This window comes from Pseudomonas argentinensis, from assembly GCF_001839655.2.
GTDB classification, from domain to species: Bacteria; Pseudomonadota; Gammaproteobacteria; order Pseudomonadales; family Pseudomonadaceae; genus Aquipseudomonas; species Aquipseudomonas argentinensis_B.
On record NZ_CP056087.1, the window covers coordinates 225,389 to 338,012 of the forward strand.

101 protein-coding genes, 2 pseudogenes and 1 riboswitch (2 of these 104 cut by a window edge) are annotated in these 112,624 nt (G+C 65.6%); of the genes and pseudogenes, 54 read left to right on the forward strand and 49 right to left on the reverse strand.

Annotation, left to right across the window (positions count from 1 at the left end; translation table 11 throughout):
* From SA190iCDA_RS01060 to tkt, 9 genes are all read right to left on the reverse strand, one after another.
* Positions 1-422 carry the 5' portion of a M48 family metallopeptidase gene (locus SA190iCDA_RS01060; protein ID WP_070886188.1) on the reverse strand. The gene continues 94 nt to the left of window position 1, outside the view, so 422 of the gene's 516 nt are visible here — the first part of the coding sequence; it begins with the start codon at positions 420-422; its stop codon lies beyond the left edge, outside the window.
* Positions 423-466: 44 nt separating this feature from the next.
* Positions 467-1,552, reverse strand: coding sequence for a PQQ-dependent sugar dehydrogenase (locus SA190iCDA_RS01065; protein ID WP_070886187.1), 1,086 nt, complete (start codon positions 1,550-1,552; stop codon positions 467-469).
* A gap of 23 nt (positions 1,553-1,575) precedes the next feature.
* A complete protein-coding gene (locus SA190iCDA_RS01070) occupies positions 1,576-2,019 on the reverse strand; it encodes a hypothetical protein (RefSeq protein WP_070885898.1) in 444 nt (147 codons plus the stop codon).
* A 216-nt stretch (positions 2,020-2,235) separates the two neighbouring features.
* Positions 2,236-3,300, reverse strand: coding sequence for a class II fructose-bisphosphate aldolase (gene fba, locus SA190iCDA_RS01075; RefSeq protein WP_070885897.1), 1,065 nt, complete (start codon positions 3,298-3,300; stop codon positions 2,236-2,238).
* A 101-nt stretch (positions 3,301-3,401) separates the two neighbouring features.
* Positions 3,402-3,731 carry an MliC family protein gene (locus tag SA190iCDA_RS01080; RefSeq protein WP_070885896.1) on the reverse strand — a complete coding sequence of 110 codons (330 nt, stop codon included), beginning with the start codon at positions 3,729-3,731 and terminating at the stop codon, positions 3,402-3,404.
* Between the two features lie 15 nt (positions 3,732-3,746).
* Entirely contained in the window at positions 3,747-3,941 is a 195-nt protein-coding gene (locus tag SA190iCDA_RS01085) for a hypothetical protein (RefSeq protein ID WP_070885895.1), read from the reverse strand.
* Between the two features lie 111 nt (positions 3,942-4,052).
* Positions 4,053-5,222, reverse strand: coding sequence for a phosphoglycerate kinase (locus SA190iCDA_RS01090; protein WP_419203827.1), 1,170 nt, complete (start codon positions 5,220-5,222; stop codon positions 4,053-4,055).
* Between the two features lie 4 nt (positions 5,223-5,226).
* Positions 5,227-6,288 (reverse strand): erythrose-4-phosphate dehydrogenase, encoded by a 1,062-nt coding sequence (epd, locus tag SA190iCDA_RS01095; protein ID WP_070885894.1) that lies wholly within the window; start codon positions 6,286-6,288, stop codon positions 5,227-5,229.
* An 89-nt stretch (positions 6,289-6,377) separates the two neighbouring features.
* Positions 6,378-8,378, reverse strand: coding sequence for a transketolase (gene tkt, locus SA190iCDA_RS01100; RefSeq protein ID WP_070885893.1), 2,001 nt, complete (start codon positions 8,376-8,378; stop codon positions 6,378-6,380).
* Positions 8,379-8,615: 237 nt separating this feature from the next.
* Here tkt and SA190iCDA_RS01105 point away from each other — a divergent pair, with 237 nt between their 5' ends.
* Positions 8,616-9,644: an ArsR/SmtB family transcription factor gene (locus SA190iCDA_RS01105; protein ID WP_070885892.1), complete on the forward strand. Its 1,029-nt coding sequence runs from the start codon at positions 8,616-8,618 to the stop codon at positions 9,642-9,644.
* Positions 9,641-10,831: a methionine adenosyltransferase gene (metK, locus tag SA190iCDA_RS01110; RefSeq protein WP_070885891.1), complete on the forward strand. Its 1,191-nt coding sequence runs from the start codon at positions 9,641-9,643 to the stop codon at positions 10,829-10,831. Before SA190iCDA_RS01105 ends, metK begins: the two co-directional genes overlap by 4 nt.
* 111 nt (positions 10,832-10,942) lie before the next feature.
* On the opposite strand, the gene SA190iCDA_RS01115 is transcribed toward metK, so the two are convergent.
* Positions 10,943-11,269, reverse strand: coding sequence for a hypothetical protein (locus SA190iCDA_RS01115; RefSeq protein WP_070885890.1), 327 nt, complete (start codon positions 11,267-11,269; stop codon positions 10,943-10,945).
* 199 nt (positions 11,270-11,468) lie between these two features.
* On the opposite strand from SA190iCDA_RS01115, the gene ligB reads away from it, so the two are divergent.
* Positions 11,469-13,142: an NAD-dependent DNA ligase LigB gene (gene ligB, locus SA190iCDA_RS01120; protein ID WP_070885889.1), complete on the forward strand. Its 1,674-nt coding sequence runs from the start codon at positions 11,469-11,471 to the stop codon at positions 13,140-13,142.
* A gap of 118 nt (positions 13,143-13,260) precedes the next feature.
* Here ligB and SA190iCDA_RS01125 read toward each other — a convergent pair whose 3' ends face one another.
* Complete coding sequence (locus tag SA190iCDA_RS01125; RefSeq protein ID WP_070885888.1) at positions 13,261-13,650, reverse strand: acyl-CoA thioesterase; 390 nt, start codon at positions 13,648-13,650, stop codon at positions 13,261-13,263.
* A 257-nt stretch (positions 13,651-13,907) separates the two neighbouring features.
* Positions 13,908-14,060, forward strand: a riboswitch (S-adenosyl-L-homocysteine riboswitch).
* An 88-nt stretch (positions 14,061-14,148) separates the two neighbouring features.
* Here SA190iCDA_RS01125 and ahcY point away from each other — a divergent pair.
* The 5 genes from ahcY to SA190iCDA_RS01150 all read left to right on the forward strand — a co-directional run bounded on the left by ahcY (position 14,149) and on the right by SA190iCDA_RS01150 (position 20,966).
* Entirely contained in the window at positions 14,149-15,543 is a 1,395-nt protein-coding gene (ahcY, locus tag SA190iCDA_RS01130; protein WP_070885887.1) for an adenosylhomocysteinase, read from the forward strand.
* Between the two features lie 55 nt (positions 15,544-15,598).
* Positions 15,599-16,441 (forward strand): methylenetetrahydrofolate reductase [NAD(P)H], encoded by an 843-nt coding sequence (gene metF, locus SA190iCDA_RS01135; RefSeq protein WP_070885886.1) that lies wholly within the window; start codon positions 15,599-15,601, stop codon positions 16,439-16,441.
* 247 nt (positions 16,442-16,688) lie between these two features.
* Positions 16,689-18,062: a nucleotide 5'-monophosphate nucleosidase PpnN gene (gene ppnN / locus SA190iCDA_RS01140; RefSeq protein WP_070885885.1), complete on the forward strand. Its 1,374-nt coding sequence runs from the start codon at positions 16,689-16,691 to the stop codon at positions 18,060-18,062.
* 65 nt (positions 18,063-18,127) lie between these two features.
* Positions 18,128-18,874 (forward strand): siderophore-interacting protein, encoded by a 747-nt coding sequence (locus tag SA190iCDA_RS01145; protein WP_070885884.1) that lies wholly within the window; start codon positions 18,128-18,130, stop codon positions 18,872-18,874.
* Positions 18,875-19,112: 238 nt separating this feature from the next.
* Entirely contained in the window at positions 19,113-20,966 is a 1,854-nt protein-coding gene (locus tag SA190iCDA_RS01150) for a DEAD/DEAH box helicase (protein WP_070885883.1), read from the forward strand.
* Between the two features lie 97 nt (positions 20,967-21,063).
* Here SA190iCDA_RS01150 and SA190iCDA_RS01155 read toward each other — a convergent pair whose 3' ends face one another.
* Both SA190iCDA_RS01155 and SA190iCDA_RS01160 read right to left on the reverse strand, forming a co-directional pair.
* On the reverse strand, positions 21,064-21,642 hold the full coding sequence (locus SA190iCDA_RS01155; protein WP_070885882.1) for a YceI family protein: 579 nt from the start codon (positions 21,640-21,642) through the stop codon (positions 21,064-21,066).
* A 61-nt stretch (positions 21,643-21,703) separates the two neighbouring features.
* Positions 21,704-22,249 (reverse strand): cytochrome b, encoded by a 546-nt coding sequence (locus tag SA190iCDA_RS01160; protein WP_070885881.1) that lies wholly within the window; start codon positions 22,247-22,249, stop codon positions 21,704-21,706.
* Positions 22,250-22,514: 265 nt separating this feature from the next.
* Between SA190iCDA_RS01160 and SA190iCDA_RS01165 the strand changes: the two genes are divergently transcribed.
* The 3 genes and pseudogenes from SA190iCDA_RS01165 to SA190iCDA_RS01175 form a co-directional block, all read left to right on the forward strand.
* Positions 22,515-23,918, forward strand: coding sequence for an adenosylmethionine--8-amino-7-oxononanoate transaminase (locus SA190iCDA_RS01165; RefSeq protein ID WP_070885880.1), 1,404 nt, complete (start codon positions 22,515-22,517; stop codon positions 23,916-23,918).
* Between the two features lie 80 nt (positions 23,919-23,998).
* Positions 23,999-24,718, forward strand: a complete 720-nt coding sequence (locus SA190iCDA_RS01170) for a 16S rRNA (uracil(1498)-N(3))-methyltransferase (protein WP_070885879.1) — start codon at positions 23,999-24,001, stop codon at positions 24,716-24,718.
* 177 nt (positions 24,719-24,895) lie between these two features.
* Positions 24,896-25,288: pseudogene (locus SA190iCDA_RS01175) on the forward strand (cytochrome b/b6 domain-containing protein); the annotation flags it as partial.
* 143 nt (positions 25,289-25,431) lie between these two features.
* Here the strand turns inward: SA190iCDA_RS01175 and SA190iCDA_RS01180 are convergent.
* The 8 genes from SA190iCDA_RS01180 to pilG form a co-directional block, all read right to left on the reverse strand.
* Positions 25,432-25,902: a chemotaxis protein CheW gene (locus SA190iCDA_RS01180; RefSeq protein WP_070885877.1), complete on the reverse strand. Its 471-nt coding sequence runs from the start codon at positions 25,900-25,902 to the stop codon at positions 25,432-25,434.
* A gap of 12 nt (positions 25,903-25,914) precedes the next feature.
* Complete coding sequence (locus SA190iCDA_RS01185; protein ID WP_070886185.1) at positions 25,915-26,973, reverse strand: chemotaxis protein CheB; 1,059 nt, start codon at positions 26,971-26,973, stop codon at positions 25,915-25,917.
* On the reverse strand, positions 26,970-34,490 hold the full coding sequence (locus SA190iCDA_RS01190) for an Hpt domain-containing protein (protein WP_070885876.1): 7,521 nt from the start codon (positions 34,488-34,490) through the stop codon (positions 26,970-26,972). The genes SA190iCDA_RS01185 and SA190iCDA_RS01190 overlap by 4 nt, the downstream gene beginning before the upstream one ends.
* Before the next feature lie 14 nt (positions 34,491-34,504).
* Entirely contained in the window at positions 34,505-35,353 is an 849-nt protein-coding gene (locus tag SA190iCDA_RS01195) for a CheR family methyltransferase (protein WP_070886184.1), read from the reverse strand.
* Positions 35,354-35,421: 68 nt separating this feature from the next.
* The gene (locus SA190iCDA_RS01200) at positions 35,422-37,470 is read right to left on the reverse strand and encodes a methyl-accepting chemotaxis protein (protein ID WP_070885875.1); all 2,049 of its coding nucleotides are present in this window, start codon (positions 37,468-37,470) and stop codon (positions 35,422-35,424) included.
* An 82-nt stretch (positions 37,471-37,552) separates the two neighbouring features.
* On the reverse strand, positions 37,553-38,092 hold the full coding sequence (locus tag SA190iCDA_RS01205) for a chemotaxis protein CheW (protein ID WP_070885874.1): 540 nt from the start codon (positions 38,090-38,092) through the stop codon (positions 37,553-37,555).
* 43 nt (positions 38,093-38,135) lie between these two features.
* Complete coding sequence (gene pilH, locus SA190iCDA_RS01210) at positions 38,136-38,501, reverse strand: twitching motility response regulator PilH (protein WP_013789448.1); 366 nt, start codon at positions 38,499-38,501, stop codon at positions 38,136-38,138.
* Positions 38,502-38,549: 48 nt separating this feature from the next.
* Complete coding sequence (pilG, locus tag SA190iCDA_RS01215) at positions 38,550-38,957, reverse strand: twitching motility response regulator PilG (protein ID WP_070885873.1); 408 nt, start codon at positions 38,955-38,957, stop codon at positions 38,550-38,552.
* 228 nt (positions 38,958-39,185) lie between these two features.
* Here pilG and gshB point away from each other — a divergent pair, with 228 nt between their 5' ends.
* The 7 genes from gshB (at position 39,186) to SA190iCDA_RS01250 (ending at position 45,029) form a co-directional block, all read left to right on the forward strand.
* Entirely contained in the window at positions 39,186-40,148 is a 963-nt protein-coding gene (gshB, locus tag SA190iCDA_RS01220) for a glutathione synthase (RefSeq protein ID WP_070885872.1), read from the forward strand.
* A gap of 84 nt (positions 40,149-40,232) precedes the next feature.
* A complete protein-coding gene (locus SA190iCDA_RS01225; protein WP_070885871.1) occupies positions 40,233-41,129 on the forward strand; it encodes an energy transducer TonB in 897 nt (298 codons plus the stop codon).
* Positions 41,130-41,198: 69 nt separating this feature from the next.
* On the forward strand, positions 41,199-41,768 hold the full coding sequence (locus tag SA190iCDA_RS01230) for a YqgE/AlgH family protein (protein ID WP_070885870.1): 570 nt from the start codon (positions 41,199-41,201) through the stop codon (positions 41,766-41,768).
* The gene (ruvX, locus tag SA190iCDA_RS01235; protein ID WP_013789443.1) at positions 41,768-42,211 is read left to right on the forward strand and encodes a Holliday junction resolvase RuvX; all 444 of its coding nucleotides are present in this window, start codon (positions 41,768-41,770) and stop codon (positions 42,209-42,211) included. The genes SA190iCDA_RS01230 and ruvX overlap by 1 nt, the downstream gene beginning before the upstream one ends.
* 21 nt (positions 42,212-42,232) lie before the next feature.
* On the forward strand, positions 42,233-42,754 hold the full coding sequence (gene pyrR / locus SA190iCDA_RS01240) for a bifunctional pyr operon transcriptional regulator/uracil phosphoribosyltransferase PyrR (protein ID WP_070885869.1): 522 nt from the start codon (positions 42,233-42,235) through the stop codon (positions 42,752-42,754).
* The gene (locus SA190iCDA_RS01245) at positions 42,751-43,758 is read left to right on the forward strand and encodes an aspartate carbamoyltransferase catalytic subunit (RefSeq protein WP_070885868.1); all 1,008 of its coding nucleotides are present in this window, start codon (positions 42,751-42,753) and stop codon (positions 43,756-43,758) included. The genes pyrR and SA190iCDA_RS01245 overlap by 4 nt, the downstream gene beginning before the upstream one ends.
* On the forward strand, positions 43,758-45,029 hold the full coding sequence (locus SA190iCDA_RS01250; protein ID WP_070885867.1) for a dihydroorotase: 1,272 nt from the start codon (positions 43,758-43,760) through the stop codon (positions 45,027-45,029). The genes SA190iCDA_RS01245 and SA190iCDA_RS01250 overlap by 1 nt, the downstream gene beginning before the upstream one ends.
* A gap of 119 nt (positions 45,030-45,148) precedes the next feature.
* Here SA190iCDA_RS01250 and SA190iCDA_RS01255 read toward each other — a convergent pair whose 3' ends face one another.
* Complete coding sequence (locus SA190iCDA_RS01255) at positions 45,149-45,547, reverse strand: NINE protein (protein WP_070885866.1); 399 nt, start codon at positions 45,545-45,547, stop codon at positions 45,149-45,151.
* A 140-nt stretch (positions 45,548-45,687) separates the two neighbouring features.
* Between SA190iCDA_RS01255 and SA190iCDA_RS01260 the strand changes: the two genes are divergently transcribed.
* Complete coding sequence (locus SA190iCDA_RS01260; protein ID WP_070885865.1) at positions 45,688-46,899, forward strand: putative DNA modification/repair radical SAM protein; 1,212 nt, start codon at positions 45,688-45,690, stop codon at positions 46,897-46,899.
* On the forward strand, positions 46,899-47,756 hold the full coding sequence (locus tag SA190iCDA_RS01265) for a TIGR03915 family putative DNA repair protein (RefSeq protein WP_070885864.1): 858 nt from the start codon (positions 46,899-46,901) through the stop codon (positions 47,754-47,756). The genes SA190iCDA_RS01260 and SA190iCDA_RS01265 overlap by 1 nt, the downstream gene beginning before the upstream one ends.
* 245 nt (positions 47,757-48,001) lie before the next feature.
* On the opposite strand, the gene SA190iCDA_RS01270 is transcribed toward SA190iCDA_RS01265, so the two are convergent.
* Positions 48,002-49,147 (reverse strand): PilT/PilU family type 4a pilus ATPase, encoded by a 1,146-nt coding sequence (locus SA190iCDA_RS01270; protein ID WP_070885863.1) that lies wholly within the window; start codon positions 49,145-49,147, stop codon positions 48,002-48,004.
* Between the two features lie 209 nt (positions 49,148-49,356).
* Positions 49,357-50,391: a type IV pilus twitching motility protein PilT gene (locus SA190iCDA_RS01275; protein ID WP_070885862.1), complete on the reverse strand. Its 1,035-nt coding sequence runs from the start codon at positions 50,389-50,391 to the stop codon at positions 49,357-49,359.
* A 136-nt stretch (positions 50,392-50,527) separates the two neighbouring features.
* Here SA190iCDA_RS01275 and SA190iCDA_RS01280 point away from each other — a divergent pair, with 136 nt between their 5' ends.
* The 11 genes and pseudogenes from SA190iCDA_RS01280 (at position 50,528) to SA190iCDA_RS01330 (ending at position 59,721) form a co-directional block, all read left to right on the forward strand.
* Positions 50,528-51,214: a YggS family pyridoxal phosphate-dependent enzyme gene (locus tag SA190iCDA_RS01280; RefSeq protein WP_070885861.1), complete on the forward strand. Its 687-nt coding sequence runs from the start codon at positions 50,528-50,530 to the stop codon at positions 51,212-51,214.
* Positions 51,215-51,250: 36 nt separating this feature from the next.
* Complete coding sequence (proC, locus tag SA190iCDA_RS01285; RefSeq protein WP_070885860.1) at positions 51,251-52,069, forward strand: pyrroline-5-carboxylate reductase; 819 nt, start codon at positions 51,251-51,253, stop codon at positions 52,067-52,069.
* An 11-nt stretch (positions 52,070-52,080) separates the two neighbouring features.
* Positions 52,081-52,671: a YggT family protein gene (locus SA190iCDA_RS01290; protein ID WP_070885859.1), complete on the forward strand. Its 591-nt coding sequence runs from the start codon at positions 52,081-52,083 to the stop codon at positions 52,669-52,671.
* Between the two features lie 5 nt (positions 52,672-52,676).
* Entirely contained in the window at positions 52,677-52,973 is a 297-nt protein-coding gene (locus SA190iCDA_RS01295; RefSeq protein WP_070885858.1) for a DUF167 family protein, read from the forward strand.
* Between the two features lie 108 nt (positions 52,974-53,081).
* Entirely contained in the window at positions 53,082-55,064 is a 1,983-nt protein-coding gene (locus tag SA190iCDA_RS01300; protein WP_070885857.1) for a dynamin-like GTPase family protein, read from the forward strand.
* Positions 55,065-55,345: 281 nt separating this feature from the next.
* Complete coding sequence (gene metX, locus SA190iCDA_RS01305; protein WP_070885856.1) at positions 55,346-56,485, forward strand: homoserine O-succinyltransferase MetX; 1,140 nt, start codon at positions 55,346-55,348, stop codon at positions 56,483-56,485.
* Positions 56,486-56,487: 2 nt separating this feature from the next.
* The gene (gene metW / locus SA190iCDA_RS01310; RefSeq protein WP_013789428.1) at positions 56,488-57,108 is read left to right on the forward strand and encodes a methionine biosynthesis protein MetW; all 621 of its coding nucleotides are present in this window, start codon (positions 56,488-56,490) and stop codon (positions 57,106-57,108) included.
* Positions 57,109-57,116: 8 nt separating this feature from the next.
* A complete protein-coding gene (locus SA190iCDA_RS01315) occupies positions 57,117-57,521 on the forward strand; it encodes a DUF4426 domain-containing protein (RefSeq protein WP_070885855.1) in 405 nt (134 codons plus the stop codon).
* On the forward strand, positions 57,518-58,111 hold the full coding sequence (gene rdgB / locus SA190iCDA_RS01320) for an RdgB/HAM1 family non-canonical purine NTP pyrophosphatase (protein WP_070885854.1): 594 nt from the start codon (positions 57,518-57,520) through the stop codon (positions 58,109-58,111). Before SA190iCDA_RS01315 ends, rdgB begins: the two co-directional genes overlap by 4 nt.
* Positions 58,108-59,318 (forward strand): annotated as a pseudogene (hemW, locus tag SA190iCDA_RS01325) (radical SAM family heme chaperone HemW). The gene rdgB and the pseudogene hemW overlap by 4 nt, the downstream one beginning before the upstream one ends.
* Before the next feature lie 79 nt (positions 59,319-59,397).
* Entirely contained in the window at positions 59,398-59,721 is a 324-nt protein-coding gene (locus tag SA190iCDA_RS01330) for a DUF3392 domain-containing protein (RefSeq protein WP_070885853.1), read from the forward strand.
* Positions 59,722-59,727: 6 nt separating this feature from the next.
* Here SA190iCDA_RS01330 and SA190iCDA_RS01335 read toward each other — a convergent pair whose 3' ends face one another.
* The 3 genes from SA190iCDA_RS01335 to rph form a co-directional block, all read right to left on the reverse strand.
* A complete protein-coding gene (locus tag SA190iCDA_RS01335) occupies positions 59,728-60,726 on the reverse strand; it encodes a hypothetical protein (protein ID WP_070885852.1) in 999 nt (332 codons plus the stop codon).
* Positions 60,727-60,858: 132 nt separating this feature from the next.
* Positions 60,859-61,230: a DUF4870 domain-containing protein gene (locus SA190iCDA_RS01340; RefSeq protein ID WP_419203872.1), complete on the reverse strand. Its 372-nt coding sequence runs from the start codon at positions 61,228-61,230 to the stop codon at positions 60,859-60,861.
* Between the two features lie 29 nt (positions 61,231-61,259).
* A complete protein-coding gene (rph, locus tag SA190iCDA_RS01345; RefSeq protein ID WP_070885850.1) occupies positions 61,260-61,982 on the reverse strand; it encodes a ribonuclease PH in 723 nt (240 codons plus the stop codon).
* A gap of 160 nt (positions 61,983-62,142) precedes the next feature.
* Here rph and SA190iCDA_RS01350 point away from each other — a divergent pair, with 160 nt between their 5' ends.
* The 5 genes from SA190iCDA_RS01350 to SA190iCDA_RS01370 all read left to right on the forward strand — a co-directional run bounded on the left by SA190iCDA_RS01350 (position 62,143) and on the right by SA190iCDA_RS01370 (position 66,986).
* Positions 62,143-63,006 carry a YicC/YloC family endoribonuclease gene (locus SA190iCDA_RS01350; protein ID WP_070885849.1) on the forward strand — a complete coding sequence of 288 codons (864 nt, stop codon included), beginning with the start codon at positions 62,143-62,145 and terminating at the stop codon, positions 63,004-63,006.
* Between the two features lie 185 nt (positions 63,007-63,191).
* A complete protein-coding gene (gene gmk / locus SA190iCDA_RS01355) occupies positions 63,192-63,812 on the forward strand; it encodes a guanylate kinase (RefSeq protein WP_070885848.1) in 621 nt (206 codons plus the stop codon).
* 178 nt (positions 63,813-63,990) lie between these two features.
* Positions 63,991-64,254, forward strand: coding sequence for a DNA-directed RNA polymerase subunit omega (rpoZ, locus tag SA190iCDA_RS01360; protein WP_013789418.1), 264 nt, complete (start codon positions 63,991-63,993; stop codon positions 64,252-64,254).
* Positions 64,255-64,314: 60 nt separating this feature from the next.
* The gene (spoT, locus tag SA190iCDA_RS01365) at positions 64,315-66,423 is read left to right on the forward strand and encodes a bifunctional GTP diphosphokinase/guanosine-3',5'-bis pyrophosphate 3'-pyrophosphohydrolase (RefSeq protein WP_070885847.1); all 2,109 of its coding nucleotides are present in this window, start codon (positions 64,315-64,317) and stop codon (positions 66,421-66,423) included.
* A 182-nt stretch (positions 66,424-66,605) separates the two neighbouring features.
* Positions 66,606-66,986, forward strand: a complete 381-nt coding sequence (locus SA190iCDA_RS01370; RefSeq protein ID WP_070885846.1) for a RidA family protein — start codon at positions 66,606-66,608, stop codon at positions 66,984-66,986.
* A gap of 38 nt (positions 66,987-67,024) precedes the next feature.
* Here the strand turns inward: SA190iCDA_RS01370 and SA190iCDA_RS01375 are convergent, their stop codons facing one another.
* Positions 67,025-67,882: an SDR family oxidoreductase gene (locus SA190iCDA_RS01375; protein ID WP_070885845.1), complete on the reverse strand. Its 858-nt coding sequence runs from the start codon at positions 67,880-67,882 to the stop codon at positions 67,025-67,027.
* A 616-nt stretch (positions 67,883-68,498) separates the two neighbouring features.
* Between SA190iCDA_RS01375 and exbB the strand changes: the two genes are divergently transcribed.
* The 6 genes from exbB (at position 68,499) to SA190iCDA_RS01405 (ending at position 75,011) form a co-directional block, all read left to right on the forward strand.
* Positions 68,499-69,179, forward strand: a complete 681-nt coding sequence (exbB, locus tag SA190iCDA_RS23285; protein ID WP_419203873.1) for a tonB-system energizer ExbB — start codon at positions 68,499-68,501, stop codon at positions 69,177-69,179.
* Positions 69,180-69,183: 4 nt separating this feature from the next.
* Entirely contained in the window at positions 69,184-69,612 is a 429-nt protein-coding gene (gene exbD, locus SA190iCDA_RS01385; protein WP_070885843.1) for a TonB system transport protein ExbD, read from the forward strand.
* Positions 69,609-70,352, forward strand: coding sequence for an energy transducer TonB (locus tag SA190iCDA_RS01390; protein ID WP_070885842.1), 744 nt, complete (start codon positions 69,609-69,611; stop codon positions 70,350-70,352). The genes exbD and SA190iCDA_RS01390 overlap by 4 nt, the downstream gene beginning before the upstream one ends.
* A gap of 152 nt (positions 70,353-70,504) precedes the next feature.
* Positions 70,505-71,428, forward strand: coding sequence for a hydrogen peroxide-inducible genes activator (locus tag SA190iCDA_RS01395; RefSeq protein ID WP_070885841.1), 924 nt, complete (start codon positions 70,505-70,507; stop codon positions 71,426-71,428).
* Between the two features lie 8 nt (positions 71,429-71,436).
* Positions 71,437-73,512: an ATP-dependent DNA helicase RecG gene (recG, locus tag SA190iCDA_RS01400; RefSeq protein WP_070885840.1), complete on the forward strand. Its 2,076-nt coding sequence runs from the start codon at positions 71,437-71,439 to the stop codon at positions 73,510-73,512.
* A 95-nt stretch (positions 73,513-73,607) separates the two neighbouring features.
* Complete coding sequence (locus SA190iCDA_RS01405) at positions 73,608-75,011, forward strand: aminoacyl-tRNA deacylase and HDOD domain-containing protein (RefSeq protein ID WP_070885839.1); 1,404 nt, start codon at positions 73,608-73,610, stop codon at positions 75,009-75,011.
* A 45-nt stretch (positions 75,012-75,056) separates the two neighbouring features.
* Here SA190iCDA_RS01405 and SA190iCDA_RS01410 read toward each other — a convergent pair whose 3' ends face one another.
* The 4 genes from SA190iCDA_RS01410 to SA190iCDA_RS01425 form a co-directional block, all read right to left on the reverse strand.
* Positions 75,057-75,449 carry a helicase gene (locus SA190iCDA_RS01410; protein WP_070885838.1) on the reverse strand — a complete coding sequence of 131 codons (393 nt, stop codon included), beginning with the start codon at positions 75,447-75,449 and terminating at the stop codon, positions 75,057-75,059.
* A gap of 413 nt (positions 75,450-75,862) precedes the next feature.
* A complete protein-coding gene (locus SA190iCDA_RS01415; protein ID WP_013789407.1) occupies positions 75,863-76,135 on the reverse strand; it encodes an HU family DNA-binding protein in 273 nt (90 codons plus the stop codon).
* A 169-nt stretch (positions 76,136-76,304) separates the two neighbouring features.
* Entirely contained in the window at positions 76,305-77,453 is a 1,149-nt protein-coding gene (locus SA190iCDA_RS01420; protein ID WP_070885837.1) for an FAD-dependent oxidoreductase, read from the reverse strand.
* A gap of 37 nt (positions 77,454-77,490) precedes the next feature.
* A complete protein-coding gene (locus SA190iCDA_RS01425; RefSeq protein ID WP_070885836.1) occupies positions 77,491-77,658 on the reverse strand; it encodes a rubredoxin in 168 nt (55 codons plus the stop codon).
* A gap of 144 nt (positions 77,659-77,802) precedes the next feature.
* Here SA190iCDA_RS01425 and SA190iCDA_RS01430 point away from each other — a divergent pair, with 144 nt between their 5' ends.
* The 7 genes from SA190iCDA_RS01430 (at position 77,803) to SA190iCDA_RS01460 (ending at position 84,807) form a co-directional block, all read left to right on the forward strand.
* Positions 77,803-78,345: a chorismate--pyruvate lyase family protein gene (locus SA190iCDA_RS01430; RefSeq protein WP_070885835.1), complete on the forward strand. Its 543-nt coding sequence runs from the start codon at positions 77,803-77,805 to the stop codon at positions 78,343-78,345.
* A 56-nt stretch (positions 78,346-78,401) separates the two neighbouring features.
* Positions 78,402-79,292 (forward strand): 4-hydroxybenzoate octaprenyltransferase, encoded by an 891-nt coding sequence (gene ubiA, locus SA190iCDA_RS01435; protein ID WP_070885834.1) that lies wholly within the window; start codon positions 78,402-78,404, stop codon positions 79,290-79,292.
* Positions 79,293-79,394: 102 nt separating this feature from the next.
* On the forward strand, positions 79,395-80,084 hold the full coding sequence (gene phoB / locus SA190iCDA_RS01440) for a phosphate regulon transcriptional regulator PhoB (protein ID WP_070885833.1): 690 nt from the start codon (positions 79,395-79,397) through the stop codon (positions 80,082-80,084).
* Positions 80,085-80,175: 91 nt separating this feature from the next.
* Entirely contained in the window at positions 80,176-81,444 is a 1,269-nt protein-coding gene (gene phoR, locus SA190iCDA_RS01445; RefSeq protein WP_070885832.1) for a phosphate regulon sensor histidine kinase PhoR, read from the forward strand.
* A 119-nt stretch (positions 81,445-81,563) separates the two neighbouring features.
* Positions 81,564-82,904, forward strand: a complete 1,341-nt coding sequence (locus SA190iCDA_RS01450) for a hemolysin family protein (RefSeq protein ID WP_070885831.1) — start codon at positions 81,564-81,566, stop codon at positions 82,902-82,904.
* Positions 82,905-83,139: 235 nt separating this feature from the next.
* The gene (locus tag SA190iCDA_RS01455; RefSeq protein WP_070885830.1) at positions 83,140-83,898 is read left to right on the forward strand and encodes a hypothetical protein; all 759 of its coding nucleotides are present in this window, start codon (positions 83,140-83,142) and stop codon (positions 83,896-83,898) included.
* Positions 83,899-84,060: 162 nt separating this feature from the next.
* Positions 84,061-84,807, forward strand: a complete 747-nt coding sequence (locus SA190iCDA_RS01460; RefSeq protein ID WP_070885829.1) for an endonuclease/exonuclease/phosphatase family protein — start codon at positions 84,061-84,063, stop codon at positions 84,805-84,807.
* A 15-nt stretch (positions 84,808-84,822) separates the two neighbouring features.
* On the opposite strand, the gene SA190iCDA_RS01465 is transcribed toward SA190iCDA_RS01460, so the two are convergent.
* The 17 genes from SA190iCDA_RS01465 to tagH form a co-directional block, all read right to left on the reverse strand.
* Positions 84,823-85,728: a peptidoglycan DD-metalloendopeptidase family protein gene (locus tag SA190iCDA_RS01465; RefSeq protein ID WP_070885828.1), complete on the reverse strand. Its 906-nt coding sequence runs from the start codon at positions 85,726-85,728 to the stop codon at positions 84,823-84,825.
* 160 nt (positions 85,729-85,888) lie between these two features.
* A complete protein-coding gene (locus tag SA190iCDA_RS01470; protein WP_070885827.1) occupies positions 85,889-87,919 on the reverse strand; it encodes a GGDEF domain-containing protein in 2,031 nt (676 codons plus the stop codon).
* A 2-nt stretch (positions 87,920-87,921) separates the two neighbouring features.
* Positions 87,922-88,785, reverse strand: coding sequence for an endonuclease/exonuclease/phosphatase family protein (locus SA190iCDA_RS01475; protein ID WP_070885826.1), 864 nt, complete (start codon positions 88,783-88,785; stop codon positions 87,922-87,924).
* A gap of 22 nt (positions 88,786-88,807) precedes the next feature.
* Complete coding sequence (locus SA190iCDA_RS01480; protein ID WP_070885825.1) at positions 88,808-89,437, reverse strand: thiol:disulfide interchange protein DsbA/DsbL; 630 nt, start codon at positions 89,435-89,437, stop codon at positions 88,808-88,810.
* 152 nt (positions 89,438-89,589) lie between these two features.
* Positions 89,590-90,195, reverse strand: a complete 606-nt coding sequence (locus SA190iCDA_RS01485) for a c-type cytochrome (RefSeq protein WP_070885824.1) — start codon at positions 90,193-90,195, stop codon at positions 89,590-89,592.
* Positions 90,196-90,541: 346 nt separating this feature from the next.
* Positions 90,542-91,420 carry a type VI secretion system-associated lipoprotein TagQ gene (tagQ, locus tag SA190iCDA_RS01490; protein ID WP_070885823.1) on the reverse strand — a complete coding sequence of 293 codons (879 nt, stop codon included), beginning with the start codon at positions 91,418-91,420 and terminating at the stop codon, positions 90,542-90,544.
* A 150-nt stretch (positions 91,421-91,570) separates the two neighbouring features.
* Positions 91,571-93,271 carry a formylglycine-generating enzyme family protein gene (locus tag SA190iCDA_RS01495; RefSeq protein ID WP_070885822.1) on the reverse strand — a complete coding sequence of 567 codons (1,701 nt, stop codon included), beginning with the start codon at positions 93,269-93,271 and terminating at the stop codon, positions 91,571-91,573.
* Positions 93,264-94,460 (reverse strand): FtsX-like permease family protein, encoded by a 1,197-nt coding sequence (locus SA190iCDA_RS01500; protein ID WP_070885821.1) that lies wholly within the window; start codon positions 94,458-94,460, stop codon positions 93,264-93,266. The genes SA190iCDA_RS01495 and SA190iCDA_RS01500 overlap by 8 nt, the downstream gene beginning before the upstream one ends.
* On the reverse strand, positions 94,460-95,176 hold the full coding sequence (locus SA190iCDA_RS01505; protein WP_070885820.1) for an ABC transporter ATP-binding protein: 717 nt from the start codon (positions 95,174-95,176) through the stop codon (positions 94,460-94,462). The genes SA190iCDA_RS01500 and SA190iCDA_RS01505 overlap by 1 nt, the downstream gene beginning before the upstream one ends.
* Positions 95,176-98,211, reverse strand: a complete 3,036-nt coding sequence (locus tag SA190iCDA_RS01510; RefSeq protein ID WP_070885819.1) for a serine/threonine-protein kinase — start codon at positions 98,209-98,211, stop codon at positions 95,176-95,178. The genes SA190iCDA_RS01505 and SA190iCDA_RS01510 overlap by 1 nt, the downstream gene beginning before the upstream one ends.
* An 84-nt stretch (positions 98,212-98,295) precedes the next feature.
* Entirely contained in the window at positions 98,296-99,024 is a 729-nt protein-coding gene (locus SA190iCDA_RS01515) for a PP2C family protein-serine/threonine phosphatase (RefSeq protein WP_070885818.1), read from the reverse strand.
* The gene (gene tagF / locus SA190iCDA_RS01520; protein ID WP_070885817.1) at positions 99,021-99,680 is read right to left on the reverse strand and encodes a type VI secretion system-associated protein TagF; all 660 of its coding nucleotides are present in this window, start codon (positions 99,678-99,680) and stop codon (positions 99,021-99,023) included. Before tagF ends, SA190iCDA_RS01515 begins: the two co-directional genes overlap by 4 nt.
* Positions 99,677-103,195 carry a type VI secretion system membrane subunit TssM gene (gene tssM / locus SA190iCDA_RS01525; protein ID WP_070885816.1) on the reverse strand — a complete coding sequence of 1,173 codons (3,519 nt, stop codon included), beginning with the start codon at positions 103,193-103,195 and terminating at the stop codon, positions 99,677-99,679. Before tssM ends, tagF begins: the two co-directional genes overlap by 4 nt.
* Entirely contained in the window at positions 103,192-104,541 is a 1,350-nt protein-coding gene (locus SA190iCDA_RS01530; protein WP_070885815.1) for a DotU family type VI secretion system protein, read from the reverse strand. The genes tssM and SA190iCDA_RS01530 overlap by 4 nt, the downstream gene beginning before the upstream one ends.
* 6 nt (positions 104,542-104,547) lie before the next feature.
* Complete coding sequence (gene tssK / locus SA190iCDA_RS01535) at positions 104,548-105,882, reverse strand: type VI secretion system baseplate subunit TssK (RefSeq protein ID WP_070885814.1); 1,335 nt, start codon at positions 105,880-105,882, stop codon at positions 104,548-104,550.
* A 14-nt stretch (positions 105,883-105,896) separates the two neighbouring features.
* A complete protein-coding gene (gene tssJ, locus SA190iCDA_RS01540; protein WP_070885813.1) occupies positions 105,897-106,364 on the reverse strand; it encodes a type VI secretion system lipoprotein TssJ in 468 nt (155 codons plus the stop codon).
* A gap of 55 nt (positions 106,365-106,419) precedes the next feature.
* Positions 106,420-107,937 carry a type VI secretion system-associated FHA domain protein TagH gene (gene tagH, locus SA190iCDA_RS01545; RefSeq protein WP_070885812.1) on the reverse strand — a complete coding sequence of 506 codons (1,518 nt, stop codon included), beginning with the start codon at positions 107,935-107,937 and terminating at the stop codon, positions 106,420-106,422.
* A 357-nt stretch (positions 107,938-108,294) separates the two neighbouring features.
* Here tagH and tssA point away from each other — a divergent pair, with 357 nt between their 5' ends.
* From tssA to SA190iCDA_RS01570, 5 genes are all read left to right on the forward strand, one after another.
* Positions 108,295-109,332 carry a type VI secretion system protein TssA gene (gene tssA, locus SA190iCDA_RS01550; RefSeq protein WP_070885811.1) on the forward strand — a complete coding sequence of 346 codons (1,038 nt, stop codon included), beginning with the start codon at positions 108,295-108,297 and terminating at the stop codon, positions 109,330-109,332.
* An 87-nt stretch (positions 109,333-109,419) separates the two neighbouring features.
* The gene (tssB, locus tag SA190iCDA_RS01555; protein WP_070885810.1) at positions 109,420-109,938 is read left to right on the forward strand and encodes a type VI secretion system contractile sheath small subunit; all 519 of its coding nucleotides are present in this window, start codon (positions 109,420-109,422) and stop codon (positions 109,936-109,938) included.
* Between the two features lie 13 nt (positions 109,939-109,951).
* Positions 109,952-111,445 (forward strand): type VI secretion system contractile sheath large subunit, encoded by a 1,494-nt coding sequence (tssC, locus tag SA190iCDA_RS01560; protein WP_027904019.1) that lies wholly within the window; start codon positions 109,952-109,954, stop codon positions 111,443-111,445.
* Positions 111,446-111,518: 73 nt separating this feature from the next.
* Positions 111,519-112,007, forward strand: coding sequence for an Hcp family type VI secretion system effector (locus SA190iCDA_RS01565; RefSeq protein WP_070885809.1), 489 nt, complete (start codon positions 111,519-111,521; stop codon positions 112,005-112,007).
* A gap of 167 nt (positions 112,008-112,174) precedes the next feature.
* Positions 112,175-112,624 carry the 5' portion of a type VI secretion system accessory protein TagJ gene (locus tag SA190iCDA_RS01570; protein ID WP_070885808.1) on the forward strand. 351 nt of this gene lie beyond the right edge of the window, so the window shows 450 of its 801 coding nt (coding positions 1-450); the start codon lies at positions 112,175-112,177; its stop codon lies off the right edge, out of view.

The window sequence follows — 112,624 nt, forward strand, 5'->3', positions numbered from 1 at the left end:
TACTCGCAGAGCTTGTAGAACGCCTTGTTGTGATCACTTTCCTTCAGATGCGCCAGCTCGTGCACCACGATCATCTGCAGGAACTGCGGCGCCGCCTCGCGAAACAGCGAGGCGACACGAATTTCCTTCTTGGCCTTGAGCTTGCCGCCCTGCACCCGGGAGATGCTGGTGTGCAGGCCGAGGGCGCGGTGGGTCAGGTCGAGGCGATTGTCGAACAGTACCTTGTCGACGGCTGGCGCATTCTTCAGGTGTTCCTGCTTGAGCGCCATGACATAGGCATACAGCGCCTTGTCGCTCTGGATCCCATGACGGCCGTCATAGCGCTGCGCCAGGTAATCACCCAGGCGCTCGCCGGCGATCATCTGGCGCACCTGATCCTGGAGCGAGGCGGGGTAACCCTGAAGGTATTTGAGCGGCGTCATGGCGTTACGGCGGATATGGCTGGCGGCCAATTATGCCCCTCGCGCTACAGCGGCACTACCCGCAGCAGGCGACCTTCGGCGTTATCGGTGAGCAGGTAGAGGGCGCCGTCCGGGCCGTCGTACACACCGCGAATGCGTTCCTCCAGCTCCTGGAACAGGATGTCTTCACCGGCCAGCCGGCCCTTGTCGAGCCGCACCCGGCGCACGCTCTTCTCCGCCAGGGTGGAGACGAACAGGTCGCCCTTCCAGTGCGGAAAGCGATCGCCGGTATAGAGCGCCAACCCGGAGGGCGCCACCGACGGCGTCCAGTGCAGCTCCGGCGCCAGGTAGCCGGGCAGCTCGGTGAAGGGCGTGACCATCGCCCCGGTGTAGTCGACGCCAAAGGACGTCAGCGGCCAGCCGTAGTTGCCACCGGCCTGCAGCAGGTTCAGCTCGTCGCCGCCCTTGGGGCCGTGCTCGTGGCTGTACAGGCGCTTGCGCTGCCGGTCATAGACGATGCCCTGCACGTTGCGGTGCCCCAGGCTGTAGATTTCCTCGGCGACGCCCGGCTGGCCGCGCAGCGGGTTGTCCGGCGGGACGCTGCCGTCGCGGTTCAGGCGCACCGTCTTGCCCAGGTGATTGGCCGGGTTCTGCGCCTGCTCGCGCCCGTCGAAGCCATCACCCAGGGTCAGCACCAGGGTGTCGTCAGGCAAGAAGGCGATCCGCCCACCGTAGTGGGAGGCGCCTGCCTTGGCCGGCTGGGCAGTGAACAGCACCTGGAAATCACGCAGCTCGCCGTCGACCAGGCGGGCGCGGGCCAGTCGGGTGTTGTTGGCGTCAGGCTCGCCATGGGCGTAGCTCAGGTAGATCCAGGGATCGCTGGCGAAGTGCGGATCCAGCGCCACTTCCATCAGCCCGGCCTGGGTGGCCACGAAGGGCGTCGGCAGTCCGCGGACCGGCTCGGCCTGCAGCTTGCCGCCGGCATCGATCAGGCGCAGTTGCCCGGTGCGCTCGGTCACCAGCATGCGGCCATCGGGTAAAAACGCCATGGACCAGGGGTGGGCCAGCCCGCCGGTGACGGTTTCGATACGGTAATCGGCGTGGGCCAGCGCGGCCGCGCAAAGCCCCGCTGCCAGCCAGGCAATTCTCACTACGCCATCCTTGATCGAGACCATCAGCGTGCGGCGCCGCTGAAACGTGCGAACACCAGGCTACCCAGGCTGCCGCAGAGCATCAGCGCCAGGGTGCCGGCCAGCGTGCGATTGGCGCCGATCAGGGTAGGCATCGGCGCGAAGGCATTGGCGGTGGCCAAGGCCAGCCACACCGCCAGGGCACCGGCGAGCAGAAATGCCAGCCAGCGCAGCCCGCCCTGGGCGGGCGCCAGCCGGGCGGTCAGCGGCAAGGCGACGATGAAGGCGGCGATCACCAGTGCGGCGAACGTGGGGCTGAAACCCAGCAGATCATGAGCGGTGGCCTGCAGGCGGATGCCTGGGGAGATGTTGGCACCGAGCTGCTGCAGGGCGGCGAGATTGAACTGGGTCTGAACGACGCTGCCGAGCACGCTAGCAACGAGCACGGCCAAGCCGAATGGCAGCCAGAGGCGAGAGTTTTGAGGCATGGGAGCCGACATCCTGAAACGCGTGGCGGCAGTATGGCGCAGCGCCTGCGTGGAGTCGGAAGAGGAGTTTTACATGGTTTTTCGTGAATCGGGAGATGCCCGCAGTAGCCGCGGTAGCGGCATGCACATCCGGCCGGAAATGCCGAGACCAGATGCAGGAAAGCCGCCTGCCCATCAGGGGCAGGCGGCTTTCAGGCTAGGCCATTGACGCTGCGATCAGTTGACCTTGGCGGTCAACTCACCCTTGGCGTAACGCTGGAACATGCCTTCCAGGGAGATCGGCTTGATCTTCGAGGCGTTGCCGGCAGTGCCGAAGGCTTCGTAGCGGGCGATGCACACGTCACGCATGGCTTCCACGGTCTTGGCGAAGTATTTGCGCGGGTCGAACTCGGCCGGGTTCTGCGCCATGAAACGGCGGATCGCACCAGTGGAGGCCAGACGCAGGTCGGTATCGATGTTGACCTTGCGCACGCCGTACTTGATGCCTTCGACGATCTCCTCGACCGGCACGCCGTAGGTTTCCTTGATGTCGCCACCGTACTCGTTGATGATCGCCAGCCAGTCCTGGGGTACCGAGCTGGAGCCGTGCATCACCAGGTGGGTGTTGGGGATGCGCTTGTGGATCTCCTTGATGCGCTCGATGGACAGCACATCGCCGGTAGGCGGCTTGGTGAACTTGTAGGCGCCGTGGCTGGTGCCGATGGCGATGGCCAGGGCATCGACCTGGGTGGCCTTGACGAAGGCCGCGGCTTCTTCCGGGTCGGTCAGCAGCTGGCTGTGATCGAGCACGCCTTCGGCGCCGACGCCGTCTTCTTCACCGGCCATGCCGGTTTCCAGGCTGCCCAGGCAGCCCAGCTCGCCTTCTACCGACACGCCGCAGGCGTGGGCGAAGGCAACGGTCTGCTGGGTCACGCGCACGTTGTAGTCGTAGTCGGCCGGGGTCTTGCCGTCTTCCTTCAGCGAGCCGTCCATCATCACCGAGCTGAAGCCCAGCTGGATGGAGCGCTGGCAGACGTCAGGGCTGGTGCCGTGGTCCTGGTGCATGCACACCGGGATGTGCGGGAATTCTTCGATCGCGGCGAGGATCAGGTGGCGCAGGAACGGCGCGCCAGCGTACTTGCGGGCACCTGCAGAGGCCTGGACGATGACCGGCGAATCGGTCTTGTCGGCGGCTTCCATGATGGCGCGCATCTGCTCGAGGTTGTTGACGTTGAAGGCCGGCACGCCGTAGCCGAATTCGGCGGCGTGGTCGAGCATCTGGCGCATGCTGATAAGTGCCATGTTTTGCTATCTCCCGATAGGGCTCGTTGATCGTGCAAGCCTGCCGCAGTGGCAGGCGCTATTCAAGTTTGCGCGAGCGGGCAGGCCCACTCGCCGGTCATTCAGGGCGCCTTGCAGCCGCGCCCGAGCAAATCGTCATTGGCGGTGCGGTAGACCAGGCCTTCCTCACCCTTGGCATGGAAGGACAGCGTGCCGTCGCTGTACAGCTCGCCGGAACCGGACGGCTCCAGGCTCAAGCGATGGACGACATCGCTGCCGCCCATGCGCACATCGACCTTTTCATGGGCCGGGTCGGCGTAGCGCCAGAACACTTCCGCCTGGCTGTCACACACCCAGCGATTCCATTGCTGGCTGTCGGCGTAGTCCTTGCCGGCACAGCCGGCAATCATGGCCAGCCCGAGCAACGCAGCAGCGTATTGATAACGGTTCATTGCACTCTCCTTGCTCTAGCAGTTCTGCTCGCCTACGGGCGGCGTCGAGTCACCGGTACTCTGCCCTTCGATGCGCTGATCTTCGCGGGTGGTCGGTAGATCGATTTCCGCCGGACTCAACACCTTGCAGGCTTCATCGCGTGGCGATCCGCCCCAGGCACAACCGCCCAGGACGACACACAAGCTCAATACCATGGTCAGGTTACGCATCGGTCACTCCTTGCTGGCTGATTTCCATACAAGGGTAATGACCACCGCCGCCCGCCAAGGTTTAGGGTCTGTACGAAACGGCCCGTACCGACCCCGACCGTCTAGACTCAATTACTCGGCTGCACGCTTCTGCAGGATTTCCACCGCTGGCAGTACCTTGCCCTCGACGAATTCGAGGAAGGCGCCGCCGCCGGTGGAGATATAGGAGATGCGCTGCGCCACGTCGTACTTGTCGATGGCCGCCAGGGTGTCGCCACCGCCAGCGATGGAGAACGCCGGGCTCTCGGCGATGGCCAGGGCCAGGGCCTTGGTGCCTTCACCGAACTGGTCGAACTCGAACACCCCGACCGGGCCGTTCCACAGGATGGTCTTCGAGGCCTTGAGCAGCTCGGCGAACTGTTTGGCGGTCTGCGGGCCGATGTCGAGGATCATGTCGTCCTCTGCCACGTCAGCCACAGCCTTGATGGTCGCGGCGGCGGACTCGGAGAACTCCTTGCCGACCACCACATCGACCGGCAGCGGTACGCTGACCTTGGCGGCGATGGCCTTGGCGGTGTCGACCAGGTCGGCTTCGTAAAGGGACTTGCCGACCGGATAACCGGCAGCGGCCAGGAAGGTGTTGGCGATGCCGCCACCGACGATCAGCTGGTCGCAAATGCCGCTCAGGCTGTTGAGCACGTCCAGCTTGGTCGACACCTTGGAACCGGCGACGATCGCCGCCATCGGTTTGGCCGGCGCGCCCAGGGCCTTGCCCAGGGCGTCCAGTTCGGCAGCCAGCAGCGGGCCGGCGGCGGCGACCTTGGCGAACTTGGCCACGCCGTGGGTCGAGCCTTCGGCGCGGTGGGCAGTGCCGAAAGCGTCCATCACGAACACGTCGCACAGGGCGGCGTATTGCTGGGCCAGCTCGTCGGCGTTCTTCTTTTCGCCCATGTTGAAGCGTACGTTCTCGAACAGCACCAGCTCACCGGCCTGCAGCTCGACACCGTTGAGGTAGTCCTTGACCAGCGGCACGTCGCGGCCCAGGGCCTTGCTCAGGTAGGCCGCCACTGGCGCCAGGCTGTTCTCTTCGCTGAACTCGCCTTCGGTCGGGCGACCGAGGTGCGAGCAGACCATCACCGCGGCGCCTTTTTCCAGGGCCAGCTTGATGGTCGGCAGCGCGGCGAGAATGCGCGCATCACTCTTCACAATGCCGTCCTTGACCGGCACGTTGAGGTCTTCACGGATCAGCACGCGCTTGCCTTGCAGATCAAGGTCGGCCATTTTCGCGATGTTCAGGGTCATTGGGTCAGTCCTTAACAGGGGCTGGTGATAAGTGAGCGGCGGCATCGAGATAATGCACAGCCATGTCGAGCATACGGTTGGCGAAACCCCATTCGTTGTCGAACCAGGCCAGCAGGTTGACCAGGCGTGGCCCGGAAACCCGCGTCTGACTGCCGTCGACGATGGCCGAATGGGGATCATGGTTGAAGTCGCAACTGGCGTGGGGCAACTCGGTGTACGCCAGCAGGCCCTGCAGCGGCCCCTGTTCGGCGGCCTGGCGCAGGATCCGGTTGATCTCCTCGGCACTGGTGTCGCGGGCGGTCTGCAAGGTGATATCCAGGCAGGACACGTTGACCGTCGGCACCCGAATGGCTTTGGCCTGGATTCGCCCGGCAAGTTCCGGCAGCAGCCGCTCGATACCGCGCGCCAACCCGGTGGACACCGGAATCACCGACTGAAAGGCCGAGCGGGTACGGCGCAGGTCTTCGTCGTGATAGGCATCGATCACCGGCTGGTCGTTCATCGCCGAGTGAATGGTGGTGATGGAGATGTACTCCAGCCCCACCGCCTCGTTCAGCAGCTTGAGCAGCGGCACACCGCAGTTGGTGGTGCAGGATGCGTTGGACACCAGGCGCTCGCGGCCCGTCAGGCCATGCTGATTGACGCCGTACACCACCGTGGCATCGACATCGCCCTCACTGGCCATCGGCTGCGACAGCAAGACCCGCGGCGCCCCCGCCCTCACGAACCGTTCGGCCTGCTCGCGAGTGGTGTACTGGCCGGAGCACTCGAGCAACAGGTCGATTCCCAGCGCTGCCCAGTCGACGCCCTCGGGCTCGCGCTGACGCAACACCTTGAGCGGCTTGCCGTTGATATGCAGATGGTCGCCCGCCACCTTCACCTCGCCGGGAAAACGCCCGTGGGTGGAGTCGAAACGGGTCAGGTATTCGATGCTGGCCTGATCGGCCAGGTCATTGAGCGCGACGATATCCAGTCGCGCTTCGCCTGCTCGCTCATGCAACGCGCGCAGCACGCAACGGCCGATGCGGCCATAGCCGTTCAGGGCAACGCGGTAAGGTTGGCGCATAGCTGCAAGCCGCAAGCGTCAGGCTACAAGCAAAAGCCGCTGGCAGAGGCTTCTGCTTGCGGCTTGAGGCTTGCAGCTTGGGGCTGGCGTCAGCCCTCCAGCAGTTCTTCGGCGGTGCCGATGATGTTCTCGACGGTGAAGCCGAAGTGCTCGAACAGCTGGCCGGCTGGCGCCGACTCACCGTAGGTTTCCATGCCGATGACGCGGCCTTCGAGGCCGACGTACTTGTACCAGAAGTCCGCGTGGGCGGCTTCGATGGCGATGCGCGCGGTGACCTGCAGCGGCAGCACGGATTGCTTGTAGGCAGCGTCCTGCTGGTCGAAGACGTTGGTCGACGGCATCGACACCACGCGAACCTTGCGGCCCTGCTCGCTCAGCTTGTCAGCCGCCTGGATGGCCAGGCCGACCTCCGAACCGGTGGCGATCAGGATCAGCTCCGGCTCGCCGGCGCAGTCTTTCAGCACGTAACCACCGCGGGAGATGGACGCTTCGGTTTCGTGGTCGCGCAGGTTATGGGGCAGGTTCTGACGGGAGAAGATCAGCGCGCTCGGGCCGTCCTTGCGCTCGACCGAGTGCTTCCAGGCCACCGCGGCTTCGACGGTGTCCGCCGGGCGCCAGGTGTCCAGGTTCGGCGTGGTGCGCAGGCTGGTCAGCTGCTCGACCGGCTGGTGGGTCGGGCCGTCTTCACCCAGGCCGATGGAGTCGTGGGTGAACACGTAGAGCACGCGCAGCTTCATCAGCGCCGACATGCGCACCGCGTTGCGGGCGTATTCCATGAACATCAGGAAGGTCGCGCCGTAGGGAATCAGGCCGCCGTGCAGGGCGACGCCGTTCATGATCGCGCTCATGCCGAATTCGCGCACGCCGTAGTACATGTAGTTGCCCGAGGCATCCTCGGCGACCACCGGCTTGCAGCCCTTCCACAGGGTCAGGTTGGAACCGGCCAGGTCAGCGGAGCCGCCGAGCAGTTCCGGCAGCAGTGGGCCAAAGGCGTTCAGGCAGTTCTGGCTGGCCTTGCGGCTGGCGATGGTTTCGCCTTTCTCGGCGACGGCACGGATGAACTCGCTGGCCTTGGCGGAGAAATCGGCCGGCAGCTCGCCCGCCATGCGGCGGATGAACTCGTTGGCCAACTCGGGATAGGCGGCGGAATAGGCGGCGAAGCGCTGATCCCACTCGGCTTCGGCAGCCAGGCCGGCTTCCTTGGCATCCCACTCGGCATAGATATCGGCCGGAACCTCGAACGGCGCGTGGTTCCAGTTCAGGGCCGCACGGGTCAGGGCGATTTCGTCATGGCCCAAGGCCGCGCCGTGGGACTCTTCCTTGCCCTGCTTGTTCGGCGAGCCGAAACCGATGATGGTCTTGCAGCAGATCAGCGTCGGACGGTCGCTGGATTTGCGCGCCGTGTCGATGGCCATCTTGATTTCTTCGGCATCGTGGCCGTCGACATTGCGAATCACCTGCCAGCCGTAGGCTTCGAAGCGCGCCGGGGTGTCGTCGGTGAACCAGCCGTGCACTTCGCCGTCAATGGAGATGCCGTTGTCGTCGTAGAAGGCGATCAGCTTGCCCAGGCCCAGGGTGCCGGCCAGGGAGCAGACTTCATGACTGATGCCTTCCATCATGCAACCATCGCCCAGGAAGGCGTAGGTGTAGTGGTCGACGATATCGTGGCCGTCGCGGTTGAACTGCGCCGCCATGATCTTCTCGGCGAGGGCGAAACCCACGGCGTTGGCGATACCCTGACCGAGCGGGCCGGTGGTGGTCTCGACGCCTGGCGCGTAACCGTATTCCGGGTGGCCCGGGGTCTTGCTGTGCAGCTGGCGGAAATTCTTCAGGTCGTCGATGGACAGGTCGTAGCCGGTCAGGTGCAGCAGCGAATAGATCAGCATCGAGCCGTGGCCGTTGGACAGCACGAAGCGGTCACGGTCAGCGAACTTAGGGTTGGCCGGGTTGTGCTTCAGGTAGTCGCGCCACAACACTTCGGCGATATCCGCCATGCCCATGGGGGCACCGGGGTGGCCGCTGTTGGCTTTTTGCACAGCATCCATGCTGAGGGCACGAATGGCATTGGCACGCTCACGACGGCTGGGCATCGCTAATCTCCTGCGGGTGGCTGCCGAAGCAGCTTGGACGAAAAAAGGCGCCCATTTTCGCCCAGCGAGCACCGCCGGGGCAATGACAGATGGTCTGTCCGCGACAATATTGCAGCGCTTTTTATCCGCGACAGTGCCTGCGACCAGCAAAAAACCGCCGAGAAAACCGCAACCGCAATATCAAAAGTTTTTGATATTGCGGTTGCTGGCTGAAAAATGACCGACTAGACTGCGCCCATGACCCAGCGCGCGCCTGCCCCCGATTTCGAGCCCACCGACCTGCTGTCCGCCCTGTGCAAGGCCGCGGGAGATGGGTTGCGGCTGAACGTTCTGCGCGCCCTGAGCAATGACTCGTTCGGTGTGCTGGAGCTGGCGCAGATCTTCGCCATCGGCCAGTCGGGCATGAGCCATCACCTCAAGGTACTGGCCCAGGCCGGCCTGGTGGCGACCCGCCGCGAAGGCAATGCGATCTTCTACCGCCGCGCCCTGGCCCATGCCGAGAGCCCCGGCGGCACCTTGCATGCCGCGCTGCTGCAGGAAGTCGACAATCTGCTGCTGCCCGCCGAGGTGCGCCAGCGTATCGCCCAGGTACACCAGCAGCGAGCCGCGGCCAGCCGCGACTTCTTCGCCCGCAGCGCCGAGCGCTTCCAGGCTCAGCAGGATCTGATCGCCGGCCTGCCGCAGTACCGCGACAGCGTGGTGGCCCTGCTCGACTCACTGGATTTTCCGGCCCATGCCAGCGCGCTGGAAATCGGCCCTGGCGATGGTGGCTTCCTGCCGGAGCTGGCGCGCCGCTTCGCCAGCGTGACCGCGCTGGACAACAGCGAGGCGATGCTCGAACTGGCCCGCCAGCGCTGCCAGCAGGACGGCCTGGACAATGTGCAGCTGCACCTGGCCGACGCCTTGCAGGACGCCTACCCGGGCGCCGATTGCGTGGTGCTGAACATGGTGCTGCATCACTTCGCCGCCCCGGCCCAGGCCCTGCGCAAGCTGGCCGAACAAGTGAACCCGGGCGGCAGCCTGCTGATCACTGAACTGTGCAGCCATGACCAGAGCTGGGCCCGCGACACCTGCGGCGATCTGTGGCTAGGCTTCGAACAGGACGATCTCGCCCATTGGGCGATCGCCGCCGGCCTGACCCCGGGTGAAAGCCTGTATGTCGGCCTGCGCAATGGCTTTCAAATTCAGGTGCGGCATTTCCAGCGCACCCTTCCACTCACGCACGTGGCCGAGAGGCCCCTACTCGCCAGGACAACCGATAGATGAGCGAATACTCCCTGTTTACCTCCGAGTCCGTGTCCGAAGGGCACCCGGACAAGATCGCCGACCAGATTTCCGATGCCGTGCTCGACGCCATCATCACCCAGGACAAGCACGCCCGCGTGGCCGTGGAAACCCTGGTCAAGACCGGCGTGGCGATCATCGCCGGTGAAGTGACCACCAGCGCCTGGGTCGACCTCGAGCAGATCGTCCGCGACGTGATCTGCAATATCGGCTACACCAGCTCGGACGTCGGCTTCGACGGCGCCACCTGCGGCGTGATGAACATCATTGGCAAGCAGTCCCCGGACATCAACCAGGGCGTCGACCGTGCCAAGCCCGAAGACCAGGGCGCCGGCGACCAGGGCCTGATGTTCGGCTACGCCAGCAACGAAACCGACGTGCTGATGCCGGCGCCGATCCGCTTCTCCCACGCCCTGGTCGAGCGCCAGGCCGAAGCACGCAAGTCCGGCCTGCTGCCGTGGCTGCGCCCGGACGCCAAATCCCAGGTCACCTGCCGCTACGAGAATGGCAAGGTGGTCGGCATCGACGCCGTGGTGCTGTCCACCCAGCACAGCCCGGACGTGTCCTTGAACGACCTGCGCGAAGCGGTGATGGAGCTGGTGATCAAGCACAGCCTGCCGGCCGAACTGCTGCACAAGGACACCCAGTTCCACATCAACCCGACCGGCAATTTCGTGATCGGCGGCCCGGTGGGCGACTGTGGCCTGACCGGCCGCAAGATCATCGTCGACAGCTATGGTGGCATGGCCCGCCACGGTGGCGGCGCCTTCTCCGGCAAGGACCCATCCAAGGTCGACCGCTCCGCCGCTTACGCCGGCCGCTACGTGGCCAAGAACATCGTCGCCGCCGGCCTGGCCGAGCGCTGCGAGATCCAGGTGTCCTACGCCATCGGCGTGGCCCAGCCGACTTCCATCGCGATCAACACCTTTGGCACCAACAAGGTGGCGGAAGAGACCATCATCAAGCTGGTTCGCGAGGTGTTCGACCTGCGCCCGTACGCCATCACCAAGATGCTCGACCTGCTGCACCCGATGTACCAGCCGACCGCCGCCTACGGCCACTTCGGCCGCGAGCCGCAGCAACTGACCGTTGGCGACGACAGCTTCACCAGCTTCACCTGGGAGAAGACCGACAAGGCCGCCGAGCTGCGCGCCGCTGCCGGCCTCTAAGCCCTCGCCAGGTCGCCGCACCTGGCGCAGCGACCTCAGCCGATACGAAAAAGCCTCCGTGGGTGCGACATCCACGGAGGCTTTTTCATGTTTCCCAGACGAGCCGACGGATCACTTGCCGAACAGCGAACCCAGACCTTTCAGGGTTTCGGCAGCTGCGGCGATGTTCTCGGCCTTGCCGTCGCCCTGGCCCTGCGCGGCCGGGGCAGCAGCGCCTTCGGCACTGGCGCCGAGCTGGTCACAACCGCCCTCGACCTGGGCAATGGCGTCGTTGGCCTGCTGGTTGCCGAGCAGGCCGGCCAGCTGTTTGACCTGGGCAATGTTCTCGGCATTGGCCGACATCTTCTGCTGACACTTGAGCTGAGTGTCTTCAGCCGCATGAGCGAAAGAGCTGGCAGCGACCAGGGCAGCTGAGCACAAGAGAACGGAAATACGCATGAGACTTTAGACCTCCAGATGAGGCCCGGCAATACCCCCGCCGCCGGGCAAATCCATTTGGTGTGCGGGGACGCGGACTTTAGCACCGGACATTTACGGTAACAAACCTCCACCGGCAGGAAATGTCGGCCAGCACCCACTTTTTTCCCGATCAGCAACTAGCCTGAACACTCGATGCTCGAGCAAGGATGCGCCGCCCATGAAAGCCTGGATCGCTGCCTGCACCTTCCTGTCACTGCCCGCCACCGCCCTCGCCGACGACTGCCCGCCGCAGACGCCAGCCCACAGTCGCCAGATCACCGAGCTCGCCGCCCAGGTCGCTCACTGGGACGATGCCTACCATAACCAGGGGCGCTCCCCCGTCAGCGACGACCTCTATGACCAGGCCCGCGCCCGCCTCGAACACTGGCAACACTGCAGCGACGAGCCCGTCGCCAATCCGCTGCGCAGCGCACAAGGCCCCATCCAACACCCGGTGGCGCAGACTGGGTTGCGCAAGCTGGCGGATGAGCGCGCCGTCGTGCAGTGGATGGCCAGCCGCGACGACCTGTGGATCCAGCCCAAGGTCGACGGCGTGGCGGTAACCCTGCGCTACGAAGACGGCACCCTGCGGCAGGTGATCAGCCGTGGCGACGGCAACAGCGGCCAGGACTGGACGCCACAGGCCGCACATATCGCCGCCATTCCCAAACAGCTGAACGAACGCGGCACGCTGATTCTGCAAGGCGAGCTCTACCAGAAACGGCCGGGTCATGTGCAGGTCAGCGAGGGCAGCGCCGCGGCACGCAGCGCGGTGGCGGGCCTGTTGGCGCGCCAGGAACTGCTACCGGAGCAGGCGGCCAGCATCGGGCTGTTCGTCTGGGATTGGCCCAATGGCCCGCCCGCCATGCAGCAGCGCCTGGATGGTCTGGTGCAACTGGGTTTCCAGGACAGCCGCACTTACAGCCAGCCAGTTGCCAAGCCAGGCGACGCCCGTCGCTGGCGAGAACAGTGGTACCGCAGCCCGCTGCCCTTCGCCACCGATGGTGTGGTGCTGCGCCAGGGCCGGCGCCCCAGCGGCGAGCGCTGGCGTGCCGAACCACCGCACTGGGCAGCGGCCTGGAAGTACCCGGCCAGCGAGGCCCTGGCGCTGGTCGAGGCGGTTGACTTCAGCATTGGCCGCACCGGACGCATAACACCGCTGCTGCGCCTGCAACCGGTGAAACTCGACGACCGTACCATTCGCGTGGTCAGCGCCGGTTCGCTGCAACGCTGGCGGCAGCTGGACATTCGCCCCGGTGACCAAGTCGCCATTCGCCTGGCCGGGCAAGCCATTCCACAGCTGGAAGGCGTGGTGCTACAGACCGCCATCCGCTCACCGCTGGATATCCCGAACAGTGACGACTACCACGCCCTGAGCTGCCTGCGCGCCTCACCCGCATGCACCAGCCAGTTCCATGCCCGCCTCACCTGGCTCAGCGGCAAGCAAGCGCTGAACCTGCACGGCGTCGGCGCCGGCACCTGGCAGAAACTGCTTGAAGCGCAACACCTCGACGGCCTGCTCGACTGGTTGCACCTGGACGAACAACAGCTGCTGGCGGTACCCGGCATCGGTTCACAGGGCGCCACGACGCTCAGCCAACGCTTCGCCGAAGCGCGGCAGCGACCGTTCCGAGATTGGTTGCGGGCGCTGGGCGCGCCGATGAATCCAGACCGCCTGGCGGCGGACAGCTGGGGTCAGCTGCACGGGCGCAGTCTTGCAGACTGGCAGGCATTGCCCGCCATCGGCCCTGCCCGCGCGACTCAGCTACACGCATTCTTTCAGCACGAGCACATCGTGGCGCTTGCCGATCAGCTGAGTGAGGCGGGCGTGGCGGGCTTTCAGGCTCGGTAAGCGCGAAAGCGCCACGCCGGTCGTCCAGACAGGCCGGCGCCACCCGCGGCTGGATCACTCCGGCTGCTGGGCCGGCGTGCCTTCATACTCCGGCGATCACCGATGGATACGCACGAGCTCAGTCCTTGAACTGGTCCTTGATATAGGTGATTTCGGTCTTGCCGTGGGGCGCCGGCTGGCCATCCTCGCCAAGGTTGACGAAGACCATCTTGGCAATGGTCAGGATGCTCTTGCGGGTGATCTTGTTACGCACTTCGCAGCGCAGGGTGATCGAGGTGCGGCCGAACTCGGTGGCGGTGATGCCCAGCTCGATGATGTCGCTCTGCCGCGCCGAGGAGACGAAGTTGATCTCGGAAATCAGCTTGGTCACCACGCGCTGGCTGCCCAGCTGGATGATGGCGTAGATCGCCGCCTCCTCGTCGATCCACTTCAGCAGGCTGCCACCGAACAGCGTGCCATTGGGGTTGAGGTCTTCTGGCTTTACCCACTTGCGTGTATGAAAGTTCATGCGCCCTCCTGTCCGTCGTTCTGTTCGGCCATGATGATCGCAAAGATCGGCGACAGGATCATTGCCGCGTTATCGATAATGGTTATCGACACAAGCTATCAGGCGGGATTCAGCAGAGCGCCCGACGAGCGCCCGTTACGTCCGTCAGCATCCGCTGCAAATCGACCGTCTCCGCGATGGAAAGCCTTGGGCTCGCGCGCCGGCACGGCTATAATCGTCGCGCTACAGACACCCGGGCTACCGGGGGTTCCCGCCACCTGTCCGAGGGGCGCTGCAGCAGCCTGAAAGATCTGTGTCGAGTCGCCAAGCCTCGCATTCCAGCAATGCGTCGCGGCAGATTCGACTCAGCCCTCCAGGCTGTCAGGCTCGGATGGGGCGTTTATCAAACGCATCAACGGCGCCCAATCGAACCGCGTGCAAACCATTGCCAGGCTCCGCGAGCCGAGCGCTATGGGTTTCGCCTATTCGACAGCAGACAACCTGACGGAGAGTTACTGCATGAGCGCTGCTTTCAACGACTACAAGGTCGCCGATATTTCCCTGGCCGACTGGGGCCGCCGCGAGCTGATCATCGCCGAATCCGAGATGCCGGCACTGATGGGCCTGCGTCGCAAATACGCCGCCAGCCAGCCGCTCAAGGGCGCAAAGATCCTCGGCTGCATCCACATGACCATCCAGACCGGCGTGCTGATCGAGACGCTGACCGCCCTGGGCGCCGAAGTGCGCTGGTCCTCCTGCAACATCTTCTCTACCCAGGATCAGGCCGCTGCCGCCATCGCCGCCGCCGGCATCCCGGTGTTCGCCTGGAAAGGCGAGACCGAGCAGGAGTACGAGTGGTGCATCGAGCAGACCATCCTCAAGGACGGCCAGCCGTGGGACGCCAACATGGTGCTCGACGACGGCGGTGACCTGACCGAGATCCTGCACAAGAAATACCCGCAGATGCTCGAGCGCATTCACGGCGTGACCGAAGAGACCACCACCGGCGTGCACCGTCTGCTCGACATGCTCAAGGCCGGCACCCTGAAAGTCCCGGCGATCAACGTCAACGATGCAGTCACCAAGAGCAAGAACGACAACAAGTACGGCTGCCGCCACAGCCTCAACGACGCCATCAAGCGCGGCACCGACCACCTGCTGTCGGGCAAGCAGGCGCTGGTCATCGGCTACGGCGACGTGGGCAAGGGCTCGGCCGCCTCGCTGCGCCAGGAAGGCATGATCGTCAAGGTCTCCGAGATCGACCCGATCTGCGCCATGCAGGCCTGCATGGACGGCTTTGAACTGGTGTCGCCGTATATCGACGGCCGCAATGACGGCACCGACGCCTGCATCGACAAGGCGCTGCTGGGCAAGATCGACCTGATCGTCACCACCACCGGCAACGCCAACGTCTGCGACGCCGGCATGCTCAAGGCCCTGAAGAAGCGCGCCGTGGTCTGCAACATCGGTCACTTCGACAACGAGATCGACACCGCCTTCATGCGCAAGAACTGGGCATGGGAAGAGGTCAAGCCGCAGGTGCACAAGATCCACCGCACCGGCGCCGGCAGCTTCGACGCCGCCAACGACGACTACCTGATCCTGCTGGCCGAAGGCCGCCTGGTGAACCTGGGCAACGCCACCGGCCACCCGAGCCGCATCATGGACGGCTCGTTCGCCAACCAGGTGCTGGCGCAGATCTTCCTGTTCGAGCAGAAGTTCGCCACCCTCTCCGCCGAGAAGAAGGCCGAGCGCCTGACCGTCGAAGTGCTGCCGAAGAAGCTGGACGAAGAAGTCGCCTTGGAAATGGTGAAAGGCTTTGGCGGCGTGGTCACTCAGCTGACCAAGCCGCAGGCCGATTACATCGGTGTTCCGGTCGAAGGCCCGTTCAAGCCGGACAGCTACCGCTACTGATTGGGTCGTGCACACCGCAGGCGCTGCCTGCGGTGTGCAGCCTCAAGGAACTCTCATGTCTCAGAAACGTGCAAACGTCAGTTTCGAGTTCTTCCCGACGAAGACCGATGCCGGCCACGAAAAACTGCTGAATACCGCGCGAGAGCTGGCCGGCTACAACCCGGATTTCTTCTCCTGCACCTATGGCGCCGGTGGCTCCACCCGCGACCGCACCCTCAATACCGTGCTGCAGCTCGACGGCGAAGTGAAGGTGCCGACCGCACCGCACCTGTCGTGCGTTGGCGACAGCAAGGCCGAGCTGGTCGAACTGCTCAACCTGTACAAGAGCAAGGGCATCAACCGTATCGTCGCCCTGCGCGGCGACCTGCCGTCGGGCATGGGCATGTCCAGCGGCGAGCTGCGCCATGCCAACGACCTGGTCGAGCTGATTCGCAGCGAAACCGGCGATCATTTCCATATCGAAGTGGCGGCCTACCCGGAGATGCATCCCCAGGCCCGCAATTTCGAGGACGATATCGCCAACTTCGTGCGCAAGGCCAAGGCCGGCGCAGACAGCGCGATCACCCAGTACTTCTTCAACGCTGACTGCTACTTCTATTTCGTCGAGCGCGTGCGCAAGCTGGGCGTGGATATCCCGGTAATCCCGGGCATCATGCCGATCACCAACTACAGCAAGCTGGCGCGCTTCTCCGATGCCTGCGGCGCCGAGCTGCCACGCTGGGTGCGCAAGCAGCTGGAAGCCTATGGCGACGACACCCAGAGCATCCAGCGCTTCGGCGAAGAGATGATCACCGGCCTTTGCGAACGCCTGGTCGCTGGCGGTGCACCCGGCCTGCACTTCTACACCCTCAACCAGGCGGCCCCCAGCCTGGCGGTGTGGAAGAACCTGCAGGGCTGATACTGGCCCCGAGGCCGCGAAAGACCGAACTTTCGCGGCCTTTTTCTTTCTACAGGCGACGAAATCCACTGCGTTGGCCAGTTGGATCGACCTGTCAGCCCTGTACCCGTTGACCCGAAGCCCTCTGCTGGTCGACAGTACGGCCGCCCGGATGCCCCAACAGGGGGCATGACTGCCGGGTGCGAATTCATCAATGCGCGATCAGCCAGGATCGGCTCGAGTTGTCGCGCTACCACGGGAAGCCTGCATGCTCACTCGCCAGAAAATCAACGCCTCGGTGTCGCCGAAAGGCAGCCTGGAAACCCTCTCCCAGCGTGAAGTCCAGCAGCTGCGCGAAACCGGCTCGGGCAGCGTCTATGCGCTGTTTCGCCAGTGCGCCCTGGCGATCCTCAACACCGGCTCGCACAGCGACAACGCCAAGACCATCCTCGAGGCCTACCCCGACTTCGAAGTGAAGATCCATCAGCAGGACCGCGGCATCCGCCTGGAGCTGATCAACGCGCCGGCCGACGCCTTCGTCGATGGCGAGATGATCGCCAGCACCCGCGAGATGCTGTTCAGCGCGCTACGCGACATCGTCTACACCCAGAGCGAGCTGGAGAACAAACGGGTCGATGTCGACAGCTCCAGCGGCCTCACCGACTACGTGTTCCACCTGCTGCGCAACGCCCGTACCCTGCGCGCCGGCGCCGAGCCGAAGATGGTGGTGTGCTGGGGCGGCCACTCGATCAGCACCGAGGAATACAAGTACACCAAGCGGGTCGGCCACGAACTGGGCCTGCGTGCCCTGGACGTGTGCACCGGCTGCGGCCCGGGCGTGATGAAGGGGCCGATGAAGGGCGCCACCATCTCCCATGCCAAGCAGCGCATCCTCGGCGCCCGTTACCTGGGCCTGACCGAGCCGGGCATCATCGCCGCCGAAGCGCCGAACCCGATCGTCAACGAACTGGTGATCCTGCCGGACATCGAAAAGCGCCTGGAAGCCTTCGTGCGCCTCGGCCACGGCATCATCATCTTCCCCGGTGGCGCCGGTACGGCGGAGGAATTCCTCTACCTGCTGGGCATCCTCATGCACCCGGACAACGCCGAGCTGCCCTTCCCGCTGGTGCTCACCGGCCCGAAGAGCGCCGAGCCCTACCTGCAGCAGCTGCACGACTTCATCGGCGCCACCCTGGGCCGCGAAGCGCAGAACCGCTACGTGCTGATCCCCAACGACCCGGCTGCCGTGGCGCGCCACATGGCGGCCGGCATCAAGGCGGTCAAGCAGTTCCGCCGCGAGCGCAACGACGCCTTCCACTTCAACTGGCTGCTGAAGATCGACGAGAGCTTCCAGCACCCGTTCGAGCCGACCCACGAAGCCATGGCGAGCCTCAACCTGACCCGCGAGCAGCCGACCCATGAGCTGGCCGCCAACCTGCGCCGCGCCTTCTCCGGCATCGTCGCCGGCAACGTCAAGGCCCATGGCATCCAGCTGATCGAGGAGCACGGCCCCTACGAGTTGCGCGGTGACAAGAGCATCATGCAGCCCCTGGATCGCCTGCTGCAGGCCTTCGTCGAGCAGCACCGCATGAAACTGCCAGGCGGCTCGGCCTATGTACCGTGCTACCGGGTGGTCAGCTGAGCGGCGCCCCGCGCGAGGGCGCCGAGCCCTCGCCGCACCAACATTTACCTGCTCTGGAGATCACCATGGCACGTCCCGCTCCCCGCACGCTGCAGGTCATTTCGTCGCGCTTCGTCACCCCGCACATGCTGCGCCTGACCCTGGGTGGCGGCGAGATCGACAGCTTCCCAGCGGATCAGGAAAGCGCCTATATCAAGCTGATGTTCTCGACCCCTGGCAGCGACAAGGATCTGGTGCGTACCTACACCGTGCGCCAGCAACGCGCCGACCAGTTCGACGTCGACTTCGTGCTGCACGAGGACGCCGGTCCGGCCTCGCAGTGGGCCAGGGACGCCAAGCCCGGCGACCGTATCGCCATTGGCGGGCCAGGGCCGAAGAAGCTGGTCGACAACAGCGCCGACTGGTTTCTGGTGATCGGCGACATGACCGCCCTGCCGGCGATCAGCGTGAATCTCGAACAGCTGCCGGTCGGCGCCCGCGGCCATGCCATCATCGAGGTGATCGACGCGCAGGACATCCAGCCGCTGCGCCACCCCGCCGGTATCGAGCTGCATTGGCTGATCAACCCCCGTCCTGGCGAGAACCCGCAGCTGCTGGTCGATCACGTGCGCCAGTTCGAGTGGCTACCGGGGCGCCCGAGCATCTGGGCGGCCTGCGAATTCAGCGGCATGCGCGCGTTGCGCCAGCACCTCAAGCAGGAGCGCCAGGTCGACCGCAAGGACCTGTATATCTCCAGTTACTGGAAGCTGGGCAGCAGCGAGGATCAGCACAAAGCCGTAAAACGCGAGGATGCCGAGGCTCAGGGCGACTGACCGCCCAGCCCACGGCGAATCGCTGTAACCCCCGAGTGACAGGTGATGACTCGACACCGACTGGCGGCAAATTGTGTCCATCGCCGTCAATCCTGTTACACTCGGGCCTTCCCGCCAGGCTTGCGCCCGGATGCTGCCCCCAGTGGCCAGCAGTACCGGACGGGATTGCGCGCCCCACGTGCGATTCAAGCCAGGCACTACACCTATAGGGCCACGCCCTCACCAGACAGGATTGCACATGTCCTTTGCCTCCCTCGGTCTCTCCGAGGCTTTGGTCCGCGCGGTCGAAGCCGCCGGCTACACCCAGCCCACTCCGGTGCAACAGCGGGCCATCCCCGCCGCGTTGCAAGGTCGCGACCTGATGGTGGCGGCCCAGACGGGTACAGGTAAGACCGGCGGCTTCGCCCTGCCGATCCTCGAGCGGCTGTTCCCCAACGGCCACCCGGATCGCGAACAGCGCCACGGCCCCAAGCAGCCCCGCGTGCTGGTGCTCACCCCCACGCGCGAACTGGCTGCCCAGGTGCATGACAGCTTCAAGCTGTATGCCCGCGATTTGAAATTCGTCAGTGCCTGCATTTTCGGCGGCGTTGGCATGAACCCCCAGGTGCAGGCCCTGGCCAAGGGCGTCGACGTACTGGTCGCCTGCCCGGGCCGCCTGCTCGACCTGGCCGGCCAAGGCAGCGTCGACCTGTCCCACGTGGAAATCCTCGTGCTGGACGAAGCCGACCGCATGCTCGACATGGGCTTCATCCACGATGTGAAGAAGGTTCTCGCCCGCCTGCCGGCCAAACGTCAGAACCTGCTGTTCTCGGCGACCTTCTCGAAAGACATCACCGACCTGGCTGGCAAGCTCCTGCACAATCCGGAGCGCATCGAGGTCACGCCGCCGAACACCACGGTCGAGCGCATCGAGCAGCGCGTGTTCCGCCTGCCGGCCAGCCACAAACGCGCCCTGCTCGCTCATCTGATCACCGCCGGCGCCTGGGAACAGGTGCTGGTATTCACCCGTACCAAGCACGGCGCCAACCGCCTGGCCGAGTACCTGGAAAAGCATGGCCTGACCGCTGCCGCGATCCACGGCAACAAGAGCCAGAACGCGCGCACCAAGGCGCTGGCCGACTTCAAGGCCAACAAGGTGCGCATCCTGGTGGCCACCGATATTGCCGCCCGCGGCCTGGACATCGATCAGTTGCCTCACGTGGTCAACTTCGAACTGCCCAACGTCGAGGAAGACTACGTGCACCGCATCGGCCGCACCGGTCGGGCCGGCCGTAGCGGCGAAGCGATCTCCCTGGTCGCGCCGGACGAAGAGAAGCTGCTCAAGGGCATCGAGCGGATGACCAAGCAGAAGATCCCGGATGGCGATCTGATGGGCTTCGACGCCAGCAAGGTCGAGGCCGAGCGCCCGGAAGTGCGTGAGCCGCAGAAACCGCGCCAGCCGCGCGGTGCCAAGGCCGAAGGCGAACGCCAGAACGGTGGCCGCCGCGACAAGGGCAAGGATGGCGGCCGAGCGAAAACTCAGCCCCAGGCCAAAGCCAAGCCGGCTCGTGACCAGCAGCCGCGCAGCCAGGCACGCCCAGCGCCTGCTGCAGGCGCGCCGGCCCTGCCGCCGGATCGTGCGCCGGACGAGTTCCGCGATGACGATATCGACAACTTCGGCAACCGTGTCGACTACGTGCCGACCCAGAACAAACAGCAAGGCCGTGGCCGTCGTCAGGGTAGCGGGCAGAATGCCGGCGCCGGCGCTGGCCAAGCCCCCCGTGGCCAGGGCAAAGGCCCGCGTACCGGTGGAGGTGCAGGCACCAATGGCGGCGGCAAACGTCAGGGCCAGGGTCAAGGTGGCGGTCGTAACCGCGGCGGCGACAACCGTGGTCGTGGCGCACGTGACACTGTCACCACCTCGCTGAACCGCGATGAATTGCCACGCCGCGAAGGCCCGCGTCGGGACGCGCCCGAAAAGCAGCCGATCATCATGCACAAGGCGTCGCGCAGTGATCGTCTGCCGACTGCCGAACAGCTCGATCAGCTGCCAAGCAACCGTCCGCGAGGCGAAAAGCCCGCGCTGCTGACCCGCAACCGCGACAGCGAGTAAAGGCTAGCTCAATACCCAGGCTGCGGTCTGGGTACTCGGCAGATCCACAAACAAAAACGCCGGCTCTGAGCCGGCGTTTTTGTTTCTGACTTCAGGCTTACTTGCGCACGCCTTCCACGGAGATGATCAGCTCGACTTCCTGCGAAGCCGGGCCCAGATCCTTCTCGATGTTGAAGTCTTTCAGCTTCAGCTTGGTGCTGCCTTCGAAACCGGCACGGTAGCCGCCCCACGGGTCGTCGCCCTGGCCGATGAACTTGGCGGCGATCACCACCGGCTTGGTCACACCGTTGAGGGTCAGGTCGCCAGTGATGTCGGCAGTGCCCTGGCCGGTCGACTTGACCGAGGTGGACTTGAAGGTCGCGGTCGGGTTCTTGCTGACGTTGAGGAAGTCGGCGCTGCGGATGTGCTTGTCGCGCTCGGCGTGGTTGGTGTCGACGCTTTCGGTCTTCAGGGTCACCTCGACCTTGCTGGCTTCCGGGTTCTTCTCGTCGAAGGTGAAAGAGCCGTCGAAATCCTTGAACGTGCCGTACAGCCAGCTGTAGCCCAGGTGGCTGATCTTGAAATTGACGAAGGCGTGCTGGCCTTTCTTGTCGATGGCGTAATCGGCAGCCATTGCCTGGCCAGCGCCCAGCAGTGCGGTACCCAGCGCCAGTGCAGCGAAAGTCTTCTTCAACATGGGAACTCCTTGTGAGATGAATGAACGGCGCTGCGGGAGCAACGCCGAAACCGCAGGAAGATCAGCGCCCGAAGATACGCAACAAGGTGCGATCACGGTCGATGAAGTGGTGCTTCAACGCAGCCAGACCATGCAGGATCGCAAAGATCACGATAGCCCAGGCCAGGTATTCATGGATCAGACCGGCAACATCCCCCTGATTGGGAATACTGGTCACGCTTGCCGGCACCTCGAACCAGCCGAACACGCTGATGCCGCGGCCATCGGCGGTGGAGATCAGGTAGCCGGAGGTCATCAGCACGAACAGCCCCAGATAGAGAAAGCCATGCCCCAGCTTGCTGGCCACCCGCGTCAGCCGGCCGTGTTCGGCCAGCGCTGGCGGTGGCGGGCTGGCCAGACGCCACAGCAGGCGCGCCAGCATGACGATGAACAGCAGGATGCCGATGCTCTTGTGGATGTTCGGCGCCGTCTGATACCAGCTGCTGTAGTAGCTCAGCCCGACCATCCAGAAGCCGAGGGCGAACAAGCCGAATACCGCAATGGCCACCAGCCAATGCAGGGAAACGCTGATGAGACCGTATCGGAATCTAGAATTACGCCACTGCATGGCCTGCTTCCAAGAGTTGAGTTGGACAGAGATTAGCAACAAACCTATCGGCTAATAGCAGAAATTGTTGCTGTGAAATATCGAGAAAGGCGATAGCTGTGCACCATCGCCAAAGATCAACGAGCTTGGTCCCCGATTCCTTCCCGCCGTTCAATGCGTTGCACCTGAACGGTCGCTTCCGGAGGATCGGCGGTGATGGACAACGAAAAACCGCAGGCACGCGCATCTGGTAGGCTGGCCCGCTGACAATTGGGAGAGCGACTCGATGAATAACCAACACTGGATGCAGCGTGATCTGGACGTTCTCTGGCACCCCTGTACACAGATGAAGGACCACGAGCGCCTGCCGCTGATTCCGATTCGCCGCGGCGAAGGCGTGTGGCTCGAAGACTTCGAGGGCAAGCGCTACCTCGATGCGGTGAGTTCCTGGTGGGTCAACGTGTTCGGCCATGCCAACCCGCGTATCGGCGAGCGCATCAAGCGGCAGGTCGATCAGCTCGAACACGTGATGCTGGCCGGCTTCAGCCACCAGCCGGTGGTCGAGCTGTCCGAACGCCTGGTGAAGATCACCCCGCCAGGCCTGAGCCGGGTGTTCTATGCCGACAACGGCTCATCCGGCATCGAAGTGGCCCTGAAGATGAGCTTTCACTACTGGCTCAACAGCGGCGCGCCTGCGAAGAAACGCTTCGTGACCCTGACCAACAGCTACCACGGCGAAACCGTGGCGGCGATGTCGGTGGGCGATGTCGCGCTGTTCACCGACACCTACAAGGCATTGCTGCTCGACACCCTCAAGGTGCCAAGCCCGGACTGCTACCTGCGCCCGGAGGGGGTGAGCTGGGAGGAGCACTCGCGGACGATGTTCGCCGCCATGGAACACACCCTGGCCGAGCACCACCACGAGGTGGCGGCGGTGATCGTCGAGCCGCTGATCCAGGGCGCGGGCGGCATGCGCATGTACCACCCGATCTACCTGACGCTGCTGCGCGAGGCCTGTGACCGCTACGGCGTGCACCTGATCCATGACGAGATCGCCGTCGGCTTCGGGCGCACCGGCACGATGTTCGCCTGCGAGCAGGCCGGCATCACCCCGGACTTCCTGGTGTTGTCCAAGGCGCTCACTGGCGGCTATCTGCCAATGGCCGCGGTGCTGACTACCGATGAGGTCTACGGCGCCTTCTATGACGAGTACGCCACCCTGCGCGCCTTCCTGCATTCGCACACCTACACCGGCAACCCGCTGGCCTGCGCCGCGGCCCTGGCGACCCTGGATATCTTCGAGGAAGACGGCGTGATCGACGCCAACAAGCGTCTCGCCACGCGCATGGCCAGCGCCACTGCGCACCTGGCGGATCACCCCCATGTCGCCGAGGTGCGCCAGACCGGCATGGCCCTGGCCATCGAGATGGTCCAGGACAAGGCCGGCAAGGTCGCCTACCCGTGGCAGGAGCGCCGCGGCCTCAGGGTGTACCAGCACGCCCTGACCCGCGGCGCCTTGCTGCGCCCCCTGGGCAGCGTGGTGTACTTCCTGCCGCCTTACGTGATCAGCGAAGAGCAGATCGACTTTCTCGCCGACGTGGCCAGCGAAGGCATCGACCTGGCCACCCGCACCTCGGTCAGCGTGCCGGTTGCCGACACCCGCTACCCAGGCTTTCGTGACCCGGGCTGAAACGGCTGCGGGCTTCAGGCCGCCGGCTGCACGCGGTAGACTGCGCACCTGAAGCCTGCCGCCTGTAGCCCGAAGCCCTTATGCGCCTTTCCCGTTTCTTTATCGACGCTCCACTCTCCCTCGGCCAGCACCAACTGCCCGAAGCCCAGGCCCATTACATTGGCCGGGTGCTGCGCCATGCCGCTGGCGATGCGGTGCAGCTGTTCGATGGCAGTGGCAGGGAGTTTCTCGGCGAGCTGGTCGAGGTGGGCAAGAGAACCGTGCGCGTCGAGCTGCGCGAACAATTCGCCGGGCAGCCCGAGTCGCCGCTGCACATCCACCTGGGCCAGGGTCTGTCGCGCGGTGAACGCATGGACTGGGCGATCCAGAAGGCCACCGAGCTCGGCGCCCAGGAGATCAGCCCGATCGTCAGCGCACGCTGCGAGGTGCGCCTGAAGGATGAACGCACCGACAAACGCACGGCCCACTGGCGCCAGGTGGCGATCAGTGCCTGCGAGCAATGTGGCCGCTCGGTGATTCCCGTGATTCATCCGCCCATCGCGCTGAACGACTGGCTGCAGCAAACCCAGGCGGATCTCAAGCTGGTGCTGCACCCCGTTGCCGAGCCGCTGAGCAGCCATGCCAAACCCGCTTCGCTGGCCTTCCTGATCGGCCCCGAGGGCGGCCTGGCCGATGCCGAGGTCGAGCAGGCGAAGGGCGCCGGCTTTCACGCCGCCCGCCTCGGGCCACGGGTATTGCGCACCGAAACCGCGCCGGTTGCCGGCCTTGCCCTGGCCCAGCACCTGTGGGGCGATTTCTGACCCATCGATGGTGAGCCATGTCGGTGACGTGACAGCGAGCCGCGCAAAGCCATGAGTAGATCATGACCAATTGGCTATCATCGGCAGGTGGCCCCCGCGCCTGCCGGGCATGATGAGAAGCGAACCATGAATGACCGCTATTCGGGCACCCAGATCGCGCTGCACTGGCTCAGCGCCATGCTGGTCATCTGCACCCTGTCACTGCCCTATGCCCAGGATCTGGTCGCTGACCTGCTCGGCGGCACCGGCGGGGTGTTCACCCTGCACAAATCCCTGGGCCTGACCATTTTGCTGCTGACCGTGCTGCGCCTGCTGGTACGCGCTCGGCATGGCGCACCCCAGTTGCTGGCCGACAGCGCCCGCTGGCAGCGCTCGGCGGCCAAGCTGGCCCATGGCACCCTGTACCTGCTGTTGCTGGCAATGCCGCTGAGCGGCCTGCTGTTCGGCAAACGCCCGGTGGAGCTGTTCTGGCTGCTGACCATCGATCCGTTGCCGGTTTCCGACAGCACCCGCGCCCTGGCTCGCCAGTTTCATCTGACGACCAAGTACCTGCTGTTCGCGCTGATTCTGGGCCACGCCTGCATGGCGCTCTGGCACCACTATCGGCTGCGCGACGGTGTGCTGGGGCGATGCTGCCGCGGCGCAGCTGAAACCTGGCACTGCGCAACACAGTGCCAGCGGCGGCTATCGATTGCAGCCTATCGGGCTGCCGGTCAGATCAGCTCGGCATCGGCCAGCAACTGCTCCAGCCCTTGCAGATCGGGAACGCGCAGTACCGCGTCATCCATCTTCACGGCAGCCAGTTCCAGGGGCGCCAGCGCCACGTCGGCCCGCGGCAGGTCCTCGCTCACCCGCAGGGAACGGGGAATGCCCTGGACCAGCAAGGCGATGAACTTGACGTTGGCACGGCCGCCCAGGGCATTGAGGATGGCGATGCGCGCGCCGCTGCCCACTACCGGCTGACCGCCACTTGCGGCCTCGAAACTGAGCAGCGGCAGGCTCAGGTCGCGCCAGGCCACCTGACCGAGGAACCAGTCCGGCATGCCGGCCATGGCCGGTGGCGCACGATAGGGAATCAGCTCGGCCACCGCCACGTTGGGCAGTAGCAGCGCGCGATCGGCCAGCGGCACGACCAGACCGGTCAGGCTGCTGACGCTGTTCTGGGTAACGACGGCTTGGCTCATGAAAACATCCTGTCAGACAGCGAACGAGGTAGGAGAAGAGTGCCGATCACCGGCGCACTGTTCGGCGAGGTGCTCGACCAGCGCCGCGGCCAGCTCCCGCGGATCGGCGGTGAAGCTGCTATAGCCGCCCTCGCGCAGGCTGTCGGGCATGCTCGAGCAGGCGCAACTCTCGGCCCGCTGGGTCCAGATGATGCCACCCTGGCGTTTCACGTAGGCAGCCGCGGCGCTGCCATCGCTGCCCATGCCACTGAAAGCGATCACGCCACTGTTGGCAGCGTAGCGCTGGGCCAGGTTGAGCATCATCTGGTCGATCGACGGGCTGTAGGGTTCCGGCCAGGGACGATTGGCGACACGCATGGCACCGTCATCGGCAAAGGTCAGTTCGTTGCTGATCGGCACCACCACCACTTCGCCGCAGCGCAGGGCATCGCCATCACGTACGGTGCCGACCCGCCACTGGCTGTGGCGGCCCACGGCCTGGGGCAGTGTGGCTTCGAAACTGGGATCGATATGCTGGGCATACAGGAAGGCCACCGGCAGGCCGCCCGGCAGCGCGTCGAGGAACGCCTTCACCGCCGCCGGCCCGCCCAGGGAGGCCGCCAGCAGCCACACCTGCCGGGCCGGCTCGCCAGCCTGCAGCGGCGTGTTGGCCAGCAGCGCCGGCAATTCGATGCGACCGGGGCGCTGGGCCTCGGCCAGCACGCCATCCAGGCCGCCATCCACGGCGGCCAGGGCGGGATCGCCGACCAGCTTCTTCAGTTTGCCGACCAGGCGGCGCTCCCAGCGCGGGTAGTGCTCGGAGCTGCGCTCCGGCGCATGGCCCTCGCCGAACAGCACGGGTACCTCGGCGTCGGCCATCAGGGTGTCGATCAGCGGCAGGTCATCGGACTGTACCAGGTCGACCAACCACAGGTCCGCTTCACAGGCCTGCAGCGCTGCATCATCGAGGCGCCCCGGATCGCTGTTGAGCACCACCTGATAACCGTTGCTGCTCAGGGCCTGCTGCAGCACATGGCGCTGCAGCGAGGTGTCGGCGATCACGGCGATACGCGCTGCACTGGATTGGCTCATGAGCGCTTGGTCCATTTCTCGATGGAGCCGAGCAACAGCGACTCCTGGTACGGCTTGCCGAGGTACTCGTTGACGCCGATGCTCATCGCCCGCTCGCGGTGTTTCTCACCGGTACGCGAGGTGATCATGATGATCGGCAGGTCCTTGAGGCCTTCGTCGTGGCGAATCAGGTTGGCGACCTCGAAGCCGTCCATGCGCGGCATCTCGATGTCCAGCAGCATGATGTCGGGCCGATGTTCCTGCAGCTGGGCGATGGCGTCGACACCGTCCTTGGCGGTCAGCACGTTCATGCCGTTGCGCTCCAGCAGGCGGCTGGTGACCTTGCGTACGGTGACCGAGTCGTCCACCACCATGACCAGGGTCGGGCGCTCGACCTCGACCTCTGCCACGGCACTGGCATCGGCCGACAGCCGCGGCCGTACCTGATACTGCAGGTGGGCGTGCAGCTCGCGGATGGTCGCCAGCAAGTCGAGAATCACCACCACGCGGCCGTCGCCGAGGATGGTCGCCCCGGAAATGCCCGGCACCGTGGCGAACTGCGGGCCGAGGCTCTTCACCACGATCTCCCGCGAGCCGGCCAGGGAATCCACCTGCACGGCCACCGCGTGTTCGCTGGAACGCACCAGGATCACCGGCAGCGGCAGGCTCTGGCCGACCAGCTTGGGATGCTGGCCGTTGTTCAGCAGGTCGCCCAGGTAACGCAGTTCGTAGGCTTGCCCGGCGTATTCGAAGCGCGGCGCATCGGGGCCGTAGTAGCTTTCCAGCTCGTAGGGCGAAACGCGCACGATGCCTTCGATGGTGTTGAGCGGAATGGCGTAGAGGTCTTCGCCGGACAGCACCATCAGCGCCCGGTTGACCGATACGGTGAACGGCAGGCGAATACGGAAGGTGGTGCCTTCGCCGCTGACCGAGTCGATGCTCATCGAGCCACCGAGCTGCTTGACCTCGGCGTTGACCACGTCCATGCCGACGCCGCGCCCGGAAATCTGCGTGACCTTCTCGGCGGTGGAGAACCCGGCCTCGAGAATGAACTGCAGAATCTCGTGCTCGCTGAGGTCGGCGCCAGTGTCCATCAGGCCGCGCTCGATGGCCTTGCGGCGCACCGCATCGAGGTTGATGCCGGCACCGTCGTCGCTGAGCGTCAACACGATGTCGCCACCTTCACGGCCCAGTTCCAGGCGAATGCTGCCCTGCTCCGGTTTGCCGGCCTTGCTACGCACCGCAGCGCCTTCGATACCATGGTCGACGGCGTTGCGCAGCATGTGTTCCAGCGGTGCGACGATACGCTCGAGCACCGTGCGATCCATCTCGCCATCGGCGTTGCCGACGGTGAACTCGACCTGCTTGCCCAGCTCACTGGCGACTTGGCGCACGATACGGCGCAGGCGCGGCACCAGGCGATCGAAGGGCACCATGCGCGTACGCATCAGGCCTTCCTGCAGCTCGGTGTTGACCCGTGCCTGTTGCAGCAACAGGGTTTCCGCATCGCGGTTACGCGAGGCCAGGGTTTCCTTGAGGTCCAGCAGGTCGGAAGCCGACTCGAACAGGGCCCGCGACAGCTGCTGCAGTTGGGAGTGGCGGTCCATCTCCAGCGGGTCGAACTCTTCGTAACCGGCGCGCTCGGCCTCGGCCTGGTAGCGGCTGAGGATCTGCGCCTGGGTTTCGGTATCCAGGCGGCGCAGCTGATCGCGCACCCGGTCGATGGTGGCTTCCATCTCGCTGAGGGTGAAGCCGAAATCGCTGACCTGCTGCTCGACGCGGCCGCGGAAGATCGAGGTTTCACCGGCCAGGTTGACCAAGCCCTCGAGCAGATCGGCGGGCACCTTGACCAACTCCTGCGGGGCACGCCGCGCGGCGGCCTCCTCGGCGGCCACTTCGGCGCGCTGCACGAACGGCAGCACGCGGTTCTCCACCGCGGCCGTCGGCAGCTCGCTGGCGGCGACGATGGACGTCACCGCCCGTGCCACCGGCTGCTCCGGCTCGGCCGCCGGGCGCTCGTCCTGGGGTTGTTGCAGCAGGCGCGTACGCAGCTCGTCGAGACTCTTCTGCAGGCCCTCGAAGCCGGACTGCACGTCGAGGAACAGGCTGTCCGGCCAGGGCGCGCCCTGGGTCTGGGCTTCGGTCAGGTGCTGCTCGAGGTCGTGACTCTGGTCACCCAGCTGCTTCTGCCCGGCCAGCCGCGCGCCACCCTTGAGGGTGTGCAGGATGCGCAGCAGGTCGTCGATGCAACTGGCATCCTCACGCCGCTCTTCCCAGCGACCGATGCCAGCCTCCATGGCTTCGAGCAGGTCGTCGGCTTCCTCGAGGAAGATATCGAGGATGTCATCGCCGTCGGCGTCGAAGGATTCTTGCGGCGCAGCGCTCAGGGGCACCGCGCGCGGCATGCTCAGCTGCTCGTCCGGGTTGGCGCGCAGGCGGCGAATGGTCTCGATCAGCTCGTCGCCGTTCGGCACCTGGCGCTGCGAACGCACGGCGTCGAGCATTTCGGCGAGACGGTCGTGGCAGGCATGCAGCAGTTCGAACAGCATCGGACTGGGGCGCAGGCGGCCGTTGCCGAGATCCTCGTAGAGGAACTCCAGCTCGTGGGCCAGATCGCCGATTTCGCGGATCTCGGCCATCCGCGCACCACCCTTGAGGGTGTGCAGGTCACGCTGCAGGGATTCCAGATCGAGGCTGTTGTCGACATCGTCCATCCAGTGGGTCAGGGCCGCGCCGGCGCTGTCGATGATGTCGAAGCCTTCCTCGAGAAAGATCTCGACCAGTTCGGGATCGCGCTCGCTGTGCACCGCCGCTTGCGGCGCCGGTTCAGCGTGCACCAACGGCGGCTCGGCTGGCGCCACGATGGGCTCGGCGGCTGGCGGTTCGGGCTCCGGCTCAGGCCAGGCATCCGCGGGGTCGACCGCCTCGGGCATCATCGCTGCGTCAGGCTCGGCGTGTTGCTCGTCCTGGCCACCACGCTGGCGGAACTGGCGAATGGCGGCGACCAGCTCGTCGGCCGGCTGCGCCGGCTGGCGGGCCTGCAGGTTGGCGAGCATGGCGCCGAGCAGCCCATGGCCCCGTTGCACGCTGTCGGTGGCGAAGGGGGAAACGCCGTAGCGGCGGTCCACCAGCCCTTCGTAGAGGGCTTCCAGTTCGTGGGCCAGTTCGCTGATCGGTGTCACGCCGGCCATGTTGGCGCCGCCCTTGAGGGTGTGCATGTCCCGTTGCAGCGACGACAGCAGCGTGCGGTTGTCCGGCTCTGCCAGCCAGCGCTGCAGGTTGCCGGCGGCGCTGTCGAGGATATCGGCCGCCTCTTCGAGGAAGATCGACTCTAGCTCGTTGTCGCCTGACTCGGCGGCCTCGACAGGCTCGCCGAGTGGCTGTTCAGCAACTTCCGACGCTTGCAGGGCGCGAGTCGCTTCTTCCAGCTCGATCACCTGCAGGCCCGGTACATCGCTCGACAAAAGTGCCAGCTTGGCCGGGTCCAGCGCTTCGTCGAACAGCGCACGCAAGGCGGCTACGCGCTCGGGGCAGGCGCTGACTTGGAGGCCGGCGGCCACCTGGTCCATCATGCTGACCAGCGCTTCGTGGGCCTGCTCGGCTTCATCGAAGAAGCGCTCGCTGACCGCCAGGCTGCCGTCTTCCACGGCGCCGTAGACGTCCAGCAGCGCTTCGCACAGCTCGTCGATCTGCGGCAGTTCGGCCATTTCCGCGCCGCGCCCGAGGGTGGTCAGCTCTTCGAGCAGGGTATTGAGTTCCTGGCGCTCGGACGGCTGGGCGCGCCAGCGGCGCAGCAGGTCTTCGGCATCGAGCAGGATGTCCATGCCCTCGGCCAGGAAGATGCTGATCAGTTGCGGATCGCGGCTCTCGCCGTGCTCGTCCTGGCGTTGGCTCTGGGCGTGTTCGAGGCGCTGCTGGTGCAGCTGCTGCACGCGCTCCAGAAAGTCCTCGGTACCCGCAATCGGCCGCAGCGGGTCGCTTTCCAGCTGGGCCAGGCCCTGACGGAACAGCGCCTGGGCCTCGACCAGCACCTCGGCTTCGGCCAGATCCAGGGGCACCAGGTTGACCTTGAACTCCTTGACCATCTTCTCCAACGGCGCGGCCACTTCCGCCATCGGCAGGATGCCCGCCATATAGGCGCTGCCCTTGAGGGTGTGCAGGGCACGCTGCAGGTCATCGGTCACCGGCTGCGGCATTTCCCGGGCGCAGTCGTCGAGAAAGGCGGCCAGGGTGTCGAGGTGGTTTTCCGCCTCGTTGCGAAAGATTTCCAGCAACTGCGGATCCAGCCCAGCGGCCTCTTCACTCGCTGGTTCTTGATTGGCCGATGCGGCAGCCACGATCTCGCCCGCGGGCTCGGCTACCGCAGCAGCCGGGGCGTCATGCTTTGGGAGGTTCAGCCCCTTGGCCAGGGCATGGGCGTCGGCCGCCAGGCGGTCGACGTCATCACGCTGGCGCTGGGCCTGGGCGGCGAACTCGTCGACCAGCTCGGGCGTCAGCGCGACGACCTGGTTGATCACCTGCTTGACCTCGTCACCGGGCTGGATGCTGCGGTCGAGCACCCGATTGAGCAGGTTCTCGATCGACCAGGCCAGCTCGCCGATGACCAGGGCGCGCACCATGCGGCCACTGCCCTTGAGGGTGTGGAAGGCGCGGCGGATCTCGATCAGCGCCTCGCGATCCTCGGTATCGGCGCACCAGCGCGGCAGGAACTCGGCGATGGTTTCCAGCACCTCGCCGGCTTCCTCGATAAAGACCTCGCGCAGCTCCTCGTCGATGGGTTCTTCATCGGCGGGCGGCGGCAGCAGGCTCGGTGGCACGTCCGCCGCCGGCGGGTTGATCGCCTGCACCGGTGCGGCCATCACATCGGCCATGGACATCGGCTTTTCGCCCACTGGCTCCTCGACCACGGGCGCCTCGGGCAAACCGGGCAGCTCGACTTCCGGCAACTGCAGGTCGTCCAGGTCGACTTCGTTCCACTGCGGTTCCCCGCTCGCCTCCAGATCCAGCGACTCGAGTTCCAGCGGCTGTTCTTCGAAGCCCTGGGAGGGCAGGTCGAGGGCCGGCAGCTCGGCTGCCGTTGGTTCGGAGTTGCCAGGCTCGAGATCGCTTCGCAGCTCGTCGAGCGACCACAGCTCGTCCTCGGCGCGGCCGTGCGGCTCGGGCGAGGCGACCGGCTGGTCGTCGAGGTCGAAGGACCAGGTGTCGTCGGCGATGGAAGCGGGGTGCTCGGCGAGCGGCAGCACCTGGGGTTCGCCAAGCTCCAGCGGCTCGGCGGAGAGCAGAATGTCGTCGTCCTGCTGCGCGGTGCCGGGGGTTTCCTCCAGCAGATTGCTGTCATCCAGCGACCAGACATCATCGGCCATGGCAGCCTTGGCATCGGCGTAGGGGTCGTCGTCCAGCTCGCTCAGGTCCAGTGCGTAAGGATCAGTCGCGGCATCGACTTGCCCTGGCGTCAGCGCCTGGGGTTGCTCGTCGGTCAGCGACCAGCTGTCGATCGTCTCCGCATCCCGGCTCTCTACCAGGGTCTCGGCGGCCTGTTCACCGGGTTCGATCACCTCGGTGGGCAGTTCAGGCAGGTCGGCTGGCTGAGAAGCCAGAGGCTCGGAGGCTTGTTCGTCCTGGGGCCAGTGCTTATCGGCCACGTCGGTAGCCAGGTCGACTGGCTCACTGGCCAGCTCCGGTTGCTCGAAAGCGGGCTCGTCCAGCACGGGCAGTTCATCAGCGACCGGCGCCGCCGCTGCGTCCGTCTCGGCGCTTTCGACACCGGGAGCAGCCAGCACGTCGATATCGTGCAGCGGATCGTCCAGCGGCGCCGGCTCGTCTTCGACGGGTGCATCGAGGATCGAGGGTTTTTCCTGCAGCGGATAACCCAGGGCGCCGAGGCTTTCCTCGGCAACGTCGAGAATCAGGTCGCCCTGGGTGGCGTGGTCGTCGGACAGCCGCTCCAGGTAATACTCGACGCTGGTGATGGCATCGGCCAGGGTGTCGAGGTTCTGCCAGTTCGGCACCGCCTTGCGGGCCAGCAGCTGTTCCTGGATATAGCGGTTGCAGGCATTGAGCAGCGCCGCGGCACGCTCCAGCGGAATCATCGCCAGGCCGCCACGCACCTGGGTCAGCAGTTCCGGCACACGGGCCAGGTGATCGTGATTCCACTGCGAGGCGATGAACTCGATGATCGCGTCCTTGGCCTGCTCCAGGCCATTGCGCGCTTCCTTGATCACCAACTGGTGGATCTGCCCGACATCGGTGGTGGGCAGGTGGCTTTCTTCGCGCTTGTTGCCGTCGTTCTGGCCGACCATGCCGGTCAGCGTCGCTTCGACATAGAGCAGCGCACCGGCGACGTCCATCAGCACGGCGTCGCTCGGCGACTGGGCGCCTTCGGTCAGGGCGCGTACCACGTCGAGCTGGTCGACGATGACCTTGCGCGGCTGGGCGAAGCCGAGCACCGCCAGGGTGTCGGCGATCTGCTTGAGCGGCACCAGCAGCGCCTGCAGCTCGTTGACCTGGGCGCGGTCGCTGCGCACGAACAGGTCGAGGCTGTCCTTGACCCGCACCAGCTCCTCACAGAGTGCGGCCACCACCGAGCGCATGGCATCGCGGTCGGGGCCGGCCAGGCGGGCCCGCTCCTCGTCGACCACACCCTCGCCGGGCAGCGCTTCGTCGAGGTTGTAGCGCTCGCGCAACACCCTGTTGCGCGGCGACTGCGGCGAGGCCTTGGCGACGTAGAACAGCAGGTTCTTGGTGAGTTCGTCCGGGGCGCTCTGGTTGATGCCGTCGGCGCCCTGCTCGGTCAGGCGCTTGAGCTCCTTGTCGACCTGGCGCAGCAGCGTGCGCACCGAGGTGCCGTTGGCGATGCTGCCGTTGGACAGGCCTTCGACGACGCCGGAGGCGATCTGCCACAGCGACTCCAGCGGCGAGTGCTTGCACAGGGTTTCCAGGCGCGCGAACACCCGCGCCATGTAGCCGAGATTGGTGCCCATGTCCTGCTGGCGAATGACCCCGACCAGGGCCACCTGCAGCATCTGCCGCAGCTTGCGCAGCAAGGTCGGCAGCTCGGCGGTACGCAGTTGGGTCAACGACTCGGGCGACAGCGCCGCGGCACGGGTGGACAGATCCGGAGCGAACAGGCTGGTTTCCGACAGCAGCTTCTCTCCCCGCGCTGCGCGCAGGTCGTTGAGCAGCGGCAGCACCACCATGGGCAGGTCGCGGCGCGCGGTCTGGATGCGGTCCAGGTACACCGGCAGTTGCAGGATGGCCTGCATCAGCACTTCCAGCGCTTCGCCCTGGTTGGCCACACGACCGTCGATCAGCGCCTGGGACAGGTGCTCCATCTCCTCGGCGAGCAAGGCCGCGCCGAAGAACTCGACCATCTGCAGGGTGCCGTGTACCTGATGCACGTAGGTCTGGCAGAAACGCATGCGCGTCGAATCCTGCGGATTCTCGACGAACGCCTCCAGTGCCTGTCGCGCCTGCTTCAGGGTTTCCGCGATTTCGCCCTTGACCCACTCCAGGGCGACATAGTCGTGCCGATCACCCATACACACTCCGTCTCTTAGCCCTTGCGGGTATACGCCAGCACTCGCTCATCGGCCACCGGAAGCATGTCCGGGTGCTGCCAGCCGACCACTTCGCCTACCCCGATCACCAGCAAGCCACCCGGCGCCAGGCACTCGGCCAGGCGGTTGAGGATCTCGCGGCGTCGCCAGCGGCGAAAATAGATCAGCAAGTTCTGACAAAAAATAACGTCCATGCCGGTCATTGGCGCCTTGTCCAACTCCAGCACGTTGAGCCTGGCACAGCACACCCGTGCGGCCAGTTCCGGCAAAACCTTGAAGCGTTCATCACCCTGGCGCGTGAAATAGCGCGCGCGCAGGTCTTCATCCAGCGGTTGCAGCCGGCGTCCGTCGTACAGGCCTTCCCGGGCCTTGGCCAGGGCGCTGCGGCTGATGTCGGTGCCGGTGACCCCGAATCGCCCCTGCGGCCCCAGCGCTTCGCTGGCACCGATGGCCAGCGAGTAGGCCTCTTCACCACTCGAGCAGCCCACGCTCCAGATCGCCAGTGGCTTGTCCAGGCCCTGCTCGCCACGGCGGGCGACGTAGGCCTGGTACACCTCGAACGAAGCCGGATGCCGGTAGAAACGGGTTTCCTGTACGGTCAGCCGATCCAGCAGGTTCGCCCATTCCACGGCGCCGCGCGGGCCATCGGTGACCTGCCGGTAGTAGCTGGCGTAGTCGGCGATGCCCAGTTCGCGCATGCGCGTGCTCAGGTTGGTCTGCAGAAACACCCGGCGCTGCTCGTTGACCACCATGCCCAGGCGCGATTCCAGCAACTGCTGCCAGTCGCGGAACTCCGTGGCGGACATGTCCGCCACTGGCTGCAAGGCCCAGACGCCTGACTGCATGATGAAACCCTCGCTCGAGCACGCGACCGCCGCCTGGTGCATCGTTCAATGCGCCAGACGGCAGAGAATCACGCCTGCTCGCCGTCGTGTGGCAGGGTGAAACCGGACACCGAGTTGCGCATTTCACTGGCCATCTTGGCCAGGTTACCAATGCTCTTGGCGGTGGCGGTGGTACCGGACGAGGTCTGCGAGGTGATCTCCTGAATCACGTTCATGGTGTTGGAGATGTGGCCGGCAGACGATGCCTGCTGGCGCGCGGCGTTGGAAATGTTCTGGATGAGCGCGGCGAGGGTCTTGGATACCCTCTCGATCTCTTCCAGGGCCACACCCGCGTCCTGCGCCAGGCGTGCACCACGTACCACCTCGGAGGTGGTCTGTTCCATGGAGATAACCGCTTCGTTGGTGTCGGTCTGAATGGTCTTGACCAGTGCCTCGATCTGCTTGGTCGCACCCGAGGAACGTTCTGCGAGGCGCTGTACCTCGTCCGCTACCACGGCGAAGCCGCGGCCGGCGTCACCGGCCATGGAGGCCTGGATCGCGGCGTTCAGGGCGAGGATGTTGGTCTGGTCGGCAATGTCGTTGATCAGGCTCACGATGTCACCGATCTCCTGGGACGATTCACCGAGGCGCTTGATTCGCTTCGAGGTGTCCTGGATCTGCTCGCGGATGTTGTCCATGCCGGTGATGGTGTTGTGTACGACTTCGTTGCCCTTGTTGGCGATGGCTACGGAACGTTCCGCTACCGCGGAGGACTCCGAGGCGTTCGCCGATACCTGGTCGATCGACACGGCCATTTCGTTGATCGCCGCCGAGGCACCGGCGATTTCCTGGGCCTGGTGCTCGGATGCCTCGGCCAGGTGCATGGCGGTGGCCTGGGTTTCCTGGGCGGCGCCGGCTACCTGCACGGCGGTCATGTTGATCGTCGCGACCAGGTCGCGCAGCTGGTCGATGGAGTAGTTGATGGAGTCGGCGATGGCACCGGTGAAGTCTTCGGTTACCGTCGCGGCCACCGTCAGGTCACCGTCGGCGAGGTCGGCGATCTCATCGAGCAGACGCAGAATCGCGGTCTGGTTACGTTCGTTCTTCTCGGCGGTTTCGGCCAGTCGACGGTTGGTCTCCTGCACCATCACCAGGCCGATGATCAGAATCGAACCCAGCGCCAGGGCGCCCAGCACGTAACCGGCGATGGTGTTCAGCGAGCGGCCCGAGGCCAGCCCCTCGAAGCCCTCGGACAGGGCCGAGGCCTTGTCGAGCAGGGTCTGCGAAACGGTGAAGATGGTGTTGGCCGATTCACGAACCTGGAACAGCTCCGGCGAGGTTTCGAGAATCTCGTCCACGGAACCGGAAATGAATTCGAACAGCTCGGAAATCTCCGCCAGACGCTCCAGGGCTTCCTGGTCGCTGACCTTGGTGATCTCCATGGCCGCGTTGCCTTCCTGCATGGCGCTGAGCACGCGGCCGAACAGACTGGCGTCGCGACCGAACATATCGGCGGCCTGCACCGAATCCTGGTCACCGGCCAGCACCTTGTTCACCGAGCCGAGAATACGTTCGGCCAGCAGCGACTGACGCTGGGCAACCGATACCTGGGCAGCGGGTGCGCCGCTTTCCAGCAGGATGTCGACCACTTCCTCGTACTCGACCTGCAGTTGCGGAATGGTTTCGGCCAGGGTGGCGGCCACCTGGTGCAGCGACAGAACGGTCTGCTCGCTGGCCAGAATGGCGTCGGCGTTCTGCCGCAGGGCATCCCAGTCCTGCTGCACGGCGGCCATCTGCGCCTGCACCGCGGCCGGCGCGGCGGGCAGGCCGGTCTGCGCGTTACCATCGGTCAGGTAGGCCCAGCGCGTCTGGAAGTCGTTGCGCGCATCGCGCAACAGGGCGAAGGCTTCGGCCTTGCCCGCCGCGGATTCGGTGGCGTCCTTGGCGATACGCTGGGACAGTACGCGCAACTCGCCCCCATGGCCGAGGTACTCGGTGTCGTAGTTAGCCTGCGTATTCATGTACGCGAAGTTGGCGAACAGCATCACGATCGAAACGATCAGGACGACGAACAGCCCCGCCACGAGTGCGCCGACCCGTGTCCCCGCCAGTACGTTGTTGGAGATTACTTTTTTCATTATCTGGCCCCCGCCTGGACCCTACCGCACTTCGAATTCCATCTAACGTCAGAAGGCTGGCTGCGCCGCCCCCACCGAAAAGCTATCTGTATGCCACGTCGCCAAACTCTGGGGCCTGGGCCAGCGCATGAGGGCTGAACACCAACCAGGGCTGCTCGCGCTGGAACACACCATGAATGTATGGCGCGATGGACGCCTCGAGCGCTGGTAACTGCTCGGAAAAGGTATCCACCGCAAAATGCTGCATGCCGAACACCTCGTCGACCGTCAGGCCCGCGAAGATGTCCTGATGATCGACCACCAGCACCCGCCGCTGCTTGCGCAGGGGCGACAGCTCAGCGCCGAAAAAGCCGCACAGGTCCATCACCGGCAGCAATCGTCCACGCACGTTGGCCACGCCCTTGACCCAGCTTTTCACGCCGGGCAGCAAGGTATGCCGTGGCTCGTGCAACACCTCACCGACCTCACCCATCGGTGCGACGAAAAATCGCTCGCCCATGCGAAAGCCAATGCCACTCCAGGTCTGCACCGCCACCTGCTGCGATGGCAAGCCCGCTGCCAATGCGCGGCAGCGCTGCTCGATGCCGAGAAGGATCTGAAAGGGGCTGCGTGTCTCTGACATGCCTGTCGTGACCTTCTTCTTTATCGTGTCGCGCTGCGCGGCCTCAGCCGGCGAGCACCGCGTTCAGTGTTTTCAGCAGCGTAGCTTCGTCCACCGGCTTGGTCAGGTAGTCCTTGGCGCCCTGGCGCTTGCCCCAGACCTTGTCGGTTTCCTGATCCTTGGTGGTGACGATGATCACCGGGATGTGGCTGGTTTCGGCATCCTTGGTCAGCTGCCGGGTGGCCTGGAAGCCGTTGAGCCCGGGCATGACGATGTCCATCAGCACCACATCGGGTTTTTCCTGGCGCGCCAGGGCGACGCCGTCGGCGCCGTTTTCGGCCTTGAGTACCTGATGGCCATGTTTTTCCAGCATGGCGGTCAGCTTGTACATTTCGGTCGGCGAGTCATCAACAATCAGAATTCGAGCCATGATGTTTCCCAATACATGAAGAGAGGCGGTTGTAGCGACAGCCGGGCGTCAGGACGCCTGCTCGACCGGAGAAAACTCCGGCACGTGGGTCTTGATCGCGCCGAGCAGCTCTTCCTTGCTGAATGGCTTGGTCAGGTATTGATCAGAACCGACGATACGCCCCTTGGCCTTGTCGAACAGGCCGTCCTTGGACGACAGCATGATAACGGGCGTGGACTTGAAGGCACTGTTGTTCTTGATCAACGCACAGGTCTGATAGCCATCGAGACGCGGCATCATGATGTCGACGAAAATGATGTTCGGATGGGTGTCGGCGATCTTCGCCAGGGCATCGAAGCCATCCACAGCGGTGATCACGTCACAGCCCACCTTTTTCAGCAGGGTTTCCGCTGTACGACGAATCGTCTTCGAGTCGTCGATCACCATCACCCTCAAGCCTTCCGAATGCTGTTCCATGTCTGCCCTGCCACCACTTCGGTGAGTCGTTGTATTACGCCATATCCAGTGCGCCGGAGGCCCTGAAACCAATGGGCCCGGCCCATCGCTGGGCCTTTTTAGCACACTCTCCACATGCAAGCCATCGGCCTGGTCGCCCTTGACCACCAGCCCCGTCAGCGCCACCCTTGGCGCCCATCCCTGCTACCTTCGCGGCTGCATCGCACCGCCCTCTACGGAGATACCTCAATGAGCGTTCGGCTCGGCATCGTCATGGATCCCATCGCACAGATCGCCTACAAGAAGGACAGCTCGCTGGCCATGCTGCTGGCTGCCCAGGCGCGCGGCTGGAGCCTCTTCTATATGGAGCAGAAGGACCTCTACCAGGCCGCCGGTGTCGCCCGCGGCCGTACCCGCCCGCTCACGGTGTTCGCCGATCCCCAGCACTGGTTCGAGTTCGGTGACGAGCAGGACATGCCCCTGGCCGAACTCGACGTGATCCTGATGCGCAAGGATCCGCCCTTCGATAACGAATTCGTCTATTCAACCTACCTGCTCGAACAGGCCGAGGAAGCCGGCACCCTGGTGGTCAACCGCCCCCAGAGCCTGCGCGACTGCAACGAGAAGTTCTTTGCCACGCGCTTTCCTGAGTTCACGCCGGAAACCATCGTCAGCCGTAGACCCGACATTCTGCGTGATTTTGCGCGACAGCACCGTGACATCATTCTCAAACCCCTCGATGGAATGGGCGGATCGATGATCTTTCGTCACCGCGAGGGCGACCCGAACCTGTCGGTGATCCTCGAAGCCCTCACCGCCCACGGCAGCCAGCAGATCATGGCGCAGCGTTACCTGCCGGCCATCGTCGACGGCGACAAGCGTATTCTGATGATAGACGGTGAACCGGTGCCCTACTGCCTGGCGCGCATTCCGGCCAGCGGCGAAACCCGCGGCAACCTGGCCGCCGGCGGCCGCGGCGAAGCCCGCCCGCTCACCGAGCGCGATCGCGAGATCGCCGCCGCCGTCGGCCCGAGCCTGCGCGAACGCGGCCTGCTGTTCGTCGGCCTGGACGTGATCGGCGACCGCCTCACCGAGATCAACGTCACCAGCCCGACCTGCATTCGCGAGATCGATGCGGCCTTCGACACGCGTATCGGCGAACGGCTGATGGACAAGATTGCCGAAAAGCTCAATGCGCGGAGTGCTTCATAGACTTTTGCCCATCGCCTCGGCAGACTGCGCGGCAACCCAGCACACCCGTGCCGAAACGCTGACAGCCCCTGACGACAGATAGTGATGAACGCCACAGCCACCCCACCCGATCTCAACTCCTCCGGCGTTCGCCCGGCGGATCGGCTGGGGTTCACCCTGTTCTTGGCGGCGGTGCTACACGCCGCGCTGATTCTCGGCGTCGGTTTCACCTTCGCCGAGCCCGGGCAGATCAGCAAGACCCTGGAAATCACCCTGTCCACCTTCAAGAGCGATGAAAAGCCCAAGGAGGCGGACTTCCTCGCCCAGGACAACCAGCAGGGCAGCGGCACCCTGGACAAGAAAGCGGCGCCGACCACCACCGAACAGGCGCCCTTCCAGGACACCGAAGTGCGCAAGGTAACGCCCGCCGCCGCGCCGCCACCGCCAGCCGTCAAGCCCGAAGCGCCGAAAGCCGCGGTGACCACCCGCGCCCCGCAACAGCAGAAGGCGCCGGCCAAGCGCGAGGAAACCAAGCCGACGCCGCCGAGCCCGGAGGCGCCGTCCTTCGACAGCGCGCAGTTGTCCGCCGAGATCGCCAGCCTGGAAGCCGAGCTGTCCGACCAGGTGCAGCAGTACGCCAAACGGCCGAAGATCCACCGTCTCAATGCGGCCTCGACCATGCGCGACAAGGGCGCCTGGTACAAGGACGAGTGGCGCAAGAAGGTCGAGCGCATCGGTAACCTCAACTACCCGGACGACGCGCGCCGCCGGCAGATCCACGGCAGCCTGCGCCTGCTGGTGTCGATCAACCGCGACGGCAGCCTGTACGAAGTGATGGTGCTGGAGTCCTCCGGCGAGCAGGTACTCGATCAGGCCGCCATGCGCATCGTGCGCCTGGCCGCGCCCTACGCGCCGTTCACTGGCGATCTGGCCGACATCGACCGTCTGGAGATCATCCGCACCTGGCGTTTCGAGCGTGGCGACCGCCTGTCGAGCAACTGAAGAGGCCCCAGGGTTTTCGACCGTACATGCAGCTTGTAGCTTGCGCCGCGCAGCTTCAAACTAGCGGCCATGAAAGACGCCAGCCCGAGCATTCTCAAACACCACTTTCTGATCGCCATGCCGCACATGGACGATCCGAATTTCGCGCACACCGTGATCTACCTGATCGATCACAACGACCAGGGTGCCATGGGCCTGGTGATCAACCGCCCCAACGGCCTGAACCTGGCCGACGTGCTCGAGCAGCTGCGCCCCGATAGCCAGCCCGCGGCACTGTGCCAGAGCCTGCCGATCTTCAGCGGCGGCCCGGTGCAGACCGATCGCGGCTTCGTCCTGCACCCCGAGGGCCCGCAGTTCCAGGCCACGGTCAACCTGGGCGAGCTGGGCCTGTCGACTTCCCAAGACGTGCTGTTCGCCATCGCCGAAGGCCACGGCCCGGCCAGTCACCTGATCGCCCTCGGCTATGCCGGCTGGGGTGCCGGCCAGCTGGAGGCCGAACTGGCCGACAATGCCTGGCTGACCTGCCCGGCAAACCCGGCGATTCTTTTCGAAACCCCCTACGACCAGCGCCTTGGCGCCGCGGCCGCACTGCTCGGTATCGACCTCAACCTGCTCACCGCCCAGGCGGGCCACGCCTGATGGCCGAGGTCGATAAACAATCGCTGCGCCTGTTGCTCGGCTTCGACTACGGCACCAAGCAGATCGGCGTCGCCGTCGGCCAGCCGATCACCGGCTCGGCCCGCGAGCTGTGCATCCTCAAGGCCCAGAACGGTGTACCGGACTGGCAGAAGGTCGAAGCGCTGATCAAGGAGTGGCAGCCCGACGCCATCGTCGTCGGCCTGCCGCTGAACATGGATGGCACACCGAGCGACATGAGCGAGCGCGCCGAGAAGTTCGCCCGCCGCCTCAATGGCCGTTTCAACCTGCCGGTCTTCACCCACGACGAACGCCTGACCACCTACGCTGCCAAGGGCGAGCGCCTACAACAGGGGCAAACCGGCGGCTACCGCCAGCGCCCGGTCGACGCCCTGGCCGCCGCCCTGCTGCTGCAGGGCTGGCTGGAAGAAAACTGCCTGGGCTGACCCGGCCACAAGGAGCTTTAGATGAGCCTACCCAACCCCGCCGACCTGCTGCCGCAGATGGCCACCTCGCTGAGCAGCCACCTGAACCGCCGGCAGATCGCCACGCCTCGCTTTATCGGCATCCGTACGGGCGGCGTGTGGGTGGCCCAGGCGCTGCTCGAACAGCTAGGCCGCGACGAGCCGCTCGGCGTGCTCGACGTGTCCTTCTACCGCGACGACTTCACCCAGAATGGCCTGCATCCGCAGGTGCAGCCGTCCGAGCTGCCGTTCGAGATCGAAGGCCAGCACCTGGTGCTGATCGACGACGTGCTGATGAGCGGGCGCACCATCCGCGCCGCGCTGAACGAGTTGTTCGACTACGGCCGCCCCGCCAGCGTGACCCTGGTCAGCCTGCTCGACCTGGACGCCCGCGAACTGCCGATCCGCCCCGACGTGGTCGGCGCGACGCTGTCGCTGGCGGCCGATCAGCGGGTAAAATTGTCCGGCCCCGCGCCCTTCACCCTCGAACTCCAGACGCTTTCCGACCAAGGCCGTCCGCAATGACCGCACTCGATGCCAAGCGCCCGCTGCAACTGAACGACCAGGGCCAGTTGCGCCATTTCCTGTCCCTCGACGGCCTGCCCTGCGAGCTGCTGACGGAAATCCTCGACACCGCCGACTCCTTCCTGGAAGTCGGTGCCCGCGCCGTGAAGAAGGTCCCGCTGCTGCGCGGCAAGACGGTATGCAACGTGTTCTTCGAGAACTCCACGCGCACCCGTACCACCTTCGAGCTGGCGGCCCAGCGCCTGTCCGCCGACGTGATCAGCCTCAACGTGTCGACCAGCTCGACCAGCAAGGGCGAAACGCTGTTCGACACCCTGCGCAACCTCGAAGCCATGGCCGCCGACATCTTCGTGGTGCGCCATGCCGGCTCCGGTGCCGCGCACTTCATCGCCGAGCACGTGTGCCCGAACCTGGCGATCATCAATGGTGGCGACGGCCGCCACGCGCACCCGACCCAGGGCATGCTCGACATGCTGACCATCCGCCGCCACAAGGGCAGCTTCGAGAACCTTTCGGTGGCCATCGTCGGCGACATCCTGCATTCGCGGGTGGCGCGCTCCAACATGCTGGCGCTGAAAACCCTCGGCTGCCCGGACATCCGCGTGATCGCGCCGAAGACCCTGCTGCCCATCGGCCTGGAAGAAAGCTACGGCGTGCGGGTGTTCAGCGACGCCAACGAAGGCCTCAAGGATGTCGACGTGGTGATCATGCTGCGCCTGCAGCGCGAGCGCATGACCGGCGGCCTGCTGCCCAGCGAGGGCGAGTTCTACCGCCTGTTCGGCCTGACCGAACAGCGCCTCAAGCTGGCCAAGCCCGATGCCCTGGTCATGCACCCGGGGCCGATCAACCGCGGCGTGGAGATCGAGTCGGCGGTGGCCGACGGCCCCCAGTCGGTGATCCTCAACCAGGTCACCTACGGCATCGCCATCCGCATGGCCGTGCTGTCCATGGCCATGAGCGGCCAGAACGCGCAACGCCAACTCAACGCTGAGGAGCACAACTGATGCGTACCCGTATCCTCGGCGCCCGCGTCATCGACCCGGGCAGCGGCCTCGATCAGGTCGCCGATCTGTATATAGAAGGCGGCAAGCTGAACGCCATCGGCCAGGCGCCGGCCGGTTTCGCAGCAGACCAGACCCTGGACGCCAGCGGCCTGGTCGCGGCGCCCGGCCTGGTCGACCTGTCCGTCGCCCTGCGCGAGCCCGGCTACAGCCGCAAGGGCAGCATCGCCAGCGAAACCCTGGCCGCGGCGGCTGGCGGCGTGACCAGCCTGTGCTGCCCGCCGATCACCAAGCCGGTGCTGGACACCTCGGCGGTGGCCGAGCTGATCCTCGACCGCGCCCGCGAAGCCGGCCACGCCAAGGTGTTTCCGATTGGCGCCCTGAGCAAGGGGCTCGATGGCGAGCAACTGGCCGAGCTGGTCGCCCTGCGCGATGCCGGCTGCGTGGCGTTCGGCAACGGCCTGAACAATTTCCGCAACGCACGCACCCTGCGCCGCGCCCTGGAATACGCGGCCACCTTCGACCTCACGGTGATCTTCCACTCTCAGGATCACGACCTCGCCGAAGGCGGCCTGGCCCACGAAGGCGCCACTGCCAGTTTCCTCGGCCTGTCGGGCATCCCGGAAACCGCCGAGACCGTGGCCCTGGCGCGCGACCTGTTGCTGGTCGAGCAGAGCGGCGTGCGTGCCCACTTCAGCCAGCTGACCAGTGCCCGCGGTGCCCAGCTGATCGCCGATGCCCAGGCCCGCGGCCTGCCGGTGACGGCCGACGTGGCGCTGTACCAGTTGATCCTCACCGACGAAGCGCTGATTGATTTCTCCAGCCTCTATCACGTGCAGCCGCCGCTGCGCACCCGCGCCGACCGCGATGGCCTGCGTGAGGCGGTGAAGAGCGGTGTGATCAGCGCCGTTTCCAGCCATCACCAGCCCCACGAACTCGACGCCAAGCTGGCGCCGTTCGGCGAGACCGAGCCGGGTATGAGTGGTGTGCAACTGCTGCTGCCGCTGGCCATGACCCTGGTACAGGACGGCCTGCTGGATCTGCCGACCCTGCTCGCACGCCTGAGCAGCGGCCCGGCCCGGGCGCTGCGCCTGCCGGTCGGCCAACTCAAGCAGGGCGGTGCGGCGGATATCCTGCTGTTCGACCCACAGGCCTCTACTGTGGCCGGCGAAAGCTGGTACTCCAAAGGCCGCAACAGTCCCTTCCTTGGCCATTGCCTGCCCGGCCAGGTGCGCTACACCCTGGTGGACGGGCATATCAGCTTCAAAGGCTGATCTACCACCGGCTGGCTGATGTGGGAGCGGGCCATGCCCGCGAAATAATCCGCATCAACCAGGCATCCTGTCGCCCCACAAGGGCCGGCAGCGATGCCTGGCTTCACCTTCCAGCAAACCTATCCATTGCGCGCATTCTCGATCGACACCTGGTTATTCAGCGTCCACAGGTCGTAGAGCACGCCGACCAGAAACAGGCCGCCAGTCAGCAGATAGAGAATCCCGGTGATCCACTTGCCCTGGTACATGCGGTGCGCGCCGAAGATGCCCAGAAAGGTCAGCAGGATCCAGGCGACGTTGTAGTCGATCCGACCGGAGGTGAAACGCAGGTCCGCTTCCCGGTCCATCGCCGGGATCAGGAACAGGTCGATGATCCAGCCAATGAACAGCAGGCCCAGGGTGAAAAACCAGATGGTGCCGGTCACCGGCTTGCCGTAATAGAAGCGGTGCGCACCGAGAAAGCCGAAGATCCACAGCAGGTAGCCGATGATCTTGCTGTGGGTGTCAGGACGCTGCATCGGATTCTCCAGTCATATAGGTTGATTCGCTTCGATCCATGATGGCGGCGCAGGTTTCGCCTGTCACCGACGAGACGACCTTGCGGGGGCCGGGGGCTTACTGAATACTGTACATAAATACAGCTATCGAATCGTTACCCATGGAATTGATCGAAAAGCTCACGGTACTCGCCGACGCCGCCAAATACGATGTTTCCTGCGCCAGCAGTGGCGCGCCCAAACGCAGCTCGAAAGGCCAGAGCGGCATGGGCGCCACCGACGGCATGGGCATCTGCCACAGTTTCACACCGGACGGGCGCTGTGTCGCCCTGCTGAAGATCCTGCTGACCAATTTCTGCCTGTACGATTGCCAGTACTGCGTCAACCGCCGCTCCAGCGACGTGCCCCGCGCACGCTTCACACCCGAGGAAGTGGTCACCCTGACCCTGGATTTCTACCGCCGCAACTGCATCAGCGGGCTGTTTCTCAGCTCCGGCATCATTCGCTCGGCCGACTACACCATGGAGCAGCTCAACCGGGTTGCCAAGCTGCTGCGCGAAGAGCACGAGTTTCGCGGCTACATCCACCTCAAGACCATTCCCGATGCCTCCCCTGAGCTGATCGCCGAGGCGGGCCGCTACGCCGATCGCCTCAGCGTCAACATCGAGCTGCCCACCGAAACCAGCCTGATCCGCCTGGCACCGGAAAAGAGCGTGGCGCCGATCAAGCAGGCCATGGGCACCATTCGCAATGGCGTCGAGGAGGCCGACAGCGAGAAACGCGCGCCGGCCTTCGCACCGGCCGGGCAGAGCACGCAGATGATCGTCGGCGCCGATGCCACCGACGACAGCACCATCCTGCACACCGCCCAGTCGCTGTATGGCGATTTTCGCCTCAAGCGTGTCTATTACTCGGCCTTCAGCCCGATTCCGCAGAGCCCCAAGAGCGTGCCCTTCGAGGCGCCGCCGCTGCTGCGCGAACACCGCCTGTACCAGGCGGACTTCCTGATGCGCGGCTACGGCTTCAAGGCCACCGAGCTGCTCGACGGCCCCGGCAACCTGGCCCTGGATATCGACCCCAAGCTGGCCTGGGCGCTGAACAATCGCCAGCACTTTCCCGTCGACCTCAACCGCGCCGACGTGACCCTGATCGCCCGCATCCCCGGCATCGGCGTGCTCAGCGCCCAGCGCCTGGTCGCCCTGCGCCGGCAGAAACGCATCCGCTTCGCGGACGTCGGCCGCCTGCGTTGCGTGCTGGAAAAGGCCAAGCCGTTCATCGTCACCCAGGATTATCGCCCGGCTCAGGCGACCCGTGAATCCCTGGTGCTGCGTCAGCAATTGAGCGAAGCGCCGCAGCAGATGGGGCTGTGGTGATGCATTCGGTGTGTTTCGACGGCAGCTTCGCTGGCTGGCGAGACGCGGCCAGAACGCAGCTGCGCCGCGGCATGGCCCCGCATCAACTGAGCTGGGTGCAGGACAGCCAGGAAAATCACGACCTGTTCGGCCAGCTGGACGAGCCGCAACCGGCCGTGGCGGCTGATCGCCCGGTGCGCGTACCGCGCGCCTTGATCGATCAGCTGGAAAGCGCCGCACGCTTTCGCTGCGCCCAGCGCTGGGCGCTGCTGTACCGCATCCTCTGGCGCGTCGCCAACGGCGACCAGGCCGCCATGCTGGCGGGTGATATCGATGGCAGCGAACTGCACGCCCGCCTCAAGGCGGTCCGTCGCGAGGCGCACCACCTGCACGCCTTCCTGCGCTTCAAGCCGCGGGACGCCAGCGCCGGCGGGCCGGAACTGGTGGCCTGGCACGAACCGGCCCACGACATCCTCGCCAGCGCCTCGGGGCACTTCGCCGAGCGCCTTGGCCGGCAAACCTGGTTGATCGCCACGCCGGACGACGGTGTGTACTGGGATGGCGAGAAGCTGCACCACGCCGACCCCTGCCCACCGCAATGGCAGCAACTGGCCCAGGGTACCGATGACCGCAACGAAGCGATGTGGCTGGCCTACTATGGCAGCACCTTCAACCCGGCCCGGCTCAATCGCAGCGTGCTGGAAACCAATATGCCGGTGCGCTTCTGGCGCAACCTGCCCGAAGGCCCGCTGATTCCCCGCCTGATGAGCCAGGCTCGCGCCGGCGCCCAGGCTGACGGCCAGGCCCAGGCAGTCGCCGCCCAGCCGGGAAAACGTATCCATGCAGATGCGGAGAAAGTGCTGCCTATACGGCAGTGAACATTGGCCAGCCAGCACAGCTCTGCCTTGTTCTTTTCTTATCTGCCTACGCGGCAGTGAACGTGGTGCTGATCGTGCTCGAGCAGGTGCACCATTTCTAAGCTGCCGTGTAGGCAGCTCAGAAACCGTACCCTGTAAGCGGTGAGCAGAAGCCGGCATTTTACTGCCGCATAGGCAGCCCCGAGTGACCAACGAAAAACCCGCCGAAGCGGGTTTCGTTCTGTACGAGCCAAGCAGCCCAGCGATCAGCGGAAGCGCCGCCCCTGATCCTCGTCGCTGATTTCCAAAGACAGCCCCTGGGAAACGCTGGTCAGGTGCTCGCCGTCGGTTTCCGAGCCGAGCTTGATCATCAGGCGCAGGTCGTTTGCCGAGTCGGCGTACAGCAGGGCGTCTTCGTAGGTGATCTCGCCCTGGCTGTAGAGGTTGTAGAGCGCCTGGTCGAAGGTCTGCATGCCGTGTTCGGTGGAGCGTTTCATCAGCGCCTTGAGTTCGTGCACCTCGCCCTTGCGGATCAGGTCAGCCGCCAGCGGGGTGTTGATCAGTACCTCGATCACCGCGCGGCGGCCCTTGCCGTCGGGCGTGGGGATCAGCTGCTGGGCGACGATGGCCTTGAGGTTCAGGGACAGGTCCATCCACACCTGGTTCTGCCGGTCCGCCGGGAAGAAGTTGATGATCCGGTCCAGCGCCTGGTTGGCGTTGTTGGCGTGCAGGGTGGCCAGGCACAGGTGGCCGGTCTCGGCGAAGGCTACGGCGTGGTCCATGGTCTCGCGGGTCCGCACCTCACCGATGAGGATCACGTCCGGCGCCTGGCGCAGGGTGTTCTTCAGCGCGACTTCGAAGGAGTCGGTGTCGATACCCACTTCGCGCTGGGTGACGATGCAGTTCTGGTGCTGGTGGATATACTCGATCGGGTCTTCGATGGAAATGATATGGCCGCTGCTGTTCTTGTTGCGGTAGCCGATCATCGCCGCCAGGGAAGTGGACTTGCCGGTACCGGTGGCGCCGACGAACAGCACCAGGCCGCGCTTGGTCAGCGCCAGCTTCTTGAGGATCTCCGGCAGTTTGAGGTCGTCCAGCGTCGGGATGTTGGTCTCGATACGGCGCAGCACCATGCCGGCCAGGTTGCGCTGGTAGAAGGCACTGACCCGGAAGCGACCAATGCCACGGGCGCTGATCGCGAAGTTGCACTCATGGTTTTCGGCGAAATCCCGGCGCTGCTGCTCGTTCATCACCCCGTGCACGGTTTCACGGGTCATTTCCGGCGACAGCGGGGTCTTGGTCACCGGCATGATCTTGCCGTTGACCTTCATCGACGGCGGCACGCCAGCGGTGATGAACAGATCGGAGCCGCCCTTCTCGACCATCAGGCGCAACAGTTTTTCGAATTCCATGGGTGCTTACCTAAATGCGCTGGCGCGATGTTCAATTGCCGGCGGATGGCTATCCGCCGGTCGGGCCAAGAATCTGTTCACGATCTTGCGAGCTAGAGCGATACAAGGCAAAAACAAGCGAGGAAGCGGAGTTTACGAGTGGTAAATGAGCATTCCGAGCTTGTTTTTAACGCAGTAGCGCCGACGCGCAGCTGATCGTGAATAGATTCTCAGAAATTTTCCGGTGTCTTGGCTTTCTCACGGGCACTTTCACGGCTGACCAGGCCTTTGGAAACCAGCCTTTTCAGGCAGGCATCCAGGGTCTCCATGCCCAGCGCACCGCCGGTCTGGATGGCCGAGTACATCTGCGCCACCTTGTCTTCGCGGATCAGGTTACGGATCGCCGGGGTGCCGATCATGATTTCGTGGGCCGCTACCCGACCGCCGCCGATCTTCTTCAGCAGGGTCTGGGAAATTACCGCCTGCAGCGACTCGGAAAGCATCGAGCGCACCATGGACTTCTCTTCGGCCGGGAACACGTCGACCACCCGGTCGATGGTCTTGGCGGCGGAGGTGGTGTGCAGGGTGCCGAACACCAGGTGACCGGTTTCCGCGGCGGTCAGCGCCAGGCGGATGGTTTCCAGGTCGCGCATCTCGCCGACCAGGATGATGTCCGGGTCTTCACGCAGTGCCGAGCGCAGGGCTTCGGAGAAGCCGTGGGTGTCGCGGTGCACCTCACGCTGGTTGATCAGGCACTTCTTCGACTCGTGAACGAATTCGATGGGGTCTTCGACGGTGAGAATGTGGTGGTACTTGTTGCTGTTGATGTAGTCGAGCATCGCCGCCAGGGTGGTGGATTTGCCCGAACCGGTCGGCCCGGTCACCAGCACCAGGCCGCGCGGCACGTCGGAGATCTTCTTGAAGATCTCGCCCATGCCGAGGTCTTCCATGCTCAGAACTTTCGAGGGAATGGTCCGGAACACCGCACCACTGCCGCGGTTCTGGTTGAAGGCGTTGACCCGGAAGCGCGCCACCCCCGGCACTTCGAAGGAGAAGTCGGTCTCCAGGAACTCTTCGAAATCCTTGCGCTGCTTGTCGTTCATGATGTCGTAGATCAGCGCGTGCACCTGCTTGTGATCCAGGGCAGGCAGGTTGATCCGGCGTACATCGCCGTCGACCCGGATCATCGGCGGCAAGCCTGCGGAAAGGTGCAGGTCCGACGCGCCTTGCTTGGCGCTGAAGGCAAGCAGCTCGGTGATATCCATGGGACTCCCTAATGACGGTAGAATGCCGCGTAACTTAAGGATAGGGGCCTTGGGGGATCACCAGGCGGCTGCGCGAGCACGCCCTTGGCAGAACACCGTGGGGCCCGCAGAAACGCTCAGGCGGCAGGCGCAGGTAATGTCCACGATAGCAGAGAATATTGCAAAGGTCGGTGTGCGGATCCGTGAGGCGGCGCAAGCCTCGCAGCGAGATTTTTCCTCGGTCGGGCTGCTGGCGGTGAGCAAGACCAAGCCCGCCGGAGCGATTCGCGAGGCCCACGCGGCCGGCCTGCGGGATTTCGGCGAGAATTACCTGCAGGAAGCCCTCGACAAGCAGGCGCTGCTCGCCGACCTGCCGCTGACCTGGCATTTCATCGGCCCCATCCAGTCCAACAAGACCCGCCCCATCGCCGAGCACTTCGCCTGGGTGCATTCGGTGGATCGCCTGAAGATCGCCGAACGCCTGAGTGCCCAGCGCCCGGCCGAGCTGCCGCCGCTGAACATCTGCCTGCAGGTCAACGTCAGCGGTGAGGCCAGCAAGTCCGGCTGCCGCCCCGACGAGCTCGCGGCTCTGGCACAGGCGGTTACACAACTGCCCAACCTGCACCTGCGCGGATTGATGACAATCCCCGAGCCCACCGACGACGCCACCGCCCAACGGGCTGCCTTCGCTCGCTTGCGCGCCTTGCGGGACGGCCTGAACCTCGATCTCGACACCCTGTCCATGGGCATGAGCCACGACCTCGAAGCGGCCATCGCCGAGGGCGCGAGCTGGGTGCGCATCGGCACGGCGCTGTTTGGCGAACGCGACTACGGCAAGGCCTGAATCACCGATATCGACCCTCTAGACAGGAACCTCACCATGACCACTCCCCGCATCGCCTTTATCGGCGCCGGCAACATGGCTGCCAGCCTGATCGGCGGGCTGCTCGCCCAGGGCCTGCCGGCGGGCGCCATCCGCGCCAGCGACCGTGGCGCCGAGCAACGCGAGAAGATCGCCGCCGAACAGGGTATCGACGTGGTGGCCAGCAATGCCGAGGCCTGCCGTGACGCCGACGTGATCGTCCTGGCGGTCAAGCCCCAGGTCATGAAGGACGTATGCCTGGACCTGGCGCCCCATGTGCAGGCCGGCCAGTTGATCGTCTCCATTGCCGCCGGCATCACCAGCGCCAGCCTGGAAAACTGGCTCGGCCCGCGCGCCATCGTGCGCTGCATGCCCAACACCCCGTCGCTGCTGCGCCTGGGCGCCAGCGGCCTGTACGCCAATGCCCAGGTCAGCGGCGAACAGCGCCAGCAGGCCGAGCAACTGCTTAGCGCTGTCGGCATGGCGGTGTGGCTGGACGAGGAAAAACTGATCGACGCGGTCACCGCCGTGTCCGGCAGCGGCCCGGCCTACTTCTTCCTGCTGATCGAGGCGATGACCGCCAGCGGCGAGAAGCTCGGCCTGCCCCGCGGCGTCGCCGCCAAGCTGACGATGCAAACCGCCCTGGGCGCCGCGCAGATGGCATTGAACAGCGACGTCGACGCCGCCGAGCTGCGCCGCCGCGTCACCTCGCCGGCCGGCACCACCGAGGCGGCGATCAAGACATTCCAGGCTGGCGGCTTCGAAGCCCTGGTCGAGCAGGCCGTCGCGGCCGCCGACCGGCGCTCGGCCGAGCTGGCCGAACAACTGGGTCAATAAGGAGACAATCAATGATCGGTCTGAACACCGCAGCCGTTTACATCCTGCAGACCATCGGCAGCTTCTACCTGCTGATCGTGCTGCTGCGCTTCATCCTGCAACTGGTCCGCGCGGACTTCTACAACCCGCTCAGCCAGTTCATCGTGCGCGCCACCCACCCGCTCCTCAAGCCGCTGCGCCGCATCATCCCGAGCATCGGCGGCCTCGACCTGGCCTCCCTGGTGCTGGCGCTGATCGTGCAGTTCATCTTGATGGCCCTGACCCTGATGCTGATGGGCGTCGGCGTCGGCGATCCGCTGCTGATCCTGGTGTGGTCGATCATTGGCGTCACCGCCCTGCTGCTCAAGGTGTTCTTCTTCGCCCTGATCATCAGCGTGATCCTCTCCTGGGTCGCCCAGGGCACCCACAACCCGGCTGCATTGCTGGTGAACCAGATTTGTGAGCCGCTGCTGGCACCGATCCGCCGCATCCTGCCCAACCTCGGCGGCCTGGACCTGTCGCCGATCGTGGCGTTCCTGATCCTCAACCTGATCGACATGCTGGTGATCCGCAACCTGGCGATCAGCACCGGTATGTTCAGCGGCCTGAGCCTGGCGATCTAAAAGCGGTGGCGTTCTTCCGCTGGGACGGCGCTGCGTTGATCCTCGACTGCCACCTGCAGCCCAAGGCGAGCAATGACGTTTTCGCCGGGCTGCACGGCGAGCGCCTGAAGATTCGCCTCACCGCCCCGCCGGTGGACGGCAAGGCCAATGCACAGCTGCTGGCCTTTCTGGCCAACGCCTTTGGCGTCGCCAAGAGCCAGGTCAGCCTGCTGAGTGGCCAGCAGAGCCGCCAGAAGCGCGTGCGTATCCAGGCGCCCGCCCTATTGCCCGCCGAACTCGGCCTGACCGCTCGCCCGGCCTGAACGACCATCAGGTACCATTACGAGCAGCCGCCATTGACGCCGCCGCGCGCCCTCCCATAATGCTTGGCAGCCCGCATCAACGCCGATGCCCTGTCAGGGAACCCACCAATGAGCATGGAACGTCTCAGTGAACAGGTCGATGCCTACGTCGCCTGGAAGCGCGAACTGGTTCGCGAGATCACTCGCTACCGGAGCTGGCTGGCCCATAACCGGCTGAGCAGCGAGGGCGTCGAGGCGCGCCTGGAGCGGGCACTGCGCCTGCTGCGCACCGACCACATCACCCTGGCCTTCGTCGGTGAGTTCTCCCGCGGCAAGACCGAGCTGATCAACAGCCTGTTCTTTTCCGAATACGGCCAGCGCCTGCTGCCCTCCCAGGCCGGGCGCACCACCATGTGCCCGACCGAGATCCTTTTCGATCCGGGCGCCGCGCAGCCCTATATCCGCCTGCTGCCCATCGAGACACGCATCGCCGACGCCAGCGTGGCGCAGTTCAAGCGCACGCCGCGCCACTGGGTGAATGTCGCCCTGGACACCGGCGACCCGGACGGCATGGCCAAGGCCTTCGCCCAGGTCGCCGCCAGCAAGCGCATGCCGGTGGAGAAGGCCATCGCCCTGGGCTTTCACCCGGACAACCTGGAAAGCACCGAACAAGCCGGCCAGGTGCTGGTACCGGCCTGGCGCCACGCCATCGTCAACTTCGATCACCCGCTGCTGCGCCAGGGCCTGCGTATTCTCGACACGCCAGGCCTCAATGCCCTGGGCTGCGAGCCGGAGCTGACCCTGTCGATGCTGCCCAGCGCCCAGGCGGTGATCTTTCTGCTGTCCGCCGACACCGGCGTGACGGCCAGCGACCTGGATATCTGGCAGCAACATGTGCAACCGCTCGACGAGGAGCGCCAGGGCTGTCTGTACGCGGTGCTGAACAAGATCGACGTGCTGTGGGACGACCTGGCCGGCGAGGCCTTTGTGGCCAACGCCATCGAGCGGGTGCGCATGCAGGCCGCCCGCCACCTGGGCATTGCCGGCCGGGACATCCTGCCGCTGTCGGCCAAGCAGGCGTTGCTCGCCAAGGTGCGCCAGGACCCGGCGCTGCTGGCGCGCAGCCAGATGGCCGAGCTGGAGACGCTGCTCTGCGAGCGCATCGTCGCGCAAAAGGAACAGCTGCTCGAAGAGCGTGTGGTGCGCCAGGTGCTGGCCATGCTCAACAACAGCCAGCACGTGCTCGGCCTGCGCCTGGCCAAGGTCAACGAACAGCTGGAGCTGCTCGACGAGCGCCGCCAGGACAACGGTCAGATGCTGATGGAGCTGACCAGCCGTACCAAGGACGATCACACCCTGCACCACAAGCGCCTGGTGGCGCTGCGCACCAACCAGCGCCTGCTGCGCAACCAGGGCGAGCGCCTGAAGACCTCCGCCCAGGCGGAGAAGCTCGAAGCGCACCTCGCCCAGCTGCGCCGCCAGCTCAACGGCGCCTGGACGACCCTGGGCATCAACCAGTCGATCCTGAATTTCTTCACCGCGGTCGAGGACGACCTGCACAGCCTGGCCCACGATGCCGACATGGCCAACCGCATGGTCGAGGCCATCTACCGCCGGCACAACGAGGAAAATCCGCTGCAGGCGGTCGATGCGCCGCGTTTCGAGCTGGCGGGCTACGTGCGCGAACTGCGTCATTTGCAAAAGAAGGGCGACCGCTTCCGCCTGCGCCTCAAGACCCTGCTGACCGAGCAGCGCAGCCTCGGCCGGCGCTTCTTCGCCACCCTGGTGCAGGAAGTCATCGGCCTGCACCGCCGGCTGCGCCGTGATGCCGAGCGCTGGGCCGACGAGGCGCTGATGCCGCTGATGCAGCACACCCTGGAGCACAAGCAATTGCTGGAAGGCCATATGCTGCGCCTCAAGGCCCTGGCCCAGGACACCCAGCACGGGCGTCAGCGCCATCAACAGCTGGCCCAGTATGCCGAGGAGCTCAAGGGGCAGCTGGCCCAGGCCGGCGACATGCTGCGCGTGATGCGCCGCCCGGCGCCCATCCAGCGTCAGGCCAAGGTGGTCACCCTCAAGGGCATGCCACGCCCGGTCGGCAACCTCGAGTAGCCTGCAGCGGCAAAGGCCTCGCTAGCAGGCTCGGCCAGCGCGGCCAGCAGTTTCCTTGCCGCTGACAGGCGCGCTCTGTAGCAGGCCGTTGAAAAACGTAGGCGAGGCAGCCAGTGCAAGGCCTGGGCGGCCCCACAAAAACAGCCGAAAAAGCGCAGTTTACGTGCTGTAAATGAGCATTTTGAGGCTGTTTTTTTACGCGGCAATGGCAACGTAGGTAGTTTTTCAACGGCCTGCTAGACTGCTGCTCTTTTTCGTACCTACCTAGCCGAGCAGAGTCGATGTCGACTGTTTTTCCTCAAGACTCCGTTGGCCTGGTGACGCCGCAGATCGCCAGGTTCGCCGAGCCACTGGCGCTGGCCTGCGGCCGCAGCCTGGCCGACTACCAGCTGATCTACGAAACCTACGGCGAGCTCAACGCCAATGCCAGCAACGCGGTGCTGATCTGCCACGCGCTGTCCGGCCATCACCACGCCGCCGGCTACCACAGTGCCGATGACCGCAAGCCGGGCTGGTGGGACAGCTGCATCGGCCCCGGCAAGCCGCTGGACACCAACCGCTTCTTCGTCGTCAGCCTCAACAACCTGGGCGGCTGCAATGGCTCGACCGGCCCGTCGGACACCAACCCGGCGACCGGCAAACCGTTCGGCGCCGACTTCCCGGTGATGACCGTGGAAGACTGGGTCAACAGCCAGGCCCGCCTGGCCGACCTGCTGGGCATCGGCCAGTGGGCCGCGGTGGTCGGTGGCAGCCTGGGCGGCATGCAGGCCATGCAATGGACGATCAGCTACCCGGAGCGCGTGCGCCACTGCCTGGCCATTGCCTCGGCACCGAAACTCTCGGCGCAGAACATCGCCTTCAACGAAGTGGCGCGCCAGGCGATTCTCACCGACCCCGAGTTCCACGGCGGGCACTTCCAGGACCAGGGCGTGATCCCCAAGCGCGGGCTGATGCTGGCGCGCATGGTCGGCCACATCACCTACCTGTCCGATGACGCCATGGGCGAGAAATTCGGCCGCGGCCTGAAGAACGAGAAGCTCAACTACGACTTCCACAGCGTGGAGTTCCAGGTCGAGAGCTACCTGCGCTACCAGGGCGAGGAGTTCTCCGGGCGTTTCGACGCCAACACCTACCTGCTGATGACCAAGGCGCTGGACTACTTCGACCCGGCCGCCGAGCACGACGGTGATCTGGCCAAGACCCTGGCCAAGGCCCAGGCCGACTTCTGCGTGATGTCGTTCACCACCGACTGGCGCTTCTCGCCGGCCCGCTCGCGGGAAATCGTCGATGCCCTGCTCGCCGCCCGCAAGAACGTCTGCTATCTGGAAATCGACGCGCCCCAGGGCCATGACGCCTTCCTGATGCCGATCCCCCGCTACCTGCAGGGTTTTGCCAGCTACATGAAACGGATCGAGGTATAAGCATGCGCGCCGACCTAGAGATCATCCAGGAATGGATTCCCGCCGGCAGCCGCGTCCTCGACCTGGGTTGCGGTGACGGCGAACTGCTCGCCTGGCTGGGCGCCAACAAGCAGGTTACTGGCTACGGCCTGGAGATCGACCCGGACAAGATCGCCCAGTGCATCGGCAAGGGCGTCAACGTCATCGAACAGAACCTCGACGAAGGCCTGGGCAACTTCGCCAGCGACAGCTTCGACGTGGTGGTCATGACCCAGTCGCTGCAGGCGCTGCACTTTCCCGACAAGGTGCTGGCCGAGATGCTGCGCGTCGGCAAGACCTGCATCATCACCTTCCCCAACTTCGGCCACTGGCGCTGCCGCTGGTACCTGGCCAGCAAGGGCCGCATGCCGGTTTCCGACTTCCTGCCCTACACCTGGTACAACACCCCGAACATCCATTTCTGCACCTTCGAGGACTTCGAGCGCCTGTGCCACCAGCAGAGCGCCCGGGTACTCGACCGCCTGGCCGTGGACCGCGAGCACCGGCATGGCTGGGCCAGTCGCGCCTGGCCGAATCTGCTGGGCGAGATCGGTATCTACCGCATCAGCGGTCACAACGCGCACGACGTGCGCATTGCCAACTAGGTCGCGCCATGCGCATCTCCACTCTGCTGATCGCCTTGAGTCTGAGCCTGTCGGCCGCTGCCGCCGAGCGCATGCAGCGCCTTGGTGACCTGCAGGTGCATTACAGCGCCTTCAACGCCAGCTACCTGCAGCCGCAGATCGCCAGGGCCAGCGGTCTGGTGCGCAGTGGCCAACTGGGCGTGCTGAACATCAGCGTGCTGCGCGGTGGCAAATCCACCGCGGCGGCGGTCAGCGGCGAGGTGAAGAACGTGCTTGGCCACGGCCAGGCACTGACCTTCATCGAGCAGCGCGAAGGCGAATTCGTTTCGTACCTGGCGCAGTTTCCCCTCGAATCCCGTGAGGTGCTGCTGTTCAACCTGCAGGTGAACGGCCAGCGCCTGGACTTCAACCAGGAACTCTTTCCGGAGCCATGATGCCTTTCCCAGAACTCGTCCTCGCCAGCCACAACGCCGGCAAACTCAAGGAACTGCAAGCCATGCTCGGCGACCGCGTGCGCCTGCGCTCGGTCGCTGAATTCAGCCAGGTGGAGCCGGAGGAAACCGGCCTGTCGTTTGTCGAGAATGCCATTCTCAAGGCCCGCAACGCCTCGCGCCTGTCCGGTTTGCCGGCACTGGCCGACGACTCCGGCCTGGCGGTGGACTATCTCGGCGGCGCGCCGGGCATCTATTCGGCCCGCTACGCCGATGGCCAGGGCGATGCGGCGAACAACGCCAAGCTGCTGGCGGCCCTCAAGGATGTGCCGGACGCCGAGCGCGGCGCCCAGTTCGTCTGCTGCCTGGCCCTGGTACGCCATGCCGACGACCCACTGCCGATCCTCTGCGAAGGCCTGTGGCACGGCCGCATACTCCACGAAGCCCGTGGCGAGCACGGCTTTGGCTACGACCCGCTGTTCTGGGTCGAGGAGCGCCAGTGCTCCAGCGCCGAGCTGCCGCCGGCCGACAAGAACCAGCTCAGCCACCGCGCCATTGCCATGAAGTTGCTCAAGCAACGTTTGGGGCTATGAAAGCCACAAGCCACAAGCCACAAGCTGCAAGTGAAAACGCCGCGGACAACTTGCAGCCTGCAGCTTGCAGCTTTGAGCTGCCGCCTCTGGCGGCCTACATCCATATTCCCTGGTGCGTGCGCAAGTGCCCCTACTGCGATTTCAACTCCCACGCCGCCGGCCCCAACCTGCCGGAAGAGGCCTACGTCGACGCGTTGCTCGCCGATCTCGACAGTGATCTGCAGCAGGCTCATGGCCGCCCCTGACCTCGATCTTCTTTGGCGGCGGCACGCCCAGCCTGTTTTCCGCCAGGGCCCTTGGCCGCCTGCTGGAAGGCGTGGAGCGGCGCATCCCGTTCGCCGGCGATATCGAGATCACCCTGGAAGCCAACCCCGGCACCTTCGAGCAGGAGAAGTTCGCCGCGTATCGGCGCCTGGGCATCAACAGGCTGTCGATCGGTGTGCAGAGCTTCCAGGCCGACAAGCTCAAGGCTCTGGGCCGCATCCATGATGGCGACGAAGCGATTCGCGCCGCCGACATGGCCCGTGCCGCCGGCTTCGACAACTTCAACCTGGACCTGATGCACGGCCTGCCGGATCAGTCCCTGGATGACGCCCTGGGCGACCTGCGCATCGCCATCGCCCAGGCGCCGACCCATCTGTCCTGGTATCAGCTGACGGTGGAGCCGAACACGGTGTTCTGGAACCAGCCACCGGTGCTGCCCGAAGACGACACCCTGTGGGACATCCAGGAAGCCGGCCAGACGCTGCTCGCCGAACACGGCTACGCCCAGTACGAGGTCTCGGCCTACGCGCAGCCCGGCCGCATGGCGCGGCATAACCTGAATTACTGGACCTTTGGTGATTTTCTCGGCATCGGCGCCGGCGCCCACGGCAAGCTCAGCACCCCGCAAGGGCGCATCAGCCGCACCTGGAAAACCCGCCTGCCCAAGGATTACCTCGACCCCGCCAAGCGATACAGCGCTGGCGAGCGCGTCCTCAGTGCGGACGAACTGCCGTTCGAGTTCCTGATCAACGTGCTGCGCCTGACCGATGGCTGCGCCGCCGAACTGTTCAGCCAGCGCACCGGCCTGCCCCTCGAACAGCTGGCCAAGGCCCGCGCCCAGGTCGAGCAACGCGGCATGCTGCAAAAGGACCCGACGCGCCTGGCGGCGACCCGTGAAGGTCAGCTGTTTCTCAATGATCTGCTGCAGTACTTTCTGCCCTGAATCACCGGTGCCCGCGAACCAAAAGCGCGCCGGATGATCCCAGGCAGCAGGATTCAACCGTCATGCCAGAGGAGCAACCATGGATTATGTGCTGGACCTGATCGCCACCGTTTCACGCTGGAGCCGTGGCCACCTCAGCGAGATTTCCCTGGGCCTGATGGCCACCCTGCTGGTGCTGTTCGGCCCGGCCATCAACGCCTGGATACAGGGTCGTATCGGCAGCCTCAACTTCGTGCTGCGCACCCTGATATTCGTTGCGGTCTGCGTGGTCGGCTACGGCCTGGCGCTGGTCTACCTGACGCCCCTGCTCACCCAGTTGCTGGGCCACTTCAACAACTACACCCTGGCGCCGGTATTGCTGGTGGTGATGTTCCTGATCGGCGTGCTGGCCGATCGCAGCTGAACCGCTTCAGGGCACGATCCTGATCCAGTCGATTACACCCACGTCGCCATTACGGTGGGTGCCCAGTACCTCACCGCCAACATCCTGCTCGACCGACAGGTCGGGCTCGATGGGCTTGCCACTCAGGCGATCGACCGCGGGCGCCTCGACCTGCGGGCTGAACAGCAGGTTACCGTGAAAGGCGCGCACCCGAGTGGTCGCGGGGTACTGCATGGGACCGAACTCGACCGGCTCGGTCAGCTCGGCCTGCCAGTCCAGCAACGCGCCATAGGGCCCGTCGAGCCACAGGTTCCATAGCCGTACCTCGAGCCCCTGGAAACGCACCGGCGTAGTGTCGGTTTCCAGCTGCCAACGGCCCTCCTCCACCGCGTGCACGGTCATCGGCCCCGGCCAGATGATGCCGGCGATTTGGCTGCCGGCAGCCAGTGTGCAGCTCTCCAGCCGCCATTGCTGGGGCGCAAAACGTGCGCCGGCGCGATAGCCGAAGGTAACCGGTTCCTGCGCCGAGCACTGCCAGCCGGCCAGCGCGGCATCATCAACGAGCTTGACCTCGGCCCCGGTATCGCCCAGGTCCAGGCGCCGCACGGCGGCGCCCTGCACCACGCCGGGCTGGCCGTCGAACTCGGCGCGCTGCAGGCTCTGCAAGCCATGGGGCAATGGCTCGCCACTGAGGTGCTTGCCGGGTTCCAGGCGCTCCAGCCACACCCGGGTACCGGCCGGCAGCACCAGTTCGCCCAGCACCTGTTGACTCTCCAGACGAGGACTGAGCGCGCGCTGGTCGAGCCAGTGCGCTGCCTGCCAGCGCAGGAATTCGACGGTAGGCAGGCTGCCGGCGACCAGGAATATGGCAAGCAGCCCGAACCACCAGGGGTGCGCGCGGATAAAGCGTCGGGAGCGAGCATTCAGGCAGGCAATCAGCAGCGCCGCCAGCGCCGCGACGCACATCAGCGACACCAGCAGGAACAGCGATCCGAGCATCATGGCCAGTGGGTTGATGGGGATCATGGGTGTCCTTGTAAGCTCGACGGGGCTATTTCGTGGCAGAGCTTAAAAGTCACCCCAAAGCGAATCAACACCTGGTTACACTTCAATAAAAAAGCCGACAGTCTGCCGGCTTTTCCTTCGATCAGGCGCTGATCATTTGATCAATCGCAGGCAGAAAGGATAGCGGTAGTGCTTGCCCTCACCGGCCTTGATGCCGCCGATGATGGTCAGCACCACGGTGCCGATGCACAGCAGGCCCATCAGCAGAAAGCCGATCAGCACCAGCATCAGCAACAGGCAGACGATGCCGGCGATGGCCACGGTCAGCTGGAAGTTGAGCGCTTCCTTGCCCTGCGCGTCGATAAAGGCGTGTTGGTCCTTCTTGACCTGCCAGACCACCAGCGGGCCGATCAGGTTGCCGAAGGGAAACACGAAGCCGAGGGCGGCCGCGAAGTGGCAGATCATCGCCCACTGACGCGCTTCGCGGTCAGGCTCGGCGGGCGTTACGGCGTTGTGCTCATCCATCATCACGACTCTCCTCGGTCAAAGGCCGGTCATTCGGCCAGTGCGGCCTGCTGCAGAGTGAACAGCTCGCCCATGCCCTGCTGCGCCAGGGCCAGCATGGCATTCAGTTCGGCCGGCTGGAACGGCGCACCTTCGGCGGTGCCCTGCACTTCGATGAAACCACCGGTACTGGTCATCACCACGTTGAGGTCGGTCTCGGCGGCGGAGTCTTCCAGGTAATCCAGATCCAGCACCGGTTCGCCCTGGTAGATGCCCACGGATACCGCCGCGATCATCTGCTTGAGCGGGTCGCCGCCTTTCAGGCCGCCACGTTTCTTCATCACCTTCAGGGCATCGACCAGGGCAACCATGGCGCCGGTGATCGATGCGGTGCGGGTGCCGCCGTCGGCCTGGATCACGTCGCAGTCGACATACAGGGTGTTTTCGCCCAGTTTGCTCATATCCAGTGCGGCACGCAGCGAGCGGCCGATCAGCCGCTGGATTTCCAGGGTGCGGCCGCCCTGCTTGCCCTTGCTGGCCTCACGCTGGTTACGGTCGCCGGTGGCGCGCGGCAGCATGCCGTATTCGGCGGTCACCCAGCCCTGGCCCTGACCTTTCAGAAAACGCGGTACGCCCTGCTCGACGCTGACGGTGCAAATCACCTTGGTATCGCCGAACTCCACCAGCACCGAACCTTCGGCATGCTTGGTGTAGTTGCGGGTGATGCGGATCGAACGCAACTGATCGGCGGCGCGGCCACTGGGACGTTTCATCAAAATACCTGCTCTCGAGTAGAATCTGCCGCCCATTATAGGGGCTGTTGCCGCCGGGCCGCGACCGCGACCGCCCGATGGCCCTGCCGGCGATTGGGAGCCAATGCCGCACTGCGCTACAATCGCCGCCTTTGCCCCACCGCAAACCGAGGTAAGCCGCATGATCCACAGCATGACAGCCTTCGCCCGCACCGAGCAGGCAGGTGCCAACGGCACCCTGAGCTGGGAGCTGCGCTCGGTCAACCACCGCTACCTCGAGCCCCATCTGCGTCTACCGGAAGCCTTCCGCGACCTCGAAGGCGCGGTGCGCGAAGCGCTGCGTCAGGGCCTGTCGCGCGGCAAGGTGGAATGCACCCTGCGCTTTAGCGAAGACAGTGCCGGCAAGCCGCTGCAGGTCGACCAAACCAAGGCCACCCAGCTGATCGCCGCCGCCGAAAGCGTCGCCGCGCTGATCAAGCAGCCCGCGCCACTGAACCCGCTGGAAGTGCTCGGCTGGCCCGGCGTGCTGGTGGCCGACAGCAGCGACCCTCAGGCTCTCAACAAAGCGGCCCTGGAGCTGTTCGCCAGTGCTCTGGCGGAACTCAAGAACGGCCGCAGCCGCGAAGGCGCCGAGCTGGCCAAGCTGCTCAACGAGCGCCTCGACAGCATGCTCGAGGAAGTCGCCGCCCTGCGCGAGCTGGTGCCGCAGATGCTCGAAGCCCAGCGCCAGAAGATCATCGAACGCTGCCGCGAGATGCAGGCCGAACTCGACCCGCAGCGCCTGGAGCAGGAACTGGTGATGCTCGCCCAGAAGAGCGACGTGGCCGAAGAGCTGGATCGCCTGAGCACCCACGTCACCGAAGTGCGCCGCGTGCTCAAGGCCGGCGGCGCGGCCGGGCGCCGCCTGGACTTCCTGATGCAGGAACTCAACCGCGAAGCCAACACCCTGGGTTCCAAGGCGTTCGACCCGCGCAGTACCCAGGCGGCCGTCAACCTCAAGGTACTCATCGAGCAGATGCGCGAGCAGGTGCAGAACATCGAATAAGGCCGCTAAAAACTGGCTGCGTTGCCATCGCGGCGTTAAACAGACTCAAAATGCTCATGTACCACCCGTACACTCCGCTTTTTCGTCTGCTTTGCCTTGCGCTGACTGCCTCGCCTAGATTTTTAAGGAAGCCAGATAATGGCGCCAAGGCGCCTCCCGACTTCAATCCGTTTCAGGACAGATCCATGAGCATCACCAGCGGCACGCTGTACATCATTTCCGCCCCCTCGGGCGCCGGCAAGAGCAGCCTGGTGAAAGCGCTGATCGACAGCGAACCGCTGATTCGCGTGTCGGTGTCGCACACCACCCGCGGCATGCGTCCGGGCGAGCAGGACGGCGTGCACTACCACTTCGTGGATCACGCGCAGTTCACCGCCATGCTCGAGCAGGGCGAATTCCTCGAGCACGCCCAGGTATTCGGCAACTACTACGGCACCTCCCAGCGTGCCCTGGAGAAGACTCTCGCCGAAGGTATCGACCTGATCCTGGAGATCGACTGGCAGGGCGCCCAGCAAGTACGCCGCCTGATGCCCCAGGCCAAATCGATCTTCATTCTGCCGCCAACCCTGGAAGCGCTGCGTCATCGCCTGACCAGCCGCGGCCAGGACAGCGGCGAGGTGATCGAGCAGCGCATGCGCGAGGCGGTCAGCGAGATGAGCCACTACGTGGAATACGACTACCTGGTGATCAACGACGATTTCAGCCACGCCCTCAGCGATTTGAAAGCCGTCTTCCGCGCCAACCAGTTGCTGCAGACCTCGCAGCAGCAGCGCCATGCCGGCTTGTTGAGCGAGCTGCTGGCCTGAGGATAAGCGGATGGACGGCCCGCAAACCGTCCATCTGGGCCGCGAAAATCCCTTTCTGCGCCGCGAACTCGTGCCTCTCGGCGAGTTTCGCTTCCCTTAATGCCGGCGTTTTTCTAGACTATCCAGTCCGCTCGCCCATTCGGGCCCAGCCAATTTTGCATTCGCTACGAGGAACACCATGGCCCGCGTTACCGTTGAAGACTGCCTGGACAACGTCGATAACCGCTTCGAGCTGGTCATGCTCGCCACCAAGCGCGCTCGTCAAATCGCCACCGGCGGCAAAGAGCCGAAAGTGGCGTGGGAAAACGACAAGCCGACCGTGGTCGCCTTGCGCGAGATCGCCAGCGGCCTGGTAGACGCCGAAATCGTCGCCCAGGAAGACATCATCGAAGAAGAACCGCTGTTCGCTGCCTTCGAGGAAGAGGCGAACGAGCCTCTGTAAGCCTATGCCGGGTCGAAAGCGTACGTCGCAGGTGCACAATGCGTGGCATGGGAGACTCCCATGGCGAGCATAGACGCCCTCGCCGACAGGCTTTCGGGCTACCTGGGCGACGAGCAGGTCAATCTCGTTCGTCGCGCCTACTTCTACGCCGAACAGGCGCACGACGGGCAACGCCGCCGCAGCGGCGAAGCCTACGTGACCCATCCGCTGGCCGTGGCCAGCATCCTCGCCGACATGCACATGGACCATCAGAGCCTGATGGCCGCCATGCTGCACGACGTGATCGAAGACACCGGCATCGCCAAGGAAGCCCTGCACGCGCAGTTCGGCGAGTCCGTGGCGGAGCTGGTGGATGGGGTCAGCAAGCTGACCCAGATGAACTTCGAGACCAAGGCCGAGGCGCAGGCAGAGAACTTCCAGAAGATGGCCATGGCCATGGCGCGGGACATCCGCGTGATCCTGGTCAAGCTGGCCGACCGCCTGCACAACATGCGCACCCTGGAAGTGCTGTCCGGCGAGAAACGCCGGCGCATCGCCAAGGAAACCCTGGAGATCTACGCGCCCATCGCCAACCGGCTGGGCATGCACAGCATGCGCGTGGAATTCGAGGACCTGGGTTTCAAGGCCATGCACCCGATGCGCTCCGAGCGCATTCGCGCCGCCGTGCGCCGCGCCCGGGGCAACCGCAAGGAAATCGTCACGCGCATCGAGGAGTCGCTGCTGCACTGCCTCGAACGCGAAGGCCTGAGCGGCGAAGTGGTGGGCCGCGAGAAGCACCTCTACAGCATCTACCAGAAGATGCGCGGCAAGCGTAAGTCGTTCAACGAGATCATGGACGTCTACGCCTTCCGCATCGTGGTCGACAAGGTCGACACCTGCTACCGCGTGCTCGGCGCCGTGCACAATCTGTACAAGCCGCTGCCGGGCCGCTTCAAGGATTACATCGCGATTCCCAAGGCCAACGGCTACCAGTCGCTGCACACCACGCTGTTCGGCATGCATGGCGTGCCCATCGAAATCCAGATCCGTACCCGTGAGATGGAAGAGATGGCCAACAACGGCATCGCCGCGCACTGGCTGTACAAGTCCAACGAGGACGAGCTGCCCAAGGGCAACCACGCCCGCGCGCGCCAGTGGGTCAAGGGCGTGCTGGAGCTGCAGCAACGCGCCGGCAACTCGCTGGAATTCATCGAGAGCGTGAAGATCGACCTGTTCCCGGACGAGGTCTACGTGTTCACGCCCAAGGGCCGCATCATGGAGCTGCCCAAGGGCTCCACGGCCGTGGACTTCGCCTACGCGGTGCACACCGACGTTGGCAATACCTGCATCGCCTGCCGTATCAACCGCCGCCTGGCGCCCCTCTCCCAGGCCCTGGAAAGCGGCTCCACGGTGGAAATCGTCAGCGCCCCGGGCGCACGCCCCAATCCGGCCTGGCTGAATTTCGTGGTCACCGGCAAGGCGCGCACCCATATCCGCCATGCCCTGAAGCTGCAGCGCCGCTCGGAATCGGTGAACCTCGGCGAGCGCCTGCTCAACAAGGTGCTGGCCAGCTTCGAGAGCCATCTCGACAAGGTACCTGCCGAACGCCAGCTGGCCGTGCTCAACGAATACCGCCTGGAAACCTTCGACGACCTGCTCGAGGATATCGGCCTGGGCAACCGCATGGCTTACGTGGTGGCGCGCCGCCTGCTGGCCAGCGACGGCGAGGAGCTGCCCAATGCCGAAGGCCCCCTGGCCATTCGCGGCACCGAGGGCCTGGTGCTCAGCTACGCCAAGTGCTGTACGCCGATTCCGGGCGACCCGATCGTCGGCCACCTCTCGGCCGGCAAGGGCATGGTGGTGCACCTGGATACCTGCCGCAATATCAGCGAAGTGCGCCACAACCCGGAGAAATGCATCCAGCTGGCCTGGGCCAAGGATGTCACCGGCGAATTCAACGTCGAGCTGCGTGTCGAGCTGGAGCACCAGCGCGGCCTGATCGCCCTGTTGGCCGGCAGCGTCAACGCCGCCGACGGCAACATCGAGAAGATCAGCATGGACGAGCGCGACGGCCGTGTCAGCGTGGTGCAGCTGGTGGTCAGCGTACACGACCGCGTGCACCTGGCCCGGGTGATCAAGAAGCTGCGCACCCTGCCCGGGGTCATGCGTATCACCCGCACGAAGGCGTGACCTGTCGCGCCCCTGCCTGAAAGCACACCCTCCCGCACTTTTCAGCCCCCGCTGCCTGGAAGCGTCATTGCCTATCCAAAAGGCGCAACGACGCCGGTCTTGGCTTGAGGCGGCGAACGTCAGCCTGTAGCCTGCCTGCGTCCGTCTTGCAGCCTGAGGCTGCCCCTATCGAGGAGTTCTCCATGAGCAAGAGCGTCATCAACAGCGACAAGGCCCCGGCCGCCATCGGCACCTACTCCCAGGCCATCAAGGCCGGCAACACCGTCTACCTGTCCGGGCAGATCCCCTTGAACCCCAAGACCATGGAGCTGGTGGAAGGCTTCGAAGCGCAGACCGTGCAGGTCTTCGAAAACCTCAAATCGGTGATCGAAGCCGCCGGTGGCTCGTTCAACGACGTGGTCAAGCTGAACATCTTCCTTACCGACCTCTCCCACTTCGCCACCGTCAACGAGGTCATGGGCCGCTACTTCCAGCAGCCCTACCCGGCACGCGCCGCCATTGGCGTGGCTGCCCTGCCGAAAGGCGCCCAGGTGGAAATGGACGGCATCCTGGTCATCGACTGACCTGCCCACGCCCGGAGCAACGCCTCCGGGCTCTGCCTTCAGCTGTCCTCTAGCACCGCGGCATAGCCCTCGCGATAACTGGGATACCGCGGCGCCCAGCCCAGCGACCGGGCCCGGGCATTGCTGCAGCGCTTGCTGCCGGAACGGCGCACCGCCGAATCCTCGGCCCAGTGCTCGACCCCGAGCTGCTCACGCAGCCAAGCGACCACTTCATGCAGCGGCGCCGGCTCGTCGTCCACGCCGATATAGCAGTGGTCCAGCGCCTTGCCCGCCAGATCGGCCTGCAGCAGAAAGGCCAGCAACCCGGCCGCATCGTCGACATGGATACGGTTACCGAACAGCGGCGGTTCCACCGCCACCCGATAGCCCATGCGCACCTGCTTGAGCAGCCATTCTCGACCGGGTCCGTAGATGCCCGTCAGGCGCAGCACGGTGGTAGGCACCCCACTGTTCCATGCCACCTGCTCGGCCTCGCGCATGATCCGCCCGGAATAGCTCTGCGCCTCGGCAGGCGACGTCTCGTCGACCCATTCGCCGCCCAACTGGCCATACACACCGCTGCTGGAGACGAAGATCAGTCGCCTGGGGCGCTGCCCACGGGCCTGCAGCCAGCCCAGCACATGGCGCAGTCCGTCGACGTAGGCCTGCCGGTAGCCCGCCTCGTCATGCTGGGTGGCGGCCGCGCTGTACACCAGGTAATCCAGCGCACCGCGGGGCCACTGGTCGGGACAGCCCGCCCGGTGCAGATCGCCGGCCACCGGCACGATGCCTGCGGGCAGTTCCGACACCCTGCGGCGCATGCCGTAGACCTGCCAGCCCGCATCACGCAGGCGCACGGCCAGCCGGCCTCCCACATCGCCACAACCGGCGATCAGCGCCTCTGCCACTTTACTCATCCGCCCCCCTCAACCTGGCAAGCGCTCAAAAGCGCCACATAAAGGTAATAAGATTACACCAGCACTTTCATGAACAAGAATTACTTGCAATAATGCTTAGCCTATTTTTCCGCGCGCCCCATGGCCGCGCAGGTCACCGCCCTCACATTCAGGTCCGGCAAGCATGAACTCTATCGCCCATAGCGCCAAGCCAATCACCGTCGCCGCTCGGCCGCAACGCCTCGGCGCCTCTCTCGCCCTGCTGCTCAGCCTGATGCTGGCGCCGATCGCGGGCTTCGCTGATCAGACCGCCCCGGCGCCCGCTCAACCTGCCGCCGAGCAACCGACAACCGCACAACCTGCCGCAGCCGGGCAGCAAGTACAGCCGCTGACGCCAGAGGCGGCCGCACAGGTCGATGCCCTTGGCGACAAGCTCGAAGCCCTTGGACCGCAGGCTACTCCCGAGCAGCTGAACGCAGCACGTCAGCAGTTCTTCAGCGAGAACAACATCGCTCCCCAGGATGCGGACAAGCTCAACCAGGCGCTGGCCGCCCAGCAGAGCGCCGACGCCCAGGCGCTGAACAGCGATCCCGCCGCCGAAGCCGAGCAGGTGTTCCACGACCTGTCGCCGTGGGGCATGTACCAGGGCGCCGACGTGGTGGTGAAAAGCGTAATGATCGGCCTGGTGCTGGCGTCGATCCTCACCTGGACCATCTGGATTGCCAAGACCATCGAACTGGTGACCGCCCGCCGCCGTCTGCGCCGCGAGATCGTCGAGCTCAAGGGCGCCCGCAACCTGGCCCAGGCCAGCGACCAGGCTCGTGCCAAGCACAGCTTCAGCGAAATCCTCATCGAGGACGCCCGCGAAGAACTGAAACTCTCGGCCAGCAGCCGCGAGAAGGAAGGCATCAAGGAACGCGTCAGCTTCCGCCTCGAGCGCCTGGTCGGCGCCTGCGGCCGCGACATGAGCAAGGGCACCGGTGTGCTCGCCACCATCGGCTCCACCGCGCCCTTCGTCGGTCTGTTCGGTACCGTATGGGGCATCATGAACAGCTTCATCGGCATCGCCAAAACCCAGACCACCAACCTTGCCGTGGTTGCCCCCGGCATCGCCGAAGCGCTGCTGGCGACCGCACTGGGTCTGGTCGCGGCGATTCCGGCGGTGATCATCTACAACGCCTTCTCGCGCTCGATCAGTGCCTACAAGGCCCAGGTGGCCGATGCCTCGGCCCAGGTACTGCTGCTGGTGAGCCGCGACCTGGACATGCAGCCGGGCCATGATCGCGCCCAGCCGCCTCATGTGGTCAAGGTGGGTTAAGGCCATGGGGCTTCATCTCAACGAAAACGGCGGCGACGATCTCCAGGAAAACCACGAGATCAACGTCACGCCCTTCATCGACGTCATGCTGGTGCTGCTGATCATCTTCATGGTCGCCGCGCCACTGGCCACCGTCGACGTCAAGATCGACCTGCCCGCCTCCAGCGCCAAACCGGCGCCGCGGCCGGAAAAACCGATCTACCTGAGCATCAAGGAAGACAAGAAGCTGTTTCTGGACAACGACGAGGTACAGCCGGCCATGCTCGGCGCCGCCCTGGACAAGCTGACCCAGAACGACAAGGAAAAGACCATCTTCGTGCGCGGTGACAAGGGCGTCGAATATGGCGACCTGATGGAAGTCATGGACACCCTGCGCGGCACCGGTTACCTGAAGATCGGCCTGGTAGGCCTGGAGACGGTCGGCGCGCAATGAAGAAATCCAGCCGCACGTTCTCCTGGGTCGCCAGCCTGGTCATCGTGGTTGGGCTGCACGTCGGCCTGTTCCTCTGGGCCATGTACTGGCAGCCCCAGGCGACGCCCATCGAGCTGCCGCCACCGGCGGCGATGATCGTCGAGCTGGAGCCCTTGCCGCCAGCCGCGCCCAAGCCTGCACCACCGCCGCCACCGGAAGTGGTGCCGGAGGAGCCCGAGCCGCAGCCGAAAATCGCCGAAGCGCCGAAGCCCACGCTGGCGGTCACGCCGCCCAAGCCGAAGCCCAAGCCGAAGCCGCCGAAACCCAAGCCGCCCGAGCCCAAGCCACCGGAGCCCCAGGAGCAGCCGCCAGCAGAAGCGCCGCCGGCACCGCCCGCCCCGGCCGAGGCCAAGCCGGCAGCGCCGCAGCAGGCGCCGGTCAGTTCGCCGAGCAAGGCGGAGAGAACCTGGCAGAGCGAGCTGCTGGCCCACCTGGCCAAATACAAGCGTTACCCCGAAGACGCGCGCCGCCGCGGCCTCGAAGGGGTGAACCGCCTGCGCTTCGTGGTCGATGCGGACGGCAAGGTGCTGTCCTACACGCTGGTCGGCAAATCCAGCAGCGCGTCGCTGGATCGCGCCACGCTGCAGATGATTCGTCGCGCCCAGCCGCTGCCCAAGCCGCCGGCGGAAGTGCTCAACAACGGCAGCATCGAGATCGTCGCACCCTTCATCTACTCGCTGGAGCGCGGCCGCGGCCGCTGACTCCAGCCCTGCAGCTACCCCGGCAAACGCCGGGGCAGCTGTCATCCCCTCCTGACAGTCATCGCGCTGGCTGACATTATTTGAGCGCCCTGAACAGTTGGTTCCCTTGAAGACAGCGGCTATGCTTGGCGCCATCTCAATGGATTAAGACTATGACCCTCACCGAACTGCGCTATATCGTGACGCTCGCCCAGGAACAGCACTTCGGTCGTGCCGCGGAGCGCTGTCACGTCAGCCAGCCCACGCTGTCGGTCGGCGTGAAGAAGCTCGAGGACGAGCTCGGCGTGCTGATCTTCGAGCGCAGCAAGAGCGCCGTGCGCCTGACCCCCGTCGGCGAAGGCATCGTCACCCAGGCGCAGAAGGTGCTGGAACAGGCCCAGGGCATTCGCGAACTGGCCCAGGCTGGCAAGAACCAGCTGGCGGCACCGTTGAAGATCGGCGCCATCTATACCGTCGGCCCCTATCTGTTTCCCCATCTGATCCCGCAGCTGCATCGCGTGGCCACCCAGATGCCGCTGTACATCGAGGAAAACTTCACCCACGTGCTGCGCGACAAGCTGCGCACCGGCGAGCTGGATGCGATCATCGTCGCCCTGCCGTTCCAGGAAGCCGACGTGCTGACCCTGCCGCTGTACGACGAGCCCTTCTATGCGCTGCTGCCGGCGGACCACCCGTGGACGGCCATGCAGACCATCGACACCAAGCTGCTCAACGACAAGAGCCTGCTGCTGCTCGGCGAAGGTCACTGCTTCCGTGACCAGGTGCTGGAGGCCTGTCCGACGCTGCGCAAGGGCGAAGAAAACGCCAAGCACACCACGGTGGAATCCAGTTCGCTGGAAACCATTCGCCACATGGTCGCCTCGGGGCTGGGCGTATCGATCCTGCCGTTCTCGGCGGTCGACAGTCATCACTACGCGCCCGGCGTGATCGAAGTCCGCCCGCTCAGCCCACCGGCGCCGTTCCGCACCGTGGCCATCGCCTGGCGCGCCAGTTTCCCGCGCCCCAAGGCCATCGAAGTGCTGGCCGACTCCATTCGCCTGTGCTCGGTCGCCAAGCCACTGCCGCGTAACGTCTGAGGATCGCGATGAGCGAGCTGTCGACGGTTTCCGTTACCGACCTCAAGGGCGTTGGCGCGGCCTTGGCGGAAAAGCTCGCCAAGGTCGGCCTGGAGACCCTGCAGGACATCCTCTTCCACCTGCCGCTGCGCTACCAGGACCGTACCCGCATCGTGCCCATCGGCGCCCTGCGCCCCGGCCAGGATGCCGTGGTCGAGGGCACGGTTTCCGGCGCCGACGTAGTGATGGGCAAGCGCCGCAGCCTGCTGGTGCGCCTGAGCGACGGCAGCGGCACCCTGAGCCTGCGCTTCTACCATTTCAGCAACGCCCAGAAAGAAGGCCTCAAGCGCGGCACCCAGGTGCGCTGCTATGGGGAGATCCGCCCCGGCTCGTCGGGCCTGGAAATCTATCATCCCGAATACCGCGCGCTGACCGGCGACGAACCGCCGGCGGTGGACCAGACGCTGACACCGATCTACCCGACCACCGAAGGGCTGACCCAGCAGCGCCTGCGCCAGCTCAGCGAGCAGGCGCTGGCCCGCCTCGGCCCGCACAGCCTGCCGGACTGGTTGCCTCGGCAGCTGGCCAAGGAATACGGCCTGGCGCCACTGGATCAGGCGATTCGCTACCTGCATCGCCCGCCACCGGACGCCGACCTGGAAGAGCTCGCCGAGGGCCGCCACTGGGCTCAGCACCGGCTGGCCTTCGAGGAACTGCTGACCCATCAGCTGTCGATGCAGCGCCTGCGCGAAAGCGCTCGGGCGCAACAGGCGCCCTCGCTGCCGGTCGCCAAGCGCCTGCCGCAGCAGTTTCTCGACAACCTCGGCTTCAAGCCCACCGGCGCCCAGCAGCGGGTCGGCGCGGAGATCGCCTACGACCTCAGCCAGCACGAGCCGATGCTGCGCCTGGTACAGGGCGACGTCGGCGCCGGCAAGACGGTGGTGGCGGCCTTCGCGGCGCTGCAGGCCATCGAGGCCGGTTACCAGGTGGCGCTGATGGCGCCCACCGAGATCCTCGCCGAGCAGCACTTCATCAACTTCACCCGCTGGCTGCAGCCCCTGGGCCTGGAGACCGCCTGGCTGGCCGGCAAGCTCAAGGGCAAGGCGCGGGTGGCGGCCCTGGAACAGATCGCCGCCGGCACGCCCATGGTGGTCGGTACCCACGCGCTGTTCCAGGATGAGGTGCGCTTTCGCAACCTAGCCCTGGCGATCATCGACGAGCAGCATCGTTTTGGCGTGCAACAGCGCCTGGCCCTGCGCCAGAAGGGCGTGGGCGGCCGGCTCAGCCCGCACCAGCTGATCATGACCGCCACGCCCATACCGCGCACCCTGGCGATGAGCGCCTACGCCGACCTGGACACCTCGATCCTCGACGAACTGCCCCCTGGCCGCACGCCGGTGAACACCGTGCTGGTCGCCGACAGCCGCCGCTTCGAAGTGGTCGAACGGGTGCGCTCGGCCTGCGACGAAGGTCGCCAGGCCTACTGGGTCTGCACCCTGATCGAGGAATCCGAGGAACTGACCTGCCAGGCGGCGGAAACCACCTACGAGGACCTGTCGGCCGCGCTGGTCGGCCAGCGGGTCGGGCTGATTCACGGGCGCATGAAGCCGGCCGAAAAGGCCGCGGTGATGGAGCAGTTCAAACAGGGCCACCTGCAGCTGCTGGTGGCCACCACGGTGATCGAAGTGGGCGTCGACGTGCCCAATGCCAGCCTGATGATCATCGAGAACCCCGAGCGCCTCGGCCTGGCCCAGTTGCACCAGCTGCGAGGCCGGGTCGGCCGTGGCAGCGCGGCCAGCCACTGCGTGCTGCTCTACCACCCGCCACTGTCGCAGATCGGCCGCGAGCGCCTGGGCATCATGCGCGAAACCTGTGACGGCTTCATCATCGCGGAGAAGGATCTGGAGCTGCGCGGGCCCGGAGAAATGCTCGGTACTCGACAAACCGGCCTGTTGCAGTTCAAGGTAGCCGATCTGATGCGTGACGCCGACCTGCTGCCGGCGGTACGCGATGCTGCCCAGGCGCTGCAGGAGCAATGGCCGCAGCATGTCAGCCCGCTGCTGGAGCGCTGGCTGCGCCACGGGCAACAATATGGGCAAGTGTGAGCGAGACACGGGACGATGGTCGACTCGAACGGTTGCGTCGTCAGCTTGCTGGTTATACTTGGGACGTTGCGCTCCCTTTGAAGACGGAATACGTCATGACTGAACTAGCCATCGCCGACACCTCCCCTCAACCGCCTCATGTAATCCGTCAGCTGCTGGAGAAACTCGGTGTGACTTATCAGGCTCGCCACGACCAACCCGGCATCCCGGCTGCCCAACGGGTACAGACCGTGCTGCTCGAGGACGCCGTGGGCGCCCTGCTGGTGCTGTTCCCGCAGAATCAGCTGCTCGATCTCAACCGGCTTGCCGAGCTGACCGGCCGCAAGCTGACAGCCGTCAAGCCCGAGCGCCTGACCCGCATGCTGGGCAAGCATGACCTGGCCATGCTGCCGGGCATTCCGGCCCTGACCAGCTCCCCCTGTCTGTACGACGAGCGCCTGCTCGAGGTGCCGAGCCTGTACATCCAGTCCGGCCAGCAGGGCGTGCTCCTGGAGATCGGCACCGAAGCCTTCAAGGGTCTGCTCGGCAAGGCCAGCGCGGCGCGTTTCGGCGAGCCGGCGAGCAAGGTGCGCCCCAACTTCAGCCGCCCCGAAGACGATCGCCAAGAGATCAGCCAGGCAGTGCAGGCGTTCACCGCACGCCGCATCCAGCAGCGCCTGGAAGAAACCATCGAGATTCCGCCGCTGGCCGAGACGGCGCAGAAGATCATCAAGCTGCGGGTCGACCCCAATGCCACGGTCGACGACATCACCGGCGTGGTGGAAACCGATCCGGCGCTGGCCGCCCAGGTGGTCAGCTGGGCGGCATCGCCCTACTACGCGGCGCCGGGCAAGATCCGCTCGGTCGAAGACGCCATCGTGCGTGTGCTGGGCTTCGATCTGGTGGTCAACCTGGCGCTGGGCCTGGCCCTGGGCAAGACCCTGAGCCTGCCCAAGGATCAGCCGCAGCATGCCACGCCCTATTGGCAGCAGGCGATCTACACCGCCGCCGTCATCGAGGGCCTGACCCGCGCCATGCCGCGGGCGCAGCGCCCGGAAGTGGGCCTGACCTACCTGGCCGGCCTGCTGCACAATTTCGGCAATCTGGTGCTGGCCCACGTGTTTCCGCCGCACTTCTCGCTGATCTGCCGACACCTGGAGGTCAACCCGCACCTGCCGCACAGCTACATCGAGCAACACCTGCTGGGCATCAGCCGCGAGCAGATCGGCTCCTGGCTGATGCGCTACTGGGACATGCCCGAGGAACTGGCGGTCGGCCTGCGTTTCCAGCATGACCCCACCTACGCCGGCAACCATGCCACCTACCCGAACCTCGTCTACCTGGCGGTCAGCCTGCTGCACAACCGCGGTATCGGTAACGGCCCCGCGCGCGAGATTCCGGCAAGCCTGCTGGACAACCTGGGTATCACCCGGGAAAAGGCCGAGGAAGCACTCAACAAGGTGCTGGCTGCCGAAGTCGCCTTGCGCGACCTGGCCACCCAGTTCGGCTCACCGCACTGACCCGCCGCCGCGGCCCGCCCGTGGAAGCGCGCCGCGGCAATTGCCTCAGGCCGCCTTCTGGTCGGCCGAGCGCTTCCTGGGCCGCAGGTACTTGGTCAGGCCCTGAAACCAGATGACCAGGGCCGGGTTGCCCTGAATCTGGATGTCCTTGTTCTGGATACCCTGCATGAACGCCAGTTGCTTGTTCTGGGCGGTCAGCGTGGCGTAGCCATAGGCAGCATCCTTGAAGCCGATGGCGAAGGCTGGCGCGCTGGCGGTGCCGCGCTTGCTGGTGATGCGCTGGTTGTCGACGATGAAATGACGGGCCACCTTGCCGTCCAGGGTATGCAGCTGGAAGACCAGGTCACGGCCTTCGAGTTGCTGGCGGAACGCCGGGTTGTCACGGCTGGCCTTGGCCATCAGACGACCCAGCATCCACAGAAGAAAACGAAATTTCATGGCATGGCCTGTTCGCGCGAGTGAGAGAGCCGTGCATTGTAGCGACCTACCCGAAGCCTGACAGCCGGACGTGCTGGCGGGTAGTGGAGGTCTGCTGAGATTTCAACGCTGCGGCGCAGTGGTTGTCCGGGCGGAAATCTCAGCAGACCCAAGGGTCTGTTCCCGTTTCACGCACGGCCGCGCCGGAGCCACATTTTGCGCGAGGCAAGGCACGAGATGCGAAGTTTGGCGGGCCAAATGAGCCACCGAGTAACGCCGAATCGCGCAAAAATTGGCCCGGCCCTGCGGGTTGCGCGGGAAATGACCTCCGCTGTCGTTGCAGGACTTGGCAAGGGACACCATTCCCTGCGTCCTGCGCCTAACCGGAGATCATTTCAACGCGGCTCGCGCTGAAACGGGAACAGACCCTAAGCTCAGTTGATCGAGTCCTTGAGGGCCTTGCCCGGCTTGAAGGCAACGGTATTGCTGGCTTTGATCTTCACTGGCTGACCGGTTTGCGGGTTCTTGCCGGTACGGGCGCCGCGGTGGCGCTGCACGAAGGTCCCGAAGCCGACCAGTGTGACGCTGTCCTTGCGGTTCAGTGCCCCGGTGATTTCTTCGAGAACGGCGTTGAGTACACGATTGGCCTGATCCTTGGTCAGATCAGCTTTTTCCGCGATAGCGGCGGCGAGTTCCGGTTTACGCATGATTGCCTCATTTACGGTTTGTTGTTGTTGTGTTCCGCGCCCTGGCGCCAACGCGCGCCGACAGCTCTACGCTGCGGTCAGGCCTGGGGAGAATGGCATGCTCTGGGGGCCTTCGCCAGCCCTGCACTTAGCTAAAACCGGCATTTCTGTCGAGCAGGCGACAGATCGCCTACGCCAGCAGGGCCGGCAGCTGGCGATTCAGCGCCAGGCGCTCCTGCACCGCAGCGCCGGTCAGCGCGTAGCCCAGCAGGGCACCGCTGGCATCGTGGCACAGGGCGCGGATATCGGCGCCGCTGCCTTCTACCGTCCAGTGTCCCTGGCTGCCCCGCGGCGGTGGTGACACCACCAGCGGGCAGGCCGGGGTCTTCACGGTAACCGGCATGGCGCCGTAGGCCACCTCGCTCGGCGTGCCGGCCAGGGTCCTGGCCAGCGCCCGGGCGCAGGCCATCAACGGCATCACGTAGAGCAGGCTGAGCCCTCCGACCTCGGCACAATCACCCAAGGCGTAGATGTGCTCGTGTGAGGTGCGCAGCAGGCGGTCGACCACCACGCCGCGGTTCAGCGCCAGGCCGGCTGCCGCCGCCAGCTCGGTGCGCGGGCGCAGGCCCACGGCCGAGATCACCGCATCGCAGGCAATGGTCTGGCCATCCGACAGATGCGCCTCGAGCCCGCCGCCAGCATGCTGCAGGCGGCTCAGTACGGGGCCCAGGTGAAAGCGCACACCCAGCGTTTCGAGGCCACCCTGCACCGCGGTAGCGGCCTCGACCGGCAGCAGGGCCGGCATCAGCTGCTCGCAAGGCGCCCCCAGGTCGACTTGGTAACCGCCCAGGGACAGGTCGTTGGCGAACTCGCAGCCAATCAGCCCGGCGCCCAGAATCAGCACCTTGCGCTTGCCCTCGACGGCCTGGCGAAACCGCCCATAGCCCTGCAGATCGTTGACCGTAAACAGCTGGTCAGCCGCGTCGCCCTCGACGGGTACGGCGAGCACCTCGGCGCCCCAGGCCAGCACCAGGTCGCGATAGGCCACCGCCTCTTCGCCGATCCACAGGCGGCGGTGACCGGGATCGATGCCGGTGACCCGGGTGTGGGTCCACACCTGCGCATTCAGCTGTTCGGCCATGGCGCCCGGCTCGGCCATGCACAGGCCATCGGCATCCTTGTTCTTGCCGAAGCCGGTGGACAGCATCGGCTTGGAATACGAGCGTCCGTCGTCGGCGGTAATCAGCAGCAACGGCGTTTCGCTGTCCAGCTTGCGAAACTCGCGGGCCAGGTTGTAGCCGGCCAGGCCGGTGCCGATGATGACGACGGGATCACTCATGGTTGCTCCTGTTACAGCTGTTGTCGGGTTTGATCGCTCAGTTGATTTCGATCATCTCGAAGTCCATCTTGCCCACGCCACAGTCGGGGCACAGCCAATCCTCGGGCACGTCTTCCCAGCGGGTGCCCGGCACGATGCCGTCATCCGGCCAACCCTCGCGTTCGTCATAGATCAGTCCGCAGACCACACATTGCCACTTCTTCATACAGGCTCTCCGGCGCTACTCACGGTCATTGCGCGGGCACGCTACCGCAAATGCCGCGCTATCGCCAAGCGGGCGTGACGAATGCCCAGGGGCCGGCAACGCCCATGGTAGACTCCGCGCTCCGCCCCATCGCGAACCTGTACCGTGCCCCATCCTGCCTCCCAGACACCCGCCTGGCTCACCCGCGACCTGCTACCCAGCGTGCCCTCGGCCAGCGTTTGCGACTGGCTGTTCAACGAACAATCCCTTACCCGGCGGCTGACCGAGCTGTCGGCGGGCGGTTTCAGCGTCTCCCCGTTGCGTGAAGGCTGGCTGACGCTGCGTGACGACGAATGCGCAGCCCTGGACGTACCGCCGGGCAGCCTTGGCTGGGTGCGCGAGGTCTACCTGCGCGGCAATGGCCAGCCCTGGGTGTTCGCCCGCAGTGTGGCCGCCCGGCAGGCACTGCAAGGCTCGGGCCTGGATCTTCAGCAACTGGGCAGCCGCTCCCTGGGTGAGCTGTTGTTCAGTGACCAGGCCTTTACCCGCGGCGAACTGCAGGTCTGCCGCTACCCTGGCGCCTGGCTGCCGGCAGAAGCCTTGCAGGACGGTTTGTGGGCACGCCGCTCGTGCTTTCGTCGCGGCCCGCTGGCGGTGCTGGTCGCCGAAGTGTTCCTGCCGGCCTTCTGGCCTGCGGCGAGCCGCTGACCCCGCGGCCGGCGCGGCGCCGTATAATCCGCGCACCGCGCCAGGAGAACCACCCGATGTACATCCGCATGCTGCAATCGCTCAATCGCCTGCACCCACGTACCTGGGATTTCCTGCAGCTGACGCGCATGGACAAGCCGATCGGCATCTACCTGCTGCTGTGGCCGACGCTGTGGGCACTGTGGATCGCCGCCGAAGGCGTGCCCAGCATCAAGAACCTGCTGATCTTCGTGGTTGGCGTGGTGCTGATGCGCGCTGCCGGCTGCGTGATCAACGACTATGCCGACCGTAATTTCGACGGCCACGTCAGCCGCACCAAAGCCCGTCCGCTGGCCAGCGGCAGGGTCACCGCCCGCGAGGCACTGATCCTCTTCGTCGTGCTGATCGCGCTCAGTTTCGCTCTGGTGCTGCTGACCAACGCCACCACCGTATGGCTGTCGTTCGGCGCCCTGGCCGTGGCGGCGCTGTATCCATTCATGAAGCGCTACACCTATTACCCCCAGGTGGTGCTCGGCACCGCCTTTTCCTGGGGCATGCCGATGGCCTTTACCGCCGAGACCGGCGAGCTGCCGGCGGCGGCCTGGCTGCTGCTGCTGGCCAACGTGATCTGGACCGTGGCCTACGACACCTACTACGCCATGGCCGACCGCGAGGACGACCTGAAGATCGGTGTGAAATCCACGGCGATCCTGTTCGGCGATGCTGACCGGGTGATCATCCTCGGTCTGCAGGGCATGGCCCTGCTGTGCCTGCTGCTGGCCGGCGCGCGCTTCGAACTGGGGCTGTACTTCCATCTCGGCCTGCTGGTGGCCGCCGGCTGTTTCGCCTGGGAATTCCACATTACGCGCCAGCGCGAGCCGATGGTCTGCTTCCGTGCCTTCCTGCACAACCACTGGGCGGGCCTGGCGATCTTCGTCGGCATCGTGCTGGATTACGCCTTGCGCTAAGGGTGGCCGCGCGAGGCGCCTGCCGCACGGCTGTCATATCGCTGCAATAATTCCGTTATCTAATGCGCCGCATTGACAGTTGAATGAACCGAGGCTCAACCCATGGTTGGCAAGAACATCCTGATCGTCGATGACGAAGCGCCGATCCGCGAAATGATCGTGGTAGCGCTGGAAATGGCCGGGTACGAGTGCCTGGAAGCGGAAAACACCGGGCAGGCCCACGCCATCATCGTCGACCGCAAACCCGACCTGATCCTGCTCGACTGGATGTTGCCCGGCACCTCCGGTATCGAGCTGGCCCGGCGCCTGAAGCGCGACGAGCTGACCGGCGACATTCCGATCATCATGCTCACCGCCAAGGGCGAAGAGGACAACAAGATCCAGGGCCTGGAAGTCGGCGCCGACGACTACATCACCAAGCCGTTCTCGCCACGCGAGCTGGTCGCCCGCCTCAAGGCCGTGCTGCGTCGCGCCGGCCCGAGCGACAGCGAAGGCCCGATCGAAGTGGGTGGCCTGCTGCTCGACCCGATCAGCCACCGCGTGACCATCGACGGCAAGCCGGCGGAAATGGGCCCCACCGAATACCGCCTGCTGCAGTTCTTCATGACCCATCAGGAACGCGCCTACACCCGCGGCCAATTGCTCGACCAGGTCTGGGGCGGCAACGTCTATGTCGAGGAGCGTACCGTCGACGTGCATATCCGTCGCCTGCGCAAGGCGTTGGGCGAGGCCTATGAAAATCTGGTGCAGACGGTACGTGGCACCGGTTATCGTTTCTCCACCAAGGGCTGAGCGATAGCCTGATTTTCACCACGACAGGGATTGGCTGGCGGATGAGCGAAACGTGACGAGCAACTGGCGTGGCGCCATAACCCGCCGCCTTATGCTGCTGATCGCGGCCTGCCTGGCCGCTGGAGTGATCACCGGCGAATATGCCTGGGCCATCGCCATTGGCCTGGCCGCCCACCTGCTGTGGAACCTCAGCCAGTTGCTGCGCCTGCATGCCTGGCTCAAGGATCACCAGCCCGACGAACCGCCACCCGACGGCTACGGTCTGTGGGGCGAGGTGTTCGACAGCATCTACCACCTGCAGCGCCGCAACCAGCGGGCGCGGGGCCGCCTGCAGGCGGTGATCGACCGCGTGCAGGAGTCCACCGCGGCACTGCGCGATGCGGTGATCATGCTCGATAGCCACGGCAACCTGGAATGGTGGAACAAGGCGTCGGAAACCCTGCTGGGCCTGAAAACGCCCCAGGATAGCGGCCAGTCGATCACCAACCTGGTACGCGACCCACGCTTCAAGGACTACTTCGAGCGCGGCAATTTCCTCGAACCCCTCGACCTGCCCTCGCCGGTCAACCCGCGCAAGCAGCTGCAGCTCAACATCACCCGCTACGGTAATCAGGAGCACCTGATGCTGGTGCGCGACGTCACCCGCCTCCACCAACTGGAGCAGATGCGCAAGGACTTCGTGGCCAACGTTTCCCACGAACTGCGCACGCCGCTGACGGTGATTTCCGGCTACCTGGAAACCCTGCAGGACAACGTCGACGAGATCAATCCGCGCTGGCGCCGCGCCCTGCAGCAGATGCAACAGCAAGGCGCGCGCATGCAGGGCCTGCTCAACGACCTGCTGCTGCTGGCCAAGCTGGAAGCCACCGATTACCCCTCCGACAACCACCCGGTGGCGGTCGACCTGCTGCTGCAGACCATCCGCAACGACGCCCTGGCGCTGTCTGCCGAGCGCAACCACCGCATCAGCCTGGAGGCCGACGCCGGCCTCAGGCTCAAGGGCAGCGAATCGGAACTGCGCAGCGCGTTTTCCAACTTGGTGTTCAACGCCGTGAAATACACCCAGGCCGACGGCGAGATCCGCATTCGCTGGTGGCAGGACGCACAGGGCGCGCACCTGTCGGTGCAGGACACCGGCCCCGGTATCGAGGCCAAACACCTGCCGCGCCTGACCGAGCGTTTCTACCGGGTCGATTCCAGCCGCGCCAGCCACACCGGCGGCACGGGCCTGGGCCTGGCTATCGTCAAGCACGTGCTACTGCGCCACCGCGGTGGGCTGGAGATCACCAGCGTGGTCGGCAGGGGCAGCCTGTTCACCTGCCATTTCCAGCCGGCGCAGATCGCCGCGCCGGCCCGCTGAATAGGCTCTGTTGAGGTTGCACGCACTGCCGCGCTGAATCGTCAACAGACCCTAGGTCCTATTGCAAAGCGCCCGCCCAGGCCCCACCCTTTAGCAACATCCGGTCACACGAACCCGTTATGGATCCCTCTACGAGCGTCTCCTTCTCCAGTTATTTCGCTGACATGGGCCTGGTGCTGTTCGCCCTGTTCCTGGTGCTGCTCAACGGCTTCTTCGTGGCCGCCGAGTTCGCCATGGTCAAGCTGCGCGCCACCAAGGTCGAAGCCCTGGCCAAGAAGAACGGCTGGCGGGGGCATATTCTACGCACCGTGCACAGCCAGCTCGACGCGTACCTGTCCGCCTGTCAGCTGGGCATCACCCTGGCCTCCCTGGGCTTGGGCTGGGTGGGTGAACCGGCCTTCGCGCACCTGCTCGAACCGCTGCTGAGCTCGATCGGCATCGAATCGCAGAAGCTGATCGACGGCATCGCCTTCTTCACCGCGTTCTTCATCATTTCCTACCTGCACATCGTAATCGGCGAGCTGGCCCCGAAATCCTGGGCGATCCGTAAGCCGGAGCTGCTGTCGCTGTGGACGGCGGCGCCGCTGTACCTGTTCTACTGGATGATGTACCCGGCGATCTTCCTGCTCAACGCCAGCGCCAACGCCATCCTGCGCATTGCCGGTCAGGACCAGCCCAGCGGCCACCACGAGCACCATTACAGCCGCGACGAGCTCAAGCTGATCCTGCATTCCAGCCGCGCCAGCGACCCGAGCGACCAGGACATGCGCGTGCTGGCCTCCGCCGTGGAGCTCGGCGAACTGGAGGTGGTGGACTGGGCCAACTCCCGCGAAGACCTCATCTACCTGGAACTCAACGCCACGCTGGACGAGGTGTTCAGCCTGTTCCGCCGCCACAAGTACAGCCGCTTCCCGATCTACGACGAAGCCGCGGGTGAGTTCGTCGGCGTGCTGCATATCAAGGACCTGCTGCTGCACCTGTCACTGCTGGAAATGCTGCCCTCGACCCTGCGCCTGGGCGAGCTGATGCGGCCGATCGAGAAGGTCAGCCGCAACCTGCCGCTGTCCGACCTGCTGGAGCAATTTCGCAAGGGAAGCGCGCACTTCGCCCTGGTCGAGGAGGCCGACGGCAAGGTGATCGGCTACCTAACCATGGAAGATGTGCTCGAAGCCCTGGTCGGCGACATCCAGGACGAACACCGCAAGACCGAACGCGGCATCCTCGCCTACCAACCCGGCAAACTGCTGGTGCGTGGCGACACCCCGCTGTTCAAGCTCGAGCGGCTGTTGGGCATCGATCTGGACCATATCGAAGCGGAGACCCTTGCCGGCCTGATCTACGAAACCCTCAAGCGCGTGCCCGAGGAAGAGGAATCACTGGAAGTCGCCGGCCTGCGGTTGATCGTCAAGAAGATGAAAGGGCCGAAGATTCTCCTGGCCAAGGTCATCAAGCTCGACTGAGACCAGTACTTGGGCGGCTGCGAGCGCACCCGCCCAGACGCCGATCGTGCCGCTCTGGCAACTTGACCGATCGGTCATCTATGGCGGGTGATCAGCATCACCGTCGCCTTCCAAGACAAGCACTTACGACCATTCGTCGGCTTGTTCGAATGTCGCCTGCAGCTGGGCAGTCCACCGCGGGCATCGATGGAATCGGTGCATGCCGTCACCTAAACAGACTGCCAAGGATTCAGCCATGCAAATCAGTGGAATCACCTCGAAAACCCTACTCGCCCTGTGCCTCGCCGGCGCTTCCCATGCTTACGCCGACTCGATCACCGATCCGATTTCGACCATCGGGGTGATCGGCTCGCACAATCAGTACAAACTGAGCACCTTTGGCGAAAGCGACAAGGAGCGTCTGAATCAGGGCGGTCTGTTCTACAACTTCGGCAACAAGCTGACGGGTCACGAAGGCTTCATCTACCAGGCCGGTATCGAAGGTCAGTACCGCGAGAAGGACGATGACGAATACAAGGCGGCCCGCGCCGACATCGACCTGGGCCTGCGCGCTGCGCTGAGCACCAACAACTACATCGACTTCGTCGTTGGCGGTGGCTACGACTGGGGCCGTATCGAGCAGGACGACGTCGGCCCGTTCGACACCAACGTCAAGCTGACCAGCAAGGCGCCGTTCGCCAAGGCGGGCGTCGGCTACAACTACCTGACCCCGGACTACACCGTGCGCCTGGAGGCCGGCGCACGCTACTCGCTCGACGCCGAAGCCGAGCTGAAAGTCAGCGGCGAAGGCAGCGACACCGTCGACCTGAAGGACAAGGCCAACCCCTACGCCGAGCTGACCGTGCTGTGGAACAAGGGCATCAACAACCTGCCGATCAGCACCAGCCTCTACTACACCCGCACCAATTACAAAATCGATAGCGACAGCGTGCTGGCGGAAAACAGCAAGCTCAAGCAGGAGCAGGTTGGCCTGAAGGTCGGCCTGGCGTTCTGATCACGCCGCCGTAATCGAATCGCCCGGCCTGCCGGGCGATTTGCATTCAGGTCGCCATACACCGGCAAACCGGCCCTGGGTGCCAGGCGTCGGGTATACTGCGCCATCGTTTCAGCACCCACGAAATCCCTTAACGCCTCTCTCACAGCTCCCCCTGATCCCATGTCGCTCAGCATCGCCTCCATCAATATCGAACGTTCCAGGCACCTGTCGCGGGTCGCCGCCTTTATCGACCGTGAGCGCCCGGAGCTGCTCTGCCTGCAGGAGCTCTGCGAGCGCGACATCCCCTTCTTCGAAGCCCTGATGGGCGGCGCCATGGCCTTTGCGCCCATGGCCCGCTATCCCGAGGAAGGCCCCGCCAATGTGGTGGGCGTCGGCATGCTGGCCCGCGGTGGCGCCCTGGCGAACCTGAGGGCCGAGTACTACTCGGGCAGCCCCGAGGGCATTCAGGAGATGGCCTTCGTCACCCTCGAGGGCAAGCGCATGGCCGACCCGCTGAGCATCGCCGAAGTGATGCTCAGCGCCACGGTCGATGGTTTCCGCGTCGCCGTCACCCATCTCAACGTCACCCCGTTCGGCAGCTCCACGCCGTACCAGCGTGAAAGCGCCGGCAAGCTGATCGCCCTCGCCGAGGCGCAAGCCACAGCAGCGGGCGGGCTGCTGCTGACTGGCGACTTCAACGCGCCGCGCGGGCGCGCCACCTTCGACCTGATCGCCGAACACTTCATCGACGGGATACCGGCGCATTACACCAGCAGCATCGACGGCTCGCTGCACCGCGCTGGCGACATTCCGTTCATGGTCGATGGGCTGTTCCATACGCCGAACTATCGGCTGGAAGACGCCAGGCTGACCACCGGCGTGTCCGACCACTGCGCAGTGAGCTGCCGCCTGAGCAAGGCCAGTTAGCCGAGGCCGAAGGCCTCAGTCGCCACCCACGGCGAAATTGGGCAGGCTGTCCACCGGCTGGGCGAACTCGAAGGGGATCGACTCCAGCGCCATGCCCACGTTGCGCTGCACCACGAAGTGCAGGTGCGGGCCGGTGCTGTTGCCGGTATTGCCGGAGCGGCCGATCGGCGCGCCGACCGGGACGCGCTGCCCCTCACGCACGTTCACCGAGCCCTGCATCAGGTGCAGGTACACGCCCATGGTGCCGTCGTCATGCAGGATGCGCACGAAGTTTCCCGAGGGATTGGTGCCACGCCCGCTCTGGTCGTTCTCGGTCTTGACCACCACCCCGGCACGCGCCGCGACGATCGGCGTGCCCTCGGGCATGGCGATATCCAGGGCGTAGCGGCCCTTGGGCGTGAAGTGGCTGTACTGGCCATTGGCGCCCTGGGTCAGGCGAAACGGCCCACCGCGCCACGGCAAGGGGTACGGCTGCTTGATCGGCAGCAGCCGGGGGTCGCCCAGGGCGTAGTCGAGCTTGGGCGTGTAGCGCAGCGGCTTGGCCGGGTCCAGCGGCGCCAGGGTGGCCAGGCGGATCTCGCTGCGCGGCGGCAGCACCCAGTTGATCGGTTTGCCCGGCGCGCCACTGACGTTGCTCAGCTGTTCCAGCCTGAGCTCCACCTGCACCGGCGCATACAGATCATTGCGCACCAGCAGGGTTTCGCCGGCGGCGTGCTTGCGGGTTTCCAGCTTTACCTGGTTGTCGAGCTTCTCGACCATACGGTCGCTGAACACGAACACCTTCGCACCGGGCGCCGCCTGGTCACTGTAGGTGACCACGCCATTGGCATCGGTGTACTTGTAGACGGTCAGCGCACTCGCCTGGCAGGCGAACGCAGCGAGTCCCAGCAGCAGTGAGAGGCGCCCTAGCGTACCTAGCATAAGATTCGATCTGGTTATCAAGTGTTCGGCAGGGCAAGACTAGCAGCGTCTCGATGGCCGGGCGACTGCCGGCGCTGCGCTTTGCGACAACCGGCACAGGCCTGGCGAGCCTGGCGCACAGAACGCACCCGGTGCTGCCGCCCACAGCCGGCAGCCGCGCTCAACCCACCTCGATCCGGTTGCGCCCGCCGCGCTTGGCGCGATACAGGGCCTGGTCCGCCCGCTCGAACACCTGCTCGCTGCGCTCGGCGCTGCTGAACGAACTGATGCCACCGGACAGGGTGATGGTCACGCGTTCGCCCTTGAAATGGAACGGGCAGTTCTCGATCGCCGAGCGCAGCGTGTCGAGCAGCTTCAAGCCGCCCTCCATGGGCGTGGACGGAACCAGCAGCACGAACTCTTCGCCGCCGAAGCGGGCGATGAAGTCGGTCTTGCGCAGCCGCTTGAACAGCTCGCCGGCGATGATCTTCAGCACCTTGTCGCCGGCCAGGTGGCCGTAATCGTCGTTGATGCGTTTGAAGTGATCGATATCCAGCACCGCCAGCAGCAGGTCGCCGCCATAACGCTGCAGGCGCGCCAGCTCGAGATCCAGGCGTTCGGTCCAGGCCGCCCGGTTGGGCAGCCCGGTGAGCGGGTCGAGCAGGGCCTTCTGGCGTTGCTCTTCAAGGTGGTCGCGAAAGCCCTTGGCCTCCAGCTCCATGCTGGCCACCCGATCGACCAGAATCTGCAGGCGCTCGCCAACCTGCAGCTCGCGGGCATCGCGCTGCTGCTGGTACTGGCTCATGGTGCCAAGCAGGCCGCTGAGACGGTTTTCCACCAGTTCCTTGAGATTGTCGAGATCGGTAGCCTCCTGCACGCTGCTGTGCAGACCGTCGACCTGCTGGCGCAGCTCGCTGTCCAGGCTGCGCGCGGCCTCGGCGGAATCGGTGTAGTCGGCGTGGACGTCCTGCAGGCTACCCTGGAAGGCAGCCAGGCGCTCGTTGAGCTGCTTGAGGTAGCCCTCGAATTCGCGCTGGCCGACATCGGCGATCGCCAGCATCAGCACCGCCAGGTCATCGAGCACCGGCACCAGCTCGTACATGTTCAGCCCGGCGGTGATGCGCTGGCGCAACGCGTCAGCCTGGCCCTGGTGCCGCTCGGGCAGCGGCAACTCCTCGAGCAGCTTCAGCAGGCTGCCTTCCACATGGCCGGCGATGGCACTGTAGCCCGGTTCGGGCGCTGGTGGCAGGGCGTACTCGGGATCGGCCTGGGCAACCGCTTCGTTGGCCGCGGCCGCCTCGGGCGCCACCTCCTGGATCGGTCCCGCCACGGCGGCGGAGGCTGCAACCGGCTCGGCCGGCGCGTTGGCCGCCGGCGATGGCATCAGCAAGGCTGACGACAGCGGCAGACTGTCCAGCATCACACGGCTGACGACAGCCGGCGCGTTGGCAGCAACTCGGGCTGGCGCCATGGCGGGTTGTGGAGAGATTTCGGGAGACGGCGACGGCGCTCCGGGGACAATGGCAGGCGCCTCTTCTGTCTCGGCCGTTGCGCTTTGCGGCTCCCGTTCGGCCGCCGACTCGGCCACTGCTTGAGCGACAGCCTCGCCAGGCGCACTCGCGGTCTGATCGCCCGGCTCTCCCGGCGCAGTGGCCACCGCAGGCTCGGCGTTGACCGCCGGGCTGGCGTTATCGCGGCTACCGAACAGCCGCTCGATAAAGCCCGGCCGCGCGACCTGTTCGCCGCCCAGCGCCTGCAGCGCCTGCTGCTGCAACTGGCTCAACTCGGCCAGCAGGGCGGGCATTTCCCGGGCCTGCCGGGCCCGCTCCTCGACCTGCTTGGCATAGCGCTTGAGCGGTTTGCGCACGTCACCCGGCAGATCCATCTTCAGCAACTGCGCCACCAGGCTGGCCAGGCCGCTGGCAACCTGCTCGATGCGCTGCTGACGGCGCTGCTCGGAGTCCAGCACGGTCTTTTCCAGACGCGGGATCAGGGCACTGAGGCCGGCGTCCATGTCGTCACGGCGCAGGATCTCGCGCAGATCCTGCATGCACTGGTCAACCGCCTTGTCGGCACCCTCGGCCGCCAGGCTGCTGCGCACCAGCCCGCGACGCAGCAGGTCGATGCGCATGTCCCAGCGGCGTTCGAGCTTTTCCTGCTGCTCGATATTGGCAAGGTACTTCTCGCGCCAGCGTTTGGCGTCGTCGGCCATGCTCAGGGCTCCTGTACACGGGGCGTCAACGGTGGCGTGAGGGCATTGGGCAGGCGAATCTCCACGGCCACCGGCAGGTGGTCGGAGATCGGCTGCGCCAGTACCTGAAAGCGCTCGAGCTCCAGACCGGGGCTGAGCAGAATATGGTCGAGACAGCGCTGCGGACGCCAGCTCGGAAAGGTCGCCTCGACCTGGGGGGCGAGCAAGCCGAGATCGCGAAGTGGCGAGTGCTCCAGCAGGTCGATGGCGTGGGTGTTCATGTCGCCCATGAGAATCTGGTGGCGATAGCCGCCGATCAGCTCACGGATATAGGCCAGCTGCCGGGTGCGGGTACGCGCACCGAGGGCCAGGTGCATCATCACCACGGCGATGGCGTCGTCGCCTTCGCCGATGCGCAGCAGGATCGCGCCGCGACCGGCCGGGCCGGGCAGCGGGTGATCTTCCAGCAGGGTCGGCCGCAGGCGGCTGAGCAGCCCGTTGCTGTGCTGGGCGAAACGCCCCAGGTTGCGGTTGAGCTGCTGGTACCAGTAGGGGAAGGCACCCATGCGTGCCAGGTGCTCGACCTGGTTGATGAAGCCGGAGCGCACGCTGCCACCGTCGGCCTCCTGCAGGGCGACGATGTCGTAGTCGCCGAGCAGGTCGCCGATGCGCTGCAGGTTGCCGGCACGGCCCTGATGGGGCAGCAGGTGCTGCCAGCCGCGGGTCAGGTAATGGTGATAGCGCTCGGTACTGATACCGACCTGGATGTTGAAGCTGAGCAGGCGCAAGCGCCCGTCCTGCGGCCACTCGCTATCCTGGGTGCAGTCGGGGTTGACCTGTGGATCACACAGGCCAGCCTGACGGGGCATCGAGCGGCGACGCAGCATGGCAGGCGCTCCGATAGATCGATTACTTGGCGGCGCGCTCTTTGGCAATCAGGTGATCGGCGACCTGCAGGGTCTGCTCCGGGCCACCCGAGCTGGAGATGTCGAAGCGGTACTTGCCGTTGACGATCATCACCGGTACGCCATTGATCTGGTAGGCCATGGCCAGTTTCTTGGCCTTTTCCATCTGGCTCTTCACCCCGAAGGAGTTGTATGCCTTGAGGAAGGCGTCACGGTCGATGTCCTGGGTGACCAGGAAATCCGCCATTTCTTCCGGCGTGGCCAGCTTGCGACCTTCCTTGTGAATGGCGCGGAACACGGCGTCGTGCACCTTGTGCTCGACCTTCATGCTTTCCAGGGTGATGAACATCTGCCCATGGGCGTTCCACAGGCCGCCGAACAGGGCGGGAATGCGCACGAAGTTGACGTCGGCCGGCAGCTTCTCGACCCAGGGGTTGAGGGTCGGTTCGAACTGATAGCAGTGCGGGCAGCCGTACCAGAACAGCTCGACGACTTCGATCTTGCCGGGCTTGGAAATCGGTACCGGGTTGCTCAGTTCGACGTACTGCTTGCCGGCCTCGATATCGGCGGCGTGGGCGCTAACGCCGAACAGGCTGGCAGTGGCCAGAACCGCGGAAAGGATCAGATTACGCATGCATGACTCCTAACGATGAAGGTGCTGCGGACAGCTCTGGTTCGACTGGTCGCCACCCGGCAGGTTCCTCTCATTGTAGCGGGCTCGCCAGCGAAAAAGGGTGGCCATCGCCACCCTTTTTGTTCACCGTCAGGCAAAAGCCGATCAGGGCCTCAGTGCAGGCCCTGAACATAGCTCGACAACGCCTCGATATCCTTGTTGCTGAGCTTGGCGGCGATGTCGCGCATGATCATGGCGTCGCCATCATTGCTGCGCTCGCCTTCACGGAAGGCGGTCAGCTGCTTGGCGATGTAATCGGCGTGCTGGCCGCCCAGGTGCGGGTAGCCTGCCGTGGCGATACCGCTGCCATCGGGCGAGTGGCAACCGCTACAGGCCGGCATGCCTTCGGCCAGCTTGCCGCCGCGAAACAGCGCCTGGCCGCGCTCGACCAGCGCCGCATCGGCCGCCCCCACGCTGATCTTCTGGCTGGCGAAGTACGCCGCGACGTCGGTCATGTCCTGCTCGTTCAGCGGCTCGAGCATGCCGGTCATTTCCAGCACCGGACGGGCGCCGGACTTGATGTCCTGCATCTGCTTGAGCAGGTAGCGCTCGCCCTGGCCGGCCAGCTTGGGGAAGTTGGCCAGCGCGCTGTTGCCATCGACTCCGTGACAGGCCCCGCAAACCAACGCCTTGGCCTGCCCCGCGGCCGGGTCACCCGCCGCCTGGGCCGTTCCGGCCAGGCCCAGCGCCAGCAGCAGACTCACTATTGTCTTGTTCATCAGCTCATCCAAACGGCTAAGAGAAGTGTTATGAACCGGGGCGTTCCGCCCGCCCTGTCAGGCACGGCAGTGCTAAAGTACTCAAGCCGCGCGTTTCTGCACGAACCTCGGGGCAGCATGGCGTGAGGCAGGCGCACCAATCAGCACGCCGCCCAGCCCTGCACCCTAACAGCCTGGTTACCACTCGGCACCCGCCATGATTGCTCAACGTCGCGGGCGCGATAATGACCGGCATCAATCACCCGAGCAGATTACCGCTCGGTTAGCCCGCTCGGCTGACGCCGGGATAAAACGCCAGGCATAAAAAAACCGCGCCAGGCGCGGTTCTTTTTTGATGGAGCGCGGATCAGGCCTTGCAGCTGGCCGGTGCCCAGTCGCCCATGTCCGGGTTGTTGCACACGTCGCTGATCAGCGTACGGCCACGGCTGGCCACCTGCTGGCTTTCCTTCTGCTTGGCCTGGGCCTTCTGCAGCGATTGCTCGGTGGTGATCACTTCCTTGGTGACCTTGGCGGTAGGCTTCGGCTGCTTGGCGGTGGCCACCTTGGTCACTTCCTTGCGCTCGACACCCACGGTCTGCAGGTCCTTCTCGTAGGCCTGGGTGTAGGTGTTGACGTTCTCGCCGGTGCGGCCGTCGACCTTGGCCAGCAGCGCGTTGGTCTCGTTCAGGCCGCTGACGATCTCGGCCAGGCGCTTGCGGCCATCGGCGTCGCTGATCTTGTTGGCCTTGCGATCGGCGCGCAGCTGGGTGAACGCCTGCTGGTAGCAGCTTTGTGCGGCCGTGGCGTAGCGGATGTTGCGGTCGATGTTCTGGTTGTTGGTGTTGATGTCGGTGGCGTAGGAGGCCAGGCGCGCATTGTCGTCGCTGATCTGCTGCTGACGCTGGTTGTAGTACGCCAGGGCGCCGCCGGCCAGGGCGCCACCGGCAGCACCGATGGCGGCATTGCGGCCACGCTTGTCGTCATCGACCAGGGCACCACCGAGGGCGCCCATCAGCCCGCCGGTAACGGCGCCGATGGCGACGCTGCGACTCATCGCTTCGTCGGAGCTGCGCAGCTGGGTGACCGGCTCGTAGCACTGCGGGAAGTATTCGGCCTTGGTGGTCGAGGCGACCTGGGAACTTGGCGAACCGGCGCAACCGACCAGCAGCACGCTGGTGCAGGTAACGGCAGAAAGCAGCGCAGTGCGTATCGAGGAAAAAGCGGGGGCCTTGTTGAAAGTTTGCATCGTCGTCGATCTCGTACTTGAGTGAGCGTTTATTCCATTCAGGCGGGGCCGGGTGACACCGCCTGCGTTTTCACGGCGACAGCCGTGGAGTTGCCACATCGGCACCGGCCGCTCGCCAGTGCCTGAATCCGTAACGGCTGGGCGACCCGATCAGGGTGCCAGCAATTGCTTGAGAATCACATCCGCATCAGCCTTGCGGTTCTTGCGGTATTCACCCACGTGCCGCACGAACAGCGTAGCTCGGGTTACCAAGCTTTTGCCCAGCACGGGTTTGCGCGCCAGCTCTTCCTTGGTGCGCTGGAATTGCGCCTGGATGACCGCGTTGCTGTAGCGCGTACCGTTGGCCAGGTTGTCGATGTAGATCGCCAGCGCACCGTCCAGTGCACTCTGCCCATTGGCCATGGCCGCTTCGAACAGTTTCGCCGAGGCTTCATCCTTGGCGCTGCGAGCCTCGTCACGGCTCTTGCGAAGATTGGTCAGGCGAATGTTGTAGTTGTTGATGGTTTCGGCCACCAGGGCCGCCGACTGGATCAGGTTGCCGGCGGCATCCTCACGCTGCTTGGCGATCAGCGAGACGCTGCGCTTGAGTTCCTCGTTGACGATCGCCAGGCGGTCGCGCAGCTGCGGATCGTCGCTGTTGGCGATCAGCCCATCGAGCAGTTTGGTGGCGTCCTGGTCTTCGTCGATCTCGTCGGTGAGCGTGCTAACCCGTCCTTCGTCCTTCCATTGCGCAAACAGTTCCTTGTATCGCGAACGGGGCGCCGACAGTGCGCCAATCGACACGCGAAAACCGGTAGTTTCATTGCGCTGCTCGCTGCCATCAGCGCCGAACAACGGGTACTCGCGGCGCATGCCGGTGAACAGCGTCATCTCCCCTTCCAGATAATTGCCGCCCTTGACCACGAAGCCGCCGTAGGTGCCCTGGCGGCGCCCGGCATGCACCAGCTGAAAGGATTCCTGGACCATCTCCGCAGCGTTGCCGATCACATCGAACAGGCCGACCGGATTGGGCTTCTTCAGACCGATGGGCAACAACCGCGCGTTCTGCCCGGTGCCGCCGGCGACCTGGTTGAATACCGCCCAGTCGCCCAGGGGGCCATCGCTCTCGCTGCCCTCCACCGGGCGCGGGAAAAGCCGCGCTTCCAACTGCTGGCGGCTTACCGCGTGACCGCCACGGGCGGCGTATTCCCACTCCACTTCGGTGGGCAGGCGCACGAACGCCTGGCCGCCGTCTTCACCCTTGCCGCTGCGCCCGCTGACCGGCAGCAGGTCGCGATGGTTTTTCAGCAGCCAGGCGCTGTACACCGCAGCGAACCGCTCGGCGTCGAAGCGCGACAGGTTGACCTTGGGCAGCCGCGCGGCCATCCCGGCTGCCGTCGCGCAGGCCGGCGGCTCGCCCTCGCCGGCCAGGGACGGCGCCTGGGCCATCACCAGGTCGTACTGGCGCTGGGTCACCTCGTACTTGCCGATGAAATACAGCATCGGCTTGAGCGGGGTCACCCCGTCGGCCTTTGGCAGCTCGCCGCGCACCTTGGCCTGCCAGTCCTTGGACAGGTCGCCAAGGGTGAACTGGCCGTTGATGTAGTCGCGGCGGTACCCGGAGATGAAGGACTGCTGATAGCCCGGCTCGCCTTCGCTGAAGGGGTAGCCGAGGGTGACTTCGTGGTCGTCCAGCGAGCCCTTGGCCAGCACGTAGACGTGGCGGAACACCATTTCCCCGTCGCAGGGCAGCGGCAGACTGACGTCGCCCTTGAGCGGCTTGGGGTTGTAGAGCGGATCGGCATCGGGCTCGGCCCAGGCAGCACCGGCCAGGCACGAGAGAACCAGGGTGGCGCTGAGCACCTTATACATGACGCAATCCTTCCGAGGCTTGCAGATGAGCCGCCCGCCAGCCCCCGGCAGCGGCGGCGAGCACGCAGCACAGCAGGGTGGCCGCCGCTGCCAGCAGATAATGGGAGAGCAGCAGTCGGCAAGCATATTCGCCCGGCGCCGACTGGAACAACAGGTTCAGCCCGCTGGCGGCCAGGCCATACAGCAGTGCCGAGAGCAGGAGGCTGGCGATGCCGGTATAGAGCGCCTGCAGCACCACGAAGGCGACCAGCGCCACGGCCGGGAAGCCCAGCAGGCGCAGCACCGCCAGCTCATGACGCTTGCGCGCCACCGCGCCCAGGGTGCCGGCGGCCAGCGCGGCGAAGGCGCCAGCCAGGGACAGGCAGGCCACCGACCAGAACACCCATGCCAGATTGCGGCTCAGCGCCTGCACCTGGGCGACCGCCTCGGCCTGGGTCGCCACCGCCTGGCGCGACTCCTGGAAATACTGGCGCAGGCTTTCCACCCCATCCAGATCCCGAGCGTACAAACGAAAGCTTGGATAGACCCGCTCGCGTTGCGCCTCGGGCTGCTCGCCGAGCCAGCCGAACGACGGCACGGCCAAGCCATCGCGATAGTCCTCGGCGGCCTCCAGCAGGCTCAGGGACGTGAACAATGCATCCCGAGAGAACGCCGCTACCGGCAGGACAGCCTGCACCCGCAGCCTGGCCTGGGCCACTTGCGGCTGGCCGGCCACGCTGCGTCCGAAACTGGCCCGCAGCTCATCGCCTGCCGACAGGCCGAGTTTTTCCGCTGCACTCTGGCTAAGCAGCACGCTACGCGCATCGAAGGGCGCAGGCAGACTACCGAGCAGCGGGTCGCCCTCGGCGGTCGGCAGCATTTCCACGGTGAGCGTCTGCCCTGGCCCCTGCAACTCGGCGGTCGCGGCAATCTGCCGAGTACGCGGGATCACGAAACCGACATCCTCGCGCAAGGCCAGGGCGTCGATGCTTTGCAAATTGAAGCGGGCGCCGCCAAGGGGAATGATCTCGCGCACCGCGGGGTCTCGCTCCAGGCGCTCGGTCAGGGTGGTGACCACGCCGAACTTGAGACCGAACAGCACCAGCAGGGGTGCGATGACCGCCGCCAGGGCAAGGATCGCGCACCAGGACAGCCGCGCGTCGCAGCGATAATCCTGCCAGGCCAGGCGGGCGAACAGCGCCAGGCGCATCAGCCGCACTCCGCCAGGCGCGCGACCACCAGGCCGTCGCCCTGCTGCTCGACCCGCAGCTGCATGGAGGTCAGCCCGTAATGCTCAGCCAATGCCTGATCATGGGTGGAGATCAGCAGGCATAGATCACGGGCGGCGGACTGCTCCACCAGCAACTGCATCACTCGCTCGGCGTTCAGCGGATCGAGGGAAGCGGTCGGCTCGTCGGCAAGCAGGATGGCCGGCCGATGGGCCAACGCCCGGGCGATGCTCACCCGCTGGCGCTGGCCGACCGACAGGCGACCCGGCTGGCGGTCGAGCAGCTCGGCGATGCCCAACTGCTCGGCCAGTTGCTCGACGGCGTCGCCCGGCGGCAGGCCGAGTAGCTCACGGGGCAGCTGGATATTGCCGCGCACGCTCAGAAAGCCCAGCAGCCCGCCGGTCTGCAGCACGTAGCCAAAGGCCCGGGCACGCAGTGCGGCCAGTTGATCGTGACGGCCCTGGCGCCACAGCTCGGCAAGATCGAGGGATTGCCCACCGTCGTCCCAACGCAGGACGCCGCCCGGGTCGGGCGACAGCACCAGGGCCAGCAGGTCGAGCAACGTGCTCTTGCCGCTGCCGCTGGCGCCGATCAGGGCGATGCGCCGCCCGGCGCGCAATTGCAGCGCCGGAATTTCCAGGCGATAGCGCTGCCCGTCGGCGCCGCGGGTCCTGCTGATCGCCTCGAGGCCGAGCATCAGGGCAACGTCGACAAGGGCACGCGATACAGCGCGTCGCCGGGGGCGGCATCGCCGAAGCGAACCCAACTGGCCGTGTCGTTGTGGAAGGTTTCGTAGAGGCGGATCTTGGAATCCAGCTCGTCGATGAAATCTTCCTGCTCGGCGACGCTGAGCGACAGCCACAGGTCCTGGCTCATGTTCAGCACCTTGCTGCGGTACGGCAGGCCGTCCAGGTACTCGCCGAGCACGCCGCTCTGCGCCAGGTTGCCGCCCTTGACCAGGGCCGAGGGGTCGCGGCTCATGTGCGCGCTGGCGCTGGCGATTTCCTGGAAGAAGTCCTTGGGCGAGCTCTGGGTGCGCCGCGCCGCATCGACCACCATGCGTAGCGACTGCTGCAGGTCGTTGAGCTGCAGCTTGGTGAGCAGCACGCAGACCTGGAAGGCCGGCAGCGCCGGGTCGGTAATGTCTCGGTCGCTGGTCCAGGCGGTGACCACCTGGGGCGCACGGGCCTGGCTCTGGTGGCCGAGAAAATCCATGTGCATGGCGTAACCGACCGCCGCGGACTTGTCGGCGATGCTCGCGCCGCCCTTGGGTTCGGGCAGGCTGCTGTCGGTACGCACCTGGTGCACCAGGTCGGCGAAGCTCGTGCCGATCTGCGCCACGCTCTGCCCGAAGGCATTCACATCGCCGCCGGCCACCGGCACGTACAGGTCGCCGATGCGCGGGTTGGGGTCGGCGGTCAGGCTGCGGTACTGCTGCTCGGCGAAGCCATGGTTGCGCTTGCCGGCCGGGGTCTTCAGGTGCAGGGCGTAGATCTTGATCTGCTTGCGCAGGGCGGCCTCGCGCACTTCGGCCTCGTTCATCTGGGTCAGGCCCAGTGGGTCGCTCTTGCGCAGGGCGCCGGCATCGCTGACCAGCAGAATCAGGCGGCCGCCGTAGCCGTTCCAGTCCATGCCGTCGACCGCCTGCATGACACCGGCAAAGGCGTCTTCGGCGAAGTCGTGGCTGGACACGTCGGTGGCCTTGATCTGCTGCGCCAGTTGCAGGAAGCGCTCGGGGTCGCGGCCCTGTTCCAGGCTCACCAGGGTCTTGGCGGTATATTCCAGGCCCGGGGTCTTGCTGGTGTTGCTGCGGAAGCCGACCATGCCGAAGCTGACGCTGTCCAGGTCGCCGCGCTTGGCGATCTGCCCCTGCAGCTCGTGCACCACGTCGCGCACGCGATCGATATAGGGCTGCATCGATACGGAGGTGTCGACCACCAGCACGATGGCCGTCCTGAAGCCTTCCGGCATCGCCGCAGGCGTGCTCTCGGCCCCGGCTTGCGGGGCACTGCCCGGATCGATGGAGGCGACGTTGAGCAGCTGCAGCGGCTGGCCGTTGGCGTCGAAGGTTTCCTCGGAGTCGAAGATCGGCAGCAGGTAGAACTGATCCTGGGGCACCGCGCTGCCGCCCGGCTCGACCGCCACCACGTTGTGGCCGGTGCCCTTGAGGGCCTCGCGCAAGGCCTCACGAGCCCGGGCTGGCTCGGCCAGCAACTGCTCCAGGGCCGAGGCGTCACGCACGAACATCACCGGCGCACGACCGGAACGCTCGGTGAACTTGAGCACCAGGCTCTGCTTCCAGTCGCTCACCGCATTGGCCGGCAGCCAGCCATCACGGCGGCCATCGGTGGACGCGCCGATCTGCAGCCAGGGCTGACCGTCGATGTCCTGGCGGGCGTAGACGTAGAACACCGAGAACGCCGGCATGTCCTTGCCGCCGCTGCCGCCGGCTTCATCGGCCAGCTTGGCGCCCGGCTTGCTCAGCACGCGCTGGAACAGGGTCTTCTTGCCGGGCATCAGCAGCGGGCGATCACCGCCGTCGCTGTCGGCCAGCGCAGAGATCGGCCCGGCCTCGCCGCTGGGCTGGGCCAGTGCCTGGGACTGAGCCTGCGTCTGGCTCTGGGCCGGCTGACCGGTCAGCGGCGGCGAAGCGGGCTCTGTTGCTTCCGAGCCGAACAGCCAGTAGCCGCAACCGGCCAGCAACAACACGCCCGCCAGCGAAACGCCGAGAATCAGCGGTTTCCTGCTGGCGCCGGCATTGCCCTGGCGTACCGAAGACGCCAGCGGCGACGGCTGCGGTCGCGGCGCTGCCGTGGGCTCGGCAGGTGCGTGGGTGGGAATCTCCACCGATACCGGCGCCAGCGGCGGTACGCTGGTGTCGTTCGCTTTGTCAGCGCTCGGCAGCACCAGCGGCTGGAACAGGGTGGCATCGTCGGCCGGGACCTGCAGACGATCCAGGGCGGCGATCAGCTCGGCGGCACCGGCGAAGCGTGCGCTGGGATCCTTGGCCAGCAGGCGCTCGAGAATCGGCTGGTAACGGCCATGCACCATGGGCAGTGCCGGCAGCGGCTCGGTCAGGTGCGCCAGCGCCGTGGACAGCGAATCGCTACCGGTATAGGGCAGCTTGCCGGTAAGGATTTCATAGAGCACCACACCCAGGGCGTAGAGGTCGGCGCGACCATCGATGTCCAGGCCGCGGGCCTGCTCGGGGCTCATGTAGCTCGGCGTGCCGACGGCGAAGCCGGCCTGGGTGAACTGGGTGCGATCATCCAGCGCCTTGGCGATGCCGAAGTCGCTGAGCACCGCGGTGCCGTCGGCGCGGAACAGGATGTTGGCGGGTTTGACGTCGCGGTGCACCATGCCCTGGGCGTGTGCATAACCCAGGGCCGAGGCGATCTGGCGGATCCACAGCAGCCCCTGGTCGATGCCCAGGCCCGCGGCGATGCGTTCCTTGAGCGTGCCGTTGGGCAGGTACTCCATGGCCATGTAGTAGAGGCTGCCGACATTGCCGATATCGTGGATGGTCACGGTATTGGGGTGCGACAGCCGCGCCAGGGTCTTGCCCTCGCGCAGGAAGCGTTCGCAGAAGGTCGGGTCGGCGGCCAGGGAGGCGGCCATCACCTTGAGCGCCACCTTGCGGTCGAGGGAACGCTGGGTCGCCAGGTAGACCACGGCCATCGCGCCATCGCCCAGCTCGCGTTCGATGTCGTAACCCGGTATTTGCATGTCCATGCTATCTGGTCTTCCGAGGCCACCCCGGGAGCCCCGGGTGTGGCGGATGTCTTGGATGGTGAGTGGAGCAGAGGCCGTGGCGGCCTAGCCGGCCTTGATCACCACGGCGGTAATATTATCCGGCGCGCCCCGGGTCAAGCCAAGGTGCACCAGGCTGCGCACCACCTGGTAGGGGTCTTCGTGGCCCAGCACTTCACGCAGTTCGTGATCCTCGACCGTCTTGTTCAGGCCGTCGCTGCACAGCAGGAAGGTGTCGCCGGGGCGCACCTCCAGGGTCGCCGTTTCCAGCTCCAGCTCATCCTGCACGCCCAGCGCACGGGTGACGATATTGCCCATGGGGTGGCTGCGCGCGGCTTCGTCGTCGAGCAGGCCGCTGTCCACCAGCTCCTGCACGTAGCTGTGATCGCGGCTGATGGGCTGCAGGTCGCCATTGCGCAGCCGGTACAGGCGGCTGTCACCGGCCCACAGGCAGAGCGCTTCGGCGCCCCGCGCGGCGAGTACCACCACGGTGCTGCCCATGGTCGCGCCACCGCGCTTCTCGGCTTCGACGCGCACCTGCCCGTTGACCTGATCCAGAGTGTCGATGATCGCCCCGCGGTAGGTGTCGAGCACCGCGCTGGGCGGCAAGGCCCGCAGGCTGTCGATGATCAGGCTGCTGACGAAGTCGCCACTGGCATGCCCGCCCATTCCGTCCGCCACGGCCCACAGACCGTTGTCCGGGGCGTCCAGGCAGGCGTCCTCGTTGATCTTGCGCACCATGCCGACATGGGTATGCCCGGCCGACCGGTAGCGCGTCACGCTCGACGGGCTCATGGCTGGTCTCCCGCAGACTCGCTGAGCAGGCGGCAGAAGGCCTCAGCCGGTGGCAACCCAGTGAAGCGGACCAGCCCGGGCGATACGCGCTCGGAGCCATTGCCCCACCACAGGCTGGCGCCATTCCAGGCCTGCTGCATCAGGGCCAGGCCGCGGCCCTGGGGGTTTTCCACAGACCATATAGCGGCGCCGCTGGCGTCCTGGCGCTGTTCACTGCAGGCGGCCAGCATCGGGCTGCCCAGTGCCTCGACGCCGCGCTCGAAGGCCTCGGCATCGGCACCCTCCTCCAGCGTCGACAGCAGCAGCCCTTCGGCGCGCTCGAACCAGTCGTCAACGCCGCTGACCAGTTGGCCGAGATCGGCATCGGCCGGCAACGGCAGGGCGATGGTCAGCGGAAAATAGCGTCCCACCCGGTCGACGCTGGGCATCATTACCCCGCACACCGGCTCTGCACCGAGCAGGCCGGGCGCCACGGCGAAACGCCACAGCGGGCTGACCAGGTAGGCGTCCAGCCAGGCCTCGCCGAGGGTCTGCCGGCTGGCCGCCAAACCCGCCGCCAGCCAGGTATCCCAGGCCTCGATGAACGCCGGGCTCAAACCGCGATGAATGAAATCTCCCCGTACGGCCAGCTTGCCGTAGAAACCTGGTGTACTCACAAACGCTCCGGCAGGCTGAAACCGCTCACCACCTGGCGGCGGAATGGATTGAACGCGCTGCTGGCGCGCAGCTCGCTGGAAATGCTGGCGTTGTCCACCCGCATGCGCAGGGTGAAGCGATCCGGTGAATTACCCTGGGCCAGGTCCGACTGATCGAGCAGGCGGAACCAGGCCCACGGCCCTTCCAGGGTGATGCCGGAGCGACCGGTGACCGCCGCCGGCGAAATGTTCAGGCGCACCACGCCCGTGCCGTTGGCGCTCGGCCACTGCATGGCCACCGGGCGCGCCGGGCCATGGTCGTAAGTGAACTGCTGGCCATCGAGGTCGAGCTGGAACTGCTCGATGCTGGCATCCATGGCCACCGGGCGCAGTTCGAAGCGCACCATCGGCTGGGTGCCGCCGGAGCGGAAGAAGGCTTCGCGAATACTCGCCGCACGCTGGAAGGTCTGCAGCACGCCGCTGCCGATACCGAGCTTTTGCGCAGCGCCCGGCTGCCAGCGCCAGGTACTGGCCGAGGTGTCCACATAAGGCTGCAGGTAGCGGCGGAAATAGCTGTCGAGCACCCCGCCCTGGCCGAAGAAATGGCCGAAGTCGTCCAGGGTCGCGTCGCGGCTGCTGCCGCGATCCAGCGGATAACGCCCGGCCAGGGACTGGCGGTAGACGCTGACCACTTCGCTCATCCAGGCAGCGTTCAGCTGGTTGCGGATGCCGCCCATCATGGTGCCGGTGGTCGAACTGACCACCGACTTCAAAAAGCCCTGCACCACCGGCGGCTGGCGCTCGGCGCTCAGGCGCACCTGGTCGGCGGCGGCAGTGGTCTGGTTGCGCGACTCGCCCAGCAATGCTTCGCCACTGGCGCCGCTCATGGCACTGACCTGCACGTACAGCGCGTTGAGGTCCTGCAGCAGCGCGTCGATGGCCGGCGGCTGGCCTTCGGCATCCTCGACCAGGCTGTTGAGCTCGGCGAAGTGGGCGGTGATCGGGTCCATCTCGGTGGCCAGCACCTGGGCTGCGCCCTCTTCCGACTGGCCGACCAGCGAGCCGAGCTGCTGCTTGAGACGGTCGACGGTATCGCCGCCGCGCTCCTTGAGCTTCTCGGCCACCAGCCGCTCCTCCTTCTGCAGGTCGGTTTCCTTGGCCACCGCCTGCAGGAGCTTCTTCAGCGGCGAGGTGGGGCCCGACAGCACGCGCAGCACGTCGGCGGCCTGGGCCACGCTGGTCACCGGCACGAAGTCGAGGTCGGCGAGCAGCGCATCCCACTGGCGCATGTAGTCCTGAACGTAGAGGCGCCGTACCTCCAGGGCCAGGGCAGCGGCGTCCTGACCATCGTCCAGGCTGCGGCCCAGCACCCACTGCTCCTCGGCCAGCGTGCCGGCCTGGCTGACGCTGCCGACCAGGAACGCTTCGCGATAACCGCGCTGGGTGTAGAAGCCGCTGAGCGGCTCGTTCAGGGGCTTGCCGCTCTTGCGGGTGAACACCAGCGCGGCGTCGCGCCCGGCAGCTTCGCTGACGCGAAAGTCGGGAATGCCGTCCGGCAGTTTCTGACGCTTGACCCGGTCGTAGGCGCGCTGGGCGACGGACAGGCGCTGCAGCTGGCGGCGCACGTCCTCGATCAGGTGCTCATCGAGGCGCACCACCGGCGGCTGGCGGTCGTACAGCGCCGCCAGGTGCGCGTTGAGCGCTTCGCGCTGCTCGGGCAGCAGGTCGCGGGGCAGGCTGCGGTCCCAGTCCAGGGCAATCCAGGCCTTGATGAAATCGGCGTCGTAGCGCTCGGCTTCGCCCAGCATCAGATAGGCCTTGAGGCCCTCGTAGAGGAAGTCCGAATGGCCGCCGCCACGCAGCTGTTCTTCCAGGCGCGCCAGCACCCGTGGCGCCATGACCGCGATCAGCAGCTTGCGATAGACGCTGGAGGCTTCGCTGTCGAGCATATCGCCCTGGTACAGGCCGAAGCCCTCGGCCCAGCCTGGCGCATCGCCACTGACATTGCGGATGGCGTTGAGCAGCGGCTGCACCGCCAGCACCTCGCGCTGCGCCGGGCTGAGCGCCTGCAGCTCGCCACGCAGCGGCTGCACACGGGCATCCACGGCGGCGATATAGGCCTGGTTGGCGCGGAAGCTGGCGAACCAGACGGCGGCGGTGCCAAGCACCAGCACCACGGTCGCGGCGATCACCCCGCGGGCCAGCCAGCGCTTCTGCCGCTCGACCTTGGGGTTGGCGCCGACCAGGCCGCGCTCGCCGAATACCACGTCACGCAGCAGCTGCTCGATGAAGTAACTGCGCCCGGTGCCGGTCTGGCGGGCCAGGTGCTGGCGGTCCAGGCTCATGCTCTGGGCCATGGCGCCGATCAGCCGGTCGATCGGGCTGCCTTCCTGGGTGCCGCTGGTCAGGTAAACACCGCGCAGCAACACCCGTTCCTCGTAGGGGTTGGGCTTGAACACGCCATCGAGAAAGCTCGCCAGCGCTTCGCGCAGCGCCGCGAACTGCTGGGGGAAGCCGTAGATCAGGTCACGGCGCGCCGGGTCGCGCTCCTGCTGCAGGCGCTCGACCAGGCGCTCGTTGAGGCGTGCTTCCAGGGCGTCGAACTCGCTGCGAAACACCTGCAGCGGGCCCTCGGCGCTCTTGCCGTCATCCAGGGTGAAGGTCATGCCCCAGACCTGGGCGCGCTCCTCCTTGCTCAGGCCCTCGAAGAACTCCATGAAACCGGGCACCAGGTCCAGCTTGGTGAGCATCACATAGACCGGGAAACGCACGCCGAGTTGGGTGTACAGCTCCTGCACCCGGGAGCGGATGGCCACCGCATGGGCCGCCCGCTCGCTGTCACTGCCGAGCAGCAGGTCGGACAGGCTGATGGCCACGAACGCGCCATCGATGGGCCGGCGCGAGCGCTGCTTCTTCAGCAGGCCCAGGAAGCCCAGCCAGGCGGCCTTGTCGACCGCCGCGTGGCTGTCCTGGGTGGTGTAGCGGCCGGCGGTGTCGAGCAGCACCGCTTCGTCAGCGAACCACCAGTCGCAGTTGCGGGTGCCGCCCACGCCGCGCACGGCGCCGGCGCCCATCTGCTCGGCAAGCGGGAAACGCAGCCCGGAGTTGGCCAGCGCGGTGGTCTTGCCGGAGCCGGGCGGGCCGATGATCACGTACCAGGGCAGCTCGTAGAGATTGCGCCGCTCACCGCCGCCCAGTTTGGCGCGCTTGAGCAGGTTAAGCGCTTCGTCCATGCGCTGGCGCAGGGTGGCCAGCTCTTCGGCGGTGGCCACGCTGGTGGGATCCGGCGCGACCTCGACCAGCCCCTGCATGACCTTGGCCGCATTGCGCCGCGCCTGGAGGATGCGCATTACCCGCCAGGCCGCCCATGCGGCGAACAGCAGGATGATCAGCGTCCAGCGCGCCGTAGTGCTCGCCAGTGGCTCGAAACCGCCGATGGCGATCAGCGGGCCGATGAACCAGATCACCAGTGCCAGCGCGATCAGGCCCAGCACCGGCATGACCCAACGGGCCATGAAACCGAACAACGCCTTCACTCGACGCCCTCCGCAAAGACTGTGATTTCCACCCGGCGGTTACGCGCGCGGCCTTCTGCCGTGTCGTTGGACGCCACCGCCTCGGTATCGCTGCGCCCCTCGGCGCGGAAGCGCGCGGGCTGGCCGGTCTTGGCCGCCAGCACGTCCATCACCTGCTGGGCGCGGTCCTGGGAGAGCTTCCAGTTGGACGGATAGCGCAGCGTGGCGATGGGTCGGTTGTCGCTATGGCCGGTGACCAGCACCCGGCCGTTGACCTTGCGAATGGCTTCGGCGATGCGCAGCAGCAACGGCTGGAAGTCGTCGGCGATCGACGCACTGCCGGAGGCGAACAGCTGGTCGCCGCGAATGGTCACCACCGAGCGGTCGACGGCATCTTCCACCGCCACCTTCTGGGCGCGAATCTCCTCGGCCAGGAAACCGGCCAGGCGCGGCCGCTCGACGATCCGTGGCTGCTGGGCCGGGCGGTCGATGGTCTGCACCGGCACGTCACCCAGGGCATGCAGGTTGCGGAACACCGGTTCAGCCTCGGCGGCGAGCTTCATGCGCAGGCCGAACAACAGCACCAGCAGGATCGCCAGGCCGATGGCCACCGCCACCCAGGGCGGCAGGAACTGGCGCAGGCGATCACGGGCGACCACCAGGCCGCGCCAGTGCGGCGACAGCTCGCGCTCGATCTCGCCACGGCTGCTGCGGATGGTCGCCGCCACCCGCTCGCGCAGGGCGTCGAGCTGGCTGCGGCCGTCCTGCATGACCCGGTAGCGGCCTTCCATGCCGAGGCTGATGCACAGGTACAGGAGCTCCAGCAGGTTGAGGCGCTGGCGGGGGTTCTGCAGGCAGTGGTCGAGCAGCTGAAAGACCTTTTCGCCGCCCCAGGCTTCGTTGTGCAGGGTGATCAGCAGGCTCTGCTTGCTCCAGTCGCTGGCGCTACCCCAGGGCGTGCTGAGCACGGCTTCGTCCAGGGCGGTACAGAGTACGTAGCGCGCCAGCATCACTTCGTCCTGAGCCACCCCGGCGGCGCGGGCCTTGTCTTCGAACTGGCGCAGGTAGCCGAGCAGTTGGGCGCGCAGGCTGGCCGGCGCGGGATGGGAAATGGTGCTGCGCAGGCGGGTGAGCAGCGCCAGCATGGGACCTGCGGCGGCTTCGATGGGGTTCAGGCCCAGGCCACGGGCAGCCAGCGGCGGCGCGCTGGGCATGGCTGGCGGCGGCGAGCCGGCGGGCGCCGGACGCGCGGGTTCGGCGGTGCGGCCACCGGGGCGCGGCATGATCATGGTGCGGTCGTTGCCCGCCGGGTCGCTGCCCTTGCCGGTCTGGCCGGGCAGGGCGCCAAATGGATCGTCGATGGTCATCGCGCGTCAGCCTCGGATGGCCCAGAAGGCCAGGTTCAGGCCCGGGAACTGGCCTGCGATATGGAAAGCGAAACCGCCGGAGTGGATCAGCTGCTTCCAGTGATCGCTGCCCCGGTCCAGTTCGAAATAGTTGGAGCCGGCGTGGTACGGCAGCTGGCGCGGCGCCACCGGTAGCGGCAGCAGGCCGATGCCCGGCAGTTGCAGATTGACCAGGTCGCGGATGTGCTCCACCGAGCCGATCTTGGCCTGCTGCGGGAAATGCCCACGCAAGCTTTCGCCCGGCACGTCGGCCCGCACCACGAGGATGAAGCTGGCCGAGTCGAGCAGCGACTTGTCGGCGAGCATCGCCACGTGCACGCCGTAGGATTTCTCGACGATGGGAATCGGGATGGCGCGGCTGTCGATGACCATCGACAGTGCCTGACGCAGCGCCAGCATCACCGGCGCGAAGGTGCTGGTCAGGTCGTCGTGTTCGTACACCGGGTACTCGCCCGGCCGGCGTTCGGCCGCGGTAAAGGTCGAGAACTCACCGGCCAGCGCCACCAGTTCGCGGTACAGCACTTCCGGGTGCAGCGGGGCGATGCGCGCCAGGTGCGCGACCAGCGGCTGGGCGCGGTTGACCAGTTGCAGCAGCAGGAAATCGGCGATTTCCGAAGCGCCGCCAGCGCCGGACGCCACCACCCGCCCGGCCAGAGCTTCGCCGCGCTGATGCAGCAGGCCGAGCAGTTCGTGGCGAAAACCGGACAGCGGCCGCGAGACGCCAACATCGAGCAGCGGCGCAATATAATTGTCGTCGAGCAGCAGGCTGCGGTCCTCGCGCTTCTCCACCACGCGCACTACGCCGATCGCGGCATGCTCATCAAGGCCGTCGCGCTCGGTGATCAGGCGCAGCGCCAGGGAGCCGATGGCCACTGGCGCACGGCTTTCCAGCGAGGAGTTGTCGTCACGCACTTCATGCACGCTGCTCAGGTAGCGCGCCGAGCCGAGCGGCTCGCCGGCTTCCACGGTGTCGCGCAGACCGGCGCGGCGCAGCGGCAGAGCGAGGTAGACGATGCCGTCACGCAGGTTCTCGTCGATGTTCAGCGGCGCTGGCGCAGCATCGTTCTCGGGAATGTTGAAGGGTGTGCCATCCGGCAGCAGGCCGCGCGCCGAGAGGATCGCCAGCTTGCCCTGGGCCAGCAGGGCGCTGTCGATCAGCAGTTGGGAAAAGCCCCAGGCGCCGGGCTGCACGGCATGGCTGCGGCTTTCGACCAGGGTTTCGATGTAGCGATCCTGCTGCTGGAAGTGCTGCGGTCGCAGGAACATTCCCTCCGACCAAACCACACGATTGTTCCAGGACATGAACGGGTCTCCAGTCACTCAAGAGGGGGCAGCGGCGCGGCGCTGATGGCATAGGCGTCCAGCTGCAAGCGCAGGGCGCTGGCCTGATGGGCAGGAATTTCGATGACCTGGCGCCAGATCGAACGATCGAGGGCACGGTAGGCCACCACCACGCCAAGGTGGCGGGTAGCGTCGTCGAGGGTCAGCGATCTGCGTTGGGTTTCGCCGGGGCGCATCACGAAACGCTCGGTTTCGATCAGCTCGCCAGCCAGGGTGGCGTCGGCGCGGTCGACCAGCGAGAAGAAGTCGGCACGGGAAAAGGTCGAGGCATTGCGTAGCTGGTAGATCTGCACCCAGACCGGTGAAGCCGCGCTGTCGAGCGCCGGGTTGAGGTCGCGGCTGGCCTGTAGCTGCAATTCGACGGTGGTGGGCACCGGCTCCTTCGGCCCCGAGGCGCAGGCGCCGAGCAGCAGAAAGACCAGCAGTGTCAAAATCCTTGGCATAACGCTTCCTCGATGGTTACCGCTGGCCCCTCACGACGCGGTGGGCCGTGTGGCCTCAACGGCCCCTCAGTCTCGCAATGTGTTCTTCGTAGGCACGGCTGAATTCACGACCGAACAGTTCCTGGAAACCGTCCTCGGCCTCCTGGGAAATGGTCGCGTACAGCTCGGTAAACAGCTCCCAATAGTGCGCCCGACGGCCATTGGGCAACAGTGCCGAGAGCCCGCTCGGCTTGTTCAGACGCCCTTCCAGTTCACGCGGTTCAAAGCGCGCGAGCAAATACTTGATGGCCGCCTGCACGCCCGCCATCAGCGCCAACTGGTGGGCGCGCAGGTCGTCGAAGCTTTCGCCCACCGCCTGATCCGGCGCCATGAATGCCTGGTTGTCATGACGCAGCAGCATCAGCAGCGCTTCGTCGACGTTGGGGGCGAACTTCAGCGGGTTGTTCTGCACCGGCTGGATCATGGTCTGCGCCATGCGGAATTCGCCCTTGAGGCTGGCCCGCGCACGCAGCACGTCGATCAGCCCCTCGACCATCAGCCGGTAGCTGCGGCCGATGGCCTCCATCTGCGCCGCTGCGGCCGCACGGTCCAGACGCAGGTGCTGCAGGCCGGCGCCGCGCAGAAAGGCCTCCAGCAACTGGTCATCGCCAAGTGCACCCTGGGCAGCAGGTGCAGGTTGGGGCGTCGTGACGGGTTCGACACTGGGCAGTGGCTGCACCGGCGACTCTTGCACGGCGAAGGGCGGGATTTCCACCGCCGGCATCGGTGCCAGATCGGCGAACGGATCCGGGATCGGCGGGGCCTGCGCCTTCGGCGGTTCGGCGAAGGGATCGGGAATCTGCAACGCATCCACTTGCGGTGGCGCGGCGAAAGGACCAGGAAGGGGTTGAGACTTCGACGCGGCCTGCAGGTCGGCGAACGGATCCCAGTCCCCCGGGATCACCGCGGCCGGCGCCGCGTCGGGCACGGCGGCAGGCGCCGGCTGCGAAGGCCGCGGCGGGCGGAAGTCGTGCTGCTGCGCCGGCACATGGTCGGACACCGATGGCGCCACCGCCGGCGGCGGGCTGAGGAAGTCGAACAGATCCGGCTTGGTGTCGAACGGCGAATCGCGACGCGGCGCCGGTGCAGCAGGCCCAGGACTGACCGGCGGCATCTCCAGCGGCTGGGCACTGCGGCTGAGCAGCGCCTCGAAACTGTTGAACGGGTCGTCGGCCATGCCGGATGCCGGCGGCGCGGCAGGCGCCACACTGATGCCGCTGATCTGCACGCGAATCTCGTACTCGCCGATCTTCAGCACCTCGCCATCTGCCAGCGGCTCGCTGCTGCCGCGGCGCAGGCGGGTGCCGGCGTTCTGCAGGATCACCCCGTTGGTGCTGGTATCGGTGATGTAGTAGGTGCCGTCGCGATACTGGATGACGCAGTGCTGACTGGAGACCAGCCGCTCCGGGTCGGGCAGCACCCAGTCATTGCCGGCGCTGCGCCCGATCTTCAGCTCACCGCGATCGAGCTCGACCTCGGCCCGTTGCCCGGGGGTCAGCTTGTGGTACGTGGTGATGAACAAGCGCAACGGCATTGCGGCTCCTTGCAGTGCGGCCGGAAAAACTAAAGCGCCATCGACGAGGGCAATCGTCAATAGCCAAAGCGCTCTATTTTTTTCCCTTAATCGAGACGGTTCAATGGTCGGACGGGAATAAATTCGAGACGGTTGTGAGTCACCGCACAGAAGACAGAAATACTGTGCATCGCGACAGTTTCTACCGCCTTGCCCTCGCTTGACAATGCTCAAAGAGCACTCGGAGAATGGCGCCGATCTGCACCGAACCCCGCCTGAATAGTGGCATTTAGCCACCTTCGTCATGAGCACGGGCCGCCAGGCTGTTTGCGGCGAGCGCTCATTAGACCCCTGGGCCTGACATGGAGAGCACCTGACGTGGTGGATGTGTCGCACCTGCTCAACCCGGTATCCGACGAACTCCCCCACGGGGACGACCTGGAATACGACGCCGATTTTCTCGAGCTCGAGCGCCTCGCCCAGGGCCAGCCGGAGCGCCAGATGGGCCAGTCGGTCATCGCCGCCGAGCCGCCGGACTGGCGGCAGGTGCGTGAACGCGCCAGCGACCTGTTCGCCCGAAGCAAGGACCTGCGCCTGGCCAGCCTGTACCTGCAGAGCGCCATCGCCCTCGACGGCCTCAACGGCCTGGCCCAGGGCCTGACCCTGGTACGCGAGCTGCTGACCCGGTACTGGGAGGGCGTCTACCCGCAGCTCGACGCCGACGATGACAACGACCCGACCATCCGCATCAACGCGCTCAATGCCCTGAGCGCCGAGCCGGTGATCGTGCTGCTGCGCGAAGCCAGCATCACCCGCTCGCGGGCCTTTGGTGCGGTGAGCATTCGCGCCGCCCTGAACGCCGCGGATCTGCAGCGCTTCGCCAGCGAGACCCTGTCACCCGAGCAGCTGCGCGGCGCCTTTCTGGATACCGACGCCGAGCTGCTCGACAGCACCCGCGTCGCACTCGACGAAGCCGCCGCGGCGCTGGCCGATATCGAAGGGCTGCTCAGCGAGCGGGTTGGCTCGGCGCAGAGCGCCAATCTGGAATCGCTCAAGCAGGTGCTGCGCCACGCCCGGCAGATCTTCAATGACCAGGCGCCCGCGGCCGGCGATGACGCCCCGTCCACGGACGAACTGCCCGCGCACCACGATTCAGACGACAGTGATGCCAGCCCCCAGCAGGCGGCGCACCAGGCACCCGCGGCACCGGGTCGTATCGCCAGCCGCGACGACGTGCTGCGCACCCTCGATCGCCTGCTCGAATATTACGCCCAGCACGAACCTTCCAGCCCGGTCCCGGTCTTACTGACGCGCGCGCAGAAGCTGGTCACCGCGGATTTCGCGGAAATCGTGCGCAATCTGATTCCCGACGGTATGTCGCAGTTCGAAAACCTGCGCGGCCCCGAATACGACTAACGTGCGGCGGATCTTCAGGGAAGGCCTACGCACACAGCTACCGGCCATTGGCCGCAGAAGCCAGTGCCCATGCACAGGAGGAGCAACATGAGCAACACCACCAGCAGCCAGAAATTCATCGCACGCAACCGCGCCCCGCGGGTGCAGATCGAGTACGACGTGGAGCTGTACGGCGCCGAGAAAAAGGTGCAGTTGCCCTTCGTCATGGGCGTGATGGCCGACCTCGCCGGCAAGCCGGCAGAGCCCTTGGCCGCCGTCGCCGACCGCAAGTTCCTGGAAATCGACGCCGACAACTTCGATTCGCGCCTCAAGGCCATGAAGCCACGCGCGGCCTTCCACGTGCCCAACGCGCTGACCGGCGAAGGCAACCTGAGCCTGGACATCACCTTCGAGAGCATGGACGACTTCAGCCCGGCGGCCATCGCCCGCAAGGTCGACTCGCTCAACCAGCTGCTCGAAGCGCGCACCCAGCTCGCCAACCTGCTGACCTACATGGACGGCAAGACCGGCGCCGAGGAACTGATCATCAAGGCGATCAAGGACCCGGCCCTGCTGCAGGCCCTGGCCAGCGCGCCCAAGCCCCAAGACAACGAGCCACAAGCCTAAGAGGACGCCCCCGATGAGCCAACAGACCCAGGCGTCCGAGCAGTCGCTCGCCACCTCCGAACAGACCAGCGAATTCGCCTCGCTGCTGCTGCAGGAATTCAAACCCAAGACCGAACGCGCCCGTGAAGCGGTGGAAACCGCCGTGCGCACCCTGGCCGAACATGCCCTGAGCAAGACCGACCTGATCTCCGACGACGCCATCAAGTCGGTGGAATCGATCATCGCCGCGATCGACGCCAAGCTCACCGCCCAGGTCAACCTGATCATGCACCACCCGGACTTCCAGCAGCTGGAAAGCGCCTGGCGTGGCCTGCATTACCTGGTCAACAACACCGAGACCGACGAGCAGCTGAAGATTCGTGTGCTCAACATCTCCAAGCCGGAGCTGCACAAGACCCTGAAGAAATTCAAGGGCACCGCCTGGGACCAGAGCCCGATCTTCAAGAAGCTCTACGAAGAGGAATACGGTCAGTTCGGCGGCGAGCCCTACGGCTGCCTGGTGGGCGACTACTACTTCGACCAGTCGCCACCGGACGTCGAACTGCTCGGCGAGATCGCCAAGATCTCCGCGGCCATGCACTCGCCGTTCATTTCCGCGGCCTCGCCGACGGTCATGGGCATGGGTTCCTGGCAGGAACTGTCCAACCCCCGCGACCTGACCAAGATCTTCACCACCCCCGAGTACGCCGGCTGGCGCTCGCTGCGTGACTCCGAGGACTCGCGCTACATCGGCCTGACCATGCCGCGCTTCCTGGCGCGCCAGCCCTACGGCGCGAAGACCGATCCGGTCGAAGAGTTCGCCTTCGAGGAAGAAACCGACGGCGCCGACAGCAGCAAGTACACCTGGGCCAACTCGGCCTACGCCATGGCGGTGAACATCAACCGTTCGTTCAAGCTCTACGGCTGGTGCTCGCGCATCCGCGGCGTGGAGTCGGGCGGTGAAGTGCCGAACCTGCCGGCGCACACCTTCCCCACCGACGACGGTGGCGTGGACATGAAGTGCCCGACCGAGATCGCCATCTCCGACCGCCGCGAGGCCGAGCTGGCGAAGAACGGTTTCATGCCGCTGCTGCACAAGAAGAACACCGACCTGGCCGCCTTCATCGGTGCCCAGTCGCTGCACAAGCCGGCCGAGTACGACGATCCGGACGCCACCGCCAACGCCAACCTGGCCGCGCGCCTGCCGTACCTGTTCGCCACCTGCCGCTTCGCCCACTACCTGAAGTGCATCGTGCGCGACAAGATCGGCTCGTTCAAAGAGCGCGACGAGATGCAACGCTGGTTGCAGGACTGGATCCTCAACTACGTCGACGGTGATCCGGCGCACTCCACCGAAACCACCAAGGCCCAGCACCCGCTGGCCGAAGCGGAAGTGGTGGTCGAGGAAATCGAGGGCAACCCCGGTTACTACAGCTCCAAGTTCTATCTGCGCCCGCACTACCAGCTCGAAGGGCTGACCGTGTCGCTGCGCCTGGTATCCAAACTGCCTTCGGCCAAGGGGGCCTGAGGCTCGTCACTGTGGCGCCCGCACCGGCGGGCGTAGCTGAAACAGAGTGGCAAAAGCCACGAAAGGAGGAATGATGGCTGTTGATATGTTCATCAAGATTGGCGACGTCAAGGGCGAGTCCAAGGACAAGACCCACGCCGACGAAATCGACGTGCTGGCCTGGAGCTGGGGCATGAGCCAATCCGGCTCCATGCACGTTGGCGGTGGCGGCGGTGCCGGCAAGGTCAACATTCAGGATCTGTCGCTGACCAAGTACGTCGACAAATCCAGCCCCAACCTGATGATGGCCTGCTCCAGCGGCAAGCATTATCCGGAAGCCAAGCTGACCATCCGCAAGGCTGGTGGCGATTCTCAGGTCGAGTACCTGATCATCACCCTGAAGGAAGTAATGGTTTCGTCCATCAGCACTGGCGGTAGCGGTGGCGAAGATCGCCTGACCGAAAACGTCACCCTGAACTTCGCTCAGGTGCTGGTCGACTACCAGCCGCAGAAAGCCGACGGCGCCAAAGACGGCGGCCCGGTCAAGTACGGCTGGAACATCCGCCAGAACGTCAAGGTGTAACACCGCCCGCCTTGCGGGTACACAGCGATGCCCGGCACTGCGCCGGGCATCGCTGGTTCTGACCAGAACGAATTTCTCGATGGCGCGCCAGCCCTTGCCCACGCAGGAAGGGCGCGCCGAAGGATCACCGCAGTACAGCGGTGACCGCGCCAGTACAGGGACCGACGATGACTGCCGAACAATACCTGCGTAACGCACAGCTCGACGATGCGCTGAAGGCGCTGCAGGATCAGGTTCGGGCGCAACCCGCCAAGGCCGAGCTGCGGGTATTCCTGTTCCAGTTGCTGGCGGTGATGGGCCAATGGAGCCGCGCGCAGAACCAGCTGAAGGTGGCCGGCGAGCTGGACGCCGCCTGCCTGCCCATGGTGCAGACCTACAGCACGGCGCTGAACTGCGAAGCCCTGCGCGAGCAGGTGTTCGCCGGCAAGACCACGCCCGTGGTGCTCGGCCAGCCCGCCGAGTGGGTGGCGCCGCTGATCCTCGCCCTCGAGCAGGATGCCCAGGGCAATGCCGCTGCGGCCCAGAGCCTGCGCGACCAGGCCTTCGAAGCCGCTAGCGCGGTGCCGGGCAAGCTCGACGACAGCGCGTTCACCTGGCTGGCCGATGCCGACCCGCGC

Excerpts from the sequence above, each read along its gene's own strand:
- SA190iCDA_RS01070 (WP_070885898.1), bottom strand. The coding sequence starts at position 2,019 with ATGCCTCAAAACTCTCGCCTCTGGCTGCCATTCGGCTTGGCCGTGCTC.
- fba (WP_070885897.1), bottom strand. The coding sequence starts at position 3,300 with ATGGCACTTATCAGCATGCGCCAGATGCTCGACCACGCCGCCGAATTC.
- SA190iCDA_RS01080 (WP_070885896.1), bottom strand. The coding sequence starts at position 3,731 with ATGAACCGTTATCAATACGCTGCTGCGTTGCTCGGGCTGGCCATGATT.
- SA190iCDA_RS01085 (WP_070885895.1), bottom strand. The coding sequence starts at position 3,941 with ATGCGTAACCTGACCATGGTATTGAGCTTGTGTGTCGTCCTGGGCGGT.
- SA190iCDA_RS01090 (WP_419203827.1), bottom strand. The coding sequence starts at position 5,222 with ATGACCCTGAACATCGCGAAAATGGCCGACCTTGATCTGCAAGGCAAG.
- epd (WP_070885894.1), bottom strand. The coding sequence starts at position 6,288 with ATGCGCCAACCTTACCGCGTTGCCCTGAACGGCTATGGCCGCATCGGC.
- tkt (WP_070885893.1), bottom strand. The coding sequence starts at position 8,378 with ATGCCCAGCCGTCGTGAGCGTGCCAATGCCATTCGTGCCCTCAGCATG.
- SA190iCDA_RS01105 (WP_070885892.1), top strand. The coding sequence starts at position 8,616 with ATGACCCAGCGCGCGCCTGCCCCCGATTTCGAGCCCACCGACCTGCTG.
- metK (WP_070885891.1), top strand. The coding sequence starts at position 9,641 with ATGAGCGAATACTCCCTGTTTACCTCCGAGTCCGTGTCCGAAGGGCAC.
- SA190iCDA_RS01115 (WP_070885890.1), bottom strand. The coding sequence starts at position 11,269 with ATGCGTATTTCCGTTCTCTTGTGCTCAGCTGCCCTGGTCGCTGCCAGC.
- ligB (WP_070885889.1), top strand. The coding sequence starts at position 11,469 with ATGAAAGCCTGGATCGCTGCCTGCACCTTCCTGTCACTGCCCGCCACC.
- SA190iCDA_RS01125 (WP_070885888.1), bottom strand. The coding sequence starts at position 13,650 with ATGAACTTTCATACACGCAAGTGGGTAAAGCCAGAAGACCTCAACCCC.
- ahcY (WP_070885887.1), top strand. The coding sequence starts at position 14,149 with ATGAGCGCTGCTTTCAACGACTACAAGGTCGCCGATATTTCCCTGGCC.
- metF (WP_070885886.1), top strand. The coding sequence starts at position 15,599 with ATGTCTCAGAAACGTGCAAACGTCAGTTTCGAGTTCTTCCCGACGAAG.
- ppnN (WP_070885885.1), top strand. The coding sequence starts at position 16,689 with ATGCTCACTCGCCAGAAAATCAACGCCTCGGTGTCGCCGAAAGGCAGC.
- SA190iCDA_RS01145 (WP_070885884.1), top strand. The coding sequence starts at position 18,128 with ATGGCACGTCCCGCTCCCCGCACGCTGCAGGTCATTTCGTCGCGCTTC.
- SA190iCDA_RS01150 (WP_070885883.1), top strand. The coding sequence starts at position 19,113 with ATGTCCTTTGCCTCCCTCGGTCTCTCCGAGGCTTTGGTCCGCGCGGTC.
- SA190iCDA_RS01155 (WP_070885882.1), bottom strand. The coding sequence starts at position 21,642 with ATGTTGAAGAAGACTTTCGCTGCACTGGCGCTGGGTACCGCACTGCTG.
- SA190iCDA_RS01160 (WP_070885881.1), bottom strand. The coding sequence starts at position 22,249 with ATGCAGTGGCGTAATTCTAGATTCCGATACGGTCTCATCAGCGTTTCC.
- SA190iCDA_RS01165 (WP_070885880.1), top strand. The coding sequence starts at position 22,515 with ATGAATAACCAACACTGGATGCAGCGTGATCTGGACGTTCTCTGGCAC.
- SA190iCDA_RS01170 (WP_070885879.1), top strand. The coding sequence starts at position 23,999 with ATGCGCCTTTCCCGTTTCTTTATCGACGCTCCACTCTCCCTCGGCCAG.
- SA190iCDA_RS01180 (WP_070885877.1), bottom strand. The coding sequence starts at position 25,902 with ATGAGCCAAGCCGTCGTTACCCAGAACAGCGTCAGCAGCCTGACCGGT.
- SA190iCDA_RS01185 (WP_070886185.1), bottom strand. The coding sequence starts at position 26,973 with ATGAGCCAATCCAGTGCAGCGCGTATCGCCGTGATCGCCGACACCTCG.
- SA190iCDA_RS01190 (WP_070885876.1), bottom strand. The coding sequence starts at position 34,490 with ATGGGTGATCGGCACGACTATGTCGCCCTGGAGTGGGTCAAGGGCGAA.
- SA190iCDA_RS01195 (WP_070886184.1), bottom strand. The coding sequence starts at position 35,353 with ATGCAGTCAGGCGTCTGGGCCTTGCAGCCAGTGGCGGACATGTCCGCC.
- SA190iCDA_RS01200 (WP_070885875.1), bottom strand. The coding sequence starts at position 37,470 with ATGAAAAAAGTAATCTCCAACAACGTACTGGCGGGGACACGGGTCGGC.
- SA190iCDA_RS01205 (WP_070885874.1), bottom strand. The coding sequence starts at position 38,092 with ATGTCAGAGACACGCAGCCCCTTTCAGATCCTTCTCGGCATCGAGCAG.
- pilH (WP_013789448.1), bottom strand. The coding sequence starts at position 38,501 with ATGGCTCGAATTCTGATTGTTGATGACTCGCCGACCGAAATGTACAAG.
- pilG (WP_070885873.1), bottom strand. The coding sequence starts at position 38,957 with ATGGAACAGCATTCGGAAGGCTTGAGGGTGATGGTGATCGACGACTCG.
- gshB (WP_070885872.1), top strand. The coding sequence starts at position 39,186 with ATGAGCGTTCGGCTCGGCATCGTCATGGATCCCATCGCACAGATCGCC.
- SA190iCDA_RS01225 (WP_070885871.1), top strand. The coding sequence starts at position 40,233 with ATGAACGCCACAGCCACCCCACCCGATCTCAACTCCTCCGGCGTTCGC.
- SA190iCDA_RS01230 (WP_070885870.1), top strand. The coding sequence starts at position 41,199 with ATGAAAGACGCCAGCCCGAGCATTCTCAAACACCACTTTCTGATCGCC.
- ruvX (WP_013789443.1), top strand. The coding sequence starts at position 41,768 with ATGGCCGAGGTCGATAAACAATCGCTGCGCCTGTTGCTCGGCTTCGAC.
- pyrR (WP_070885869.1), top strand. The coding sequence starts at position 42,233 with ATGAGCCTACCCAACCCCGCCGACCTGCTGCCGCAGATGGCCACCTCG.
- SA190iCDA_RS01245 (WP_070885868.1), top strand. The coding sequence starts at position 42,751 with ATGACCGCACTCGATGCCAAGCGCCCGCTGCAACTGAACGACCAGGGC.
- SA190iCDA_RS01250 (WP_070885867.1), top strand. The coding sequence starts at position 43,758 with ATGCGTACCCGTATCCTCGGCGCCCGCGTCATCGACCCGGGCAGCGGC.
- SA190iCDA_RS01255 (WP_070885866.1), bottom strand. The coding sequence starts at position 45,547 with ATGCAGCGTCCTGACACCCACAGCAAGATCATCGGCTACCTGCTGTGG.
- SA190iCDA_RS01260 (WP_070885865.1), top strand. The coding sequence starts at position 45,688 with ATGGAATTGATCGAAAAGCTCACGGTACTCGCCGACGCCGCCAAATAC.
- SA190iCDA_RS01265 (WP_070885864.1), top strand. The coding sequence starts at position 46,899 with ATGCATTCGGTGTGTTTCGACGGCAGCTTCGCTGGCTGGCGAGACGCG.
- SA190iCDA_RS01270 (WP_070885863.1), bottom strand. The coding sequence starts at position 49,147 with ATGGAATTCGAAAAACTGTTGCGCCTGATGGTCGAGAAGGGCGGCTCC.
- SA190iCDA_RS01275 (WP_070885862.1), bottom strand. The coding sequence starts at position 50,391 with ATGGATATCACCGAGCTGCTTGCCTTCAGCGCCAAGCAAGGCGCGTCG.
- SA190iCDA_RS01280 (WP_070885861.1), top strand. The coding sequence starts at position 50,528 with ATGTCCACGATAGCAGAGAATATTGCAAAGGTCGGTGTGCGGATCCGT.
- proC (WP_070885860.1), top strand. The coding sequence starts at position 51,251 with ATGACCACTCCCCGCATCGCCTTTATCGGCGCCGGCAACATGGCTGCC.
- SA190iCDA_RS01290 (WP_070885859.1), top strand. The coding sequence starts at position 52,081 with ATGATCGGTCTGAACACCGCAGCCGTTTACATCCTGCAGACCATCGGC.
- SA190iCDA_RS01300 (WP_070885857.1), top strand. The coding sequence starts at position 53,082 with ATGAGCATGGAACGTCTCAGTGAACAGGTCGATGCCTACGTCGCCTGG.
- metX (WP_070885856.1), top strand. The coding sequence starts at position 55,346 with ATGTCGACTGTTTTTCCTCAAGACTCCGTTGGCCTGGTGACGCCGCAG.
- metW (WP_013789428.1), top strand. The coding sequence starts at position 56,488 with ATGCGCGCCGACCTAGAGATCATCCAGGAATGGATTCCCGCCGGCAGC.
- SA190iCDA_RS01315 (WP_070885855.1), top strand. The coding sequence starts at position 57,117 with ATGCGCATCTCCACTCTGCTGATCGCCTTGAGTCTGAGCCTGTCGGCC.
- rdgB (WP_070885854.1), top strand. The coding sequence starts at position 57,518 with ATGATGCCTTTCCCAGAACTCGTCCTCGCCAGCCACAACGCCGGCAAA.
- SA190iCDA_RS01330 (WP_070885853.1), top strand. The coding sequence starts at position 59,398 with ATGGATTATGTGCTGGACCTGATCGCCACCGTTTCACGCTGGAGCCGT.
- SA190iCDA_RS01335 (WP_070885852.1), bottom strand. The coding sequence starts at position 60,726 with ATGATCCCCATCAACCCACTGGCCATGATGCTCGGATCGCTGTTCCTG.
- SA190iCDA_RS01340 (WP_419203872.1), bottom strand. The coding sequence starts at position 61,230 with ATGGATGAGCACAACGCCGTAACGCCCGCCGAGCCTGACCGCGAAGCG.
- rph (WP_070885850.1), bottom strand. The coding sequence starts at position 61,982 with ATGAAACGTCCCAGTGGCCGCGCCGCCGATCAGTTGCGTTCGATCCGC.
- SA190iCDA_RS01350 (WP_070885849.1), top strand. The coding sequence starts at position 62,143 with ATGATCCACAGCATGACAGCCTTCGCCCGCACCGAGCAGGCAGGTGCC.
- gmk (WP_070885848.1), top strand. The coding sequence starts at position 63,192 with ATGAGCATCACCAGCGGCACGCTGTACATCATTTCCGCCCCCTCGGGC.
- rpoZ (WP_013789418.1), top strand. The coding sequence starts at position 63,991 with ATGGCCCGCGTTACCGTTGAAGACTGCCTGGACAACGTCGATAACCGC.
- spoT (WP_070885847.1), top strand. The coding sequence starts at position 64,315 with ATGGCGAGCATAGACGCCCTCGCCGACAGGCTTTCGGGCTACCTGGGC.
- SA190iCDA_RS01370 (WP_070885846.1), top strand. The coding sequence starts at position 66,606 with ATGAGCAAGAGCGTCATCAACAGCGACAAGGCCCCGGCCGCCATCGGC.
- SA190iCDA_RS01375 (WP_070885845.1), bottom strand. The coding sequence starts at position 67,882 with ATGAGTAAAGTGGCAGAGGCGCTGATCGCCGGTTGTGGCGATGTGGGA.
- exbB (WP_419203873.1), top strand. The coding sequence starts at position 68,499 with ATGTACCAGGGCGCCGACGTGGTGGTGAAAAGCGTAATGATCGGCCTG.
- exbD (WP_070885843.1), top strand. The coding sequence starts at position 69,184 with ATGGGGCTTCATCTCAACGAAAACGGCGGCGACGATCTCCAGGAAAAC.
- SA190iCDA_RS01390 (WP_070885842.1), top strand. The coding sequence starts at position 69,609 with ATGAAGAAATCCAGCCGCACGTTCTCCTGGGTCGCCAGCCTGGTCATC.
- SA190iCDA_RS01395 (WP_070885841.1), top strand. The coding sequence starts at position 70,505 with ATGACCCTCACCGAACTGCGCTATATCGTGACGCTCGCCCAGGAACAG.
- recG (WP_070885840.1), top strand. The coding sequence starts at position 71,437 with ATGAGCGAGCTGTCGACGGTTTCCGTTACCGACCTCAAGGGCGTTGGC.
- SA190iCDA_RS01405 (WP_070885839.1), top strand. The coding sequence starts at position 73,608 with ATGACTGAACTAGCCATCGCCGACACCTCCCCTCAACCGCCTCATGTA.
- SA190iCDA_RS01410 (WP_070885838.1), bottom strand. The coding sequence starts at position 75,449 with ATGAAATTTCGTTTTCTTCTGTGGATGCTGGGTCGTCTGATGGCCAAG.
- SA190iCDA_RS01415 (WP_013789407.1), bottom strand. The coding sequence starts at position 76,135 with ATGCGTAAACCGGAACTCGCCGCCGCTATCGCGGAAAAAGCTGATCTG.
- SA190iCDA_RS01420 (WP_070885837.1), bottom strand. The coding sequence starts at position 77,453 with ATGAGTGATCCCGTCGTCATCATCGGCACCGGCCTGGCCGGCTACAAC.
- SA190iCDA_RS01425 (WP_070885836.1), bottom strand. The coding sequence starts at position 77,658 with ATGAAGAAGTGGCAATGTGTGGTCTGCGGACTGATCTATGACGAACGC.
- ubiA (WP_070885834.1), top strand. The coding sequence starts at position 78,402 with ATGTACATCCGCATGCTGCAATCGCTCAATCGCCTGCACCCACGTACC.
- phoB (WP_070885833.1), top strand. The coding sequence starts at position 79,395 with ATGGTTGGCAAGAACATCCTGATCGTCGATGACGAAGCGCCGATCCGC.
- phoR (WP_070885832.1), top strand. The coding sequence starts at position 80,176 with ATGCTGCTGATCGCGGCCTGCCTGGCCGCTGGAGTGATCACCGGCGAA.
- SA190iCDA_RS01450 (WP_070885831.1), top strand. The coding sequence starts at position 81,564 with ATGGATCCCTCTACGAGCGTCTCCTTCTCCAGTTATTTCGCTGACATG.
- SA190iCDA_RS01455 (WP_070885830.1), top strand. The coding sequence starts at position 83,140 with ATGCAAATCAGTGGAATCACCTCGAAAACCCTACTCGCCCTGTGCCTC.
- SA190iCDA_RS01460 (WP_070885829.1), top strand. The coding sequence starts at position 84,061 with ATGTCGCTCAGCATCGCCTCCATCAATATCGAACGTTCCAGGCACCTG.
- SA190iCDA_RS01465 (WP_070885828.1), bottom strand. The coding sequence starts at position 85,728 with ATGCTAGGTACGCTAGGGCGCCTCTCACTGCTGCTGGGACTCGCTGCG.
- SA190iCDA_RS01470 (WP_070885827.1), bottom strand. The coding sequence starts at position 87,919 with ATGGCCGACGACGCCAAACGCTGGCGCGAGAAGTACCTTGCCAATATC.
- SA190iCDA_RS01475 (WP_070885826.1), bottom strand. The coding sequence starts at position 88,785 with ATGCTGCGTCGCCGCTCGATGCCCCGTCAGGCTGGCCTGTGTGATCCA.
- SA190iCDA_RS01480 (WP_070885825.1), bottom strand. The coding sequence starts at position 89,437 with ATGCGTAATCTGATCCTTTCCGCGGTTCTGGCCACTGCCAGCCTGTTC.
- SA190iCDA_RS01485 (WP_070885824.1), bottom strand. The coding sequence starts at position 90,195 with ATGAACAAGACAATAGTGAGTCTGCTGCTGGCGCTGGGCCTGGCCGGA.
- tagQ (WP_070885823.1), bottom strand. The coding sequence starts at position 91,420 with ATGCAAACTTTCAACAAGGCCCCCGCTTTTTCCTCGATACGCACTGCG.
- SA190iCDA_RS01495 (WP_070885822.1), bottom strand. The coding sequence starts at position 93,271 with ATGTATAAGGTGCTCAGCGCCACCCTGGTTCTCTCGTGCCTGGCCGGT.
- SA190iCDA_RS01500 (WP_070885821.1), bottom strand. The coding sequence starts at position 94,460 with ATGCGCCTGGCGCTGTTCGCCCGCCTGGCCTGGCAGGATTATCGCTGC.
- SA190iCDA_RS01505 (WP_070885820.1), bottom strand. The coding sequence starts at position 95,176 with ATGCTCGGCCTCGAGGCGATCAGCAGGACCCGCGGCGCCGACGGGCAG.
- SA190iCDA_RS01510 (WP_070885819.1), bottom strand. The coding sequence starts at position 98,211 with ATGGACATGCAAATACCGGGTTACGACATCGAACGCGAGCTGGGCGAT.
- SA190iCDA_RS01515 (WP_070885818.1), bottom strand. The coding sequence starts at position 99,024 with ATGAGCCCGTCGAGCGTGACGCGCTACCGGTCGGCCGGGCATACCCAT.
- SA190iCDA_RS01530 (WP_070885815.1), bottom strand. The coding sequence starts at position 104,541 with ATGACCATCGACGATCCATTTGGCGCCCTGCCCGGCCAGACCGGCAAG.
- tssK (WP_070885814.1), bottom strand. The coding sequence starts at position 105,882 with ATGTCCTGGAACAATCGTGTGGTTTGGTCGGAGGGAATGTTCCTGCGA.
- tssJ (WP_070885813.1), bottom strand. The coding sequence starts at position 106,364 with ATGCCAAGGATTTTGACACTGCTGGTCTTTCTGCTGCTCGGCGCCTGC.
- tagH (WP_070885812.1), bottom strand. The coding sequence starts at position 107,937 with ATGCCGTTGCGCTTGTTCATCACCACGTACCACAAGCTGACCCCCGGG.
- tssB (WP_070885810.1), top strand. The coding sequence starts at position 109,420 with ATGAGCAACACCACCAGCAGCCAGAAATTCATCGCACGCAACCGCGCC.
- tssC (WP_027904019.1), top strand. The coding sequence starts at position 109,952 with ATGAGCCAACAGACCCAGGCGTCCGAGCAGTCGCTCGCCACCTCCGAA.
- SA190iCDA_RS01565 (WP_070885809.1), top strand. The coding sequence starts at position 111,519 with ATGGCTGTTGATATGTTCATCAAGATTGGCGACGTCAAGGGCGAGTCC.